The organism is Conexibacter sp. JCM 18997 (assembly GCF_055391915.1).
This window is the reverse complement of sequence record NZ_AP043885.1, coordinates 2,646,232-2,757,027: the sequence shown is the minus strand read 5'-3', so window position 1 is coordinate 2,757,027 and position 110,796 is coordinate 2,646,232. Positions and strand designations below refer to the sequence as shown.

Below are 110,796 nucleotides of genomic sequence, written 5' to 3'. Positions count from 1 at the left end.
GAGTTCGAGAAGGGCCTGTCGACCGGCGAGAAGCAGATGTTCACGCGGGCCAAGAAGATCCTGGCCTCGGAGCTGATGTACGCGCTGGACAAGGACGAGGAGGCCGCCGAGGCATACCTCGACGACCTGCTGGCCCGGTCCGCCGAGGAAAAGGGCATCGTCCCCGCGGCCAAGTAGGGACGGAACTTCCGTGGCCGTCGCATTGCTCGTGGCGGCCGGACGTGGCGAACGCCTTGGTGCCCGTGGGCCCAAGGCGTTCGTCATGTTGGGAGGTCGTCCGCTGTACGAGTGGTCGCTGGAGGCGCTGCTCGCGGCCCCCGCGGTGGCCGACGTGGTCGTCGCGGTGCCGGCCGAGGTGACCGGCAGCATCGCCGGCGCCGTGACCGGCGGTGCATCACGCTCGGAGTCGGTGCGCAACGCGCTGGCCGCCGCCCCGCAGGGCGACGACGTGATCCTCGTGCACGACGCCGCGCGGCCGCTGCTCACGCCGGACCTGGTCGAGGCCTGCGTGGCCGGCCTGGAGGGCTTTGACGCCGTCGTCGCCGCCGCACCGGTGACCGACACGATCAAGCACGCGCCCGGGCCGGACCTCGTGGTCGACCGCACGCTCGATCGCGCGGCGCTGTGGGCGGTGCAGACGCCACAGGTCTTCCGGCGCGCGTGGCTGGAGCGGGCGCTGGGCCAGGACGAGGCGACCCTGGCCGCGGCCACCGACGACGCCGGCCTGGTCGAGGCGCTCGGCGGCCGCGTGGGCATCGTGCCCGCGCCGCGCGAGAACCTGAAGGTGACGACGCCGCTGGACCTGCGCGTCGCCGAGCTCCTGCTCAGCCGCTGAGGCGAGCCCGCAGCGCGGTCACGTCGTCGGCCTCGAAGCCGTGCGCCGCCAGCCACTCGTGCGCGTCGACCAGCTCGAGCACGCGCTCCATCGTCTCGGCCCGCGGACGATGTCGATCCGTGTGCTCGACGTGGATGTCGCCCGCGTAGGTGGGCGAGGCGGCCAGCCGGGCGACGATCGCGTCGATGCGCTCGTCGGTGGCCACGTAGTCGGCCACGATCGCCTCGCGGGGCACGCCGGCCACCTGCAGCGCGAACGCGCAGACCACGCCGGTGCGGTCCTTGCCCGCCGCGCAGTGGACGACGGTCGCGCCGTCGGCAGCGGCGATGTCGCGCAGCGCCCCGACGATCGAGTCCGGGCGGTGGTGCAGGTAGTTCAGGTAGGCGCGCACGGCCGGCGACTCGTCGAGCTCGCCCATGCTGTCGAAGCTCTGCCAGGGCAGCACGTCGAGGTCGGTGTTCTGGCCGGCCTCCGGATACAGCGAGCGGTGGCGGATGTCGACGCGGTCCTCGCGGGTCAGCGGGCCGGGACCCTCGGCCTCGACCTCCATGCCGGTGCGCAGGTCGACCACGACGCGCACGGACAGCTCGTCGACGAGAAAGCGCACGTCGCTCTCGGTCAGCCCTTGCAGGTTGTCGGTGCGCAGCAGCACGCCGGGCTGCGTGACGCCGCCGCCGGCCAGCGGGAGGCCACCGAGGTCGCGCGCGTTGGCCGCACCCTCGAGGGGCAGCCAGGTCACCCCAGCAGCGTCCACGGATCGAACCGGTCGATCGGGATGACCCGCACGCGCGGCAGCGCGACGGTGAAGGCCCCGACGTCGTCCTCGAGGTCGAGCATCTGCAGCCCGTCGGGGACCAGCTCGGCCAACGCCGTGCTGATCAGCTCGCGGAAGCCGTAGACGCCGACCCGGCGGTCGGGCACGGTCAGCAGCGCGCCCATCGCCTCGGCGAAGTCCCCGTCGTGGCTGGCCAGCAGCACGTCGCCGTCCTCGCGCTCGGCCAGCGCCTCGAGCGTGCGCAGGATCGCCACGTCGACGACCTTGACCTCGGGCGGGCCGGACAGCAGCACCGGGCGGAAGTCCAGCGCGGTGAGCGCCTGCACGAACGACATCGGGACGCTGCCCGAGCCGTTGAGGAAGAACAGGCCGCGCACCGGCTGGCCCCACAGCTCCGCCGCGTGGTCGCGGACGCGGTCCCAGCGCGGGCGCTCCTCGGGGGCGGGGCGGCGACCGAGCAGCGAGCCGCCCAGCGTCGCGTCGATGTTCTCGCCGTCGACGAGCAGGAAGGTCTCGGGCATCAGGCCGCGCGCAGCCCCTCGTCCAGGAAGGCCCGCGGCGTCGCCGAGGTCATGCGCTCGGCGGCGGCGGGATCGACGCCGGCCTGCGCGAGGATCGACACGGCCTCGCCGAGCACGGGGCCGCGCGTGGGGCGGTGCGCGTCGGAGGCGATCACGTTGGCGCGGCCGTCGCCGGCCAGCGCCAGCGCCCAGCGCCGCGCGTCCTCGCCGTGGCGCCCGGTCAGCGACGAGCCGTTGATCTGCAGGCGCGCGCCACCGGCCAGCAGCGCGTCCAGGCCGCCGCCGTCGGCCATCAGCGACGGGCAGCGCTCGGGGTGGCCGATGAGCAGGCCGTAGCCGCGCTGGCGCAGCTCGCCGGCGGCGTTGAGCAGGCCGGGCGACTCGAGGAAGAGCGGGGCCTCCAACAGCACCCAGCGGTGGCCCTCCGGGCCCTGCGCGGCGATCTCCAGCTCCGCGGGCGTGAGGCGGGCGATGTCGTCCTGGGCCAGCTCGACGCCTTCCAGCACGCGCAGCGGGATCGCGGCGTCCTGGAGCGCGGCCCGCAGCTCGGCCACGCGCTCGGGCACGGTGAGCACGTCGACGTCGCGCGCATGCGGGGTGACGGTGATCGTGTCGGTGCCGTCGGCCACGGCCATCCGCGCGAGCTCCAGGCTCTCGTCCATGCTCTTGGGGCCGTCGTCGACGCCCGGCAGCAGATGGAAATGGAGCTCGGTCCGCATGTACGCCATTTCACGGTAGCCCGCCCGACCTGCGAGGTTCGGCCAACGTTCACCATTGCGCCTCAACTCTCCGCCGCCGCGACCGATTCAATGAGCATCGCCCCAGGTCGGAAGGGGCGCCCGGTCGGACCATCTTCGACCGGGTAGGGGAGTTCGACGTCCCCGATGGAATGAGAGGGCTCCGCTTGCGGGGCCCTTTCGCGTGAGACGACCGGTCCCGCTCACCTCGCGGCGAGCACGGCCATCGCGGCGTTGTGCCCGGGGATGCCGCTGACGCCGCCGCCCCGGATCGCGCCCGCGCCGCACAGCAGCACGCGCTCGTGGGCGGTCTCGACGCCCCAGCGCCCCGCCTGCGCCTCGTCCTCGGCCCAGGGCCAGGCCAGGTCGCGGTGGAAGATGTTCCCCCCGGGGAGCGCGAGCTCGTCCTCCAGCTCCGGCGGGGTGCGCGCCTCCAGGCAGGGCGCGCCGTCGGCGTCGCGCCACAGGCAGTCCTCGATCGGCTCGGCCAGGACCGCGTTGAGCGAGCGCAGGGTCGCGGCCAGCGCCTCGGCCTTGGCCGCGGCGGGATCGGCGGCGAACAGCCGCGCGGGCATGTGCAGGCCGAACAGCGTCATCGTCTGCGCGCCGGCGGCCTGCAGCTCGGGGCCGAGGATCGACGGGTCGGTCAGCGAGTGGCAGTAGATCTCACACGGCGGCAGCGACGGGATCTGGCCGGCGGCGGCCTCGTCGTAGGCGGTCTGCAGCTGCGTGTAGGACTCGTTGACGTGCAGCGTGCCGGCGAACGCGTCGCGCGGATCGACGGCGCCATCGCGCAGGCGGGGCAGGCGCGAGAGGACCATGTTGACCTTCAGCTGCGCGCCCTCGGGCCGCGGGGGCGCCGCCTCGCCCAGCAGCCGCGCGAGCACCGAGGGCGCGGCGCCGCACAGCACGTGGCCGGCGCGCAGGGCGCCGCCGTCGAAGCGGACCTCGCCGTCGGGCGCGATCGACGTGACCTCCACGCCGGTGCGCAGCTGGGCGCCGGACGCGCGCGCCGACGCGGCCAGCGCGCCCGTGACCGCGCCCATGCCGCCGACCGGCACGTCCCAGTCGCCCGTGCCGTTGCCGATCACGTGGTAGAGGAAGCAGCGGTTCTGGCGCAGGTCGGTGTCGTGGGCGGCGGCGAACGTCCCGATCAGCGCGTCGGTCAGCACGATGCCCCGCAGCACGTCGTCGTCGAAGGCCGCCTCGATCGCCTCGCCGATCGGCCGCTCGACCACCGCCTCCCAGGCCGCGTCGTCGTTGACCAGCGCGCGAGCGGCCGCACGGGTGCGCAGCGGCTCCAGCACGGTCGGGAAGAGGGCCTGCGCGAGCCGGGCGCACGCCCCGCCGAGCGCGCCGGTGGAGGGGTTCAGCACACCGCCGTCGCCCACGGGCGTGTAGGAGGCGACGCTGCGCCGGCGCAGCTCCAGCGGCAGGCCCAGCTGCTGGGCCAGCGACCGTGGGAACAGCGAGACCAGGTAGGAGTAGCGCGACAGCCGGGCGTCGACGCCGGCGAACGGCCGCTCCGACACGGCCGCGCCGCCGATCTCGCCCCGGCGCTCGAGCACGACGACGGAGCGACCGGCGCAGGCGAGCAGGCTCGCGGCGACCAGCGCGTTGTGGCCACCGCCGACGATGGCGACGTCGACGTCGACCGCAGGCATATTGCGCAGACTACCCCGCGCGAATGCCCGACAGCAGCACCGCGCAGGGCTCGGCCGGATCGCCGCCGTCGGCCCACACGGTCACGGCCGACGTTCGGGCCGGGAGGGTGACGGCCAGCTCGCCCGCGTCGGGCACGTCGGCGAAGGGCACGTCGATGGGACCGACGTGCAGCACGCCCAGCCCGCCGCACAGCTTGCCGCGCGTGGCCAGCGTCAGCGTGCGCATCCCGGTGGGCAGCGCCAGCCGCTGGCGGACGGCCACGAGCTGCTTGGCGTAGGGGACGTAGGTGCCGACGTAGTCGGGCATCAGCGCCAGGTCCCAGGTCGCGCCGCCGGTCGCCGCGACGTGGCGCGGCGGGCGCACGGTGCCCGCCCCGTCGGCGACGACCTGGCGGTGCGTCGCCGCGGTCAGGTAGCCGAGCGGGCTCCACCCGCCGCCGCGGCGGATGTTCGCGTCGGTCCAGGGCACGAGCCGGTTCATCAGCGCGTACCGATCGGGCCGCTTGAGCTTGAGCACCTGCTGGATCGAGAGCACGCGGCCGTCGCGCTCGAACAGCACGCCCCACGTCGGGTCGACGTAGTGCCAGCCGCCGCTCCACCACACCTGCGCGGCGACGTGGTTCTGGCGCTCGCCGTCGAGCTCGTAGAAGAACTGCACGGGCAGCGTGCGCACGCCGCTGCGCTGGAGGATCTCCATGAACGCCTCGACGATGTCGCCGCACAGGCCGGCCTGCAGCCGGAACGCGGTCGTGAGGTCGTCCGATCCGCCGATCTGCGCGTAGATCGCCGGGCTCAGGCGCGACTGCACGTAGGTCAGCGCGGACTGGGCGGCCACCTGCTCGCTGGGGATCCGCGATCCGCCCAGCGCCTGCACGCCCGCGACCTCCTGGCGCACGTGCTCGACGCCGCGAGCGATCGGAATCGACATCACGTCGTCCTCGGCGTGGGCCGTCGAAGCCAGGATGGCGCCGGCCACGACCCACGCGATCAGCAACCCCAGAGCGCGCATGAGTGTCAGCGTGCCAACAACGGTGTCCCATTTCCCCTGCCCGCCGGTCCGAAGCCGATTCGACCGCGAGTCGGATCCACGCCGGTACCGTCTGGCGGCGCATGCTCACCGACTACCACGTCCACCTGCGACCCGACGAGCCGGGGACGACCGCCGATCGCTTCTTCACGTCCGACAACGCCGAGCGCTATCGCGCGGCGGCGGCCGACCGCGGCATCGCCGAGCTCGGCGTGTCCGAGCACGTGTACCGCTTCCGCCAGGCGCTGACCGTCTGGGACCACGACCTGTGGCGGCGCGAGGCGGTCGACGACATCGACGCCTACTGCGGGTTCGTGCGCGAGGAGACCGACCTGAAGCTGGGCATCGAGGCCGACTTCATCCCTGGCCGCGAGGACCGCATGGCCGAGCTGCTGGAGTCGCGCGACTGGGACTACGTGCTCGGCTCGATCCACTTCCTGGGCGACGAGGCGCTCGACCACCCCGACTACGACATCTGGGACAACAACGCGTCGCGCCCCGACCGCGTGTGGAGCCGCTATTTCGAATGGCTGGGCGAAGCGGCCCAGAGCGGGCTGTTCGACATCCTCTCCCACCCGGACCTGGTGAAGATGTGGGGCGGGCGCCGGCCGCGGCCTGAGGGCGACCTGCGCCGCTTCTACGAGATCGCGATCGAGGGGATCGCCGGGTCCGGGGTGGCGGTCGAGCTGTCGACCGCCGGGCTGCGCAAGCCCGTCGGTGAGCTGTACCCGGCCACGCCGTTCCTGGCGATGCTCGTCGAGGCGGGCGTCCCGATCGCGCTGTCCAGCGATGCCCACACGCCGGACCACCTCGGCTTCGGCTACGACCAGGCGCTCGCGGTCCTCGACGAGCTGGGCGTGCGCGAGCTGGCCGTCTTCGAACGCCGCGAGCGGCGGATGGAGCCGATCGGCGCGTCGTGATCGGCCAGGGCTACGACAGCCATGTGTTCGCCCCCGGGCGACCGCTGATCCTCGGGGGCGTCTCGATCCCCCACGATCGCGGGCTGCTGGGCCACTCCGATGCCGACGTGCTGACCCACGCGATCATCGACGCGCTGCTGGGCGCCGCCGCCCTCGGGGACATCGGCCAGCACTACCCCGACACCGACGAACGCTGGCGCGACGCGAACTCGATCGTGCTGCTGCGCGACGTGATCGCGCAGCTGGCCCAGCGCGGCCTGGCGCCGGTCAACGTCGACGCCACCGTCGTGCTGCAGGCGCCCAAGCTGGCGCCGTATCGGGAGGCGATCCGCGACTCGCTGGCCCAGGCGCTGGGCCTCCCGCCGGAGCGCGTCAACGTCAAGGCGACCACGGCGGAGGGCATGGGCCCGATCGGTCGCGGCGAAGGCGCCGAGGCCTATGCGGTGACGCTCCTGCGCGCCGGTTAGGATCGGCCGCCGATGCCCCGGGAGCTGGTCCTCACCCTCCTGCTCCTGGCCGCCTCGGCGTTCCTGCTCGCGGCCTACCGGACGCGCGTGCCGTACCCGATGTGGCTGGTGGTCGGCGGCGCCGTGCTCGGCTTCCTGCCGCCGGTGCCCAACGCGGCGCTCAAGCCGGATCTGGTCCTCGTCCTGCTGCTGCCGCCGCTGCTGTACTCGGCGGCCTTCTTCTCGTCGGCGCGGGATCTGAAGGCCTCGGCCCGGCCGATCTTCTCGCTGGCCTTCGGGCTCGTGCTGCTGACGGTGGTCGGGCTCGCGCTGATCGGCCACCTGGTCATCGGGCTGTCGTGGGAGACGGCGTTCGTGCTCGGCGCGGTGCTGTCGCCCACCGACCCGGTGGCGGCCACGGCGATCGGCCGGCGCGTCGGCGCGCCCGCGCGGGTGATCACCATCGTCGAGGGCGAGTCGCTGGTCAACGACTCGACCGCGCTGGTCGCCTACAAGTTCGCGATCGCCGCCGCGGTCACCGGCGGGTTCGAGTTCTTCGACGCGGCGGGCGACTTCGCCATCGACGTGGTCGGCGGCGTCGGCATCGGCCTGGCCGTCGCCTGGGTGACCACGCAGATCGCCCGCCGCGTCGACGACGCGCCGACCGAGATCCTGCTGTCGCTGCTGGTGCCGTTCTTCGCCTACCTGCCGGCCGAGTCGATCGACGTCTCGGCGGTCCTGGCCGCGGTCACGGCCGGGCTGTACCTGGGCACGCAGGCGCCGCGGCTGCTGACCCCGTCGACGCGCATCCAGCTCTACTCGGTGTGGGAGATCCTCACGTTCGGGATCAACGCGACGCTGTTCCTGCTCGTCGGCCTGGAGCTGCCGGCCATCCTCGACGGGATCGGGGACTACTCGGTCTGGACGCTGCTGGGCTACTCGGCGGTGGTGGTCGGGGGCGTGATCGTCGTGCGTTTCCTGTGGGTGTTCGCGGTCGCCTACCGGCCGCGCTTCCTGCACCGGGTGCTCGGGCGCAAGGCGCCCTATCCGCCCTGGCAGCCGGTCACGCTGGTGGCCTGGAACGGCATGCGGGGCGCGGTCTCGCTGGCCACGGCGCTGGCCATCCCGTTGACCGTCGACGGGGGCTCGGCCTTCCCCGACCGCGACCTGATCGTGTTCCTCGTCTACGTGACCATCCTGGCCACCGTGCTCGGTCAGGGCCTGACGCTGCCCTGGCTGATCCGGCGCCTGGGGCTGTCGGGGGCGGGGGAGGCGCGCGAGCGGGCGGCCGAGTCGGCGGCCCGCCTGTCCGCGCTGGACGCCGCGCTCGATCGGCTGGAGGAGATGCGCGACGAGGACTGGGTGCCCGAGGCGGCGCGCGAGCGGATGGTGCGCGTCTACGAGGGCCGCCGGCGGATCATCGCCGCCAAGGTCGAGCCCGGCGTGGCCGAGGAGACCGACCTGTTCGGCGGCGAGATGCTCGACGCGGCGGCCCGGATCCGCGAGGAGATCCAGCTCACGCAGCGCGAGCGCATCACCGAGCTGCGCGACGGCGGGCGCATCAACGACGAGACGCTGCGGCGGATCGAGCACGACCTCGACCTCGAGGACGCGCGGATGGAGCAGCTCTAGTGACTCAGGACACTAGCGGCGGCGGATCATCCGGAACTCGTCGATCGCGTGCTGGTCGCGGGCGGTCTCGTAGGCGGCGGGATCGACGTCGAGGTCGTGGCTGGCGTCCGAGCACCACAGGCGCGGGTGGCGGTCCAGCCAGCGCTGGGCGTCGGCCTGACCCTGCTCGATCAGGCCCTCCAGGAAGGCCTCGTCGAAGAGCAGGAACGAGAGCAGCTCGCCGCGGCTGGGGCCGCCGCCGAGCATCCGGCTCATCAGCGCGACGTCGGGATCGGCCAGCGAGCGCAGCCCGCGGTGGCGCTGGTGCAGCACCTTCTCGGCCAGCTCGCCCAGCGCGCCCCGCTTCTCGGGCGCGACGAGCGCGTAGGAGATCTTGCGGTAGGGCTGATGGCCGCGGGCGGTGCGGTAGGCGGTGGCCGCGGCGGGCGAGCCCGCGGGCCCGTCGACGAAGAACGAGTTGATCGCGGCCAGGCGGTGGAGGTCGTCGGTGACCTGGTCGACGAGCAGGCCGTCGAGCACGTTGGCGGCGACGTCGGCCAGGCGCGGGGTGCCGCCGCCCTCGCGGCCGCGTGCGCCGGCGAAGGGCTCGAAGCCGATCACGACGACGCGGTCGGCGCCGAGGGCCAGCGCGGGGGCGATCGGGCTGTTCAGCCGGGTGCCGCCGTCGATGTAGTAGTCGGCCACGCTGGCCGGTGAGGTGACCTCGACCGGCGGGAACAGCAGCGGGATCGCGGCCGAGGCGCGCACGTGCTCGCCGGCCAGCCGGGCGCGCACGTAGCGCAGCGGTGACCCGCCCGAGCTGCGCGGCAGCTTGCCCTGCGTCTCGACGAAGGCGACCGGCCCGCCGCCGGTGACCGCGGTGGCCACGACGCAGACGGCCTGCAGCTCGCCCTGCTTGACGTTGCGGTGCAGCGACATCCAGTCGATCCAGCGCTCGAGGCTGTCGCGCAGCGGCGTGGGGTCCAGCAGCGAGTTGAGCCGCACGCCGGGCACCTCGAGCGCCTCGCCCAGGAAGCGCAGCGTCTTCAGCGCCAGGCTCGGCCCGACCACGCGGCCGAGTACGTCGCCGCGGCGCACCGAGCGCCAGCGGTCGACGCCGAGCTGGGCGATCTCGCTCAGCGACCGGTCGGCCAGCGAGCCGAAGTGCGCGGCGTTGATCGCGCCGACGCTGGTGCCGCAGACGATCGAGACCTTCTCGCCTCGCGCCTCCAGCGCAGGCAGCATGACCGACAGCGCGCCGGCCTCGTAGGCGCCGCGCGCGCCGCCGCCGGGCAGCACGATCGCGACACGCGGTGACCCTCCGTTCTCCATCTGGGGTTCATCGTCTCGATTCGTGCCGTGCCTCGACACCGCCAGTCGGTCCCATGTGCGTGCCCGGTTGGGCCAGCGTGCGCGGGAAATGGCACGTTCCCGCTCTCCAACGCCACCGTTGTCAGTTCAGCGTCGCAGAGCGACGCCCGGCCGACAATGAGCGCCCGGGAGAGCGGCGAGGTGCCAGGACTCGCGGCGGACGGCGGCGGGCGAACCGCGCACGCGCCATCGCTGCCCGTCGTACCCGCTCGCGCCCGCGCGGCCGCGCTAGCGATACAACCGCACGTTGCGATCCAGCGCGGTGCCCGCGAAGTCGCCCGGCCGGCCGCCCTGGGCGTCGAGGAAGGCCAGGTCGCGGGACGTCGTGGCCAGGCCGTCGGGCCCGGCGCCGTGGTCGACCATCCAGGTCTCCAGCGCGTAGCCGCCGCCCTCGACCTCGACGACCCGGAACATGCGCGCCTGCTCGGGGAAGTCGGCCAGCGAGGCGGTGGTGATCAGCCAGGGGCCGTCCGCGCCGTCGCGCTTGATCTCGTTGCGATGCGTGTGGCCGGCGATCGCCGCCAGCACGGTCGGGTGCGCGCGCAGCAGGGCCAACGCGGCGTCGCCGTTCTCGGAGCGGTCCAGCGGCTGGTGGGTGAAGACGACGACCGGCCGATCGCCGGCGCGATCCAGCTCGCCCCGCAGCCAATCGAGCTGCGCGTCGCTGACCCGGCCCCCCGAGCCGCCCTCGGCCTTGGTCAGGTCCAGGGCCAGCGCGCGGACCGGGCCGATGTCGAACGCCTCGACGGTCTTCGCGCCGGTGATCCGCATCGCCTCGGCCGGCGTGACCTCGCGCCGGTCCGGATCGGGCGCGACGCGCTCGGTGCGCCCCGTGGCCAGCACGCGCTCGATCGCCGCCGTCCCGATCGAGCCGACGCCGCCCTCGCCCTCGGCGTCGGACCGGGGGATGTCGATGCCGCGCAGCTCGTCGGGATCGAGCTCGACGATCGCCCGGTCGCCGGTGGCCAGCGCCTGCGTGCGCGCGTCGGGTGCGAGCTCGCCGGCCACCAGCACGTCGTGGTTGCCCAGGACCGAGTGCAGCGGCGCGTCCAGGCCGGGTGAGCGAAACGGCCGCTGGGCCGCGGCCAGCAGCCCCGGATGGCGCGGCGCGTCGACGTCGGGGCGGTAGAAGAACGGATCGGGGTTCGTGGCCAGCTGCGGCCCGGACGGGCCGGGCCGGCCGCTGTCGGGGCGCACGACGCCGCCGCGCAGCGCGACCATCGCCTGGGTCAGCTCGTTGCGCTGCGCGTTGTCGGCCAGGTCGCCGGTCTGGATCACCGCATCGGGGTGCTGCGCGTTGATCGCCTCGACCGTCGCGGTCAGGGTCTGCAGGGTGAGCGCCTCCTGCGGGCGGAACGTCGAGCTGAAGGGCGAGCCGAAGCGGTCCAGGAACGGCACGCGAGCCGGCGACTCCTCGTCGCGCACGTGGGCGTCGCTGATCTGGGCGAACGTGGCCAGGGTCTGGCCGGGCCTGGCGTCGCCGCCGCGGTCGCGCAGCGCCTCGCCCGCCTCGGCGTTGAGCACGCCGTCGCCGTCGGGATCGCGCAGGGTGGCGCTGAGCGTCGAGCCGCCCGTGGCGGTCCGCTCGTCGTGTCCGCATCCGGCCAGCGCCAGCAGCGCCAGGCCGACGAGCGCCACGCGCCTCATGCCGCCTCCCGCAGCACGCTGGCCAGCGGCGCGCGGCCCAGCCGCCAGGCCACCCAGCCCGCTGCCGCCCCAGCCAGCACGAGCAGCCCGAGCGTGACCGCCGCCGCCTGTCCCACGCTGACCGAGACGCCCAGGTCGGCGTAGTCGGCGGCCAGATGCCCGGTGAACGGGCCCAGCACGAGCAGCTCGAGCGCGATCGCGATCAGCGCCGCGGGCAGGACCAGGGCGGCGCCCGCGCCGGTCAGCACCAGCGCCAGAGCGCCCGGACCCGCGCCCAGCGTGCGCAGCAGGGCCAGCGTACGCCGGCGATCGCTGGCGGTCAGCGCCAGCGCCTGGATCAGCGCGTACAGGGTGACCAGCGCGACGGTGCCGGCGACGACGCGCAGCACGGCCGAGAGCAGGCTGAGCAGCCGCTGGCTGTTGCCGGTGGCGCCGACGACGGTCGTGGGGTGAAAGCCGGCCGCGCGCAGCCGCTGCTGCACCGCGTCGCGCGAGGCGCCCGGGGCCAGGCGCACGGCGATCTGCGGCGGGCGGCCCTCCAGCGCCGCCGCGATCCGCCGGGGCCGCACGTAGGCCACGCGGCCCTCGTTGTCGAGCGCTCCCACGATCCCCACGACGCGGAAGCGCGCCTCGCCCTTCCCGCCGGGCAGGGCCAGCGCCAGCGTCGAACCCGGCGCCAGCCCGAGCTGGTCGGCCAGCCCGCGCCCGACCTCGGCCTCGTCGTCGGCCCGCAGCCGACGCCCTTCGCTCAGCGGCGGCGCCTCGAACGTCGTGTGATCGCCGGGGAAGGCCACGACGCGCAGGGACTCGCCCAGCGAGTACGAGTCGGCCGCGGCGAACGTCCAGCGCGGGGCGGCGGCGCCGACGCCGGCGATCTGGCGGATCGTCGGCACCTGGGCCGGCGAGGCGTCGAGCGTCAGCGCGTAGCGCTTGCCCAGCGTCGCGGGGTCGTCGCGCAGGCGCTCCAGCAGCGTGGCCAGCGCGAGCATCAGCAGCACGACGCTGGCGCACATGGCCAGTACCGCGACGGTTCCGGCGAAGCGCGCTCGCCGCGTGCTGACCAGCCGCGCGCCGAGCGCGAAGAGCCCGGCCGGGCGGCGCAGCCCGGGCGCGCGCCGCAGCGCCCGGCGTGTGCGCCCGACGAGCTCGCCGCCGCGCAGCAGCGCCGCGGGGGATCGCGCGGTGGCGCGCCAGGCCGGCCATGCGCTGGTGCCCGCGACGAGCGCCAGGATCGCCACCAGGCACCCGGCCAGCAGCGGCAGCACCGCCGGGCCCGGGGGCGCCTCGTTGAGGATGGCCAGCAGCGCCCCGGTGGGGGCCAGCGCGAGCGCCCAGCCGGCGGCCAGGCCCAGGACCGCGGCCGGCGCGCCGAGCTTCAACGCGTCCAGCGTCGTGGTGCGGGTGATCGAGGCGCGGGAGAAGCCCAGCGCGCGCCGCACGGCCGTGGCCGGCAGCCGGCGCTGCACGTCGGCGTGGGCGGCGGTGGCCAGCATCACGCCGGCGGCGGCCAGCGCCACGACCGAGAAGGCGATCAGCAGCGCGATCACGATCCCCGCCGCCTGGGCGATCAGCGAGCGCAGGCCGTCGCGGGTCAGGAAGGACAGGCCGCTGATGCCGTACGCCTGGGCCCGCGCCTGGGTCAGCGTGACGTCCGTGCGCGCGCGGTCGTTGAGCCACAGCAGCGCGGTGTCGACCGGGAGCTCCCGACCGCGATTGAACCGGCGGACCAGCTCGGGGGCGAGATACACCCGTGCCGCGGTGGCCAGCGGGAAGGCGACGTTGTCGGGCGTCCGCGCGATGCCGACCACCCGAAGCGGCCCGATCCGGCCGACCCTCAGGCTCGACCCGACGCTGAGATCCCACTCGTTGGCCACGCCCTGCTCGACGACGACCTCGCGCGAGCCGTCGTTGCGCACGTCGCGCCCGTCGACGATCCCGTAGCCGCGGCGCCCGGCGAAATCCCCGACGCCGACGATCTCGATCGCGCCCTTGCCGGTCCGCCCACCCGCCGAGGACACGGGCACGTCGCTGATCTCGAAGCGGTACGCGCGGGCCTCCAGGTTCGGCAGCGCCGCGATGCGCTCGTCCACCCGCGCCCGGTCGGCGGTGTCGAAGCGGACGATCACGTCGGGCAGGTCGGCGACGTCGGCGGCGCGCTCGAAGCCGGTGGCCAGCGAGTAGGCCAGCGTCGCGCAGACGCCGACCACGAGCGAGGCGGCCACGACGCCCAGCGCGGCCAGCAACCGGCGGCGCCCGTCGCGCCCGCGGCTCACGCCTCGACCAGCCGTCCCTCGCGCAGCTCGACCGCGCGATCGGCGCGCGCCGTGACGCTCGCCTCGTGGGTCACCACGACCACGCCGCGCCCATCGTCGGCGATCTCCCGCAGCAGGTCCAGGACGATCGCCGCCGAGGTCTCGTCGAGGTTGCCCGTCGGCTCGTCGGCCAGCACGACCGCGGGGTCGTTGACCAGCGCACGGGCGATGGCCAGGCGCTGCTGCTCGCCGCCCGACAGCTCGTGGGGCAGGCCATCGGCGACGTGATCGACGCCCAGGCGCTCGATCAGCATCCGGGCGCGGCGGGCGGCGTCGCGCGGGGCGCCGGGCAGCCGCGCGGCCAGCAGCACGTTCTCCTCGCCCGTGAGCTCGGGCACGAGGTGGAAGGCCTGGAAGACGAAGCCGACGTTGCGGCGGCGGACGGCGTCGGCGCGGCGGGCGTCCAGCGGCTCGCCGGCGATCTCGACGCTGCCCGCCTCGGGCGTGTCCAGCCCGCCGATCACGTGCAGCAGCGTCGACTTGCCCGAGCCCGAGCGGCCCACGACGGCGACCAGCTCACCCGCCGCGACGTCGAGGTCGGCCCCGTCGAGGATCGACCGCGCGGCACGCCCGCGGCCGTAGCCCTTCACCAGCCCCCGGGCCCGAACGACCATCGATCGCAGCCTAGAGCCGCGATGTCTGGCCGGTGTCAGGTCCCGGAGGCTGGCGCGCGGGCCGCTACTTCACCTTCGGCTTCAGCGTGGCGTGGGTCTTGCCCATCGTCACCCTCACGGTCATCTGGCGGCCCTTCTTGACGCCCTTCAGGCCCTTGCGGCCCAGCGTGATCGTCACGTTCTTCGACGACGCGCGCTTGGACACGGTCCGCTTGCCCTTCAGCTTGGCGCCCTTGGGCAGGCCGAGCTTGACCGCCGTGACCTTGCTCGCGGCGCGGACCTTGACCGTCAGGCGCCCCTTGCGCAGCTTGGCGGTGGCCGTCGCCCGGGCACTGCGGCTGGCCGCGGCCGACTGGATCGTGCCGCACACCTCGAACGTGCCGACGACCGCCTTCGTCGCGCCGCTGTGGCCGATGAAGTCGCCGTTGCCGGTCAGCTTCTCGCCGCAGCGCAGGCCGCGGTAGTTGACCAGGATCCCGGTCTTGCCCCCGAAGATCGTCAGCTCGAAGCGCGACAGCGGCACGTCGGGGATGCCCTCGAACGTGTTGACCACGCGGCCGTCCTTCGACAGCGACGTCTTGCCCACGAGGTCGATGTTCAGCAGGCCCCGCAGGCCCAGGCGGAGCTGAGGCAGCCCGCCGCCGGGCGGCGTGACCAGCCGCACGTCGCCGGTCAGCGGGATCGGCAGCAGCGGCGTGCTGGCCACGGCCTTGCCGACGATGTTGCGGTCGCCGCAGTCCTGACCCTCGGCGCAGGTGCGGTTCAGGTTGGGGATGTCGGCGCCCAGCTCCTTGGGCAGCGTCACCGTAACCGACTTCGTGGCGATCTCGCCGCTGGTCTGGCTGACCACGGCGACCACGGTCGGGTGCCCGCCCTTGGCCAGCTCGCTGCTGTCGCCCTTCTTGCCGGCGACGCCGGCCAGCTTGGGCGTGAACGGCACCTTGTCGCAGCCGGTGGCCTGGTAGGGCGCGTTGGCCGTCGCGGTGGCGTTCAGCGTCGAGGTGAACGTGGCGGTCAGCTGCTGCGCGGCGCAGTTGGTCGCGTTGCGCATGAAGCCCTGGCGATCGAGGTTCAGCTTGATCTGGCGCAGCCCCAGCGGGATGCCGCCCACGACGTCGGGCAGGTTGTTGGAGGTCACGTCCAGGCCGGAGTCACCCGGGCGCACGACGATCTGGGCGATCGACACCGTCGTGCCCAGGTCGAACGGCCCGACCTTGCCGGGGACCGTGATGGCCAGGCCGGCCAGCGCGCCCGCGGCGGGCGGAGCGGTCAGGAAGACGTCGCCCTGGATCTGCAGCGGCGCACCACCCGGTCCGGCGACCAGCACCGCGGAGCCGACGCGGCTGTCGGCGCCGCACTGCGCCGCCTTGGCCTTGTCGAGGTCGCACAGGCCGATGCCCGAGCCCAGGCCGCCGAGCAGGCCGGGCGGGAACGAGATCTTCATGTCCTTGAGGCGCTGCGTGCGCTCGTCGCGGCTGATCGTCGCGGCCTGCTTGGTCGCGGCGCCCGCGGTGGACGGGTCGACGCTCACCGACACGCTGGGCGAGAACGGGAGCGGATCGGGGCACGCGGTGCCCTGGCCGTCCCAGTTGACGTTGAACTGGCTGACCGCGCCGACGGGGGCGGTGCCGCTGTAGGGCGCCAGCGTGGCGGTGCTGGTCGCCGGCCCGCAGGTCGGCGGCGTGGTCAGGATCGCCTTGTCGCCACCGCGGAAGTTCAGCGCGAACGCGGTGAACGGCAGCTGGGGCAGGTTGTCGAACGTCGACGTGACCTGGCCGGTCTGCGGATCGGGCGTGACGTTGCCGATCAGCTTGATGCGCAGGCCCGGGCCGGGCACGTCGACGAACAGCCGCAGCATCTGGCCGGGGACCGGCGCGCCCTCGTACACCGTGCCGTTCAGCGTGCCGACCAGCGGCGAGGTGAACGAGGTGGTGCCGACCACCGAGGCGGCCGGGCAGGTGGGCGCGCTGCGCGAGCCCTTGGCGAACTGGTCCTCGGTGCACACCTCCAGGCCCTGGGCGGTGCCCGGGTTCAGGCCGGTGCCCAGCGGCAGCGTGACGCGCACGTTGCTGACGTACGACTGGCGGATCGGGTCCTCGCCGGCGGGGACGCCGAGCTGGATGGAGAAGGCCGACGGGGCGTCCACGCGGGTCGTCTCGGGCACCACGTTGAGGCCCGGGCTGAACGGCACGTTGGCGCAGCCGGTCGGCGCGAAGGCCGCCGACGCGGTGTCGGCGCCGCCGCTGTAGGGCGTGACGCTGACCGTCGTCGTCGACGCCGAGCAGCTGGTGGGCAGCGTCACGAAGTTCTGGCCGCTCGCCGTCTTGCCGTTGAGCGTCAGGTCCATGCCGGTGATCTGGGTGGACAGGCCGCTGAACTCGGTGGGCAGGTTCTCCAGCGTCGAGGTCAGGCCGAAGTCCGAGCCGTCGCGCACGGAGACGGGCGAGAGCAGCTTCATGTCGCCCAGGGCGCCGCCGAGGGGGCGGACGATGATGCCCAGCAGCGCGGGCTGGCCCGCGGCGGGCTCGAGGTTGTAGACCGTGCCGTCGGCGGTGATCGGGACGCTGAGCTTCTGCTGGCCCTGCTTGTGGCGGATCGTCACCGGGCCGGTGCGCAGGCCGCGCAGGTTGCGCGGACACAGGATCGGCAGCAGGTTGCAGACGACCGGCCCGACGACCGGCACGTCGCCGATCCCGCCGCCTCCGCCTCCGCCTCCTCCGCCTGAGCCACCGCCGCCGTCGGTGCCGCCGACGCCGGCGTTGGTGTAGACGCGGGTCGAGCCGACGACGCTGTCAGCGCCGCAGTTGCCGGCCTGGAAGGTGGCGACCGGGCACTTGGTCGCGGCGCTGGGGTTGCCGACGAAGCCGGGCGGGAGGTTGATGGCCAGCGACTTGGGCGTGCTGTCGCCGCTGAAGCGCAGGGCCAGCTGGAAGTTCGGGTGCGACCCCGCCTGCGTCGACGACGGCGTCGTGGCCAGCGAGCTGATGTTCAGCGCGGCTGACGCCGTCCCGGGCAGCACCACGGCGGCAGCCGCAGCCGCCGTGCAGACGCCGACGACGAACCTCTTCCTCCAACCCATACCCCCGCCCTTCTTGTCTGCAGTCCGTTCCTGGGACCCGAAGCGGTTCCCGCGCCGCCCGTACCCGCAACGATACAAGATCATGCGTGTTTTTATATGACCAGTAGGTCGGAGGACAAACAGGCGCCGCTCAGGCGGCGGCCGCACGGCGGCGCGCGCGGCGCGGCCGGCGGGGGCTGCTGGCTTCGGCGAAGAAGCTCAGGAGCAGGGGATTCACTTCGTCCGGGCGCTCGACCTGGGGCACGTGACCGCAGCCGGGCAGCACGACCTGGCGGGCGGTGGGCAGCCACTCGTCGACGACGTCGCGGAAGCCGGCGGGGATCAGCCAGTCCTCCGAGCCCCACAGGAACAGGGCCGGCGGCTTCAGCTGGGCCAGGCGCGTGTAGAAGCCGTTGCGGCCGAACGGCGCGTCGAGGTAGATGTTGCGCGCCGAGGCCAGGAAGGCGTGGCGGGCGGCCGGCGCCGCGTAGCTCTTGCGGAAGCCGTCGACGACGACGTCGGCCAACGCCTCGTCGATCGCGTCGCGGTCGTGGAACAGCGACCAGAACTGGCGCCGGACCAGCGGACGCGGGATCGCATGGGGCAGCAGGCCCCACTCCGGTCGCAGCAGGCGCACGATCGGGTGGAAGTCGCGCTTGACGAAGGCGACGGCCGGACACAGCAGCGCCAGCCCGGTGACGCGCTCGGGCGCACGCAGTCCGACCTCGAGGGCCACCCGGCCGCCCATCGAGTTGCCGACCAGGAAGGCGCGCTCGATCTCCAGCGCGTCCAGGACGCCGAGCACGGTGTCGGCGAACCACTTGGCGTCGTAGGGCGCGCGCAGCGGCTTGCCGGAGGCGCCGAACCCGGGCAGGTCGATCGCGTGGACGCGGTAGCCGCCCTTGGCCAGCGCGGCGGCGGTCTCGAAGAACGAGCTCTTGGTGCCGCCCAGGCCGTGGATCAGGACGACGTCGGGGCCGTCGCCGATGGTCAGCGTGGACACGCGCCGGCCCCGGCCGGCATCGACGTCATGCAGCTCGAGCATCGGGGCGCGGCCGTTGGGCAGGCGGAAGTACCCCTCGAAGGCGACGGCCAGGTCCAGGTCGCCGCGGGCGCGCAGGCGCCGCTGCGAGAACGCCTCGGTGCCCGACAGCGAGCCCTCGCGCAGGGCGATCCACGTGCGCGCGTCCGTGTCGATCTCGACGTTGGCCCGCCGCTTGGTGGCGCCGTCGGTCACCTCGGCGGTGTCCTCGGTCAGGTGCACCTCCCACTGGCGCCCGAGGTCCTCGAGGGCCACGCGGTAGAGGGCGTCGTAGCCGGGGCGCGCGCCGAGGTAGCGCTCGGGGAGCGTCGAAAAGGCCCGCTCGACGGCGTCGAGACGGGCGGACTTGGTCGACCCGGGGGACATCCTCTCTCGATCCTATATTCGGCACAACGGGTCTCGCGTTACACCCGCCCGTACTCTCTTGGCGCGTATGGACATCGTGATTCGCGACACGAAGAGCGGCGCGGACCGGCCGCTGGTGCCCGGCCCGGGCGGGACGGTGGGCATCTACGCGTGCGGACCGACGGTGTACGGCCCGATCCACATCGGCAACGCGCGCCCGTTCGTCGTCTTCAGCCTGTACAAGCGCTTCCTGCGCTCCCAGGGCCTCGACGTGACGCTGGTGATCAACGTCACCGACGTCAACGACAAGATCTACAACGCCGCCCGCGGGCAGCACATCGCCAGCGCGCAGCTGGCCACGGACATGACCGCGCGCTACCTGGCCGACACCGACGCGCTCGGCCTGGGCCGTCCCGACGTCGAGCCCTTGGCCACCGAGACGATCGCCGAGATCATCGAGCTGATCGAGGCGCTGGTGGCCAGCGGCCACGCCTACGAGTCCGGCGGCGACGTGTACTTCGACGTGCGCAGCGACGCGCCCTACGGCTCGCTGTCGCATCGCTCGGTCGATGCGATGGACCAGGGCGAGGGCAACGACGGGGCGGACCTGAAGCGCTCGCCCCTGGACTTCGCGCTGTGGAAGACGCAGAAGCCCGACGAGGACACCGCCTGGGAGTCGCCGTGGGGCCTGGGGCGCCCGGCCTGGCACATCGAGTGCTCGGCCATGGGGGAGAAGTACCTCGGGCTGAACTTCCAGATCCACGGGGGCGGCTCGGATCTGGTGTTCCCCCATCACGAGAACGAGGCCGCGCAGACGCGCGCCGCGCGCGGCGAGGAGCTCGCGCAGATCTGGATGCACAACGGGATGCTCCAGTTCGGCGGCGAGAAGATGGCCAAGTCCGTGGGCAACATCGCGCCGCTGGCCGAGGTGATCGAGCGCTGGGGCCGCGACGCCGTGATCCTGGCCTTCGCCTCGGCCCACTACCGCCAGCCGATGGCCTTCGACGACGACGTGATGGCGCAGGCCACCGCGTCGGTGGCGCGCATCCGCGAGGCCGCGCGCCGGGCGGCCGACGGCGCGGTCGTCGCGGGCGTCAGCGAGCGGTTCTTCGCGGCGCTGGCCGAGGACTTCAACACGCCGGCCGCGCTGGCGGTCCTGTACGACTGGATCCGCGCGGCCAACGCCGGTGACGGCGGGAACGCCGCGCAGCTGCGGGCGATGCTCGAGGTGCTGGCGCTGGAGGACCTGCTCCAGACGCCCAACGCGCCCGATCAGGTCGTCCGGCTGGCCGAGGCGCGTCTGGCCGCCCGGGCCGCCAGGGACTACGCCGAGAGCGATCGCCTGCGCGACGAGATCGCCGGCGCGGGCTGGGTCGTGCGCGACACGGCCGACGGCTTCGAGCTGACGCCCGGCTGATGGTGCTCTACGGCCGCAACCCGGTGCGCGAGGCGCTGCGGGCGGGCCGCCGGCCGGTACGCCGCGTGTGGGCCACCCGGCGCGCGGCCGACGAGCCGTGGCTGCACGGGATCGAGGTCGCCGAGGCCAGCCCCGAGCAGATCGAGCAGCGCTGCGGCTCCAGCGCCCATCAGGGCATCTGCGCCGAGGTCGACGGCTACCACTACGTCAACGCGGCCGAGCTGCTCGGCGTGGGCGATCCGCTGATCGTCGCCCTCGACGAGCTCGAGGACCCCCAGAACGTGGGCGCGATCTGCCGCACGGCCGAATGCGTCGGTGCGACGGGCGTGGTGCTGCCCGAGCGCCGCTCGGCCGAGATCACGCCGGCGGTGTGCAAGGCGTCGGCGGGCGCGGTCGAGTACCTGCGGATCGCCCGGGTGCGCAACCTGGCCGACTTCCTGGGGGAGGCCAAGGAGGCCGGGTGCTGGTGTTATGGCGCCGCGGGGGTCGAGGGTTCGGAGCCCTACGACCGGCCCGACTACCGCGGCGGCGTCGTGCTGGTGCTCGGCGCGGAGGGCAAGGGACTGCGCCGCCGGGTGGCCGAGAGCTGCGATGCGCTCGTCGCGCTGCCTTTGCGGGGAAAAATCGGCTCGCTGAACGTCAGCGCGGCCGCGTCGGCGCTTTTGTACGAGATCTTGCAGCGTCGGCTTGACAGTGGGACATAACAAGGACTAGCTTTCCCTCGACTCGACCTTCAGGTAGAGGTTGAGGGAGTCAACATATCGTTCGCTGGCGCCCTGGGAGGGCGCGTCAGGAGCTCTTATCTTCGGCCGCGTTGCTGCGCGGCCAGGGGGAACTGCTTCCATGGCGCGTCTGTCCACACAGTCTCAAGGTCAACTTCAGGTCGAGGATGGGTTTCTCATCGCTCTGGCCAAGCAAGGCAACGCCGATGCCTATGACCGCATCGTCCGTCGCTACTACGGCTTCGTCCGCCTGAAGGCCTCGTCCTACTTCCTGGCCGGCGGTGATTCCGACGACCTGATCCAGGAGGGGCTGGTCGGGCTCTACAAGGCCGTGCGCGACTACCGCACCGACCGCGAGTCGAGCTTCCGCAACTTCGCCGAGCTCTGCATCACGCGCCAGATCATCACCGCGGTCAAGACGGCCACGCGCAACAAGCACACGCCGCTGAACGGCTACGTGTCGTTCTCGGCCTCGCCCGCCTCGTCCTCCGACGGCGGCGAGCCGACCCTCGACGAGGTGATTCCCGGTTCGCCCATCCACGACCCGGTCAACCAGGTCATCTCCTCCGAGGAGCTGCGGTCGCTGGTCGCCTGCATGACCAGCGCGCTTTCTGGTCTGGAGTCGCGGGTGCTGGCGTTGTATCTCGACGGCTACTCCTACGAGGTCATCGGCGAGCGCATCGGCTGCGACACCAAGACGGTCGACAACGCGCTCCAGCGCGTGAAGCGCAAGGTCGGCGCGCACCTGCGCTCGCGCGCCGTGCCCGCCTGAGTCGGATCGACGCTTAGGGGGCCCTCAGTAGGCTGGCGCCCATGGCAACCTGGCTGCTCATCGTCATCATCGTCGTCGCGGCGCTGCTCGTGATCTTCCTCATCGGCGGCATCGTCGCGGCTCAGCGGCGGTCCCAGGCCACGGAGGGCCACCTGCTGGCCGACGTGGCGCAGGCCAACGAGCAGCTCGCCCTGGCCCGGGCCCAGGATCGCGGCTGGGATCGCGACACGATCGACACCGCCGCCCGCGCCGCGCACCTGAGCACCTATCCCGGCGCGCAGATCTCCGCCGTCCACGTCGTCCAGGTCGTCGACCGACCGGGGACCGACGACGACGAGGTCCACCTGCAGATCACCGACGACACGGGCGAGCACGCGCTGCGCCTCGGCCGTCGCGGTGACCAGTGGCTGGCCGCCCGGTCATAGCGACGGCAGCCGCTGCACGGCGCTGAGCGCCGGCGCGAACAGATCGCCCTGCTCGGCGACGCGCTCGAGCACGTCCGCCGTGTCGAACACCAGCAGCTGCGCGTCGCCCGCCGCGCGGCAGGCGGCCACCTCGTCCCAGGTGACCGGCGTCGAGACGGTCGGGCGGTCCTTCGCGCGCACCGAGTAGACGTTGACCGTCGTCTTGTGCTCGTCGTTCTGGGACCAGTCCACCAGCACCTTGCCGCCCCGCAGGGCCTTCGTCTGACGCGAGACGACGAGGTCGGGCATGCGCTGCTCCAGCAGCTCGGCCACCGCCTTGGCGAACGGCTTGGTCTGCGCGTAGGTCACGTCGGGATGGTTGAGCGGCACGTAGACCTGCATGCCCTTGGAGCCGCTCGTCTTGACCACGCTGACCAGGCCCAGGCCCTCGAACAGCCCGCGCAGCACCAGGCCGACCTCGCAGCACTGCACGATGTCCGCGCCCTCGCCGGGGTCGAGGTCGAACACGAGCATCGTCGGGCGCGCGACGTCGGCGGCCAGGGCCAGCGAGGTGTGCAGCTCGATGTCGGCCAGGTTGGCCAGCCAGGCCAGCGTCGCGGTGTCGTTGGCCAGCGTGTAGTGGATCGTCTTGCTGCCGGTCGGGACGGGCACCGTGGCCACCCAGTCGGGCCGGTGGCTGGGCGACTGCTTCTCGTAGAAGTACTTCTCGTCGACGCCGTTGGGGTAGCGCTTCAGCGTCAGCGGGCGCTGGTCGAGGTGGGGCACCAGCACCGGCGCGATGCGCACGTAGTAGTCGACCAGGTCGCCCTTGGTGAACCCGGTCTGGGGCCACAGGACCTTCGACCAGTTGCTCACGCGGATCGTGCGCTCGTCGATGTCCAGCTCGCGCGCGTCGCCGTCCAGCTCGCGCACCACCTCCAGCGGCGGCTTGTCCTCGCGCAGGCCCTTGAAGCGCGGGTGGCGCAGCAGGCCGTCGGCCGTCCACTCGCCGAACTCGACCTCGGCCAGCAGCTGCGGGTGCACCCACTGGACGTTGCGCGGCAGGGTGGGTGGGGACGGCATCCGCGTGCCGAACGGGTTCTGGTCGGTGTGCAGCGGCTCCAGGCGCGCCCGCAGGTCGACCAGCACGCGGTCGCTGAAGCCGCTGCCCACCCGCCCGGCGTAGCGCAGGAACCCGTCCTCCATGACGCCGACGACGAGCGCGCCGATGCGGTCGGTGCGCCGGCCCTCGCCGGGCAGCCAGCCGGCGACGACGACCTCCTGGCGGTTGACGTTCTTGACCTTCAGCCAGGCGCCGGTGCGCCGGCCCGCCTCGTAGGGCGCGTCGCGGCGCTTGGCGATCAGGCCCTCCAGACCCTGCTGCGCGGTCGCGGCCAGCAGGCCGGCGCCGTCGCCGTGGTGGGCCGTCGGCGTCTGCCAGGCCGCGCCGCTGAGCTCCAGCGCCTCCAGCCGCGCGCGGCGTTCGTCGTAGGGCAGGTCGCAGAGGGAGTGGCCGTCGAGCCACAGCAGGTCGAACAGCGCGGCGACGACCGGCACCTCCTTGGCCCGGCGACGGACCTGCGACTCGTTGGTCAGGTGCATGCGCTGCTGGAGGCGGCCGAAGCTGGGGCGGCCGGTCTCGTCGAAGGCGACGATCTCGGCGTCGAGGATCGCCCGATGGTGGCTGAGCGCCCGGTTCAGCCCGCGCACCTCGGGATAGGACGCGGTGATGTCGCGGCCGTTGCGGCTGACCAGGCGGATGTGGCCGGGCTCGGAGTGGATCAGCGCGCGCACGCCGTCCCACTTGATCTCGAAGGCCCAGCGGTCCTGGGCGTTCTTCGGCGGCAGGCCGCCGGACTTGGCCAGCATCGGCAGCAGCGCCTCGGGCATCGGCTCCGCCTCGGCGTCCACGGGCGGGTCCATGCGGTGCATGAGCCAGTCCTTGCCGTCGGTGCGGATCAGCGCGTAGCGGCCGTTGAGGCGCTCGCCGTGGAAGGTGGCGATCACCTCGCCGTCGCGCCACTTCTCGGCCTCGTAGGTGCCGCTGTCCCAGATCGTCATCGATCCGGCGCCGTAGTTGCCCTTGGGGATCACCCCGTGGAAGTCGAGGTACTCCAGCGGGTGATCCTCGGTGCGGATCGCCTTGCGGTTGCGCTTGGGGTCGTCGGGAATGCCGTTGGGCACCGCCCACGAGGCCAGCGTGCCGTCGCGCTCCAGGCGCAGGTCCCAGTGCAGGCGGGTCGCGTGGTGCTCCTGGACGACGAAGCGGTGCTCGGTCGACGCCGCCGCGCCGGGGCGCGATCCGGCCGGCTCGGGCGTCGAGCTCGGATCGCGCTTGGCGCGGTAGTCCTCGAGCGGATCGGGACTCAGAGGTCCTCCGGATCCTCGCTGTCGGCCTCGCCGTACGTTCCGCCCCGGTCGGGATCGTCGTCGTCGAGGTCGGTCTCGGCCCGGTCCAGGCGGATCTCGCCGCCGGGACGACCGGGGCCGAGGTCGGCGTTCTCGATCAGCTCCTCCTCGGCGAGCTCGAAGCCCTCGGACTCGCCACCACCGCCCTCCTCGACGGCGCGGTAGGCCTCGTCCTGCTCCTCCAGCGGCGACTCGTACGTCGGGGTGCCGCCGATGTGGGCCGCCTCGTCGGCGGCCAGGCGGGCCTCCTCGTCGGCGAGGTCGTCTCGTCTCTCAGTCATGGAGACGAAGCTACCCGTCGCCCGGGGCCAGCAACAGCCCCGGGCGTGGGAAAGCGGACTTCGGGGCTAGCAGAACACCGCGAAGTGGAACGGCAGCGGCGTGTTGACGCCGTTGAGGCCGCGGGTCACGAACGTGATCTGTCCGGCCGCGGTCGAGTTGTTGTTGCCGCCGGGCTGCAGGCTGACCGTGCCGCCGTTGGTGCCGTCGGCGGTCACGCCGCCGAGCTGGTAGCCGCCGATCGTGGCGGTCGCGGGGCACTGGCTGACGTTCGCGTTGAACGACACGGTGTAGACGCCGGAGCCGGCCACCGAGACGGCCGAGACGCCCGTGCCGTACACGAGGGTGCCCTGCGGGCTGACGACGCCGCTGATCGCGGCGCCGGACGGGCCGGCCGGACCGGCGGGGCCGGCCGGGCCAGCGGGGCCGGCGGGGCCCGCGGGCAGCGCGCCGGAGGCGAAGTCGGAGGCCTGCAGCGAGCCCGACCTGACCTTCGCGCCGGTGACCGCGTTGTTGGCCAGCTTGGAGTTGGTCACCGCGCCGTTCTTGATCTGGCTGGTGCCGATGGTGGCGGCGGCGATGGCCGTGCCACCGGAGACGGCGAGGAACAGCGCCAGGGACGACGCGACATTCGCGTACGTCAGGCGGGAGCGAAGCTTGCGCAAGAGGACGACCTCCATGGACCGTGGGAAGAAACGCGCGGGCGGCGAGGGTAACCCACGTCCCGGCACCACCCCAACCCCGCAAAGCGCGTTGCGGAGCGGAATTGAAGTCAGTGAACGGACAAACCGGCCGCGAGCCGGTCGACGAGCGCCTCCAGAGAGGCCAGTCCGGCGGGGAGGGGACCGAGCTGCACGTACTCGTCGAGGGTGTGCGCGCCCGCCCCGCTGGTCAGCGACACGCAGATCGCCGGGAGGCCCAGCCCGAGGGCGGCGTTGGCGTCGGTCGAGGAGGCGTTCTCCTCGGCGGCGGGCAGGCCCGCGGACCGGCGGGCGGCCCGCGCGGCGAGGATCAACGGGTGCTCCGGGGGCGTGTGGCCGCCGGGGCGGCGGCCGACGTGACGGACTTCGAGATCGTGTGTGCGCAGCGCGCGCACGACCGCGTCGACGCGCCGGTTGAGCACGCCGTCGTCGCCGTCGCGCAGATCGATCTCGGCCTCCGCGCCGGAGGCGATCGTGTTGATCGACGTGCCCCCGCGGATCATGCCGATGTTGATGTGCCCGTCCCCGGCGGCGTCCAGCGCGGCGTCGAGGCCGGCGACGAGCGCGTGGATGGCCGACGCGCGGCCGCGGTCGCCCCACGAGTGCCCGCCCGGTCCGCAGGCCACGGCGAGCAGGCGCGCGGAGGCGATCCCGGCGGTCTGGATCGACTCGATCCCGTGGCCCTCCAGCGCGACGAACGCGTCGCAGGCGACGGCGTCGAGCACGGCGCGCGCGCCGCGCAGGTCGCCCAGGCCCTCCTCGCCGACGGTCGCGGCCAGGACGATCGGGTGGGCCGGCGGGGGCGCCGCGGCCAGGTGGCGCGCGGCGTGCACGAGGGCGGCCACGGCGAGCGAGTCGTCGCCGATGCCGGGACCGCGCAGGACGTCGCCGTCGCGCCTGGGGCGGACGTCGATGTCGGCGGTGAAGACCGTGTCGAGATGCGCGGCGATGACCGCCGCCGGGCCGGTGGCCGGGCCGAAGCGCACGAGCACGTTGCCCGTCGCGTCGACGGTCGGCTCAGCGCCCGCCGCGCGCAGCTTGTCGGCCACGAGCGCGGCCCGCTGCGCCTCGGCGAAGGTCGGCGCCGCGGTCGCGCAGATCTCCAGCGCGTCCGCGACGACCGCTTCGACCGCGTCGCTGCGGCTCAGTTGATCGCCTTGAGGTCCACGACGAACACCAGCGGCGCGTTCGGCGGGATGTCCGGCGGCGCGCCGTCGGTGCCGTAGGCCAGGTTGGCCGGGATCGTCAGCATCCGCCGGCCGCCGACCTTCATGCCGACCAGGCCCTGATCCCAGCCCTGGATGACGCCGCCGGTGCCGAGCTGGAACTGGAACGGCTGCCCGCGATCCCAGGAGGCGTCGAACTGCTTGCCGTTCTTGTAGAGCACGCCGACGTAGTCGACCGTCACGTTGTCGCCCGCCTTCGCGGCCTGACCGCTGCCCTCGACGAGGTCGTCGATCTGCAGCAGCTTGGGCGCGGGGCCGGTGGGGACCTCGACGTCGGGCTTCTGCGCCAGCGTCGGGTCCTCCGTGGTCGCCGTCGTCTCGGCCGGGGCAGCGGCTTCGGTGGTGGTCGCCGCCGGCGTCGAAGCCGCGGTCGAGGTGGTGGAGTCGCTGTCGTCACCACCGCACCCGGCCAAGCCGAGCGCCGTCGCGGCCACAAGCAGGAGGATCACGCGTCGCATACGGGGCGTGAGGCTACGCAATCCGGGTGCGCACACGCCGCACACGCCGCCCGGACCAACGCGGCCGTCTCGCTTCCCGCGGTGGATGGCGCGCACCGGCGCGAGAGCCGGGAAGGGGACTCGAACCCCTGGCCTGCTCTTTACAAGAGAGCTGCTCTACCAACTGAGCTATCCCGGCCGGTGGGCCGAGTGTAAGACGCTCAGATGACTGGTTCCACGACCCGCGTACCCGGCTGCACGCGCCCCGCGGCGCCGGATCGCCACCCACCGGACCCTTCCCTACGTCCAGTAGTTCCCGGGTCCGGTGGGCGGCGCCCGGCATCCACGGGACACGCACATCCGGGCACGCCCGCCGCGGAATCAATCATCTAGGAGGCGGAGACGGCGTTCTCGATCGAGCCGTGACCGTTGGAGCTGATCACGTGCTCGTAGGCCGGGACCTCGTCGTCGGCCGGGTCGCTGAGGCGGCGCTCGAGCTCGCCCAGGACGACGCCGAAGAGCAGGTGGCGCCAGGTCGCCTGGGCCAGCGCGGCGCGGTTGCCGGCCAGCGTGGGGAGGTCGTCGCGCGCGGGGTGGAAGCGGTCGCTGAGCGCGGCCAGCGGCCAGGCGCCGAAGTTCTCGGCCAGGCCGGCCACCGGGCCGCGGGCCCACGAGGGCAGCGGCAGGCGCGGCGCGACGTTCGCGTACACGGCCCCGAACAGCGCGCCGTTGGCCAGATGCATCACGGTGCCGACCACGCGGGCGGGCACGGGGCGGCGGGTGACCAGGCGCCCGAGCAGCTCGGTGTCGTCGTAGGGCACGCCGAAGACGCGCTTGTCCAGGGGCTGCTGGGCGGCCCAGACCCCCGCGGCTACGGCGCCGGCGAGGGCGCCACGGAGGGTCTGTCCTGTGTCGATCGCCATCCCGCCGTTCACTGTAACGCGGGCGCAGCAGACGGGTACGACTGAGCATGGACCGCGCCGCATATCTGGACCGAGCCCGCCACAAGGGGGTCAACCCCCTGCTGTATTGGATCGTGCGCGCCGTCTTCCAGCCGTTCTTCCACCTGTACTTCCGCATGAGCCGCATCGGCCGCGAGCACGTCCTCCAGGACGGGCCGATGATCATCGCCGCCAACCACCGCTCGTTCCTCGATCCGTTCGTGATCGGGACGATCATCCGGCGGCCGGTCTACTTCGTGGCCAAGAAGGAGCTCTTCCGCAAGCCGCTGACCGCCTGGTTCCTCAACTCGCTCGGCGCGTTCCCGATCGACCGCGGCAACGCCGACGGCGACGCGATGGCGGCGGCCAAGGAGATCCTCGAGCGCGGCGACGTCGTCGTCATCTTCCCCGAGGGCACGCGCACGCGCCCCGGCACGCTGGGCACGCCCAAGCGCGGCGTCGGCCGCCTCGCCCTGGAGACCGGCGCGCCGGTGCTGCCCGTCGCCGTGCTGGGCACCGACCACATCCGCAAGGGCTGGCGCATCCGCCCGCACAAGGTCCGCATCCGCGTCGGCTCGCCGCTGCGCTTCCCGACCGTCCACAACCCCTCGCCCGAGCTGGCCAAGGCGGTCACCGACCGCATCTGGCCGTGCGTCGCGCTCCAGTGGGAGTGGCTCGGCGGCCTGGCCCCGATCCGTCGCGCGACCGTCGTCGGCGACCCCGCGACGACCGCGAGCATCACCGGCGGCGGCGGCGTCGAGATCGACGCGCTGGACCCGACGACGGACCTCGTCGTCCTCTCCACGCCTGTGCGCGAGCTGCCCGCCGCGATCGACCGCCTGGCCGATCAGATCCCGCATCGGGCCGGCGTGCTGCTCGCGCCGACCGACGGCCCGCCGCCTGCCGCGACGCTGCAGCTCGTCCGCGACACGCAGGCGCGCGCGGTGGCCACGCTCGACGGCGACGCGGTCAACAGCGACGACCGGGCCTTCGCCCGTCAGCTCGACGAGCTCCTGGGCGCCCGGGCCAGCCGCGCGACCAGACACGCCGCCGTCGCCTCCCTCGACGAGGCCCGAGCAGCCCGGTCGCGCGCGGTGACTGCGAGGTAGGCTCGGTGCGTGGCCGACCCGCACAGAGAAGCCAAGGCCGCACTCGACGCGCAGTTCTCCGAGCTGTACCGAGCCCATCTGCGCGACGTCTACTCGTATGCGTACTACCGGGTCGGGGACCATCACGACGCCGAGGACCTCACGGAGCAGACGTTCCTGCAGGCCTACCGGCACTTCGAGCGCGCGCTGTCGGAATCCGACGGCCGGCCGCTGCGCCCGTGGCTGATCCGCATCGCGCACAACCTGGCCGCCAACCTGTACCGCGACCGCTCGCGCAAGCCGCAGACGCACATCGACGACACGACGATCCTGCCGGCCACGCACACGACCGAGGACCTGGTCGAGGGACGCGACGAGCTGAAGCGGATCCTGGCCGGCGTGCAGCAGCTTCCGGACGACCGCCGCGAGGCGCTGATCATGCGCTTCGCGCTGGGGATGGACAATCGCGAGATCGCGCGGGCCATGGGCCGCACCGACGGGGCCACCAAGGTGTTGATCCATCGAGCGATCAAGCAGCTGGAAGGCATCGTGGACACGACCGGGAAGGGAGGCGATAAGTGAGCGAGGCAGCCACCACCGACTTCGAGGCGCTGCTGCGCGCGGCGCTGACGCCCGTCGACCCGCCGGCCGAGCTGTCGGTTCGCCTGGAGACGACGCTCACGTCGATCGCCGACCTGGCCGCCGACGAGCTGGAGTCCTGGGAGCTGGGCGCGATGCGCGACCCGCGCAACTGGGTGCGGCCCGCCGTCGCCGTGGTGGCCGGGACCGCCGCCGGCGTCGGCCTCGTCGTGCTGCGCACCAAGCAGCGTTCCAAGCAGCGCCGGAAGGCCTCGACGAACCTCGTCGACCTGGCCGAGCGCACCGTGAGCGACGCCATGCGCGAAGCTCGGCGCGTTTGGCGTTGATCCAGTCTTGAACCTGCCGCGTTAGAGAGGACGTGAGCAGCATCTCCCCCGACGAACTTCGCCGACTGGCAGACGAGGATCTGATGCACCTCGTCCGCAAGGGCGAAGCGCGCGCCTTCGAGCTGATCGTCGAACGCCACCAGTCAGCGGCGTTCGGCCTCGCCTACCGGATGACCGGGACGCGGGCGACTGCCGAGGACGTCGTGCAGGAGTCCCTGGTATCGCTCTGGCGCTCCAACTCCCGCTACGACCGTGCCCGCGGCAGCGTGCGCACCTGGATCCTCGGGATCGTCCACAACCGGGCGATCGACGCGCTGCGCCGCAACGCGGTCCATGACCGCCGGCGGGCCAGCGACGAGGGCATCGAGGAGCGCTTCGAGGCCACCGAGCGGACCGATGTGGAAGTCGCCCGCCGGGAAGAGGCCGACGAGATCCGCAGCGCGCTGCGGGAGCTGCCACGCGACCAAGGCCGAGTGATCGAGCTCGCGTACTACGGCGGCTTCACCCACGTGGAGATCGCCGAGATGATCGACGAGCCGCTCGGAACCGTAAAAGGCCGGATGCGCCTGGGGCTGACCAAGATGCGCGGTGCCCTGTCTGATGAAGGAATGGGCTCATGAGCGAGCACTTCGACCACGACGACATGCTCGACAACGCTGCGGCATGGGTGCTTGGCGCCCTGCCCGACGATGAGGCCGCCACCTTCGAGGCCCTGCTGGCCACCGACCGCGAGGTGCAGGCCGAGGTCGCGCGCCTGCAGCCGGTCGCCGACCAGCTCGGCCTGGCCGTGCCCCCGGCCACGCCGCCCCCGAGCCTGAAGCTGAACGTGATGGCGATCGTCGAGCGCGAGGCGCAGCTGCTGGCTGCCGCCGGACCCGAGGCCGATCGCCCGCCGCAGGCGGCCGTCGAGAAGCGTGAGCGCCGCAGCATCCTCAGCCGCGTGTTCGCGCGGCCCTGGCTGACGGCGACCACGGTGACCGCGGCCCTGGCCGTCGGCGTCGCGATCGGGATCCTGGCCTCCGGCGGCCCGAGCTCGGTCGACCACCCGGTCACCGGCGTGCAGCAGTGGGCGTCGGTCGCCGGCAACGTCGTCGAGAAGAGCGGCAGCGGCGAGCTTCAGCTCACCGCCGTGCCGCGCCTGCCCGACGGTCAGGTCTACAAGGTGTGGCTGATGCGCGACGGCAAGCCCGTGGGCGATCGCTCGTTCACGCCGGACCCGGACGGGACCGCGTCGGTCAACCTGCGCGGCGACCTCGACGACGCGACGGCCGTGGCGATCAGCCGCGAGACCGATCCCGACGTCAAGTCGCCGACCACGACGCCGATCGTCACCGCGTCGCTGGCCTGATTTCGTACAGTCGATCCATGGCTGATCGACTGGACGGGACGGTCGCGCTGGTCACCGGCGCGAGCAGCGGCATCGGCGAGGCGACGGCGCGCACGCTGGCGGCCCAGGGCGCGGCGGTGGCGATCGCCGCGCGGCGCAAGGACCGCCTCGACGCGCTGGCCGCGGAGATCCGCGACGCCGGCGGGCGCGTGCTCGTGGTCGAGAGCGACGTGACCGACCAGGAGCAGGCGATCGGCCTGGTGGCCGAGACCGTGCGCGAGCTCGGTCGCCTGGACACGGTGGTCAACAACGCCGGCGTGATGCTCCTCGGCCCGATCGTCGACGCGCCCACCACCGAGTGGGACAAGATGATCGCGCTGAACCTGCAGGGCCTGCTGTACGTCGCGCACGCTGCGCTCCCGCATCTGCTCAGCGCCGCCGAGTCCGGCCCGCGGCAGGTCGCCGACCTGGTGAACATCAGCTCGGTGGCCGGCCGCGTGGCGCGCTCCGGGTCCGGCGTCTACAACCTGACCAAGCACGGCGTCGGCGCGTTCAGCGAGGCGCTGCGCCAGGAGGTCACGCAGCGCCACGTGCGCGTGTCGCTGGTCGAGCCGGGCGCGGTGGCGACCGAGCTGGCCAGCCACAACCGCCCCGAGGTCCAGGAGAGCCTGCAGCAGCGGTTCGCCGACATGGAGCGGATGGAGTCCGAGGACATCGCCGAGACGATCGAGTTCATCGTCACGCGCCCGCGCCGCGTCGCGGTCAACGAGATCCTCATCCGCCCGACCGAGCAGGCGATGTAGGCGCCCTCAGAACCGCAGCTCGACCCGCGCGCCGCCGCCCGGCGCGTCGGTCAGGACCAGCTGCGCGTCGTGCAGGCGCGCCTGCTGGTCGACCAGCGCGAGGCCCAGGCCCGAGCCGGGCACGTCGGCCGACGTGGCCCGCGCGAAGGGCGCCAGGATCCGCTCGCGTTCGGCGGGGGCGATGCCCGGCCCGTCGTCGTCGACCCGCGCCAGGCCGGGCGCGACGGTCACGCTGACCCGCCCACCGCCGTGGCGGGCCGCGTTCTCGACGAGGTTGTCGACGGCCGAGCGCAGCCCCGCCTCCCAGCCGGTGACCAGCACGGGCTCCTCGGGCGCGTCCAGCGCGATGGCCACGTCCGGATGGCGGCGGCGGGCCTCGTCGACCGCGGCGGCGGCCAGCAGCGCCAGGTCCACGGGCCCGCGCTCGCTGGGTGCGGCGTCGCCGCGGGCCAGCGCCTGCAGCCCGTCGATCAGCTCGACCAGGCGCCGCTGCTCGGCGTCGGCGTCGGCCAGCAGCGCCTCGCGCTGCTGGGGCGTCATCTCCGGATGGCGGCGCAGCGCCGAGATCGCCGCCTGCACCGTGGTCAACGGGGTGCGCAGCTCGTGGCCCGCGTCGGCGGCGAAGCGCCGCGTCGCGGTGAGCGCCCGTTCGCGCGCCGCGGCGCTCAGGCCCAGGCGGGCGAGCATCGCGTTGAACGACGCGGCCAGCGCGCGCAGCTCGGTCGGCCCGCTGTCGTCGGGCACGCGGCGGTCGAGGTCCTCGTCGCCGGCCACCGACGCGGTCACCGCGCGCAGCCGGCGCAGCGGGCGCAGCACCAGCTCGCCGGCCAGCGCCACGCCGACTCCCGCGACGAGCAGCGCGAGCAGGCCGAGCAGCACCAGGCGGCGCACGAGCGCGTGCTGGCGATGCTCGGTGGCCTGCAGGCTGGCGGTCACCTCCAGACGGGCCAGACGGCCGAGTCCCGCGCCGCGCAACGTCTCGACGTAGACCCGGTAGGGCTGGCCGTCGTGGGTGAACGTCGACAGGCCCGTCGGCGCCTGCCGCGGTGGCGTGGGCAGCGGGTCGCCGGCGTCCAGGAGCGCCACCTGGCCGAGCTTCAGCCGCAGCGCCAGGTCACCGGCGGCCAGCACCGCGTCCAGGCGCTTGTCGGCCCGCGGCAGCTCCTGGACGACGGCGTTGACCGCCGTCACCCGCGACAGCTCGGCGGTGCGCACCAGCCGGTCGTCGAGCGCGTCGCGCTCGGTGCTGTCGACGTAGCGGGCCACGACGAGGCCGGCCACGGCAAGGACCACGGCCAGGACGAGCAGGACGCCCGCGACCAGCCGGACGCGCAGGCTGTGCAGCACCCGACCTAGTCTCGCAACACGAAGCCGACGCCGCGCACCGTGTGCAGCAGCCGCGGCTCACCGCCGGCCTCCAGCTTGCGGCGCACGTAGCCCACGAACACGTCCGCGACGTTGGTGCCCGGGTCGAACGTGTAGCCCCACACCTCCTCGTGCAGGCGCGCCCGGTCGAGCACCTCGCCGGGATGGCGGGCGAACAGCCCGAGCAGGTCGAACTCGCGCTTGGTCAGGCCGAGGTCGCGCTCGCCGCGGCGCGCCTCGTGGCTGCGCGGATCGAGGGTCAGCTCGCCGACGCGCAGGACGGCGCCATCGCCCGCGGGGCGGCGGCGCAGCAGCGCGTTCAGACGGGCGACCACCTCCTCCAGCGCGAAGGGCTTGACCACGAAGTCGTCGGCGCCGGCCTCCAGCGCGAGCACGCGGTCGTCGACCTCGTCGCGGGCCGACAGCACGCACACGGGGACGTCGTCGCCCCGGGCCCGCAACGTGCGCAGCACCTCCATCCCCTCCAGGTCGGGCATGGCCAGGTCGAGCAGGATCACCGCGGGGTTGATCGACTCGGTGGCCACCAGCGCCGGCCTGCCGCCGGACGCCGCGACGACCTGGAAGCCCTCGAGCTCGAGCCCCTGGCCGACCGTGCGCCGGATCGCGGCGTCGTCGTCGACCAGCAGCACGACCGGGCCGTCAGGCACCGGCGGCGTCCACGCGCTTGACCAGCTCGCAATCGGCGGCGACGTCGTCGATCGCGTCGGCGCGCACGCGGTCGCGCCCGCGACCGCAGGCCACGTGGTCGAGCTCGCCGTCGCGCGCGTCGATGCGATCGGAGGCGTTGCCGCCGACGATGAGGTCGCTGCCCGGGCCGCCGATGATCAGGTCGCGGCCGCCGCCGCCCAGCAGCGTGTCGTCGCCGGCGCCGCCGAGGATCGTGTCGTTGCCGCTGTCGCCGGCGATCAGGTCGTTGCCCGCGCCGCCGCCGAGCAGGTCGTCGCCCGGTCCGCCGGTGACGCGGTCGTCGCCGCCGCGCCCGCCGAGGCGGTCGTTGCCGGCGGTGCCGGTGAGCACGTCCGGGCCCGGACCGCCGAGGCGATCGGCGGCCGCGGCCACGGAGACGACCCCACCGACCCCCAGGAGGGCGAGGGCAGCCAGGAGCGCGAGCGCACGACGCATCGCCGCAGGATGCCCGAAGCGCGCGCGGAACACGCGGCCGCTCTCACGGTTTCCTCATGTGGCGTGAGGACTGGGTGAGAGGACGGCGGAGCGCAGCGACCCTGCGGAAACGCTCGGGTTCGACGTGGTGCAAGCGACCCGAGGGGGACCACATGAGGACGAGGACGATGGCCGCGGGAGCGATGGCCGTGCTGGCGCTGGTGCCGGCGAGCGCCCTGGCCAAGACCGTCGACGGCACGCCGGGGGGCGACCGGATCGTGGGCAGCAAGGACGCCGACGTGCTGAAGGGACACCTCGGCGACGACCTGATCGCCGGCCGCGCCGGTGACGATCTCCTGTCCGGCGGGGCGGGCAACGACTGGGTGCTGGGCGGGGACGGCAACGACCGCATCGGCGGCGACGCCGACGACGCCGGCGACCCGACGTCGTTCGATCATCTGCGCGGCGGCGCCGGCGACGACCTGATCAGCGGCGGCGACTCGGCCGACGAGATCATCGGGGGCACGGGCAACGATCAGGTCGACGGCCAGAGCGGCAACGACAAGATCGTCGGCGGCGCCGGCGACGACCAGCTGCAGGGCAGCGCGGGCGACGACACGATCTTCGCCAACGGCGGCGTCGACACGGTGGCCGGCGGCGACGGGAACGACCGCCTGTTCGCGCTGGCCCGCAAGGACGTGACCGGACCCGGAGACACCACCGCCGACGCGCTCGACGGCGGCGCCGGCGACGACGAGATCCATACGCGCGACGGCGAGGCCGACCGCGTGACCTGCGGCGACGGCACCGACACCGCGCTGCTGGACCGCGCCGACGTGATCGCCGACGCCACCGCCGAGAACCCCAACGGCTCGTGCGAGACGGTCAAGCGCGGCAAGCCGGACCCGAAGGACTCCGCGCAGGAGGACGCGCAGGCGGCACCGGCCCCGGCGCCCATCGCGTAGCCCGGATTCGGCGGTTCTGCGCCGCGGCGGCGTCTTCAGCTGGGCTGAAGGCGCCGCCGCTATCGTGCGGCGCCCGCCGAACATGGCCACCTGTTACCGCCACCCCGACCGCGAGACCGGCGTTTCCTGCTCCTCCTGCGGTCGGCCCATCTGTCCCGACTGCATGACGCCGACCCCGGTCGGCATGCGCTGTCCGGAGTGCTCGCGCCAGAAGACGAAGGTGCGCACCTCGCAGTCGCTGCGCCGCACGGGCGCCCAGGCGATCCCGGTGACGGTCACGCTGATCGGCGTCAACGTCCTGATGTACCTGCTGGAGATCGCGGGTGGCTCAGGCGGGCTCAACGGCGCCGGCGGCTCGATCACGAACAACCTCGCGCTGATCGGTCACATCGGGAACGTGCCCGGGATCGGCGTGGCCGAGGGCGAGTACTGGCGGTTGATCACCGGCGGCTTCCTGCACGCCTCGATCTTCCACATCCTCTTCAACATGTACCTGCTGTACATCCTCGGCCAGCTGCTGGAGCCGGCGATCGGCTCTGTGCGCTTCGCCGTGATCTACGCGGTGTCGCTGTTCGCAGGCTCGTTCGGCGCGCTGCTGCTCGAGCCGCAGGTCCTCACGGTCGGCGCCTCCGGCGCGATCTTCGGCCTGATGGGCGCGGCCTTCTTCGAGATGCGCCACCGGGGCATGAACCCGATGGAGTCGGGGATCGGCTTCCTGATCCTCATCAACCTCGGCCTGGGCCTGTTCCTCAACAACATCTCGATCGGCGGCCACCTGGGCGGCCTGGTCGGCGGCGCGCTGGCCATCATGGCCTTCCAGTACGGCGACCGCCTGCGCCAGCCCGCGCTGGGCTACCTGGGCTGCGTGGTGATCGCGCTGGCCGCGATCGCGGCGGCCATCGCCGTGTCCGGCCTGACCGGCCTGGGCAGCCCGCACATCGGCTAGACAGATCAGTCGTCTAGCCCGGCAGGTCGACGTCCAGCACCGGACCGGGCGCGTCGGGCACGCGGTCGGGGTGCAGGATGTGGGCCATCAGCTCGAGCGCCTCGACCAGCCGCGGCCCGGGGCGCGAGAACGTGCCGGAGGCGTCGATGGCCACCACGCGGCGGGCGCCCAGCGCGGCCAGCTGCTCGCCGTAGCCCTCGGCCTCCTCCAGCGCGCGCGCCGCGTCGTAGCCGCAGGGCATGCAGACGACGACCTCGGGCTGGGCGGCGGCCACCGCCTCCCAGGTGGACTGCTCGGAGTGCTCGCCCGGCATCCCCAGCACGTCGAAGCCGCCGGCCATCTCGATCAGCTGCGGCGTCCAGTGCCCGGCCACGAAGATCGGGTCCAGCCACTCCAGCGCGGCCACGGGCACCGGCTCGGCGCCCTCGACGGCCTGCTTGACCGCCTCGACGCGCTTGGCGATCGCGGTCAGCAGCAGGAACGCGCCCTCCTTGGCCCCGGTGGCGTCCGACAGCGTGCGGATGTCGCCGATCGTCTCGCCGAAGGTCTTCGGGTCGAGCGAGATCACGTGCGGCTCGGGATCGAGGTCGGAGACGATCTTGCAGACGTCGTCGTAGGACACCGCGCACACCGCGCACAGCTCCTGGGTGACGATCAGGTCGGGCTCCAGCTCGCGCAGCACGTCGACGTCGAGGTCGTAGATCGACTCGCCGGCCTCGGTGCGCGCCCGCACGGCGGCGTCGATCTCGGCGGCGGAGAGCCCCGGCGGCAGCTTGTCGGCGGTGACGTGCGGGAGGTCGAGCGCCGCCGTAGGATGGTCGCACTCGTGGGTCACGCCCACGACCTGGTCACCCAGCCCGAGCGCGAACAGCAGCTCCGTGGCATGGGGGACGAGCGACACGATCCGCACGAGGGAGAAGGGTATGGCTTGGCGAGAGGACAGCGGCGCGCTGGTGCAGGACTATGAGTTTCCGGACTTCGCCGCGGCGCTGGCGTTCGTCAACCAGGTGGCCAAGGTCGCCGAGACGCGCGGCCACCACCCGGACATCCTCATCCACGACTGGAACCAGGTCCGCCTGACGCTGTCGACGCACAGCGAGGGTCACACGATCACCGACAACGACAAGCAGCTCGCCGAGGCGATCGACGACCTGTGAGGCGCGCGCTGGCGGCGGCCTGCACGCTGGCCGCCGTGGCGGGGCTGGGGGCAGCGACCGCACACGCCGCGACGACGAGGACCTTCGCGGTCGGGCCGCGCATCTCGCCCGATTGGATCGACACGCGCGCGCACTTCCACGACAAGCTGCTCGCGCTGGTCGACGCCGGCGAGCGCGGCCGGCCGGGCGTGCCGCCGATCCAGAGCGGCGCGGGTGACGTCGCCTCGCACCTGCTGGGCAACGGCCGCGACCTGGTCACGCTGCCCGAGGACCTCGGCCTGCTGGCCGCGTTCACCGGATCGCGGGGCGCCGCGGCCCGCGACACGACCGGGCTGGTCGACGCGGTCGTCGCGCTGATCGGCAGCTACGGCGACGTCAGCGCCTTCTACGCGGCCAAGTACCCGGCGCTGACCAAGCGCCCGCTGCCCACGCGCCTGCTCGCCGTCTCCCTGACCGACACCTTCGGACGGGTCGCCGTCGAGACGTTCGCCGAGCTGGCCGACCGGCTCGACGTGACGCTGGTGGCCGGCGTGAACATGGCCCGTACCTGGCGGATCGTCTGCACGTCCAAGGCCACCTTCCAGCCGCCGCCCGGCGCCGCCGGCTGTGACGCCGAGGATCCCGCGCTGGTGGCCCGGCTGCGCTCGCCCGACGAGCCCGACCGCACCTACGCCTACGAGGCGACCACGCCCGACGCGGTCAACATGGCGCTCGTCTTCGGCCCCGACGGCCGGATCCTGGGCCGGCAGGTGAAGGCCTACCTGACGCCGATCGAGCTGCCGTCGCAGCTGGACCTGCAGCCCGGCTCGCCGACCGACGTGCGCGCGATCGCCACGCCCGCCGGGCGCCTGGGCATCGTCACGTCCAAGGACGCGTGGATGCCCGACGTGCTCGACCGCCTCGACGCCGACGGCGCGCAGCTGCTGATCCAGCCCGAGTTCTTCGTCGGCGACACCGTCGGCGCCGACGGCGGCTGGGCGCCGGACAACCTGAAGGCGTCGGGCTACTCCGACGTCCTGCGCCACCCGTCGCTGCAGGCGCTGGCGCTCCCGTCGATGACCGGCAACCTGTTCGACTTCTCCGCCGACGCGCAGTCGCACCTGGTGCGCAAGCCCACAGAGGCCGGCACCGGCCCCAGCGGCGCGCTGGTCGGTCAGGACCCGGCGCCCGGCTTTGCCGCGGTGATGCCCTTCGGCGTGCCGGACCCGACGAGCGCGGCGATCGTGCCGCGCCGCCAGACGCTGGCCGCCGGCGCCGTGCTGCAGCTGCCTCAGGCCGGCAACCCGGCCTGCCCGTCGATCGAGCCGGGGCCCTGTCGCGGCGGCCAGGTCGAGGGCACGGTGTTCCAGGACGTGACGCTGGATCAGCCCGGAGCCTCGGGCGAGCGGATCGCCGCCAGCGCGCCGTTCAGCGCCGCCCGGCCGATCGCGTCCTCCCGCCGGGCGCAGCGCAACGTCGCGCTGGGCGCGCGCGGCCGGCTGGTCGTCGCGGCGTGGGACGACGGCGGCCGCGTGCGCGCCGCCCGCTCGACCGACGCCGGGCGGCACTGGAGCCGCGCGCGAACGGTCGGCCGCGGGACCACGCCCAGCGTGGCCGTCGGCGCCCGGCGCGCGTGGATCGCGCTGGACGACGGCGGGCGCACCCGGCTGTTCACGTCGGGCGATCGCGGTCGCGCCTGGGATCGCGGCCGCGCGGTCTCCCAGGCCCGCGGCCAGCAGTCGGTGCCGTCGATCGCCGCGACCGGCCCGGCCTCGGCCTACGTGGCCTGGATCGACACGCGCGACGACCTGGCCCGGGTCTACGGCGCGCGCGTCGACGGTGACCGGGCCGGTCGGGCGCGGCTGCTGGACCCCTACGGCGCGACGGTCGACGAGGCCGAGCAGCTCGACAACGACTGGGCCGTGTCGGTCGGTGCCCGCGGCCGCGACGTGACCGTGGCCTGGACCGACTTCCGCTCCTACGACTGGCGCATCGTCGGGCGCCGCTCGGGCGACGGCGGCGCGCGCTTCGGGGCGCTGCGCAAGATCAGCACGAACCCGACCGACCGCGAGGCGCTGGACGACGCGCCGTCGGTGGCCGTCGGCCGGGGTGGGCCGCTGGTGGCCTGGACGAACTACTCCAAGGCGCCGACGATCGCCCCCGCGCCCAGCTACCAGGTCGCGCTGGGGACGTCGAGCCGCATCGTCGGCGGGGACATCGGCGCGATCGCCGTCAACCCCGCGCTGGCGCTGACGGCCGGCGGCACGCCGCTGGTGGCCTACCAGGACCACTCCGACGGCGTCGGAGCGATCCGGCTGTCCTCCGGGCGACGGACGCTGACGGTGTCGCGGTCGGCCACGAACCAGTGGCGGCCGGCCGTCGCGCTGTCCGGTGGGCGACTGGTCGTGGCCTGGGAGGACGCCCGGGGACCGGCCAACCGGGTCCTCGTGTCCAACGCGCGCATCCGCTCGCTGGACTGAGTGACCAAGATGTTGCGGACTCGTGTGATCCCGGTCACACGACCGCAACGATGGCCCCCGGGGCGTGGTTACCTGTCCTGACTCCGTTGGACGGTGGCGCACGTCGCGCCGCCGCCGCACGGCGCCACGGCAACCCGCCATCGGTACGCACCACTTGGGTCCGGCGGGACCTCGGCACCGAGAGTCAGGAGAGCACCGCAAACCCGACTAGCTCGTGGAGGCCGAGTTGCGCCTGGACATCGTCATCCCCGCTCACAACGAGGAGCACCGCATCGGGCGGATGCTGACCGCCTACCGCGCGGGCTGCCCTGATCCGGACACCCGATTCCACGTCGCGATGGACGCCTGCACCGACCGCACCGCCGAGATCGTCGGCGAGCATCGGGCGGTCGACGGGCGCGTGGAGCTGCACGCCTATCCCAAGCTCGGCAAGGGCGGCGTGATCGCCGAGACCTTCCGCCGCAGCGACGCCGAGCTGGTCGGCTTCGTCGACGCCGACGGGGCGACTCCGCCCGCCGAGCTGCTGCGCCTGGTCGACATCGCCGGGCACACCGACGGCGCGATCGCCTCGCGCCATCACCCGGCGGCGGTGCTCCCGGTCAGCCGGCCGCTGGCCCGCCGCGTGACCAGCGCGGGCTTCGCGTTCGGGGTGCGGCGCCTGCTCGGCATGCCCTACCGGGACACGCAGTGCGGCGCCAAGGTGCTGCGCGGCGAGGTGGCCCGCGCGGTGGCCCAGCGCACGACCGCCAACGACCTGCTGTTCGACGTCGACCTGCTGATGACCGCGCGGGAGCTCGGCCACGAGGTCGTCGAGGTGCCGACCGTGTGGGTCGACCAGGACGGCTCGCGGGTCGACGCGGTGGCGGACACGCGCAAGATGGGTGCCTCGCTGCTGCGGCTGTGGGGCACGTCGGTCCGGCGTCGGGTCCGGGCTGGATCGGGGGCGGCCCATGCGGCCTGACGTCACGCTGATCGCGCCCTACCCGACGCCCGGCGTCCGCCACGGCGGCAGCTCCGGCGTCGCCTCCTACACCGCCAACCTGGCCGGGGCGCTGGCCGGCGCCGGCGCCGACGTGACCGTCGTCGCGCCCTACGACGCCGCCGCGCCGCGCGACCACGACGACGGTCGCGTGCGCGTGCAGCGCCGCTTCGGGCCGGGTCCGCGCGGCCTGGACCACGCGGTGCGGGCCGCCTGCGCGACCGGGGCGGCGACCGTCCACGTCCAGCACGAGACGTTCCTGTACGGCGGCCCGTCGGCCGTGCCCGGCCTGGTCGGCGCCATGCGCCGGCTGCGTCGCGGCCGCCCGGCCTCGGTCGTGACGATGCACCACGTCGTCGCCGCGGGGGCCGTGGACGCCGCGTTCACCCGCCTGCACCGCGTGCGCGCGCCGGCCTCGGTGGCACGCGCCGGCCTGGCCGTCGTCCGCGAGACGCTGCGCCGCCAGGCCGACGCGGTCGTCGTGCACGAGCCGGCCTTCGCCGCTGCCGTGCCGGGCGCCACCGTCGTCCCCCACGGCGTCGAGCCGGCCCCGCCCCTGGATCGCGCCACCGCCCGCGCCGCGCTGGGCCTGGCCGGGGACGAGGACCGCCTGACCGTGCTGTGCTTCGGCTTCCTGGCGCCGTACAAGGGCCTGGAGGTGGCGATCGCCGCCGCCGCCGAGGCGGGCCGGTCCGTCCAGCTCGTCGTCGCCGGCGGGGCGCACCCGCGGGTGGGGGAGGCCTACGTCCGCGAGCTGCGGGCGATGGCCCCGCACGTGCGCTTCACCGGCCACGTGCCCGACCTCGAGGTCGGTCCCTGGTTCACCGCCGCCGACCTCGCGCTGTTCCCCTATCCCCAGCCCGTGTCGAGCTCCGGCGCGCTGGCCCTCGCGCTGGCCCACCGCACGCCGCTGCTGCTCTCGCCCGAGCTGGCCGCCTGCGCCGGCGCGCCCGCCACGCTGACCGCGCCGCGTGAGGCGGGCGCGCTGGGCCGCGCCCTGCGCACGCTGGCCGCCGACCGCACGCTGCTGGGCGAGCTGGGCACGACGGCCGAGTCGATGGCCGCCGATCGCACCTGGCCCGCCGTCGCGCAACGCCACCTCGACCTGTACGCGGGGGTGGCCGCCTGATGGCCCGCATCGTTCTGGCCGGCGCCTTCGGGCAGCGCAACCCGGGCGACGACGCCCTGCTGCAGTCGTTCGCGCAGGCGCTCGCCGGCCACGACATCGTCGCCACCTCCGGCGCCCCCACGGGCCTGCCCGGGGTCGAGGTCGTCGCGCCCGGCGACCCGACGACGGTCATGCGCCGCGTCCGCGGCGCCGACGCGGTGGTCTTCGCGGGCGGCACGATCTTCAAGGAGCTGCGCCCGGCCACCGGCCGCCCGGCCGCTGACCTGCTCGCGCGGGCGCTGGCCCTGGGCTTCGGCACGCGCGCCCTGGGCAAGCCGCTGGCGCTGGTCGGCGTCGGCGCGGCGCCGTTGCGCCGCGGGCGCAGCCGCGTGCTCGCCCGCCGGCTCGTCCACCAGGCCAGCCTGCTCGTGCTGCGCGACGAGGAGTCGGCCGACGTGCTCGTCCAGGCCGGCGCGCCCGCGCCCTTCCGCATCGGCGCCGACGCCACCTGGCCGCTGCTGGACGTCCCCGTCGAGGCGCCCGCCGGACCGGCGGACGAGGTCGTCGTCGCGCTGTCACACGACGCCGGCGACCAGACCCTGGCCGACGAGCTGGCCGCGACGCTGGTGCCGGTCCTGGCCGCGGGCCTGGCCGTCTCGCTGCAGCCCTGGCAGGTCGGGCGGGTGGGCCAGCGCGACGACATCGACCTGGCTCGGGCCGTCAACACCCGGCTGGGCGGCACGGCGCGCATCGAGGTGCCCCCGGCCGATCTGCTGGAGGCGCGTGGGCGCTTCGCCGGCGCCCGGCTCGTCGTGGCCCAGCGCTTCCACGCGCTGGTCGCCGCCGCCGCGGCGGGAGTGCCGACGGTCGCCTACGCCCACGAGCCCAAGCTCGCGGGCCTGGCCCGGCGCCTGGCCCAGCCGACGCTGGCGCCCGGTGCCGACCCCGCCCGCCTGGGCGCGGCGATCCTGGCCGCCGTCCAGGCGGCGCAGGCGCCGAGCGCCGCCGCCGTGCGCGCGCAGTACGCGGCCGCCGAGGAGGGCTTCCGGCTGCTGCGCCTGGTGCTGGACGGCGGGCGCAACGCCGACGCCGACACGATCGGCTCGCTCCCGCTGCGCCCGGTGGCCTGGGACCCGCAGACGGCCGAGGCGGTGCGCGCGTGATCTCCAGCCTGTCCCAGCCGTTGCGCCGGGGCGGCGTCCTGCGCGCGCAGGCGCTCCCGGCCGCCGCGCAGGTCTCCTCCGGCCTCGGCAACCTCGTCTTCGCGGTCGCCGCCGCGCACCTGCTCGCGCCGGGGGCGTTCGCCGACCTGGCCGCGTTCCTGGCGCTGTACCTCGTCGTGCACGTGCCCGCCTCCTCGCTGAGCGCGGGTGGTGCGCTGACCCCGGGCGTCGTGCCGCACGCACGCCGTCGGGCGATCGCCGGTGGTCTGGCCGCCGGGGCGATCGTCGCGCTGGCCGCGGTGCCGCTGGCCGGCCTGCTCGGCCTGCCCGCCGCGCTGCTCCTGGTGCTGGCCTGCGGCGTGCCCGTCGCGCCGTGGCTGGCGCTGGAGCGCGGTCGCCTGTACGGCGAGCGCGACCACGGGCGCGTCGCGCTCAGCCTCGGCGCCGAGCCGGTGCTGCGCCTGGCCCTCGGCCTGCCGTTGCTGGCCACGCTGGGCCCGGTGGGCGGCGCGATCGGCGTCGTCGCCGGCGGCTGGGTCGCGCTCGGGGCCACGCGCCCCGCCGCGCCGTTGTCCGCTTCGACCCGGCATGCGGGCTCGAGCGGACAACGGGTGGGCGGGCGGGCGGCGTGGATCACCGCCGCCGTGTTCCTGGCCCTGGCGCTGCTGCAGAACCAGGACGTCGTGTTCGCCAACGCGCTGCTGGACGGCGACCAGGCCGGTGCCTTCGCCGTGCTCTCCACGCTCGGCGGGCTGGCCGCGTTCGCCTCGACCACGATCCCGCTCGTGCTGCTGCCGCGCGCCCGCGACGGCGAGCCCGGCGCGCTGGGCGCCGCGGTCGGCGCCGCCGCCGCGCTCGGGCTGGCCGCGGTGGCCGCCGTGGCCGTGATGCCGGCCGACCTGATCACCGCCGCGTTCGGGGACGACTACGCCGGCGTCGGCGCGCTGGCCGTGCCCTACGTCGCCGCGATGGCGCTGTTCGGCGTGGCCCGGGTGCTGATCGCCCAACGCTGCGCCACCCAGCCCACGCTGCGCGCGCTGGCCGCGCCGGTGGCCATCACGCTGGCCCAGGCGATCGCGCTGGTCGCGCTGGCCGACGACGCGCGCTCGACCGCGCTGATCACGCTGGCCGCGATGGTCGCGCTCGTGGCCACCAGCGCGTCCGGCGTCGTGCTCCGCCTGCCGGCGCGCACCGCGCCGAGCGTCCCCTGGCGCGCGCGCATCAGCGCCGTCACGCTCGCCGTGGCCGCGCTGACCGCCGTCGCCCTGGCCGTGCGGATGGTGGCCAACCGCGGCATCTGGCTGGACGAGGCGACGACGATCACCCAGGCCCAGATGTCGCTGGGCGGCCTGTTCCAGTCGCTCTCGCAGTTCGACGTGCACCCGCCGCTGCACCACCTGATCGAGTGGTCGCTGGCCCACACGCTGGGCACCGACGAGCTGATCATGCGCGCGCCGTCCTACCTGGCCGGCGCCGCGCTGGTGCCCGTCCTGTACCTGACCGCGACCGAGCTGTGGGACCGCCGCGCGGGCCTCGTCGCCGCGGCGCTGGGCGCCGTCGCGCCGTTCCTTGTCTGGTACGGCCAGGAGGCGCGCATGTACTCCCTGTTCATGCTGTTCGCCACGCTCGCGCTGCTGGGCCAGCTGCGCGTGTTGCGTCGCGGCGGGCTGGGCGACTGGGCGCTGTACGTGCTCGCCTCCGGCGCGCTGCTGTGGACCCAGTACTTCGGGATCCTCGTCGTCGGCGTCCAGCAGGCGGCCTTCCTGATCGTCGCGCTGCGCGACCGCGACCGCCGCTTCCTGCGCGCCTGGCTGCTGTCGATCGTGGCGCTGGCCGTGCTGCTGGCACCGCTGCTGCCCTTGATGCTCGACCAGTTCCACGCCAACGAGGCGGCGGGCAAGGGCTTCGACCAGCCCTCGCAGGCGGGCGCCGACGTGTCCGACACGCGCACCCAGCCGGGCGTCTACGTGGCGCTGACGAACCTGGTGTGGGCGCTGTGGGGCTACCACTCCGACGGCACGATGGCGGCGATCACGTCGCTGTGGCCGCTGGGCCTGCTCGTCGCGCTGGCCCTGCTGGGCCGGGGCCGCTCGCCGCGCACGCTGCTCGTGGCGGCCTGCGCGCTGCTGCCCGCCGCCGCGCTGTACCTCGTCGGCGAGCTCAAGCCGTTCCTGTTCGAGATCCGCTACTTCGCCGCGCTCGCGCCGCTGGCCGTCCTGCTGCTGGCCCGCGCGGCGACCGGTTGGGCGCGGGGCACGGTCGGCGTGGTCGTCCTGTCGGCCGCGCTGGCCACGTCGATGGCCGCGGCGTCGGCCGACCAGCTGCTCAACCGCGGCAACCCGCGCGTCTACGACTTCGAGGGCGCGCTGCAGCAGATCGCCCGGGAGGCGCGGCCCGGCGACCTCGTGCTGTACGAGCCGAGGTACCTGGCCGACGTCGTCCGCTACTACGCGCCCGGCCTGCGCACCGAGTCCCTGTCGGGCGGCCTGGCCAACGGCGACGCGAGCCGCGCCACCCGCGTCTTCGTGCTCGGCTCCTTCCAGGACCAGCCCGCCGAGCGCGCCGCGGTGCGCGCGGGCCTGGACCGCCTGTCGCGCGACCGCGATCTCGTCCAGCGCTTCCAGCGACCCCAGGTGAAGGTGTGGGCCTACCAGTGAGCCAGCCGACGACCACGACCGATCCGCGCCTGGCCGCGCCCACGTGGGACGCCCGCGGCACCCGCCACGCCAACGCCGTGATGCGCGTCATGGCGCTGATCGCGATCCCGCTGGGCCTGCTCTACCTGACCTGGCTCATGCGCCCCGAGCGCGTCGGTCAGCCCGTGCTGTTCGGCCTGCTGATCGCCGCCGAGCTGTTCAACTTCACTCAGGCGATGGGCTTCTGGTGGACGGTGTCGCGTCAGCGCCGCCGCGCCCGCCGGCCCCGGCAGCGGGCGGCGACCGCGCCCGGCCCCGAGGTCGACGTGCTGATCCCGGTCTACGACGAGCCGATCGCGGTCGTCGAGCCGACCGTCGCCGCGGCCGCCGCTCTGCGCGGCGCGCGCGTCAACGTGTGGTTGCTGGACGACGGCGCCTCCACCGCGATGCGCCGCGTGGCCGACCGCCACGGCGCCCGCTACCTGGCCCGGGCCCAGCGCGAGGGGGCCAAGGCCGGCAACGTCAACCACGCGCTGGCCCACGCCCGGGCGCCCTTCGTGCTCGTGCTCGACTGCGACCACGTGCCCGCGCCGGACCTGCTGGAGGCCACCCTGGGCGAGCTGGAGGCCGACGACCGCGCCGCGTTCGTCCAGACGCCGCAGTACTACGCCAACCACGCCGACGGCGGCGTGTCGGCCGGGGCCTGGGCGCAGCAGGCGCTGTTCTTCGGGGCGATCGCCCGCGGCAAGGACGGGCACGGGGCGACGTTCTGCTGCGGCACCAACGTCGTCTTCCGGCGGGCCGCGCTGGACGACGTGGGCGGGTTCCCGGAGGGCTCGCTGACCGAGGACTTCGAGCTGTCGATCGGCCTGCACGAGCGCGGCTGGCACACGGCCTACCTGCCCGAGGTGCTGGCCCAGGGCCTGGGTCCGGCCGACATGGCCTCCTACGTCTCCCAGCAGCAGCGCTGGGCGCGCGGATGCCTGTCGGCGCTGCCCCGCGCGCTGCGGGCCGAGCTGCCCTGGCGGCTGAAGGCGCAGTACGCGCTGTCGGGCATGTACTTCCTGTCGGGCTGGACGGTGCTGATCTACATGTCGATGCCCGTCCTGCGGATCCTCACCGGCGCGCAGCCGCTGGGGGAGGCGACGGCCGACCAGTTCCTGATCCACTTCGCGCCGTACTTCGGCATGGCGCTGTACGCGGTGGCGATCGCCGGCGGCGGCGCGTACACGTTCGGCGGGTTCGCGCTGGCCAGCGCCAGCTGGTGGATCCACGTGCAGGCGACGATCCTCACGCTGCTGCGCCGCCGCGGGCGCTTCGTGGTGACGCCGAAGACCGGGGAGGCGCGCCCGCAGCCGCGCGCCGTGATCCCCTCGCTGATCGCGGTCGCCGTGCTCGTGGGGACGGCGATCCTCGGGATGGCCCGCGGCCTCGACCCGGCGACGCTGAACAACGTCGCGTTCGCCGCGCTGCACGTCACCGTGCTGACCGTCGGCCTGTGGCCCGCGCTGGTGCCCACGCGCACCGCCGAGGCCCAGGCCGCCGGTGTCGCCGAGCGATCCGAGGAGCGGGTGGCCGCCTGAGGCGCCTGCTGGCCATCACCCTGCTGGCGGTCGCGCTGCTCAGCGCCGGCTGCGGCGGCAGCGACCGGGCGTCCGCGATCGATCCGCGCGCCGCCGCCGACGCGTTCCTGGACCGCTACCTGGACGCCGACGGCCGCGTCGTGCGCCACGACCAGGGCGGCGACACGGTCAGCGAAGGGCAGGCCTACGCGCTCCTGCTGACCGCGTTGCACGGCGACGAGGCGCGCTTCGACCGGGCCTGGCGCTGGACGCGGGCGAACCTGCAGCGCGACGACGGGCTAATGGCCTGGCACTGGCAGGACGGCCGGGTCGTCGACGACGAGCCCGCAGCCGACGCCGACGTCGACACGGCCCGCGCGCTGACCTTGGCCGCCCAGCGCTTCGACCGGCCCGCGCTGCGGCGCGAGGCCCGGGACCTGGCCCGGGCGATCCTGCGCGAGGAGACCGTCGGCGGGCGCCTGGTGGCCGGGCCGTGGGCGCGCGACCGCGGCGTGCTGAACCCCAGCTACGCCTCGCCCGCCGCCGAGACGCTGCTCGGGCGCCTGGGCGACCGCCGCGCCTGGAGCCGGGTGCGCCGCAACGGCATCGCCGCCGCCCGCGCGCTGACCCGCGGCCCGCGGCTGCCGCCCGACTGGGCCACCGCCACGGCCCGCGCGACCGCGACCGGCCCGCCCGACGATCCGGGCGCGACGGCGACCTACGGATACGACGCCGTCCGCCTGCCGATCCGCCTGGCCGAGTCCTGCGATCCCGCCGCTCGCGGTGTCGCGGCCGCGCTGGCCCCGCTGCTGACCGCCGGCGACCCGGCGATCCTGCCCCGCAGCGAGGACTCCCACGGCGTGCCGGGCGCGACCCGCACGCCGGTCGCGCTGGTCGCCGCCGCGGCCGGCGCACACGCCGCCGGTGACGAGGCCGCGCGCGACCGGCTGCTGGCCGACGCACAGGCCCTCGACGCCCAGCAGCCGACCTACTACGGGTCGGCCTGGGTGGCCCTCGGGGCCGCGTTCCTGGACCGTCGCTGCTGAGCCAGCGCGAGCGGTTGCTACTCTCGCGGCGGATCGCCATTCGATGAACGACGACCCCTCCCGAAGTAGCCGCGCCGCCCGCGCGGCTCCCGCATGACGGCGATCTACCTCATCGCCGTTGTCGTACTCGTGCTGGTCAACGGCTTCTTCGTTGCCGCCGAGTTTGCGCTGGTGCGTTCTCGGCGCTCACGCCTGGAGGAGCTTCGCGACGGCGGAAGTCGGGGCGCGACCCGTGCCCTGGCCCAGCTGGACGACCTCAACCAGTACCTGTCGGCCAGCCAGTTCGGCATCACGCTGGCCTCGTTGGGCATCGGCTTCCTGGGCGAGCCGGCCATCGCCGAGCTGATCGAGCCGATCTTCGGCAGCCTGTCGCACGGCGTCTCGCTGGCCATCTCGATCGCCATCGCCTACCTGCTGGTCACGGCGGTGCACATCACCATCGGCGAGCAGGTCCCGAAGATCTACGCGATCGTCAACGCCGAGGCGGTGGCGGTGCGCATCGCGCGCCCGCTGAACTGGTTCGAGATCGCCATGCGGCCGTTCATCACCGGCCTCAACGCGGCGTCCAACGGGATCCTGCGCGGCCTGCGCATCGACCCCAACGCCGAGTTCGAGGAGGGCGGCAGCCCCGGCGAGCTGCGGGTGCTGATCGCCCAGGCCCGCACGGGCGGCAAGCTCGACGTGGGCGAGGCGGGCATGCTCGAGGGCGTCTTCCACCTGCACGAGCAGGAGGCGCGCCAGGTGATGACGCCGATCCCGGCCGTCGTCACGGTCGACCTGTCCGAGGACGTCGAGACCGCGCTGCGCCGCTGCATCTCCTCCGGCCACACGCGCCTGGTCGTCACCGAGGACGACAACCGCGACCGCGTCCGCGGGCTGGCCCACTCCAACGACCTGGCCCGGGTGCTCATGTCCGACGGGGCGCAGGCCTCGATCGAACCGGTCGTGCGCCCCGCGCCGATCGTGCCGGAGACCAAGCCGCTGGACGACCTGCTGGCCGACCTGCAGCGCGAGCGCTCCTCGATGGCCGTCGTCGTGGACGAGTACGGCCGCGTCGCGGGCATCGTCACCGTCGAGGACATCATCGAGGAGGTCGTCGGCGAGATCGACGACGAGACCGATCCGGCCGGTGGCGAGGTCCGCCGCCTGGCCAACGGCGACTGGTTCGTGCGCGGCCACGTCGCGGTCAGCGACCTCGAGGACCACGGCCTGCACCTGCCGGTCGACACGGACGCCTACAACTCGGTCGGCGGCTTCGTGTTCGCCGAGCTCGGCCGCCTGCCCCGCCGGGGCGACACGGTCAAGGCCAACGGCTACTCGATCCGCGTCGAGTCCGTGCGCGAGAACCGCATCGAGGCGGTCCGCATCCGCGAGCGCGGGCCCTCCGGCGAGGAGTAGGCCTACTCGAGGATCGGGACCGGCGCGGGGGCACCGGCGTCGGTGTCGGCCGCCCGGCTGGGCAGCATCAGCGCCGGGATGATCGACGCGGCGGTGCCCGCGGTCACCCACCAGAACGTCGAGCCGAACGATCCGGCCCCGCCGCCGCCGTCGATGTAGGCCTGCAGGATCACCGCGAAGATGGCCACGCCGAGCGCGCCGCCGACGCGCTGCACGATGTTCAGCGTGGTGCTGGCCCGGGGGATCTGGGCGGGCGACAGCGTCCGGTAGCCCGACCCGAGCACGGCGGGGAAGACCAGTCCCATGCCGGCGCCGCGCAGCAGGCCGGTGGCGCACAGCAGGACCTGGTTGCCGCCGGCGTCGGCCTGGGTCAGCGCCAGGTTGCCGATCACCTCGAGCACCACGCCGGCGACCACCAGGTTGCGCGGCCCGCGCGTGTCGGCCAGCTTGCCGCCGATCGGCATGAAGATCATCGCTCCCAGGCCGACGGGAGCGAGGAGCAGGCCGGCCTCCAGCGCGCTCAGGCCCCGGACCGACTGCTCGTACAGCGGGAACAGGAACATCGACGAGAACAGGACGGTGGAGAACACGAACATCGTCGCGCTGACCGTGGCGAACGTGCGGTCCAGGAACAGGCGCACGTCGATCAGCGGATGGGGCGAGCGCAGCGCGTGGACGACGAAGGCGGCGATCAGGGCCAGGCCGCCGAACGTCCCGACCAGCGTCTGCGCCGATCCGAGGCCCTCGGTGGCCGCCTGGCTGAGGCCGTAGACGACCCCGGCCAGGCCGGGGGAGAGCAGCGCGATGCCCAGCAGGTCGACCGGCGTGTCGGGCTTGTGGTGCTCGTCGGGCTTCAGCCACATCCAGGCCACGACGAGCGCGACGATGCCGACGGGCAGGTTGACGTAGAAGATCCAGCGCCACGAGAGCCCGTCGACGATCGCGCCGCCGATCACCGGGCCCAGGACGGGCGCCAGCAGGGCGGGCACGGCGATCACGCCCATCACGCGCGCCATGCGCGTGGGGCCCGCCTCGCGGGCCAGCATCGTCTGGCCCACGGGCAGGATCACGCCGCCGGCGAAGCCCTGCAGCACGCGGAAGAAGATCAGCGACTCGACCGACCAGGCGGCGCCCGCCAGCACCGATCCGGCGATGAAGGCGATCAGCGAGCCGAACCACAGCTTCTGGGCGCCGAAGCGCTCGATCGCCCAGCCGGTCAGCGGAATCACCAGCGCCAGGGCGAGCAGGTAGCCGGTCGAGACCCACTGGATCGTCGAGACCGACGCGTCGAAGTCGCGCCCGAGCGTGTCGATGGCCACGTTGACGATCGTCGTGTCGAGGATCGTCAGGATCGTGCCCAGGATGACCACCGTCGACAGGCGCTTCAGCGCCGGCGTGAAGATGGACGGCTCGTCGGCGGTGGGGGTGGCGGCGGACATGCCGCACACCGTAGGACGAGCGCGCGGCGACTCGTCGCGCGAATCCGGCAATAGCGCAAGTTCTGGTTGATCGTCGCGTTGTGGCTCTGTGCAGAGGGCAAATCGCGGCGCGCTCAGGGGTGGACGCGCCGCTCTGCGCCGGTGGCCGGTCCCCATCCCGCCCGGGGGCCGGCCACCGACCCCTTCCCGGCGCGCCGGGCCCGGAGGCGCGGTAGCGTCTGCGGGACCATGGCCGAGGCGATCGAGGTCCAGGCGCTGACCAAGCGCTTCGGCGGCGTCACCGCCGTGTCGGACCTGTCCTTCGCGGTCCGCGCGGGCACCGTCACGGGCTTCCTCGGGCCCAACGGCGCCGGGAAGACGACGACGCTGCGCATCCTGCTCGGCCTCGCGCACGCGTCCAAGGGCACGGCGCTGATCAACGGCCGCCCGTATCGCGAGCTGGAGCAGCCGATCCGCGTCGTCGGCGCCTCGCTGGAGCGCGCCGGATTCCATCCCGGCCGCGGCGGGCGCGACCACCTGCGCGCGTTGTGCGCGATGGCCGGACTGCCGGCGCGGCGGGCCGACCAGGTGCTGGCGCAGGTCGATCTGGGCGGCCGGGCCGGGCGCCGGCGCGTCGGCGGCTACTCGCTGGGCATGCGCCAGCGCCTGCACCTGGCCGCCGCGCTGCTGGGCGATCCCGAGATCCTGATCCTCGACGAACCCGCCAACGGGCTGGACCCCCAGGGCATCCACTGGCTGCGCGAGACCCTGCGCGCGCTGGCCGCCGAGGGCCGGACGGTCCTCGTCTCCAGCCACGTGCTGGCCGAGATCGCCCAGACCGCCGACGACGTCGTCGTGATCGCCCGCGGGCGGCTCGTCGACCAGGGTCCGGTCGCGCGCCTGACCGGTGCCGAGACCACCGCGGTGGTCGTGCGGGCCGCGCTGCTGGACGAGCTGGCCGAGGCGCTGCGCGCCGCCGGCGCCGAGGTCGAGGACGCCGACGGCGAGCTGCGCGTGCGCGGCCTGGGCGCCCCGATCGTCGGCGAGGTCGCGCTGCGCACGGGGATTCCGCTGCACGCGCTGTACGAGGAGCGCCAGTCGCTGGAGGACGTCTTCCTGGCCCTCACGTCGCCCGAGGCGGGCTCGACGTGACCGGGCTGCTGCGCGGCGAGCTGATCAAGCTGCGCACGACGCGCACGGCGATCGGCTTCGGCCTGCTCACGCTCGCGCTGCTGGCGCTGTCGGTCCTGGCCCAGACCCTGCTCGGGCACCCGACGAGCGCGTCCGACCAGAGCGACGCGGTCGCGGTGCCCTGGCCGATCCCGGTCCTGCCGATCCTGTTCGGCGTCGTCGGCGCCACCGGCGAGCATCGCCACGGGACGATCACCTCGGTCTTCCTGATCTCGCCCAAGCGGTTCGCGGCCACCGGGGCCAAGCTGATCGCCTACGCGGCGGCGGGCGCGATCGGCGGCCTGCTCATCCAAGCGTGCGCCCTGATCATCGGGCTGCCGATCATGGCCACCGACCAGGGCCTGTCGCTGAGCGTGGGCGAGATCGTCGAGGTCACGGCGCGCACCGTCGCCGCGTTCGCCTTCGGGGCCGCGCTCGGCGTCGCCGTCGGCGCCGTCGTGCGCAGCCAGGTCGTCGCGGTCGTGGGGACGCTGGCCTTCCTGCTGATCCTCGAGCCGATCGTGGCCGCGTTCAGCGACGCGGGCGAGTGGACCGTCAACGGCGCCTTCGCCGTGCTCACGGCGGTGGCCGAGCCGGGCGACTTCGACTACGGACCGGGCCTGGCCGTGGTGCTGCTGCTGGGGCTGACGCTGGTGCTCGGCGCGTTCGCGGTGCTCGCCGATCGCCTGCGCGACGTACGCTGACTGCACCGATCCGCACCGAGAAGTAGCGTGACGTCGCGATGAACGTCTTCGCCGGCTTCGCTCCCTGGATCGTCTACTGGATCCTGATCGGCAGTGTCTCGTTCCGCACCGCGGTGCTGATCGCGTTCCTGCTCAGCCTGATCGTCACCGTGCAGTCGCTCGTGCGCGGCGGGAGACCGAAGATCCTCGAGGTGGGCGGGGCCATCGCGTTCACGATCCTGGTGATCGTCACGTTCGCCAGCAACGACCACTTCCTCGAGCAGTGGATCCAGCCGCTGACCAACGCCGCGCTGTTCGCGATCGCGCTCACGTCCGTGGTCATCCACAAGCCGTTCACGATGCAGTACGCGGTGGAGTCCGTGCCGGCGGAGGACGCGGCCAAGCCCGGCTTCCTCTACATCAACACGATCATCACGTGGGTGTGGGTCGTGGCCTTCGGGGTGATGACGCTGTCCTCGATCATCCCGCCCGCCTTCCAGGGCGATGCGACGATCCACGAGGGCGGCTCCACGCTGTCGATCATCGGCTACTGGGTGATCCCCTACACGGGGCTGGGCCTGGCGGCGATCTTCTCGGCCAAGTTCCCCGACTGGTTCGTGGCCAAGCTCAGCGAGCCGCCCACCGGCCCCGGCCCGGTCGGCGAGCCGGTCGAGCTGCCGGTGGCGCCCGCCGCGCAGGTGGGGCCGCTGGCGCTGACCGCCACGCCGGCGCGCGCGCTGGCCGACGCGCCGCTCTCGCTGACCGTGACCGGCGCCGCGCCGGGCACCCCGGTGGCGCTGACCGCGCAGACGCTCGACGGCTTCGGGCGGCTGTGGAAGGGCGAGGTGCACCGCACGGTGGGCGCCGACGGCACGATCGACCGCCCGCTGCAGCTGATCGAGGGCATGGTCCCCGGCGACGACGGCCCGCTGGACCTGTTCGCGCCGCCGCGCGACGCGATGGCCGTGACGGTGTCCGCGCGCGTGGGCGACGAGACGGTGGGCGCGACGCTGGCCCGCCGCCTGATCGGCACCGACGTGACCCGCACGCAGGTCGGCGACGCGCGCTGGGGCGGCCTGCTGTTCACGCCCGACGGCGACGCGCCGGTGCCCGGGGTCGTGATGGTGCCCGGCACCGGCGGCATCGACTCGATCGTCTCGACCGCGTCGCTGCTGGCCAGCCACGGCTTCGCGACGCTGGCCATCGGCCTGACCGACGACCCGGAGCATCCCGAGCAGATCGCCCAGATCCCGCTCGAGCGCATCGGCGACGCGGCCGCCTGGCTGGCCGGTCGCCCGGGCGTCGGCAAGGTGGGCGTGATGGCGCAGTCGCGCGGGGCGGAGGGCACGCTCGCCGCGGCCGCGCTGGTCGAGGGCATGGCGCCCGACGCGCTGGTGCTGGTGTCGCCGTCCTCGCTGGCCTGGCAGGCGCTGGGCGACGAGGGCGCGATCCCCGACACGCCGGCGTGGACGCTGGGCGGCCAGCCGCTGCCCTACGCGCCGATGGATCCCGACGCGACGATGCACGAGCTGCTGCGCAACGCCCTCATGGAGGGGCGCGACAAGCAGCACCATCGCCCGACGCTGCTGCACCTGGCCACGTCGTTCCCGGTGGCCGACGCGCCCGCGGAGGCGGTCCTGCCCGCCGAGCGCGTCGCCGCCCCGATCCTGCTGGTGGTGGGGGAGAGCGACGAGCTGTGGCCGTCACCGGTGATGGCCCAGGCGATCCAGGCCCGCCGCGGCGGGCACGCCGGCGACGCGCTGCTCAGCTACGCCGACTGCGGGCACTTCCTGCGCCATCCGGTGCTGCCCACGTCGGCCACCTGGACGTCGGGCATCGCGTTCGGCGGGACGCCCGAGGGGCTGGCGGCCGCGCAGGCCGACAGCTTCCCTCGGATCGTCGCGTTCCTGCGCGAGAACCTGGCCTAGCTGGCCTAGTTGGCCGAGTAGTCGTACAGGCCGCGGCCGGCCTTCTTGCCCAGCGCGCCCTCGGAGATGAGGCGGTCGATCGTGGACGGAATCGGCGTCCCGATCGACTGGCCGATGGCCTTGGAGACGTCCAGGCCGACGTAGTCGATCAGCGCCAGCGGCCCCATCGGGTGCCCGGCGCCCAGCTTCATGCACGTGTCGATCGCCTCGGGCTCCAGCCCCGTCTCCTCCATCAGCGTGACCGCCGAGAAGAGGTAGGGGAACAGGAGCCGGTTGACGACGAACCCGGCGATGTCGGGCACCTCGACGGCCTCCTTGCCCAGCGCCTCGCACAGGGCCCGCGCGCGGTCGCGCGTCTCCTGCGTGGCCGCCTTGGGGAAGACGAGCTCGATCAGCTTCATCTTCGGCACCGGGTTGAACACGTGCAGGCCGACGAACCGCTCGGGCTGACCGGACTCCGCCGCGAGCTCCTCGACCGACAGCGACGACGTGGTCGTCGCGATGATCGTGTGCCCGTTGACGTGCGCTGCCACGTCCTTCAGCAGCGCCGCCTTGGCGTCGTGGTCCTCGGAGATCGCCTCGACGACGATGCTGGCCTCAGCGACCGCGGCGAGGTCCGTGGCGACGGATACGCGGCCGGCGTCTACGCCCTCGTCCAGCTTGGAGCACACCTTGTCGACGGTCTTGCGCGCGCGCTCTGCCGAGCTGTCGGAGCGAGCCCACAGCACGACCTGTCCGTTGGCTGAAGCCGTTGCCGCCAGCCCGCACGCGATCGCGCCGGAACCGACGACTGCCACCCGTTCGTCCACCCTCTTCTCCCAAGCTTGGTTTTTCGTTGACTGGCGAGTCAATCAATAGCCTACCCGGGATGGCGCCCAACGAGCCCCGCCTGGTCTGGTCCAGCGACAGCGGTGACCGCCGCCGCGACGCCCAGCGCTCCTCGAAGTCCGGCTCAGCGCCCACCGCCGGCGGGCGGGTCAAGGTCCGCCGCGAGGTCGCGGGCCGCCGCGGCAAGGCCGTCACGACCGTCTCGGGCGTCCCGCTCGACGACGCCGGCCTCAAGGAGCTGGCCGGTCGCCTGAAGAAGCGCTGCGGCGTCGGCGGCTCGGCCAAGGATGGCGTGATCGAGCTGCAGGGCGACCACCGCGACGTCGTCGTCGCGGTCCTCAAGGGCGAGGGCTACGACGTCGTGCTGGCCGGCGGCTAGGCAGCCGGCGCACGAGCCGCACGACGATCGGGCCATCGGCCTCAGTGATCCTCGGGGCCGATGAACTTCATGATGTAGGCCAGCACGGCGGCGACCGCGACGAGGGTGGCGCCGTAGGCGAGGACGATGCCGCCGGTCACGCCGAGCTCGGTGATGCTGACGATGATCACGCCGGTCATGATCAGCATCGCGATGCCCAGCCAGACGAGCAGGGATTGGGCGCTGGCGTCGGGGCGGTCGTCCTGCGGATGGGGGTGAGTGCTCATGGCATGAGCATCGATCGCCGGGCCCGCGGCGAAATCCGCCCGGCGCCGCAGGTCGTGTCCGTGGGAACTACGGACGCGCGGTCTGCAGCGCGAGCAGCTCGTGCAGGGCGTCGAGCTCGAGCGGGCGCGCGAACAGGAAGCCCTGGGCCGACTCGCAGCCCATCTCGGTGAGGATGTCGGCCTGCTCGGCGTGCTCCACGCCTTCGGCCACGGCGATCAGGCCGAGCGAGTGCGCGAGCTTGACCACGCCCGCGACGATCGCCGAGTCCTCGGCGTCGGAGACGATCCCGTCGACGAACGACTTGTCGATCTTCAGCGTGTCGACCGGCAGCAGGCGGCGCAGGTGCATCAGCGAGGCGTGGCCGACCCCGAAGTCGTCGATGGCCAGCCGCACGCCGAGGTCCTTCAGCGCGGACAGCGTGCCGCCGATCGTGTCGGCGTCGTTGAGCAGCGCCGTCTCGGTGATCTCCAGGCACAGCCGCTCGGGGGCCAGGCCGCTGTGGTGCAGGGCGCCCCGGACGATCTCCGGTAGGTCGGTCGTGCCCAGCTGGCGGGGCGACACGTTGACCGAGACGTCGATGTCCTCGGGCCACGTCGCGGCGATGGCGCAGGCCTCGCGCACGACCCAGGCGCCGATCGGCACGATCAGCCCGGTCTGCTCGGCCAGCCCGATGAAGCGGTCCGGCGTGATGCGCCCCAGCGTCGGGTGGTCCCAGCGCAGGAGCGCCTCGCAGGCGTCGACCCGGCCGCCCGGCAGCGAGACCATGGGCTGGAAGACGAGCTGCAGCTCGTCGCGGGCGACGGCGCCCCGCAGCGCGGTCTCCAGCTCCAGGCGCTCGACGGCGGCCTCGCGCATGGGCGCGTCGAAGACCGAGGTGCGCGCCTTGCCGGCCTCCTTGGCCCGGTACATGGCGGCATCGGCGTCGCGCAGCAGCGCCTGGCCGTCCTGGTCGCCGATCGACAGGCCGATCGACGCGGTCACGTAGCGCCGCTGTCCGCCCAGCACGATCGGGCCGCGCAGGGCCTGGGCCAGTCGCTCGGCGACCCGCCGGGCCTCGGTCTCGTCGAGGACGTCGGCCAGCAGGACGGTGAACTCGTCGCCGCCGAAGCGGGCGATCACGTCGTGGGGGCGGACGACGTTGCGCAGGCGGTCGGCCACGACGGTCAGCAGCTGATCGCCCGCGTCATGGCCGAGCGAGTCGTTGACCACCTTGAAGTCGTCCAGATCGACGAACAGCACGGCCACGCGTCCGGCGGCGGCGGGGTCGTGGCGGCGGCGCTCGACGGCCCCGCGCAGGCGCTGCTCGAACAGGGCGCGGTTGGGCAGGCCGGTGAGCGAGTCGTGGTTGGCCTGCCAGGAGAGGTCGTTCTGGGCGCGCTTGTAGAGCGTGATGTCCTGCACGTGCATCACCCACGTGTGGCGGTCGACGCGCGAGTACTGCCACAGGCCCCAGCCCTCGGTGCCGTCGTGGTCGATGAACCGGCGCTCGACGGCCCGCGGCGTGGCGTGGGGCCACGGGGCGTCGTCGGGGTCGGGGATCATGAACCGGGTCAGGGGGACGCCGTCGAGCTCGTGCGTGTCGACACCGACCCGCAGGGCCAGCGCCTCGTTCCCGCGCACGATCACGCCATCGTCGCCGACCAGGGCGACCCCCATCGGGGCGCGGTCGAACGCGGCGCGGAACTCGTCGCGCTGCTCCTCGGCCAGCTGCCAGGTGAGCAGGCAGACGATGCCCAGCGCGCCGATGAACGCGGCGTGGATGCCGGCCCACAGCCACGGGTCGCTGTGCTGGAAGACGAGCTCCGGCCAGGCCGTCCCGAACACGCCGTGGTGCACGGCGACGTAGACGAAGGCCAGCAGGAACGGCACCCATGACTCGTAGGTGGCCAGCAGCGCCACGACGACGAAGAAGTGGAAGTGGGCCTCGACCGCGCCATCCCAGAAGGCGACCAGCACGGCCGAGCAGGTCAGCAGGCCGATCGTCGTGGCCACCTCGCGCGCGGTGCGCCCGAGCGTGGTCGACGCGGCCAGGACCGCGCACGACGCGACCGGGACCATGGCCAGCAGCACGGTCAGCACCGAGAACCCGCGGGCCAGCCCGAAGATCGGCAGGCCGACGACGTGGCCCCACAGGATCCAGCCCATCAGCCGGTTGCGCCGCTCCCACACCGGCTGCGGCAGCGTGCTGCCCCGGGGCAGCCGAGCCCGCAGGCGCGCGACGAGAGATGGCGCGTCGGGCATCACCTTCCCTACGTCGGCATTCCAGCGGCGACATTTGAGCGATTCGGTCCGTATCCTCGCGTCGATGGCCGATCTCGGACAGCCGATCTCCTACCTCGTCCTCGAGAAGGGCGCCGACGTCTACGACAGCGCGGGCGAGCACGTGGGCGTGGTCGACCACGTGCTCGGTGATCCCGAGGTGGACATCTTCGACGGCCTGATCGTCGACGCCAGCCGCCTGCCCGGCGGCCTGCGCTTCGCGGACGCCGAGCAGGTCGCCGAGATCTTCGAGCGCGGCGTCGAGCTGAACGTCACCGCCGGCGAGCTGCACGAGCCGACGGAGAGCGCGGCGGCGATGGAAGCCGGGCCCGACGACGTCGAAGGCGGTTTCACGCACCGGCTGCGCCGGGCGTGGGACTACATCAGCGGCAACTACTAGTCGCCGCTCGGCCTGCCGGACTCGGGCCCTACGCCGGGGTGAAGCGCACGACGTAGGGGAAGTCGCCGAAGCTCACGTCGACGTAGTAGCGCCCGTGCAGCTCGCGGGTGACGGTCCCGCGAGCGGCGGCCGCCTTGAACAGGTGGATGGCCGGCACCCCCTCGCGCTTCTCCAGGTCCACGACGAACGGCGTCTGGTCCGCGAAGCGCTGGTCGGGGTCGGCCGGGTCGTACTGCTCGAAGGTGACGCGGTAGCGACCGTCGAGGGTGATCGGGCCGTGGGTCTTCGGCGACAGGTCGCCCTCGAAGACGGTCTCGCCCGGCTCGGCCGGCGCGGCGGCCAGCGCGGGCTTGGCCGCGGCGGTCGTCGCGGTCGAGGTGGGCGCGTCGTCGGAGCCGCAGCCCGCGAGGGCCAGCAGGGCGACGAGGATGATCGGTTGCCACGGGCGCATGAACCTAGGTAATACTTACGTATCGTGCTCAACCGCGCCTCCTTCCTGCGCCTCGGCGCGGTCGCCGCCGTCGGGACGCTCGTCCCGACCGCGACCGCCGCTGCCGCCGCGCTTCCCACCCCGACGCCCCAAGGCGACGACATCGGCTTCCTGCAGTTCGGCGTCCTGGCCGAACGCGTGTCGCTCGACGCCTACCGCGCCGCCGCCAAGTCGCCCCGGTTCTGGTCGGCGTCCGAGCGCGACCTGCTCAAGACGCTGATCACCCAGAAGGCCGACCACGTCACCCAGCTCACCGCCGCGCTGGGCGCCAACGCGCCGTCGGCCGACGACTACACCGTCACGCTGCCCGCGTCGGCGCTGTCGTCACGGCGGGGCACGCTCTCCCTGCTCGAGCGCCTCGAGCAGCTGCTCGTCGGCGTCTACCTGGCCGGCGCCGCCTTCAGCGCCGACGACGCCACCCGCCTGCTGATCGCCCGGCTCCTGGCCAGCGACGCCCAGGACCTGTCCGCACTGCGGACGCTGCGCGGCGTCCTCGCCGTGGCCACCCTGCCCACTCCGATCGACCTCGATGCCGCGGGTGCCCAGCTGGACACCCTGCTTCAGGCGACCGGCTACCCGAGCTCCTGACATGCGACGACTCCTGCCTCTCCTCCTCGTGGTGGGTGCGCTGGCCGCGCCCGCCGCCGCCCAGGCCGACCTGAACGTCTACGCGGCCTCCTCGCTGCGCAGCGCCTTCCCGGACATCAGCGGCACCCCGGCCTACAGCTTCGGCGCGTCCAACACGCTCGAGCTCCAGATCGAGCGCGGCGCGCCGGCCGACGTGTTCGCGTCCGCCTCGCCCAACGAGGCCCAGGCGCTGTTCAAGGCCGGCCTGTGCGGCCGCCCGGTCACGTTCGCCACGAACATCCTGGTGATGATCGTTCCCAACGCCAACCCGGGCGGGATCAAGGACGTCTACTCGCTGCGCTCCGGGCGCAAGCTGCTGGCCATCGGCGCCGCCGGCGTGCCGATCGGCGACTACACGCGCCTGCTGCTCTCGCGCCTGCGGCTCTCCTCCGTCCTGTCGACCAACACGGTCAGCCAGGAGAAGGACGTCGCGTCGGTCACCGCCAAGGTCCGTCTTGGGTCCGCGGACGCCGGCTTCGTCTACCACACCGACGCCAAGCTGGCCGCCGCCGACACCAAGGAGATCCGGGTGCCCCAGTGGGCGCAGCCCGCCGTGCGCTACCAGATCTGCGCGGTCAAGCGTCCCGGCGCCGACACGGCCGGCGCGGAGGCCTACATCAAGGCGGTCCGCTCGGCCGCCGGGCGCGGCGTGCTGCAGAAGTACGGCTTCGGGGTGCCGCCCAGCGCGTGAGCCGGCGATCGCCGTTCGACGCGCTGCTGGCGCTCGCGGCGGCGGTCGTCTTCGCCTTCCTGGCCATCCCGATCGTGGCCCTGTTCACCCAGGTGCCGCTGACCGACATCCCGAAGCTGCTGGACGATCCGGCGGTCCGCGATGCGATCTGGGTGACCGTGCGGACGAACGCGATCGCCAACGCGCTGATCATCGGCCTCGGCACGCCGACCGCGTTCCTGCTGGCCACCCGGCGCTTCCCGGGCCGCGGCGCGCTGGTCACGCTGACCGAGCTCCCGCTCGTGCTGCCGCCCGCGGTGGCGGGCATCGCGCTGCTGGCCGCGTTCGGGCGCGGCGGCCTGCTCGGCGACGCGCTCCAGGATCAGGGGATCGTGCTGCCCTTCAGCCAGTGGGCCGTCGTGCTGGCGGTCACCTTCGTCGCGGCGCCGTTCTACCTGCGCCAGGGCATCGCGGCCTTCGAGGCCGTCGATCCGCGGATGGTCGAGGCCGCGCGCACGCTGGGCGCGTCGCCCTGGCGCAGCTTCTGGCGCGTGTCGCTCCCGCTGGCCGCCAGCGGCCTGGCCGCCGGCTGGGTGCTGGCCTTCGCACGTGGGCTGGGCGAGTTCGGGGCGACGATCATCTTCGCCGGCTCGGTGATCGGGCAGACCCAGACGCTGACGCTGGCGATCTACGACCAGCTCGACGCCGACTTCGACGTGGCCCTCGCGCTGGGCATCCTGCTCGTCGTCCTGAGCGCGATCGTGCTCGCGTCGTACAAGATCATCTCCTCGTGGCGTTCCTCAGCCTCCAAGTCGCCCACCCCCTTCGCGGCTTCGACCTCGCGCTAGACCTGGAGACCAACGCCGAGACGGTGGCGCTCGTCGGCCCGTCCGGGGCCGGCAAGACCTCTGTCCTGCGGGTCGTCGCCGGTCTGCTGCGCCCGCGCTCCGGGAGCGTCATGGTCGACGGCGACACCTGGCTGGACACGGCCCGGGGCATCGATCTGCCGCCCGAGCGCCGCCGCGTCGGGCTCGTCTTCCAGGACTACGCGCTGTTCCCGCACATGAGCGTGCGCGACAACGTGGCGTTCGGCGGGCCGGCGCGGGCCGACGACCTGCTCGAGCGGCTGCGCATCTCGCACCTGGCCGGCGATCGCCCGGGCCGGCTGAGCGGCGGCGAGCGCCAGCGCGTCGCGCTGGCCCGGGCGTTGGCCCGCGATCCCGGCGTGCTCCTGCTCGACGAGCCGCTGTCGGCGCTGGACGCCTCGACCCGGGGCGTGGTGCGCGGCGAGCTGGCCGACGTGCTGCGCGAGCTGGCGCTGCCCACGCTGCTGGTCACGCACGACTGGGACGACGCGACCCAGCTGGCCGATCGCGCCGGCGTGCTCGTCGATGGGCAGCTGCGCCGTCTCGCGCCCACGGCCGAGCTGGCCGAGGCGCCGGGCGACGCGTTCGTGGCCCGGTTCATCGGCTCCAACGTCCTGCACGGCGAGGTGGCCGATGGGGTGCTCGCCGTCGACGGGGGCGGCCGGCTGCCGATCGCGCCCGCCGCGCGCGGCCGGGTCGCGGTGGCCGTCGCGCCGTGGCACGTGGCGCTGCTCGGCGCGGCGCCGGCCGATGGGCTCGCGGTGCCGGTCCGGGTTGCCGCCGTGACGCCCGAGCACGGGCGGATCCGCGTGCGCACGGACCGCCTGACGGCCGACGTCGACACGGCCGACGGCGTGGCCCGCGACGGGATCGCCTGGGCCACGGTCGCGCCCGAGCACGTGCACGTCGTCGCCGACTGAGGATTCGCGCTCCACTCCGGTCGCGCCCGGCCGACTACGCGGTCATGGACCGCCGCGTCACCATCACCTTGCTCGTCCTCGCCGGCCTGTGCCCGCTCGTGCTCGGCGCGGCGGCGGTCGCCCTGCGCTTCGAGCCCCTGTTCCTCGCCGCGATCGCGCTGTGCGTGCTCTACGCGCCCGCAGCGCTCGTGCTGCGCGAGCCGAGCGTCGACTAGTGCACTAGATCGCGCGCGGATCGGCCGAGCGCGGGCCGTCGGCCGCCGGCGTGACGGCGCTGGCCGACAGCTTCGTCTTCAGCTCGTCGGGCAGCGGCATCGACTTGCCGATGCCGTAGTCGAACCCGACCAGGACGGCGTAGCCCTCGCCGAGCAGGCGATCATCGCGCCCGGCGCGCATCTCGAACTCCACGCGGAAGGCCGACCGGGCGATGTCCGCCGGGCGCAGCCAGGTGTGGATCTCCTCGTCGTAGTAGGCCGGGGCGCGGTAGTTGATGTGCACCTCGGCGACGATCAGGCCGAACGCGTCGCGGTGCTCGGGCTGGTAGTCGGTCAGGAGCGCGGTCACGTAGGCGATCCGGGCCGACTCGAAGAAGGTCAGGAACGTGACGTTGTTGAGGTGGCGCATCGCGTCGAGGTCCGCGAAACGGACGCGGTCGACGTGGCGGAAGCTCCAGCCCTCGCGCGTGATCAAGTCGCTCACGCCCCGCACACTAGATGCGCGGGGGCGTGAGCCGCTGTCGTGCGGGTCAGTCGCGGCGCACGCGGCCGAGCAGGCCGCCGCGGCGCGTCGTGGTCGTCTCGGCGGTGGGCGCGGGCGCGGGCGCCGTCGTGGCGGGCGGGATCACCCGCGTGGTGTCGGAGGACGAGGTCGCCGGCTCGGGTGTCGTCGGGGCCGCCGGCGCCGCCGTCGCGCCGACCGGCTCGCGGGTGGTGACCGGCTCGGGCTCGCGCCGGAAGCGATCGTCGGCCACGCCGTCGCGATCGAGGTCGCGCTCGCGCTCGCGCGGCACCACCACGGTCTCGTCCGCGCGGCTGGTCTCCAGCGCCGCGGCCTCGGCCAGCTCGACGTCGCGCACCGAGCGCACCGCGAGGCGGCCCAGGGCGAACGCGCCGACCACGGCGATCAGGACGCCGAGGCCCTGGTACATGGTCAGGACCTCGAGCACCTGGCGGTTCGTGCCGCCCGCCGGCTGGCCCAGCGCCGAGGTGCCGTCGCTCGTCCACAGACGGCTGACCGTCGGGCCGACCACGAACCAGGCGCCCGCGGCGATGCCCATCCACGCGCCCAGCCCGGCCCCGCCCCGATGGGCCGAGCGCAACAGGATGAACCCGCCGATGAAGGCGACGACGCCGGGCAGCACGGACAGCCACAAGCGATCCGTCGACCAGTTCCACGTCTCGTCCGGGCCGATCACCAGATCGAAGTACGGCCCGATGAAGGGCACCAGGGCGCCCCAGGCCCCCAGGATCATCAAGAGCAGGCCGCTGACCGCTCCCCTGCTGCGCGGAATGCGCATGGTGCGCTCCCTCCTCGTCGAATGCAAAGACGAGTTCGGACTACCCGAAGCGGGCCAAGCGAAAGCCCCGGTCCGGGATGCAGACCAGGGGGGAGGCGGGCAGCCCGTCCGGCGGCGTCGGCGCGTTGAAGCCCATCGGCGCGACGTCGTTGGGCGTGTCGGGATGGAAGATCCCGGCCAGCAGCTGGATGTGGCCGCGGCCGACCGACAGCTCGGTCTGACCGCCGCCGTAGGCCCCGATCCCGCGCGCCGCGCAGGTGTCGTAGAGCTCGAACAGGACCGGCAGCGGCCCCGACCGAGACGGCTTGATGTTGACCATGCGCACCGGGAAGGGGAGCGCGTCGACATCGGCGACCGAGTGGATGATCGCGTCCCAGGTGATGCGGTCGTGCACGTCGGCCAGAACCGGCTCGGTCTCCGGCGTCAGCTTCGGGTCCTCGATCCAGGCCTCGGGCAGGAGCTCGACCACGCGGCGGTAGAGGTCCGGGTCGGTGACGACGTCGACCGGCGTCCCGACGTACTGGCCCTTGAGGTCGATCGAGTCGACGGCGCCGGATGCGGCCAGCTCGGCGAACAGGTCGTCGTCCCAGGACGGCTGCGCGTCGAGCTTGAAGCGCAGCGTGGGATAGCGGGCCAGGCGCTCGGCGATCGGCGCGAAGCTCGGCGGCTCGGGCAGGCGCATCGAGTTGACGTAGGTGACCGGGCGCAGCTCGCGCCCGAGCGCTTCGTGCAGCGTCGTGTCGGCCTGGCGCAGCGCCAGATCCAGCGCGGCCGACTCATAGGCCCACACCCGGTACTGCCAGGACGCCGGGTACTCCGGCGGCGTCGGGAACAGCTCCTGGGCCTCCAGGTGCGCGCAGAACGACTGAAGCGTCCAGTCGCCGGCCAGCGGCAGCACCGGCCCGGCGGCCTGCGCGACGTCGTGGTCCTCGGGCGTGTAGACGACGTCCTCGCCCAGGCCCTCTTCGCCGGCGCCGCTCAGGTGGATGGTCGTCGTCTTGCGCACGAACTCCTCGCGCTCGAAGACGTGGCCCTCGAGCGCGTACGCGTCGACGCGCAGCGGCAGGTCCTTCAGCTGGTCCCAGGTGGCGCTCATGCGGCGGGGCGCGCGGCGGGGCGTGGGTGGGCGGGGTCCGATAGACGGGCGACGAGCTCGTCGAGCCGCAGCTCCTCCAGGCCCTGGCCCACGGCCTCGAGCTCGGCGGCGCAGAACTCGATCAGGCCGCGACCCTCACCGAGCAGCTCCAGCGTCTCGCGCAGCCCGGCCTCGCCGGAGTCCAGCCGGCGGATGATCTCCTCGATGCGCGCGGTGGCGGTCTCGTACGTCATGGCTCGGAGATCGTCGCATCAACGGCGGCGTCGCTGAAGCGCAGCCGTACCGCGGCCGCGGCGCGCGCGTCGGCCGCGCTGGTCACCACCGAGCCGTCGGCCCGCTCCACCAGCGCGTAGCCGCGCTCCAGCGTGCGGGCCGGATCATGGGCGTCCAGGGCCATCCGCAGCCGCTCCAGCGTGGCCGCGCCGGCGGCCTGGGTCTGGGTGGCCGCGCCCTTGCGGGCCAGCACCAGCGCGTGGCGGGCGGCGCGTTCCTGGCGGGCGGCGATGCCGCGACGCCCCGCGGCGCGCAGCTCGCGCAGCGACTGGTGCAGCGCCATGCGCTGGCGGTCGATGTGCTGGCCCGGCGCCCGCGACAGGCGCGCGAGCACGCGCGCGCGATCCAGCACGGCGCGCCGGCCGTGGGCGTCCAGGCGCGCCGCGACCCGGGCCAGCGTCGCGCGCGCCTCGTCGCAGTGGCAGGGCACGGCGGTCTCGGCCGCGTGGGTCGGCGTCGAGCAGCTGGCCGCGGCGACGTCGTCCAGCAGCGTGCGATCGGTGTGGTGGCCGACCGAGGCGATCACCGGCACCGGCAGCAGCGCGACGGTGCGACACAGCGTCTCGTCGCAGAAGCAGAACAGGTCGGCCAGCGAGCCGCCGCCGCGCGCGACCACGATCACGTCGACGTCACCCACCGCGGCCAGGTCCTGCAGCGCGCGCGTGATCGCGGGCGCGGCGTGACGATCCTGGACCGGCGCGAAGGCCCACACGACGCGTCCGGCCCAGCCGCGGCGGCGCAGACCGGCGAGCACGTCGTCGCGCGCCTTGCCGCCGGCGCCGGTGACCACGCCGATGGTCCGCGGCAGCGTCGGGCGCTCCAGCGCCTTCTGGGGGGCGAACAGCCCTTCGGCGGCCAGGCGCTTGCGCAGCAGATCCAGTTGGGCCAGCAGGTCGCCCTCGCCGGCCAGGCGCACGGCGCTGACGTCGAAGGAGAAGTGCGCCGACGAGGTGCGCGACCCGGGGTAGTAGGCGGGGCCGCCGGCCACGACGATCTGGGCGCCGTCGGTCAGCGGCCCGATCGACAGCGCCTCGAACTCGTTGCGCCACATCGAGCAGGGCATCGCGCCGGAGGCGTCGCGCAGCTCGAAGTACACGCGCGCCTGGGCCATCTTGAAGCCCCACACCTCGCCGAACAGCTGAACCCGCGCGACCTCGCGCATCCGGCTCTGGAACTTCGCGGCGTACTGGCCGACCGGGAACGGGCCGAGCAGCAGCGACCCGCGGATGCCCTCAGGTCGCGGCGTGGACACGGGCGAGCGCCTCGATCAGCGCGGGCCGGTCGCCACAGGGCATGGCGATCAGCGACGTCGCGCCCGCGGCCTCGTACTCGGCCAGCCGCGCGGCCAGGTCGCCGGGCCGGCAGGCGATCGCGGCGGCGTCGACGAGCTCGTCGGTCAGCGCGGCCGCGGCGGCGGGGATGTCGCGCTCCAGCCAGCGCGCCTGGGCCGTGCGGGCGGCGTCGCCGTGGCCGTAGCGCTCGGCCACCTCGACGTAGAAGTTCTTCTCGGGTGCGCCCATGGCCCCGAAGTAGAACGCCAGGAAGGGACGGACCGCGTCGCGCGCTGCGGCGATGTCGTCGTCGACCGACACCGGCAGGCAGGCGGCGATGTCGAACGGCCGGTCGCGCGGCGGGTCGATCTCCCCGAGCATCGCCTTCTCGATCACGAACGGCAGCCAGCCGTCGGCGATCTCGGCGGTCAGCGCGATCGACTTGGGACCGGTCGCGCCCAGGTAGATCGGCAGGTGGTCCTGGACCGGCTTGGTCAGCAGCTTCAGCGGCTTGCCCAGGCCCGTGACGACGCCGTCCTCCATGGGGGCTTGGATGCGCTGGCGGTCCAGCGCCCGGCGCACGATGTCGACGTACTCCCGTGTGCGTGCCAGGCCGCGCCCGAACGGCACGCCGTACCAGCCCTCGGACACCTGCGGGCCGCTCAGCCCGAGCCCGAGGCGGAAGCGCCCGTCGGAGATCACGTCGAGCGAGGCGGCGGCCATCGCGGTCGCCGTCGGCTTGCGCGCGGGGATCTGCATCAGGCCGGAGCCCAGCCCGATGCGCGACGTCTTGCCGGCCAGCAGCCCGAGCACGGAGACGGCGTCCTGGCCCCAGGCCTCGGCCACCCACAGCGAGTCCAGGCCCCGCTCGTCGGCCAGGACCGCGAGCTCGACCTGCTCAGCCGGCGTGAACCAGGGCCAGTAGCCCAGGAAGACGCCGAGGCGCACTACGCCGCGGGGGCGGCGGGCGCCGGCGCGGGCAGCTCGCCGGGCACGACGTCCTCGGAGTTGGACTTCAGCGTCCGCTGTCCGGGTTGTGCGTGCGTGCCGCGCTGCTCGCCCGTGTAGCCCAGGCGCACGAGGCGCTGGATCTCGCGCTCGCCCTCGATGCGCGCGGGGTGATCGGCGGGCAGCGGCGCGATCAGCTTGGCGATGCGATTGCGCAGCTGCAGCGCGAAGTGGGGGGTGGACGCGCCCATCAGCTGGCGCACGTCCTCGACCGTGACCTGGTGGGTCGGGTCGACGCGGTCTGGATGCTCGAATTCGCTCATGGGGATTCGTCGTTCACCGGGGAGATCTCGAGGAGGGCGTCGATTCGGGACTGAGCGTCCAAGCTGATCGCCCGCTCATCCCCGATGAGCCAGCCGTGATTGTAGACCCCGCGGACCGGATCGGAGTCGTAGCCCGGCTGGATGTCGAGCAGGTACTGGACCACGTCGTCGGGCAGCGAGCCGTCGTCGGCGGTCAGCAGCAGCGGTCCGTACGAGCCCGCCGAGGACAGCGGCGCGGCCGCGCCGGCGACGGCGGGCTGCGTCGGGTTGGCGAACACCAGGCCGTGGCCCGGATCGGTGACGCCCCAGCCGAACGCGCCGTCGGAGTAGCGCGCGAAGGCGATCGCGGTGCCCTGCGGCGTCTCGCCGTCGATGCGCGTCGTCGTGCCGATCTTGTCGAGCTGGTCGATCACCTTGTCGGAGACCGCCGTGTCGGGACCGAGCACGAAGATGCGCGGGCGCTCGTGCGTCTTGATGGCCGTCGCGGTGGCGGCGGGCAGCTCGTCGCGCGCGGTGAACAGGATGGGATCCCCGGACTTGGCCGCCCAGGCGGCGGCGGGCATCGCGTAGCTCGGCGCGTCGGCGCCGACCACCACGACGGCCTTGCTCGGCTCGCCGCGTGCGGTCGTCGCGATCCGGTCGATGGCCGCGGCCAGCTCGAACGGGTCCTTGCCGTTGACCGCGGTCGTGCGGTTGCCCGTGGCGGGAACGTCGCCCACCTTGATGACCTGCGCGCCGCCGAGCACGCCGGAGCCGGCGGGCGCCAGGCGCTTGAGGGCGTCCTTGGTGGCCTGGGGGAGCTCCTCGCCGTCGGCCAGCAGGATCGGCGCGCGCACCGGTCGCGCGACCAGCGCGGAGGCGGCGACCGCGGCGCGCCAGTCGTCGGCCTGCACCAGCGACACGGCGGGCGGGCGGCTGGTGGGGCCGGTCGACGGCCACACCGCCTGGGCCACGCCGGCGGCGTCGGCGATCGCGTCAGCGCCGCCCACGCGGGTGGTGTTCTTCGTCGCGAAGGCCGGGAAGCCGAGCGCGCTGCCGGCCGCCTCGTCGCCGGCCGCGGCGCCGACCGAGGGCGACGCGGGCGGGCTGGTGGGCGATCCGCCGTCCGGGCTGCCGTCCTTGCCGCACCCCGTGGAGGCGGCGGTGGCGACCACAAGGGTGAGCGCCAACGCGCCACGGAGGTTCAGGAAGCGACCCATCAGGTCGATGACGGTATCGAGCAAGGCCGCGCCAGGATGACGTTCCGCGCGGTACCCATAATCGTGGTGCAACAAACCGTGCGACCTGCTACGGTGCCGCGATCAACGCCGAGTTCTCAGCATGACGCTGGGGACCGGGGGACCCAGGTTGTTTGGGGTGAGTCTCCGAAAGGAGAGGCGCCGGCTCTTTCCGCGCTAACCCGTCAGCTAACCCCGGAGGCATACGAAAGAGGTAGCTGTGCGGGCATTTGCCCTTGTGACGACGATCGTTGCTTCGCTTCTGGCCATCCTGGCCGTGGCGATTCCGGCCTCCGCCGCCCCCAAGGGCACCACCGCAGGCGCAGCAGCGGCTCCTTCGACGGACCCGGCCCCGGCCGACCCGTCGACCACCCCGACCACGGGCACGACGACGCCCACGGTGCCGACCACGCCCACCACCACGGGCGGCGGCGCGACCTTCGGGGTCGATCCCAACCAGACGCCGGACATGCCCGACGCCACGATCCTCGCCGGCAAGGCCTACCCGCCCGTCGACGCGCCGATCGAGGTCAAGGAAGCGATCTGGGCCGCGAACGAGATCGTCGGCAAGCCGTACAAGTACGGCGGCGGCCACGCCCGCGTGAAGGACAGCGGCTACGACTGCTCGGGCACCGTGTCCTACGCGCTGCTGGGCGGCGGCCTGCTGGACGGCACGCCGCTGGACTCCTCGTCCTTCATGAAGTGGGGCGACGCGGGCCTGGGCGACTGGGTGACCGTCTACACCAACCCGGGGCACGCGTTCGTCGTGATCGCCGGGCTGCGCCTCGACACCAGCGCCGCGGGCGACCCGGCCGGCAACTCCGGCCCGCAGTGGCGCCCGGTCCTGCGCAACACCAAGGGCTTCAAGGCCCGCCACCCGGTCGGTTTCTAAGCCTCAGCTTTACGTGCGTCGGTAGGCTGGGCGACCAGCACCCACGACGCGCGGACAGGAGGCAGTGATGCCCGGCACCAGTGGCCGCTTCACGACCATCATCAAGGCGAAGATCAGCAAGATGCTCGACCGGGCCGAAGACCCGGGCGAGACGCTCGATTACAGCTACCAGAAGCAGCTCGAGCTGCTGCAGAACGTCAAGAAGGGCATCGCTGAGGTCGTCACCTCCAAGAAGCGACTGCAGATGCAGGCCGACAAGCTCCAGCAGTCGGTCGTCAAGCTCGACACGCAGGCCCGCCAGGCGCTGTCGGCCGGCAACGAGGAGCTCGCGCGCACCGCGCTCGAGCGCAAGACGCTGGCCCAGAACGAGCTGCAGTCGCTCGACGCCCAGGTCACCGAGCTCGAGGGCGAGCAGCAGAAGCTGATCGCGTCCGAGCAGAAGCTGCGCACGAAGATCGAGTCCTTCCGCACGAAGAAGGAAGTCGTCAAGGCGCAGTACTCCGCCGCCGAGGCGCGGGTGCAGATCTCCGAGGCCGCCACCGGTGTGGGCGAGGAGATGGCCGACGTCGGCCTGGCCATGCAGCGCGCGCTGGACAAGACCGAGGACATGCGCGCACGGGCCAACGCCGTCGAGGAGCTCGAGGCGGCCGGCACGTTCGAGGACCTGACCGCCCTCGGGCCCGGCCAGGACGACATCGACCGCCAGCTGGCGGAGCTGACCAGCGGCACCCAGGTCGATGACGAGCTGGCCAAGATGAAGGCCGAGCTGAGCGGCGGTGCCCCGGCGTCCCCGCAGATCGAAGAGGGCAAGGCGTGATCGTCCGGATCTCCACCGAGGGCCAGTACGAGCTGCCCGAGGGGATTCACGACGAGCTCAACGAGATCGACAACCGTGTCGTCGCCGCCGTCGCGGCCGACGACCTGTCGGCCTACAACGAGTCGTTCGGCGCCCTGCTGGACTTCATCCGCAGCAAGGGCACGCCGCTGGACGGCGAGGACCTGCGCGAGTCCGACCTGATCGTCCCCCCGCCGGACCTGACGCTGGCCGAGGCCGAGGTCGAGTTCGACGGCGACGGCCTGCTGCCCGACTGACCGCCGGACCACGAGCGAAAGGCGCACGGATGCGCACCCTCACCACGCTGTGCGTCGCGATCGCCTGCCTGATCGCGGCGCCCACCGCGCTGGCCGCGACCGGCCCGCAGACCGAGACCGCGTCGTCGGGCGGCGTCAGCGCGACGCTGACCTACACGCTGAAGGGCAGCTTCGAGGCCTCCGACGTGCGCGTGGCCATCACCCGCAACGGCGTGCCCGCGACGCTGGAGGGCGGCGCGAATCCCGCCGCCGGCTGCGACGAGTGCCAGGACGCCGTGCCGATCGGCGGCATCGGCCTGGACGGGGACGACACGAAGTCGCTGACCCTGGCCGACCTCGACGCCAACGGCGAGCCCGAGGTGATCGTCGACACCTACACCGGCGGCGCGCACTGCTGCTCGATCTCGGCCATCTACGGCTGGGACCCGGCGACCAACCAGTACCGCCACCTGATCCAGTACTGGGCCGACCCGTCCTACGTGCTGCGTGATCTGGGGGGTGCGCCGGGCCTGGAGTTCGTCACCCACGACCCGCGCTTCGCCTACGCGTTCTGCGCCTACGTCTGCTCGGCCATGCCGGTCGTGGTCGACCGCTACGAGAACTTCGAGCTCGTCGACGTGACGAAGGAGTTCCCGCTGGTCATGAAGCAGGACGACCGTGACCTGCGCAAGTCGATCAAGCAGCTGGCCCGCCACAAGGACCAGTGGTACGCGATCCGAGGCCTGTACCCGGCGCTGTGCGCCAACCTCTACCGGCTGGGCGCGGGTGCCTCGTGCCGCAGCCAGCTGCAGAGCGCGCTCAAGCGCGGGTGGCTGCAGCAGCAGCCCATCGACCAGGGCATCTGGCCGGGCGGCGAGAAGTACGTGACCAAGGTCCTGGCCACCCTGAAGAAGTACGGCTACACGGCGTGAGGCGCGCGGCGGCGGTGCTCGCGGCCGGCGGCCTGCTGGTGGCCGCCGCCCCCGCGCCGGCGGCCGACAACGGGCGCATCGCCTACACGGTGGTCGGCCTGCGCGGCGCGACGATCTTCAGCGTGCCGCCGTCCGGCGGCGCCCCGACCAAGCTGACAGCCGGGCGCGCGCCGACCTGGGCGCCCGATGGCCGGACGCTGGCCTTCGTGCGCGGCGGCCTGAAGACGGCGGTGTACACCGCCAGCGCCGAGGGCGGGACGATCAAGCGGCTGCTGTCCAACGCGGGCGCGCCCTCCTACTCGACGGACGGCCGGCGGCTCGCCTTCGTGCGCAACCGCTCGCTGTGGGTGGCCCAGGCCGACGGCAGCGGGGCGCGGGTCGTCTACCGGGCGGCGAAGCGCTGGAGCGTGGACACGCCCGTGTTCTCACCCGACGACGACGAGATCGCCTTCAACTACGTCAAGGACGTCGAGGCCCCGAACCCGACCCACGCGCTCGTGCAGACGGTCGCGGCGCCGGGCAGCGGCGGCGGGCACGGCCGGGTCCTCAACCGCCCGGACCAGAACGCCAACGGCTGGATCAACGGCGGCGTGACGCTGTCCTGGCAACCCGACGGCGACCGCCTGCTGCTGTCGCTCCTTCTCGGGCCCACCGGTGACGGCATCGGCACCGGCACGATTCCGGCCGGCGGCGGCGGCACCACCGCGACGATCACCACGGGGGCCTACGCCAAGTGGGCTCCGGACGGCCGGCAGTTCTGCCTGACCGGCCGCGCCGGGCTGCTGCGGGCGACGTTCGGCTCCGACGTGCTGACCACGGTGGTCAAGGATCCGGCCGGCGGCGCGGTCATCGGCGACTGCGCCTGGCAGCCGCTCCCGTAGCGCTCAGATCGGGACGCCCCACAGCGGGAACCAGCGCTCCAGCTCGGGCTCGATCGGCAGCTCGCCGTCGATCTGCGCCTTGAGCTGCAGCTCGCGCTCGACCGAGCGCTGCTGGTCGCCGGGGGCGGGCACGAACGGGTACCAGCTGCCCCGCTTGATGTTGTAGATGAAGTAGAGCGGGCGCTTCTGGCTGTCCTGGAAGGCGAAGACGGCGGCCAGCACGCGGTCGCCGTAGCCGCCCAGCGCGATCGCCTCGTTGACCGCGTTGACGGCCACCACGAGGTCCTCGACCTCGTCGTCGCGGACGATCATCCAGCGGTAGCCGAACGTGTCGTCGCTGGTGTCGATCGTCGTCCCGGTCTCCTGGCCGGTCGAGCGCACGACGTCTTCCATCTCCTGGACGATCTGGTTGAAGTCGGCGGTGGCCAGCGGCTGGAAGACGATCGCCGCCACGCCGCGGGTGTGCACGTCGTGGCTGGTGTCGAGCGTCACGTACGCGGTCGACATCGCGAACAGCCGGTCGCGCGAGGCGGGCGGGGCCGCCTTGCGCTTGCCGAGCAGTGCGTCGAAGAAACCCACGAGGGGGAGACTACGCCGCCAGGGCGCTGGTGCCGGCGGTGCCCTGGAGCTGCTGCTCCAGGCGCTGCAGGCGGGCGATCCGCTGCTCGACCGGGGGGTGCGTCGAGAACAGGTTGCGCACCGAGTTCTTCGCCGACGCCGGGATGATGAAGAAGGCGTTCATGTCGGCCGCGGCGCGCAGGTCGCGCTGGGGCACCCGCTGCATCTGCCCGGAGATCTTCAGCAGGGCCGAGGCCAGCGCGCTCGGGCGACCGGTCAGCACCGCGGCGCCGCGGTCGGCCGCGAACTCGCGGTAGCGCGACAGCGCCTGCATCAGGAAGAACGAGACGACGTAGACGACCAGCGAGACGAGCAGGACGACCATCCAGCTCGGGCTGTCGTCGTCGTCGGAGCTGCCGTGGCCGCCACCGCCGAACAGGAAGCCGAACTGCAGGATCATCGAGGCCACCGCGGCGCCGAAGCTGGCCAGCGTCATCACCATCACGTCGCGGTTGGCCACGTGCGAGAGCTCGTGGGCCATGACGCCCTCCAGCTCGGCCGGCGTCAGCAGGTTCATGATGCCGGTCGTCGCCGCGACCGTCGCGGCCTTCTTGCTGCGGCCCATCGCGAACGCGTTGGGCATCTCGGTGTCGATCACGACGATCTTCGGCTTGGGCAGATCCGCCTGGATGCAGAGACGCTCGATCATCGCGTGGAGCTCGGGCGCCTGCTGGGGGGAGACCTCCTTCGCGCCGAGCGAGGCCAGCGCGATCTTGTCGGAGGCGAAGACCTGCAGCAGGAACAACCCGATCGCGACGATCGCGATGATGCCCACGCCGGCGCCGGCGGCGAACAGCACGCCGAGCAGCACGATGTAGACCGCCCCGAGCAGGAAGAACGTGAGGAGGATCCGCGCCTGGAGGCCGGTGTCCTTGCCGAACTGGGTGGGTCGAGCCATGCGCAGAATTTTGGCAACCCTCACTAAAGGATGGGTGAAGCGGGCCTCCCCCGGCGGGGATTCCCCGCTGGGCGGCGCGTTGCAGTCCTTTGGCGAGGGTTGGCGTGTTGCTACACAGATGGCCCCGGTGCGTCGCCGCAATCTCACGCTGGGCGCAGTTCTGTGCGCCTCCATCCTCGCTCCCCTGCTCCTGTGGGCGCTGTCCCCGTTGGTCACCACCGCGGCGGCTCCGCGCACCCTCAACGAGGTCGAGAAGAAGATCGAGGAGAAGCAGGGCGAGATCGATCGCAAGAAGAGCTCCGAGCGGGTGCTGACCAGCGACATCACCGGCTACACCGACCGGATCGACGACCTGCAGGGGAAGATCACCACGCTCCAGCAGCGCCAGGTGACGATCCAGGCCGACCTGGACGCCAAGCGCGCCGAGCTGGTCAAGATCCAGGACGAGCTGCGCTCCGAGCGCGCTCGCCTGACCCGCCTGAAGGCGCGTCTGCTGGTCTCCGAGAAGGCGCTGTCGCAGCGGCTGGTCGAGCTCTACAAGTCCGACCGCCCGGACCTGATCACGATCGTGCTCAGCTCCAAGGACTTCTCCGACCTGATGGAGCGGGGCGAGTTCCTGCGCCGCATCTCCGACGCCGACAAGCAGATCGTGGCCAACGTCAAGACCGCCAAGGCGGACGCGACGGCGACGACCGAGCGCCTGGCCTCGCTGGAGTCGCGCCAGCAGAAGGTCGCCGCGGTCGTGCTCGAGCGCCGCAACGAGGTGGCCGGCGTGAAGGACGAGCTGGTCGACGCGCGCAGCGGCTACGAGGAGTCGCGGTCGGCCAAGCGCAGCGCGCTGATGAGCGTTCGCGGCGAGCGCCACGAGCTGGAGGACGACCTGGGCGAGCTGCGCGACGCGCAGGCCAAGATCCAGGCGCGCCTGGCCGCCGTGTCCTCGGGCTCGACCGGCGCCCTGCCCGCCGGCCCGATCCAGCAGGGCAGCGGCGGCATGGTGTGGCCGGTCAACGGTCCGATCACCTCGCCGTTCTGCGAGGCGCGTTCGTGGGAGTCCTGCCACCCGGGCATCGACATCGGGGTGCCCTCGGGGACGCCGATCCGCGCCGCCGCCGCCGGCCGCGTGGTCCTCATGCAGCCGGACGCCAGCTCCGGGGGCTACGGCAACTTCACCTGCATCCAGCACACCGCGTCGATGTCGACGTGCTACGCGCACCAGTCGCAGTTCGGCACGTCGATGGGCGCGCAGGTCTCCCAGGGTCAGGTGATCGGCTACGTCGGCTGCACGGGGCGCTGCTACGGCGACCACCTGCACTTCGAGGTGCGCATCAACGGCGCGGTCACCAACCCGTTGAACTACCTATAGCCACCAGGCATCTCCCGTAGGCTGAGCGACCGATGCAGCCAGAGATCGGTCCCGTCAAGACGTTCGGCGTGATGTTCGCGCTCGCCTTCATCGCCTGCGGGGCGATGGCCTGGCGGCGCTTCCAGGAGCTCGGCAAGCCCACGGACTGGGCCTACGAGGTGGTGTTCAGCGCGCTCGTCGGTGGCCTGGTCGGCGCGCGGCTGTACTACCTGATCCAGCATCCCGGCGAGTTCGGCCTGTCGGGCATCTTCAGCGGCTCGGGCCTGGTCTTCTACGGCGGCGCCGTGGGTGGGGCCGCCGGCGTCCTGCTGTGGTGCTGGTGGCGCGGGATGCTCAACGGCTTCATGCTCGACATGGGCGGCATCGGGCTGGCCATCGGCTACTCGATCGGCCGCATCGGCTGCCAGCTGGCCGGCGACGGCGACTACGGCACGCCGACCTCGCTGCCCTGGGGCATGGCCTATCCCGAGGGCACCGTGCCGACCACCGTCGACGTCCATCCCACGCCGATCTACGAGACGCTCTCGATGGGCCTGGTCGCCTGGCTGCTGTGGCGCTGGCGCGACCGCTTCGCCCCGGGCGCGATCTTCGGCTTCTACCTGATCTTCGCCGGCATCGAGCGCTTCCTCGTCGAGTTCATCCGCCGCAACGCCGACGACGTCGGCGGGCTGACCGCCGCCCAGCTGTGGTCGATCGGCTTCTTCCTCGTCGGCTTCCTCGTGCTGATCGCGATCGCCCGGCGCAACGACAACAACATCATGCGCACGACCCCCGCGCCCGGCATCACGCCGAAGGCCGCGGGCGTGATCGTCGGGTCAAAGGCCTAACGCTCAGAAATCTTGCCTGACGAGCGCGAACGTGCCAACCTGCTTGGCGTGCGCGTCCGCTTGCTCGTCTCCCTCGTCGTCGCCTTCGCCCTCTCGCTGCCGGCCGTCGCGTCCGCGCAGGCGACCGGCACCATCGCCTACTTCGCCAGTTCGCCGATGGGCGTCACCGTGACGCCGCTGGGCGGAACGCCGTCGCTGCAGCTCGGCGCGGCGACCTCGAGCCCCTCGTGGTCACCGGACGGCACGCGCCTCGCCTTCACCGAGGAGAACTTCGCCAACGGCGCGACGGCGGTGGCGGTGGCTCCGGTGGCCGGCGGCGCGATCGCCACGCTGGCCACGGACGGAGAGGCGCCGGTCTTCTCGCCCAGCGGCACCCAGGTGGCCTACACCGACAACGGGCTGTTCGTCGTCTCGGCCACGGGCGGACGGGCCCGGCAGATCGTGCCCGGGTCGGCGACGGTCGGCAGCTGGAACGCCACCACGCCGGTGTGGACGCCCAGCGGCAAGCAGCTCCTGTTCGTGCGCGGCCGGGTCGGGGCGACGCCCGCCTCGACCCCGCCGGCCACGCTGGCCAGCGTGGCCGCGAAGGGGGGCAAGGTCACCACCGTCCCGCTCACGCTGCCGAGCGGTTGGCGGCTCGGCGGTGGCGTGGCGCTGTCGCCGTCGGGTACGACGCTGGCGCTCGGCCTCTACCAACCCAGCACGGCGCCCGGCGTCCCGTCGACGTTCGGGATCGCCTTCGCGCCGGTGGCCGGGGGCACCGTCTCGACGGTGTTCAGCGGATACAGCGACCCGGCGTACTCGCCAGACGGGACGATGCTCTGCGCCACGGCGTCCGCCCCGGCGGGGGGACTGTCGTCGCTGACGATCCTGTCCAGCAGCGGATCGGTGCTCCAGGCGACGGGCCTCAGCGGCTCGCAGTGCTCCTGGCAGCCCTAGGGCCGGGCGAGGCGACCCAGGAAGCGCATCGCCTCCGCCTGCAGCTCGGCGTCGTGCTGGATCGAGCGGTGATGGCCGCCGGGCAGGAGGAGCAGGCGCTTGGGCGAGGCCAGGTCCGCGGCGGCGTCCAGCGCGACAGAGTGGGTGTAGGGGACGCTCTCGTCGCCCTCGGCGTGCAGGAGCAGCAGGCCGCCCTCGTAGGCGGACACCGCGGCCAGGTCGTCGTGCTCGGACAGGAAGGCCTCGAGGCCTGAGTGGTCGGCGCGGAAGTCGAAGCGGCCCGCGCGCAGGCCGCGCACGAGGCCGTCCATCGGCGCCGGGCAGATGGCCACGACCGCGGCGGCGCCCACGTAGGACGCGCCGACGATGGCCAGGTAGCCGCCCATCGACGACCCGCGCAGCGCCAACGGCACGCCCGCCGGCAGCTCGCCGACCATCGCGGCCAGATCGCCGAGCACGCCGGCGCCGAGCGCGCCCTCGCTCTCGCCGTGCCCGCGCGCGTCGAAGCACAGGGCGCACCAACCCGCCGCGCGGGCCAGCCGGGCGAAGTCGAAGTGCGACTCCTTGGCCGAACCGGCGCCGTGCAGGATCAGCAGCGCGCCGCGCGGCGTACCCTCCGGGGCGAAGCGCGCCCAGGCCAGACCGGCCGTCCGGCCCAGGTCCGGCGGTTCGACGGAGACAACGCGGCTGCGCCCAGAACGCACGAACTGCGATCCTGCCACGACGCCATGGCCGTGACCACACCGACCCTCTCGCCCGCCTTCCCGACCGCCAGCCGCCTCAACGAGCGCGGCGTGCTGGAGATCGGCGGCTGCGACGCGCTGGAGCTGGCCCGCGAGTTCGGCACGCCGGCCTACGTCGTGGCCGAGGACGACCTGCGCGCCCGGGCCCGGGCGATGGTCGCCGCCTACGCCGCCGCGGGCGCCGACGACGTCGAGATCCTGTTCGCCTCCAAGGCCTTCCCGTGCACCGCCGTCTACCGCGTCCTGGCCGAGGAGGGGATCGGCTGCGACGTCGCCTCCGGCGGCGAGCTGACCCTCGCGCTGGCCGGCGGCTTCGACCCGGCCCGCATCGTCTTCCACGGCAACGCCAAGTCGCGCACCGAGCTGCAGATGGCGCTCGACGCCGGCGTCGGCCTGATCGTCGTCGACAACCTCGAGGAGATCGCGCGCCTGGAGGCGCTGCTGGATCGCCCGCAGAAGGTGCTGCTGCGCGTCACGCCCGACGTGCGCGGTGAGACCAACGACAAGATCTCCACCGGCCAGGCCGACTCGAAGTTCGGCTTCGCGCTGGCCCAGGCGCCCGACGCGATCGCCCGGGTCCAGGACTCCGCGCTGCTGGATCTGCAGGGCGTGCACTTCCACATCGGCTCGCAGCTGCTGTCGGTCGTGCCGTTCGTCCGCGCCGCCCAGGCGATCGCGCAGCTGGGCGACTTCCCGATCGTCAACGTCGGCGGCGGCCTCGGGGTGGCCTACACCGACGAGCAGCCGCCGAGCTTCGCGGACTACGCCAAGGCGAAGGTCGACGCGGTCCACGCGCACCTGGGCCCGGGCAAGCGGATCATCGACGAGCCCGGCCGTGCGCTGGTGGCCAACTCGACCGTCACGCTGTACTCCGTCGAGTCGGTCAAGACGAACGTCTCCACCTACGTGGCCGTCGACGGTGGCATGTCGGACAACCTGCGCCCGATGCTCTACGGCGCTCGGTACGAGGCGCACGTCGTCGACCGCTTCGGCGGCCGGACCCGCGTGCACCTGGCCGGCAAGCACTGCGAGTCGGGCGACGTGATCGCCCGCGACGTGCTGCTGGACGACCCGCGCCCCGGCGACGTGATCGTCACGCCCGCCACCGGCGCCTACGGCCACGCGATGGCCAACACCTACAACGGGGTGCCCCGACCGCCGGTCATCTTCGCCAAGGACGGCGATGCCCGGGTGGTCGTGCGCCGCGAGACCTACGAGGACCTGCTTGCCCGAGACCTATGAGGTCGGGCTGCTGGGCCACGGCACGGTCGGCTCCGCCTTCGTGGAGCTGCTCGAGGCCCGCGCCCCGCAGATCGAGACCATCACCGGCCTACGCCCGCGCATCAGCGGCGTGCTGACCCGTTCCCGCGGCGACTTCGAGGAGATCCTCGCCGCCAGCGACCTGATCGTCGAGGTGATGGGCGGCGTCGAGCCCGCGCGCGACTACGTCCTGCGCGCGCTGCGGGCCGGCAAGCACGTCGTCACCGCCAACAAGCAGCTGCTGGCCCAGCACGGCGAGGAGCTGTGGGCGGCCGCGCGCGAGCACCAGGTGCAGCTGCGCTTCGAGGCCGCGGTGGGCGGCGTCGTGCCGGTCATCCGGGTCGTGCAGGAGACGCTGGCCGCCGCGCACATCGACCGCGTCACCGGCATCGTCAACGGCACGACGAACTTCATCCTGTCCGAGATGGCCCGCACCGGGGCGACCTACGACGCCGCGCTGGCCGACGCGCAGCGGCTGGGCTACGCGGAGGCCGATCCGACCGCGGACGTGTCGGGTGCCGACGCCGCCGCGAAGATGGCGATCCTCGCCCGCCTGGCCTTCGACACGCCGGTGCACCTCGACCAGGTCGTCTACGAGGGCATCGAGCAGATCACGCCCGACGACCTCGAGTACGCCCGCCAGTTCGACCTCGGCCTCAAGCTGATCGGCACCGCCGAGCGCATCGACGGGGGCCTCAGCGTCCGCGTGCACCCGGCGTTCCTGTACAGCGGCCATCCGCTGGCCAGCGTCAACGGGCCGTTCAACGCCGTCACGATCGAGTCGCCGGCCATCACCGAGATCACGCTGTCGGGGCCGGGCGCGGGCGGCCCGCAGACGGCCAGCGCGGTCCTGGGCGACCTGATCAGCGCGATGATCCCGCCCGCCTCGACGCCGGAGACGTCCCAGCAGCTGGAGATCGTCAAGGACGTCGACTCCGCCTTCTACCTGCATCTCGAGGTCGACGACGAGCCCGGCGTGCTGTCGCAGGTCGCCGCCGCGCTGGGCGACCAGGGCGTGTCGGTCAAGTCGGTCGTGCAGAAGGGGATGGGGCCGCAGGCGCGGCTGGTGATGGTCCTGCACCGCGCGCCCGAGCAGCGCTTCCTGGCCGCCGTCGAGGCGATCGGCGGGCTGGGGTTCATGCGCTCCAAACCGCGTTTCATCCGCGTTGTCGAAGAGGAGTACGGCGTCTGATGCCCGGTCTGATCCGCCGCTTCCTGGCCGACCTGCCCTTCGAGGCCGACGACCCGATCGTCGACATGGGGGAGGGCTCGACGCCGCTGGTGCACGCGCCCGCGGTGTCCGACCGCGTCGGCGCCGACGTGTGGCTCAAGCTCGAGGGGCTCAACCCGACCGGCTCGTTCAAGGACCGGGGGATGTGCTGCGCGGTCACCGCCGCCGCGCGCGAGGGCGCCGAGACGGTCATCTGCGCCTCCACGGGCAACACGGCGGCCAGCGCGGCCGCCTACGCCGCCCGCGCGGGCATGCGCGGCGTGGTGATCGTCCCCGAGGGCAAGATCGCCAGCGGCAAGCTCGCCCAGGCGCTGGTCTACGGCGCCCGCGTGATCGCCCTGCAGGGCAACTTCGACGAGGCGCTGCGCCTCGTGCGCGAGCTGACCGACGTGCATCCGATCGCGCTGGTCAACTCGGTCAACGACTTCCGCCTGGAAGGCCAGAAGACCGCGGCGTTCGAGCTGCTGGAGGACCTCGGCGGGGACATCGACGGCCTGTGCATCCCCGTCGGCAACGCCGGCAACGTGACCGCGTACTGGAAGGGCTTCCAGGAGCGGGGCGCGTCGCCCAAGCTGTTCGGCTTCCAGGCCGAGGGCGCGGCGCCGCTGGTCCACGGCGCACCGGTGGCCAAGCCGGAGACGATCGCCAGCGCGATCCGCATCGGCAACCCGGCGCGCTGGGAGGAGGCGATGTCGGCGATGACGACGTCGCGCGGCGCGGTGCGGGCGGTCAGCGACCCGGAGATCCTGGAGGCCTACGACTTCCTGGCCCAGCGCGAGGGGATCTTCTGCGAGCCGGCCAGCGCGGCATCGGTCGCCGGCCTCCTGAAGTACGGCCCCGACGGCTGCGAGCGGATCGCCTGCGTGCTGACCGGCAACGGGCTGAAGGATCCGCAGACCGCGCTCGATCGTGCGCGGGGCGTGATCCCGTGCATCGCCGAATTTGGCGCGCTGGAGTCAGCCGTACTGGACTGAGACAGCCTTGCGTCGGTAGCGTCGCGGCCGTGCGCAATTCGATGCGGAATCTCACCCTCCTGGCGGTGACGGCGGGGGCCGTCGTCGCCGTCGTTCCGGCGGCCCAGGCCGCCAAGGCCGTCAAGGCCTGCCCGCTGGCCACGCCCGGTCAGGTCCAGAAGGTCCTGGGCGTCGACGTCGGAGCCGGGAAGTCGGAGAAGCTGCCCAGCCCCGACGGCCTGGCCACCGAGCAGTGCTCGTTCACGGGCCAGGGGGAGGCGGCGGCCTTCCTGATCGTCCAGGTCAGCCAGGGCAAGCTCGCGGCGACGAGCTTCAACCAGGGCATGAAGACGCTGAAGGTCAAGCCCCTGAAGGGGATCGGCACGAAGGCCTGGGTGGCCCCGTCCAGCGGAAAGGTCGGCTTCCTCTACAAGGACGTCTACGTGCTGATCCAGCCGCCGGCCGGGGACTACGTCGGACTGGACCGGGCGAAGGTGCCCGACCTGGCCAAGGACGTCTTCCAGTCGCTGAAGGGCAAGATCTGATGTTCGCCCGGAACGTCGCTCTGCTGGCGGCCGTCGCCGGGACCGTCGCGGCGGCGGCGCCGGCCGCTCACGCCGCCAAGAAGGTCAACCCGTGTGCCCTGGCCACGCCGGGGCAGGTCCAGATGGTCAGCGGCAACGCGGTCGGCGCCGGCAAGCTGAAGAAGGCGCCCGGCCCGGCGGGCAAGACCACCGACCTGTGCCTGTTCAACGTGCCGGGCAACCAGGTGTCGGCGGTGATCATCCAGGTCACGACGAGCAAGGACGCGGCCAAGAGCTTCGCCGCGGGCCAGAAGTCGCTGCCCAGCAAGCCGCTCAGCGGGATCGGGAGCAAGGCCTACCAGGTCACCGACGCCGGCACGGTCGGCTTCCTCTACAAGCACTGGTACGTGATCGTGCAGCCGTCCTACACGCCCGAGCCGGGCATCGACCTGTCGAAGGTCCCGGATCTGGCCAAGGTCGTGTTCTCCTCGTTGAAGAGCTACAAGTAAGGCGTGCACCGCCGCCGCCTCGTTCGCGTCCCCGCCTCGAGCGCCAACCTGGGCCCGGGCTTCGACGCGTTCGCGGCGGCGGTCGCGTTCCATCTGGAGCTCGAGGTGGAGGAGACGGGCACGTTCGCCGTCGAGACCGACCTCGACGTCCCGCGCGACCGCTCCAACCTGCTCGTGCGGGCGTTCGAGCGCCTGGCCCCCGCCGACGGGCTCACGTTCCGGGTGCGATCGACCATCCCGATGTCCGGCGGCCTGGGCTCCAGCGCCGCCGCGGTCGTCGCGGGACTGGCCGCGGCCGACCACCTGTACGAGCTCGATGCCGACCTGCTGGCCCTGGCCACCGACATCGAGGGCCATCCCGACAACGTCGCGGCCGCGCTGCACGGCGGGTTCGTGGTGGTGGCCGACGGCGAGGCGATCCGCTTCGACCCGCCCGCCGCGCTCGAGGCGCTGGTCGTCGTGCCCGGCGAGCCGGTGCAGACGAGCGCCGCCCGCGCCGCGCTGCCCGCCGTCGTGCCGATGGCCGACGCGGTCTACAACACCGCCCACGGCGCCCTGCTGATGCTCGGCCTGGCCCGCGGCGAGCTCGATCTGGTCACCCGCGGGCTCGGCGACCGCCTGCACCAGCCCTACCGGGCGCCGCTGTACCCGCGCTCGGCCGCCCTGGTCACCGAGGCGCAGGCCCTGGGCGCGCTGGGAGCGACGATCTCCGGCGCGGGGCCCACCGTCCTGGTCTGGACCCACATGGAGGCCACAGCGGCCGTCTACGAGCGCCTGCGCGAGCGGTCCGAAGGGTGGGCGACCGTGCACCGAGCGGCGTTCGAGCCGTCCGGCGCGGACGTGCGCGAGCTCTGAGAGGCTGCGGCGATGGACGACACGATCAACCTCGCCGCCAAGCTCGCGCTGCTCGACGCGCCGTACGTGCCGGGCATCGTCGGCTACTACAACGACAACAAGCTGGTCGTCGTCAAGGTCCTGGGCGAGTTCACCTGGCACAGCCACCCCGAGACCGACGACTTCTTCCTCGTGCTGGCCGGCGAGCTGACGATCCAGCTGCGCGACCGCGACGTGGTCCTCGGGCCGGGCGAGCTGTACGTGGTGCCCGCCGGGGTCGAGCACTGCCCGAAGGCCGACGAGGAGACGCACGTCCTGCTGATCGAGCCGCGCGGCACCGTGAACACGGGCGACGCCGGCGGCGCGCAGACCGCGCCCGAGCGCGAGCTCTGAGGTCCGCGAGAAGCGAGACCGCGCGCCTCATGTCTGCCGAGAGGCGTTTTCCCTCCGCTCAGCGGAGGGAAAACGCCACTCGACCGCGGTGAGGGCGCGGACGTCTCGCTTCCCGCGTCCGGGTGCGTCGCTGCAACCGCTCGCGCGCCTTCGATGCCGTCGTCCGCCTGACCTGCCCCGGCGGATCGAGCCCCGCCTACGCGGCGAGCAGCTTCTTGAGCTTCTTGCGCGCGTCCGGGAAGTCGCCCAGGCGCGTCAGGAGCTCGTCGGCCAGCGCCAGGTAGTCGGCGCCGAGGTCCGGGCGGTAGTCGAGGATCGAGACGCCGCGCTCGGCCGACTCGGCGTAGGCGATCGACGCGCGGATGGTCGTCTCGAAGACCTTGTCGCCGTACTCCTCCTTGAGCGTGGCGTAGTTCTCGCGCGAGTGGACGGTCCGCATGTCGGCGATGTTCAGCACGACGCCGACCCAGTCGAGCTCGTCGTTGTGCAGGTCGCGGGCGACCTCGAGCATGTCGAGGACCTGGACGACGCCCTGCAGCGAGAAGTGCTGCGCCTCGGCGCTGATCAGCGCGCGGTCGGCGGCGACGAGCCCGTTGACGGTCAGCAGGCCGAGCGCCGGCGGGCAGTCGATCAGGATGACGTCGTAGTCGTTGCGCACGTCGCGCAGCGCGCGCTTGAGCGTCAGCTCGCGGCCCATCTTGCCGGCCAGCTGCAGCTCGGCCTCGGCCAGCGACAGGGCCGCGGGCACGACGTCGTCGTGGATCGCCTTCTTCAGCTTGGCCTGGCCGGTCAGGACCTCGGACACGGTCGGCTCGGCCTCGGGCGGCACGTCGAAGTAGTCCGACAGGTTTCCCTGCGGGTCCAGGTCGATCGCGAGCACGCGCAGGCCGCACCGGCGCAGGACGTCGGCGAGGGTGCGCACCGTCGTCGTCTTGCCGGTGCCGCCCTTCTGGGAGAGGACTGCGATCGTCACCGCCATCAGAGCGCGCGGACGTTACCGACCGCGCGCTCCGGCCGCGCTCAGGTCGTGCGGGCGGCGACCTCGGTGACCACCAGGAAGGTCAGCCGGTAACGGCCCACGACGATCTCGTCACCATCGTGCACGACGCGCCAGTCGACGCGCTCGCCGTTGACGAACACGCCGTTGAGGCTGCGGTCGTCGAGCACGCGCACGCCGTCGGCCTGGCGCACGATCAGCGCGTGGCGCCGGCTCACCGTCGGGTCGTCGAAGCGCACGTCGGCGGCCAGCGACCGGCCGATCCGCGTCCACTCGCGCGTCACCGGCACCAGCCGCACGTCGGCGGACTCCTCCAGGGCCAGGTACTCGCCCGGCGCCGGTGCCAGGGTGCGGGCGTGGCGCAGCCAGTCGGCCTGCTCGAAGCCGCCGCGCCGGGGCGGGTTGCCGCGCACGAAGCGCCCATCGCCCACGCCGAACAGGGACGCGCGCGCAAACGCCCGGCCTCCGCAGGTCGGGCAATCGGGCAGCGCGTCCTCCGCGGCGAGGGTGACGACGTAGCCGCACCCGTCACAGCGAAACGAGCCGGTCCCCGCGAGCGTGCCCGTCGTCAGTGATTCCACCATGCTCTCCCGCCTCTCCCCTCGGGATCTTTTGCGGAATCGTACCGCGCCGGAGGCGATCGCCCAAGGACCGGTATAGCTCGGGAGGAGCGCGTGGTCCGAAGGCGAACCACAAAGGCATGTTCCGCCGCCGCACCGAGCTCGAAGACCACCTGGTGCGCCGCAGCGTGGACCTGCTGAGCCACGATCGCGAGGGCTGTCAGCGCTGCGGACGCACGCCGCTGACCGGCGAGCACGTCGTCCGCTCCAAGGACGGATGGCTCCTGTGCGAGCTGTGCCGGCCGCTGACGCGGATCGAGGACGCCCGCGAGGAGGTCGTGCGCCACAGCGAGCACGGCCACACCGTGCGGTCGGTCCAGCGCATCGCCGCGTAGACTTGGGCGCCGCATGGAGCCCGTCACGGTCAACACGACCATCGCCCGTCCGCGTGAGGAGGTCTTCGCCTACCTCTGCGACATCGCCAACCACCCCGAGTTCACCGATCACTACCTGGTCGACTGGCGCCTCACGCGCGAGGACTCCTTCGGTGAGGGTGCCGGTGCCCGTTTCTCCGTCGACGCCCCGCCGCCGCGCCAGCGCTACACCGGCGCGGACGTGACCCTGGTCGAGGTGCAGGCCCCCTGGCGCCTCGTGCTCGCGGGTCGCGGCGGCAAGTTCAACCGCGTCCGTCTGCGCGTGATCTACGAGCTCCAGCCCGCCCATGGCGGCACCCGCGTGGAGTTCACGACGGCCACCAAGCCCAAGACGCTCCCGGACCGTCTCGTCGAGTCCCTGGGCTTCCGCGGCTGGCTGCGGCGGAAGTCCAACAAGGCCATGCGGCGTCTGCGCTCGATCCTCGAAGACAACGAGGGACGTGGCCAGCGGGCGACGATCGCCGGACGTTGAGGCTAGGATCCCGCCCCGCATGAAGCTCCGTCGCCTGTTCGCCGTCGCCGCCGTCGCCATCGCTGCCCTCGCCTTCACGGCCTGCGGCAACAAGGAGGAGGTCACGACCTTCGGCCATACCGAAGGCGCCTACCTCAACGTCGGCAACCTGACCTACCAGGTCCAGATCTCCCGCCAGCTGAACCCGAACGACAACGAGGACAAGGCGTACCTCGTCGACGTGCCCGAGGATCAGCGCGAGCTCGCGCCCGACGAGGCGTGGTTCGCCGTGTTCGTCGTCGGCTTCAACGAGGGCGACGATCCGCAAGAGGCGATCACCGACTTCAAGATCACCGACACCCAGGAGAACGTCTACACGCCCCTGGAGATCGGTCCGGACAACGTCTTCGCCTACCGCCCCGGCGTGATCGAGCCCGGCGAGACCAAGCCCGAGATGGACACCGCGGCGCGCAACAACCCGTCGGTGAACGGCTCGATGCTCCTGTTCAAGGTCAAGAACGCGACCTTCGACAACCGCCCGCTCGAGCTGCACATGCGCGCGCTGGCCGGCGAGCCGCGCGAGGCCACCGTCGACCTCGACGTCTAGGGCTTCGCCAGAGCCGCTTGCAGGACCGATCGCGCGACCGGCGCCGCGTAGGTGCCGCCGGAGCCGACCCGCACGAGCATGACCCCGACCACCGCGCGCGGCTGCTTCTTCTGGGCCGGCGCGTAGCCGGCGAACCAGGCGTCGGTGTCGGGGATCGGGTTGGGATCGGCGACCGGGATCGCGCCCGCGTCCTCGGGCACGTCGGGCTCGCTCTCCAGCTCGGCGGTGCCGGTCTTGCCCGCCACCTGCACGCCGGGGATCGCCGCCGCGGTGCCCGTGCCGTAGTCGACCACCGCGCGCATCATCTGCTGGACCTCGCCGGCGATCTTCGGCGTGGTCACCGGCACGCGGCCCAGGCTCTGCCCGTAGGTGAACGTGGGGCGGGGGCGCTCGCCCTTCAGCGCGATCGTCGCGGCGACGACGGCCATCGTCAGCGCGGTGGCCTGCACCTGTCCCTGGCCGATCGCCGACGAGCCGAGCGCGAGGTCGTCGCCGATCTCGCTGGCCGGTGGGATCGTCGGCGTCGCGGCCCCGGGGATGCCCGGGTCCTGATCGAAGCCGAAGCGGCGGGCGACCTCGACCAGGCGCTCGGCGCCCACGTCGGCGCCCATCGGCGCGAACACCGAGTTGCACGAGTGCGCGAAGGACTCCACCAGCGAGCCGCCGCAGTACTCGCCGTCGTTGTTGTCGAGCTCGACGCCCTCCAGCGTGGCCGACGTCTCGATCGGATACTCCTTGTCGAGGCTCGTGATCCCGTCCTCCAGCGCCGCGGTGGCGGTGATGATCTTGAAGGTGGAGCCCGGCGGCTGGAGTCCGGACAGCGGGATGCCCGCGGCGGCGAGGATCTCCCCGTTCTGCGGCCTGAGCGCCACGACCCCGCCCAGGCGGCCGGCCAGCGCGTCGACCGCGGCCTGCTGGACCTTCAGCGACAGCGAGGTGCGCACCGCGTCGGCGGCCTTGGGCGGCTGGGTGCCCAGGAGCCGCTCCCCGGCCAGCAGCACGCCGCCGGGCCGCCCGCGCAGCTGGTCCTCGAAGATCCGCTCCAGGCCGCTGACGCCCACCTGCGCGTCGTCGGGCACGCCCTGCGCGCGCAGCCCCTGCTGCTCGTCGGCGGGCATCGGGCCCAGGTCGCCGACGATCGAGGAGGCGACGGGATCCACGGCCTGCCCGTCGGGCGCCCGCACGAGCGGCTGGCGGTCGCGCGACAGCAGCGCGGCCCGCGCGGGCAGCGCGGTGCGCCGGGTCAGCTTCTCCCCGGGGCGCAGGCCCGGGAAGGCCAGATCCGGCGTCCAGCTGATGCGCGCCTGGCCGTCGATCTCGGTGACGGGCAGGCGCAGCATCTGGCGCACGGTGCCGAAGGCGACGGTCTCGACCACCGCGGGCACCTCGACGGTGCTGTCGCCGACGTCGTGTGCCTCGCCGAAGCGCACCTCGCGCGCCGTGGCCGTCGTCTCGGCGCCTCGGTAGGCGCGCGCGAAGTCGCGCAGCGAGCGGTCGTGGGCGGCGGCGTCGGTCAGCGCGTACATGCGGGCCAGGTCGCCGCCGTGCCAGGCGGTGACGAACGCCTCGGCCGCCTGCTGGGAGGCGGGAACGTGCTGCCCGCCGAGGACCGCACCGGCCCCGAAGGCGAGCACGGCGACGCCGGCGATCGGCGCGATCCGGCGCCACCGCAACCATCCCTGCCGGTGTTCGCTCCCGCTCACCTGACCGCAACGGTATTTGATGTGACGAGGATTCCCGCCTGATGACGCGCCTGGACTGGATCATCGTCGTGCTGACGCTCGCCGGAGCGGCGATCGGCTACTACCGCGGGTTCGTCGTCGGCGCGCTGTCGCTGATCGGCTTCGGCCTGGGCGCGGTGGCGGGAACGCGCCTGGCGCCGCTGCTGCTGTCCGACGGGGCCGAGTCGCCGTATGCGCCGATCTTCGGCCTGGTCGGCGCGATCGCCATCGGGTCGATCCTGGCCGCGGGCTTCTCGGGGATCGCCTACCGGCTGCGCGGCGGCGCGCAGCGGATTCCCGGCTTCAGCACGGTCGACGGCGGGCTGGGCGCGGTGCTCAGCGCCGGGATCGCCCTGGGCATCGTGTGGCTGGCCGGCGCCGTCGCCCTGCAGACGCCGGGCCAGGCCTCGCTGCGGCGCGAGGTGCAGCGCTCCTCGGTGCTGCGCACGCTCAACGACGTGCTGCCGCCGTCCGGGCCGATCCTCAACGCGCTGGCCCGCTTCGACCCGCTTCCGGCCTTCCAGGGCCCGCAGGCCGACGTGCCCGCCCCCACCGCGCGCATCGCCCGCACGTCCGGCGTGCGGCAGGCGGCGCGCTCCGTGGTGAAGGTGCTGGGCAACGCCTGCGGGCTGGGCGTCGAGGGGTCGGGCTGGGTGACCACCGACGGCCTGGTCGTCACCAACGCGCACGTGGTGGCCGGCCAGGACGACACGACGGTCCAGCTGCAGGGTCGCGGTGCGCGGCTGACGGCGCGCGCCGTGGCCTTCGACGAGCGCAACGACATCGCGGTGCTGGCCGTCGACGGCCTGCGCGCGCCGGGGCTCTCGCTGCGCGGCGAGGTCCCCTCGGGCACGTCGGCGGCGCTGCTCGGCTTCCCGCTCAACGGTCCCTACGACGTGCGGCCCGTGCGCATGGGGCAGACCCGCAAGGCGATCGCCGACGACGCCTACGGCAACGGCCCGGTGACCCGCTCGATCGCCCCGCTGCGCGGGCGCGTACGCCACGGCAACTCCGGCGGTCCGCTGGTCGACGAGCAGGGGCGCGTGGTCGGCACGGTGTTCGCCTCGACGGTGGGCGACGATCGTCCCGGCGGCTACGCGGTGCCCAACGACGTCGTGCAAGATGTCCTGGCCGGGGTGCGCGGTGGCGTTTCGACCGGGCCGTGTGCCCGCTAGCGAGAAGCCTCGCTAGGCTCCGCCAGGTCATGGCCAAGACCCTCGTCATCGCCGAGAAGCCGTCCGTCGGACGCGACGTCGCTCGCGTCCTGCCCGGCCCGTTCGCCAAGAACGAGGGCTTTCTGGAGGGTCCCGACCACGTCATCACGTGGGCGGTCGGCCACCTCGTGCAGCTCGCCGAGCCCGACGAGTACGACGCCAAGTTCAAGAAGTGGAAGATGGGCGACCTGCCGATCGTGCCCGAGCGCTTCAAGCTCGTCGTGCGCGACGAGCGCTCCAAGAAGCAGATGACGGTGGTCAGCCAGCAGCTCAAGCGCGACGACGTCGACGACGTCATCAACGCCTGCGACGCCGGCCGCGAGGGCGAGCTGATCTTCGCCTATCTGTTCGAGAAGGCGGGGGCCAAGAAGCCCGTCCAGCGGCTGTGGCTGCAGTCCATGACCAAGGAGGCGATGAACAACGCCTTCGCCAGCCTCAAGCCCGCGTCCGAGTACGCCACGCTCGAAGAGGCCGCCCGCTCGCGCTCGGAGGCCGACTGGATCGTCGGCATGAACGCCACCCGCGCGGCGACCATCCGCCTGCGCTCCTCCTTCGACGGCGCCGTCTCGCTGGGCCGCGTGCAGACGCCGACGCTGGCCATCCTGGCCCGCCGCGAGGACGAGATCGCCGCGTTCAAGCCCGAGCCCTACTGGCTGGTCGACGCGGTCTTCGAGGCCGACGGCAAGCGCGTGTACGAGGGGCGCTTCCACGAGGGCGCCCAGCCGCGCATCGCCACCGCCGAGCAGGCCGACGCGATCGTCGCCGCCGTTCGCGGCCAGCGCGGCGAGATCACCAAGCTCGACAAGACCAAGCGCACCGAGAAGCCGCCGCTGCTGTACGACCTGACGTCGCTGCAGCGGGACGCCAACACGCGCTTCGGCTTCTCCGCGCGCCGCACGCTGTCGGCCGCGCAGCGCCTGTACGAGGAGCACAAGGTGCTCACGTATCCGCGTACCAACTCGCGCTACATCACCAGCGACATGATCGGCGAGATCAAGCCGACGGCGGTGTTCGTCGGGGGCAACCGCGAGTACACCAAGGCCGCCGAGTACGTCGCGAGCCTCGATCTGCTCCCGCTGGGGCGCGTGGTCAACAACGAGAAGGTCACCGACCACCACGCGATCATCCCGACGCGCTCCGAGCACAAGCTCGACAAGCTCAGCGACGACGACCGCCGCGTCTACGACATGGTCGCCCGGCGCTTCTTGGCCATCTTCCATCCCGATGCGCAGTTCGAGAACACGCGCATCGAGACGACCGTGGCCGAGCACGTCTTCCGCACCCGCGGCAAGGTCCTGATCGTGCCGGGCTGGCGCGGCGTGTACGGCGAGCTGTCCGAGGGCGAGCAGGCCGCGTCCGACGACGACGAGGGTCGCGATCAGCAGCTGCCCAAGCTCGAGAAGGGCGAGAACGTCGACACGCGTTCGGTCGAGTCGGCCGAGAAGGAGACCAAGCCGCCGCGGCGCTACAGCGACGCGTCGCTGCTGGGCGCGATGGAGACCGCCGGCAAGCTGGTCGACGACGACGAGATGCGCGAGGCGATGAAGGAGTCCGGCATCGGCACGCCGGCCACCCGCGCCGCGATCATCGAGCGCCTGATCGACGTCGGCTACGTCGAGCGCGACGGCCGCGCGCTGGTCTGCACCGAGAAGGGCGTCAACGTCATCCGCCTGCTCGACAACCACCCGCTCACCTCGCCGTCGCTGACCGGCGACTGGGAGTCGCGGCTGGTCAAGATCGAGAACGGCACGGACACGCGGCCGAAGTTCATGGCCGACATCGCCGACTTCGCCCGCCAGACGGTCAACGTGCTCGACGAGAAGCTCAAGGACGTGCGGATCCCGCGGGCGATGGTCGGGCCCTGTCCGGTCTGCGGCCTGGACATCAACGAGAACCGCAAGGGCTACTCGTGCTGGTCGCGCGAGGACCCGGGCTGTGGCTTCGTCATCTGGAAGGCCAAGGCGGGCAAGACGCTGTCGCCCGCGGTGGTCAAGGAGCTGATCAAGGCGGGCTACACGGCGCGTCCGGTCACCGGCTTCCGCGGCCGCTCGGGCCGCGCCTTCCGCGCCCGCCTGGCGCTGGAGCAGACCGACGAGGGCCGCTGGCGCGTCGAGTTCGACGAGCCGTGGGCCAAGGAGGGCGCCAAGCCGCCCGACCAGGAGACGATCGCGGCCGAGGCCGCCACCGCCGCGGCGTCGTCGGACGCCGGCTCGGCTCCGGCGGAGGCCGCGTAGTCCAGCGACGGGCGCGGGCGCGGGCGCAGCTGCTGGGGCAGCGGCGCCGTCGTGCTCCGGTCGATGTGGTGCGGGCGCTGCTCGCGGTGCAGGCCCAGGACGAGCGGGCGGCGGCGCTGGCGTTGCGGGCTCGCGCGAGCGGGTTCGGCTTCGCGGACGTGGGCGCGTCGCGCGAGCTCGTGCTCGGCTGGCTGATGCGCGGGACGCTGCATCTGGTCGCCGTGGAGGACTGGTGGTGGTTGTGGGCGCTGACCGCGCGTCGCGTTCCCGAAGGGGATGCGCGGGCCGGCCTGGTCGGTTCGGTGCTCGCCTCCGATGGGCCACTCGTGCGCTCGGTGCTGCTCGAACGGCTGGCCGCGAAGGGGTTGGTGCTGGAGGGCCAGGCGTTTCCGCACCTGCTGGCCGACTGCTGCGCGCGCGGTGAGGTGGTGCTGACGCCCGCGCGGGAGTTCGTGCTGGCCGCGGACTGGGTCGGCGCGCGCGTGGAGGTCGACCGGGCGGCCGCGCTGGCGCAGCTGGGCGCGCGCTACGCGGCCGCGCACGTGGGCGCCGACGCCGTCGACCTCGCCGCCTGGTCGGGCCTGGGGATCCGCGACGCCCGCACCGCCCTGACCGACGTTGGCGGAGAAGACCGTGACAGCCGCGGAGAGCTCCGCCAACCCCGGCTGTTGCCCGCGTTCGATCCGTATCTGCTGGGCTGGAAGGACCGCTCGTTCGCGGTTTCGGCGGCGCTGCGCAAGCGCGCGTTCCCGGGCGGCGGGATGCTCCGGGCGGTCACGCTCGAGGACGGGCGGGTCACCGGCACGTGGACGATCCCCGGCGGGGTGCCGAAGCTCGACACGCCCAACCCCGAGGCGTTCGCCCGCGAGGCCGCCGACGTGCAGCGATTCCTGCGCACCTGACCGGCCGAGTGGCACATTCCCTCCGCTGAGCGGAGGTCATGTGCCACTCGGCCCGGCGAGCGCGGCTTCGGCGGCCGCGCGGGCCAGCGCGGCGGCCGCGCGGAGCTTGTCCGGGTCGCGCTCCAGGCGCCCGGGCACCGGCGAGCCCTCGGGCAGGAAGACGCCGAGCACGTTGGGCTCGGACTGGATCCGCTCGATCGTCGCCGCGTAGGCGGCCGGGCGCGTGCGGTAGGCCTCGACCAGGGCGGGGTTGAGCGCGTGCAGGCGGCGGCTGACCAGCCGGTCGCCCAACCCGGTGCCGACCGCGGGCACCGCGGCGCCCGCCGGGCGGGTGAGGAGCACCAGCACGTGGGTCGCGCCCGCGGCCAGCGCGGTGTCCAGCGGGATCGGCTCGATCAGCCCGCCGTCGAGGAAGCGGCGGCCGTCGGCCGCGCGCACCGGCTCGCCGCCGATCCAGGGCAGCCGCGACGAGGCCAGCAGCGCCTCGCGCAGCGCCGGACGCTCGGCCATCCCGGTCAGGTCCACGGCTCGGGCGCTGGCCACGTCGCAGGCCACGCAGTGCAGCTCGACGGGCGAGTCCAGCGTGCGCTGGTGCCGTGCCGCGTCGAGCGTGTCGGGGTGGTCGTAGTCCAGGACGAAGTCGACCTCGACGACGGCGCGGCCGAGCAGCAGCCGCGCGGGGTTGATGAAGCGCCGGTCGGTGAACGCGCCGGCGTACTCGTGCGTGCAGCCCGCGGCCACGCCGGCCAGCAGCGCGGCCGCGTTGAGCGCGCCCGCCGACGCGCCGGCGGCCAGGTCGAACGCGTCGACCAGGCCCGCGGACTCGATCGCCGCGCACATCGCCGAGGAGACGACGCCGCGCATCCCGCCGCCCTCGACGGCCAGCGCGATCCGCCGGCCGTCGGTGCGCGCGAACGGCGTCGAACCGGCCGCGCGGCGCTCGTGCAGGGCCTCGATCACGGGATGCATGGGCGCGAATCATGCCGCCGATCGGTGCGCAACGATCACTGACCCGCAATGCCCCTCACGCTGATCACCGGACCGGCCAACTCGGCCAAGGCCCGCGCCGTCCTCGACGGCGTCCGCGCGGCCCTGCATCGCGACCCGCTGCTCGTCGTGCCGACCGCCGAGGACGTCGACAACTACCGGCGCGAGCTGGCCGCCGACGAGCTGGTCATCGGCGCCCGGGTGATGACCTTCGAGCACCTGCTCGATCTCGTCGCCGCGCGGGCCGGTGACGGCCGCCGTCCGCTGGGCGACGTCGCTCGCGAGCGGGTGATGGGCGCGGTGGTGGCGCGGACCGAGCTGCGGGTCCTGCGCGACTCGGCCGCCTCGCCCGGCTTCGCCCGGGCCATGCTGAAGCTCGTCCAGGAGCTGCAGGTCGCGCGCGTGGAGCCCGGTCGGCTGACCGGCGCGCTGCGGGCCTGGGCCGGTGAGGACGCGGGGCGGCTGGCCTACGGCGAGGAGATCGCCGCCCTGTATCGCGGCTACCGGGCCGCGCTGGATCGCCTCGGCCGGCCCGACCAGGAGCGCTGGGCCCTGGACGCCCTGGATCGCCTGCGCGAGACGCCGCGCGCCTGGGGCACGACGCCCGTCTTCTTCTACGGCTTCGACGACCTCACGCCGCTGCAGCGCGAGGCGGTCGACGCGCTGGCCGTCGGCGCGGACGCCGAGGTGTGGGTCTCGCTGACCTTCGAGCGCGGGCGTGCGGCGTTCGCCGGCCGGGCCCGGTTGGTGGCCGATCTGGAGCCGCTGGCCAGCCACGGCCGCCGCCAGGAGATGGCGCCCGACGACCAGTTCTACGCGCCCGCGGCGCGCACCGCGCTGCACGCGCTGGAGCGGCGCCTGTTCGAGGACGACGAGCTCGCGCTGGTGCCCGCCGGCGAGGCGGTCGCGCTGCTGCAGGCCGGCGGCGAGCGGGCCGAGGCCGAGCTGGTGGCCAGCGAGGCGCTGGCGCTGCTGCGCGCCGGCGCCCGGCCGGAGGAGGTGGCGATCGTCACCCGCAGCCTGGACGAGCAGGCGCCGCTGCTGGAGAGCGTCCTGGCCGCGTTCGGCGTCCCGTTCGCGCTGCGGCGCAGCGTGCCGCTCGGCCATCTGCCGCTGGGCCGCGCGCTGATCGCCCTCCTGCGCTGCGCGTTGCTGGAGGGCAGCGCGGCCGACCTGCTCGCCTACCTGCGCGGGCCCGGCGTCCTGCGCGATCCCGCCGCCGTCGACGTGCTCGAGCGCGAGGTCCGGCGGTCCGGCACCGAGTCGGCCGAGGACGCGATCGAGCTGTGGCAGCGCGAGGCGCCGTTCGCGATCGGCAAGCTCCGGCGCGCGTCCGACCAGGGCGTCGTGGCCTTGTGCGAGGCGCTGATCGACGAGACCGGGCGGATGGTCACGCAGGCGATGGTCGCGCTCGCGCCCGGGTTGCCGGGCTCGGGCGATCCGGCCCGGCCGCCGCTGCTGGACGCCGGCGCGCGCGAGCTGGCCCAGGCCGGGGCGTGCGCGCGCGCGGCGCTGACCGAGCTGCTGGGGCTGAGCCGGGCCGCCGCGCCGTTCGCGCCCGACGCCCAGGAGCTGGTCGCGCACCTGGAGGGCGTCGTCGTGCCGGTCGGCGACGCGCCCGGCCCCGGCCGCGTCACGGTGTGCGATCCGCTGGCCCTGCGCGCCCGCCGCGTCCGCGCGCTGATCCTCTGCGGGCTGCAGGAGGGCGCCTTCCCGCGGCCCGGCACGCCCGAGCCGTTCCTGTCCGACGACGACCGGCGCGAGCTGGCCAAGGTGTCGGGCATCGTGCTGCCCCAGCGCGAGGACCCGCTGGCCGACGAGCGCTACCTGTTCTACGCGGCCGTCTCGCGTCCGGTGCAGCGGCTCGTGCTGTCCAGCCGCAACGCCGACGACGACGGCGACCCCGTGATCGCCTCGTTCTTCCTGGACGACGTGCGCGCGATCGTCGACGCGCCCGTGGTGCGCCGCCGTCCGTTGGGCGCCGTGGCGTGGGAGCAGGAGCCGCCGACCGTGCGCGAGGCCGCGCGGGTGGCCGCGGAGGCCGCGCCGCCGCGCGCGCCCGAGCCGATCGCGCCCCTGCGCACGGAGCCCGTGCTGGACGCGCTGCGCGGGCGGCCGCACTGGTCGCCGTCGGCGCTGGAGAGCTGGGCCGCCTGTCCGGTCAAGTGGTTCGTCGAGCGCTATCTGAACCTCGACGACCTGGAGCCCGACTCCGAGTACCTGGCCCGCGGCTCGATCGCCCACGAGGCGCTGGAGCGCACGCTGCGCGAGCTGCGCGCGCAGACCGGGTCGGCCAAGGTCACGCCGGACTCGCTGCCGATCGCGCACGACCTGCTGCGCGAGGCGCTCGAGCTGGCCGCCGCGCGCACGCCGCTGTCGCCCAGCCCCGAGCGCCTGGCCGCCGGTACGCGTCGCCTGGAGGCCGACCTGGAGCGCTACCTGGACGCGTCGGCCCGCGACGGTAGCGCGTACGAGCCACGCCACATCGAGGTCAGCTTCGGCTTCCAGCCCGATGAGTCGCACGCCGACGAGCTGGCCGGGGAGGGCGTCTACCTGCCCGACGTCGTGCTCGAGGCGCCCGACGGCCCCGTCGCGCTGCGCGGGCGGATCGACCGCGTCGACGTCGATCCGACCGGGACGAAGCTGCAGGTGATCGACTACAAGACCGGGCGCGTGGTGGCCGGCAACCGCTGGATCCAGGACAACGTCTTCCAGGCCGCGATCTACCTGAAGGCCGCCGCCGACCACCTCGACCTCGAGCCCGTGGGCGCCTTCTACCAGCCGCTGTCGGCCAACGACGCGCGCCGCCGCGGCCTGATCGACAAGGAGGCCGATCCCGACCTCGACGCCGTGCCCACCGATCGCAAGCCCGCCGACGCCGTGCGGGCCACGCTCGACGCGGTGCTCGAGCTGGCCGCGGCCGCCGCGGCCCAGGCCCGTTCGGGCGCGCTGGAGCCGCGACCGGAGACGTGCACCAGCCGGGGCTGCGCCTTCCCGGGCCTGTGCCGCTGCGAGGTCGCGGCGTGAGCGGCGAGCTGACCCTGTTCGACCTCGACGCGCTGGACGGCGGCGAGGTGCAGGCCTCGCGCGTGGAGCCGCCGGTCGAGCCCGCCGCGCAGGCCCCCGGCCACGACCGCTTCACCCCGGCGCAGGCCGCGGCGATCGCGCAGCGCGACCATTCGCTGCTGCTGTCGGCGGCGGCCGGCTCGGGCAAGACCTCGGTGCTGGTCGAGCGCTTCGTGCGCGCGGTGCTCGACGACGAGATCGACCCCGGCCGGATCCTGGCCATCACGTTCACCGACAAGGCGGCGGGCGAGCTGCGCGAGCGCATCCGCCGCCGTTTCGAGGAGATCGGGACGACGCACGCGCGGGCGGCCGCGCGGGCCACCGAGGGCGCGTTCGTCTCGACGATCCACGGCTTCTGCTCGCGCCTGCTGCGCGCGCACCCGCTGGCCGCCGGGCTCGATCCCGGCTTCGCGGTGCTCGACGAGCCCCGCGCCGCGCGGCTGCGGGAGGGCGCGTTCGCCGAGGCGCTGCGCGGGTTCCTGGCCGACGGCGGCCCCGATGCCCTGGATCTCGTCGCCGCCTACCGGGCCGACGCGCTCACGCTGGCCATCCCCGCCGCCCACGACGAGCTGCGCAGCCGCGGCCAGGGGCTGCCGCATCTGCCCGAGGTGCCGCGCCGGCCGCCGCCCGACGCCGAGCGCACCGCGCTGGCCGCGGCGCGCGCCGCCCTGGCCGCCGAGCTGGCCGACGCGCGCGACTCCAAGCTGGTCGACGACGCGCGCGCCGCGCTGGACCGCTGCGCGCGCTTCCTGGAGGACGTGGAGACCGGCGTCGTGCCCTGGCCCGGGCGCATGCGCGCGCTGGACATCGCCTGCGGCCGGGCCGCCGCGCTGGACACCGCGCCCTGCCACGCCTACGTCGAGGCGCGCGACGCCTTCGAGAAGGCCTGCGCCGACCACCACGCCGCGCGCCACGTCGTCCTGTTCGACGACCTGCTGCGGCGCTTCGGGGCCGCCTACGCGCAGGCCAAGGCGGCCCGCGGCGTCCTGGACTTCGACGATCTGGAGCTGCGCGCCCGCGACCTGCTGGCCGAGCATCCCGCGGTGCGCGCCGTGTGGCGCGAGCGCTTCGCCCTGGTCATGGTCGACGAGTTCCAGGACACCAACCAGCGCCAGCTCGAGGTGCTGCGCTCCATCGAGAACGACCAGCTGTTCAGCGTGGGCGACGAGTTCCAGTCGATCTACGGCTTCCGCCACGCCGACGTGCAGATCTTCCGCGACCGCCGCGAGGCGCTGTCGGCGCGCGGCCTGGCGCTGCGCCTGGAGGAGAGCTTCCGCTGCGACCCGGAGATCCTGGCCGCGGTCAACGCCGCGTTCGCCGAGCGCTTCGGGGAGCACTTCGCGCCGCTGCGCTCGCCCCGCGGACCCGCGCCGCTGGACGTCCCGCGCGTCGAGCTCCTGCTCACCGACCTGGAGGGGTGGGAGGACATCGACCTGGGCGACACGCTGCCGCGCGTGTCCGACGGGCGCAAGGCCGAGGCGCGCCTGCTCGCACAGCGGCTGCGCGAGCTGGTCGACCGCGGCGAGGCGGCGCCCGGGGACATGGCCGTGCTCGTGCGCGCGGCCGCCTCGATGCCGGTGATCGAGCGCGCGCTGGCCGACGTGGGCCTGCCCTGCCTGGCCACCGCGGGACGCGGCTTCTGGACCCGCCAGGAGGTCCTGGACCTGATGGCCTATCTGGCGGCGCTGGCCAACCCGCTCGACGAGACCGCGCTGCTGACCGTGCTCGGCTCGCCGCTGTGCGGGGCCAGCTCCGATGCGCTGGCGCTGGTCATCCAGGACGCGCGCAGCCGCCGCGAGCCGGTGTGGCCGACGCTGCGGGGCGCACCGCCGGCCGACGCGTCGCCGCAGGACGCGCGTCGCCTGGCCGCCTTCGCCGCGCGCTTTGGCGCCGAGCGCGCCGCGATCCCCCGCCGGCGGCTGGACGAGCTGCTGGAGCGGGCGATCGCCGCGTCCGGATACGACCTGACCGTGCTCGGGCTGGCCGGTGGCGCGCGGCGCCTGGCCAACGTCGACAAGCTGCTGCGCCTGGCCCGCGGCTTCGAGGCGGCCGAGGGGCGCGATCTGCGCGCGTTCGTCGAGCACGCGGCCGCGCTGGAGGCCGCGCAGAAGCGCGAGCCGGAGGCGGCGGTCGAGGATCCCGACCTCGACGCCGTGCGGCTGATGACGGTCCACGCGGCCAAGGGGCTGGAGTTCGGGGTCGTCGCGGTCGCCGACCTGGGCCGCCCGCCCAACCGCACGAGCCCGCTGCTGCAGGTCGACGGCGACCGCGTCGGCCTGCGCCTGTCGCTCCTGGACGGCGCCAAGTCGACGCCCGCGCTGGACTTCAACGCGCTGGAGGCCGAGCGCCGCGAGCGCGAGTCGGCCGAGGAGAAGCGCGTGCTCTACGTGGCGCTGACCCGGGCCAAGCACCGGCTGGTGCTGAGCGGCTCGATCGGCAACCTGGCCACCGGCGGCAGCCCGCTGACCTGGCTGGGGCCCGCGCTGGTGCCCGATCTGGTCGAGCGCTTCACGGCCGAGTCACCCGCGCCCGACGCGCGCATCGGCGGCGACGGGTTCGAGCTGGCGCTGTCGATCTCCACGCCGGCCACCTTCGGCACCGTCCTGCGCGCCGCGTTCGCCGCGCCGGTCGACACCGCGGCCACCGGCTCGGGCGCGGGTCCGCGCGCCCCCGAGGCGACGCCGGCCGTCGCGCCCGCGGCCGTCGGCCCGCCGCTGGGCGCCGACACCACCCTCAGCTACACGTCGCTGGCCGAGTACCTGCGCTGCGGCTACCGGTTCTACGTCCAGCGCATGGTCGGCCTGCCCGACCAGGCCGCGCCGCCGGGCCTGCTGCTCGGCGCCCAGGAGCAGGCCGGCCGGCTCGACGCGCGCGTGCGCGGACGCGTGGTCCACGCGCTGCTGGAGGAGCTCGACTTCGGCGCGGGCTCCGCGGCGCGCGCGCCGGACGCCGAGCGCATCCGCGCGCTGGTGCGCCGCGAAGGCGCGGCGGCGGCCGACGCGGACCTCGTCGAGATCGTGCGCCTGGTCGGCGCGTTCGTGGCCAGCGTGCCCGCCCGGCGGCTGGCGGCGGCCCGGCGGCTGCGGCGCGAGCACGCGTTCGCCTTCACGCTGGGCGACCGGCTGATGGTCGGCGCGATCGACGCCCTCGCGGTGGAGGACGACGGCACCTGGCTGATCGTCGACGCCAAGACCGATCGGCTGGAGGATCCGTCGGCCGATCTGGAGGCGCTCGTGCAGCGCGACTACGGCATGCAGCGCGAGCTCTACGCGCTGGCGGCGCTGCGGGCCGGAGCCGAGCGCGTCGAGGTGGTGCACCTCTACCTCCAGCGGCCCGACCGGCCGGCGACGGCGTCCTACGCCGCCGCCGATGCCGGGCAGCTCGAGGCCCGCCTGGAGGAACGGACCGCAAGCCTGTCGCGGGGCGAGTACCCGTTGACCGAGCACCCGCACGCGGCGTTGTGTGCGACCTGCCCGGCGCGGGGCGGGCTGTGCCCGTACCCGCCCGAGCGGACGCTCGCTACCTAGCGGTGCGGCCGCGGCCCCAGCCGCCGGCGCCGGTGCCGATGCCACCGATCAGGACGAGGATCGCGGCGACGATGCCGACGATGACTGGAAGTCCGAGAACGCTGCACAGCCAGAAGACCAGTGCGGCGACCAGGACGGCGATGAGAATGCCGATCATGTGATGCATCCCTCCTCTAAGGGGGTGGTTGGCGCCGGATTTCCCCGGTTTGGCACATTGCCAACCACCTATTTGCGCGAGCAACCTCCTGGCTGGTCAGCCAGATCAGGAGCGCAGGAGCGCGTGGCCGTCGCTGACCGCCTGGGCGACGACGACGACGGTCCGGCCCTGGGAGCGGGCGTGGGTCCTGAGGCGCTCGAACGCGTCCCGTTCGCCGATGCCGAAGCGTTCCATGAGGATGCCCTTGGCCCGCTCGATCACGGCGCGCCGGGCCAGCGCGGTCTCCAGCTGGTCGACCTGCTCGGCCAGCGCGCGGCGCTCGGCGGAGCGGCGCATGGCCACCTCGATGGCCGCCTGAACGGCCTCGGGACGGGGCGGCGCGGCGACCGCGTCCAAACCGCGTTCGGCCGCTTCCTGGGCGAATGATGCATCAGGATCGCTCGCAACGGCGATTACGGGGCCGGTGGCGTATTCCGAAATCTCGTCGATCAGCTCGAGCGCGTGGGCGGTGTCGTCGTGCAGCACGACGACGGCCAGGTCCGGCTCGTCGCGGGCGATCTCCTCGGCTGCCTCGCGGACGCCGACGGCCAGCGCGGTGACCTCGTGCCCCAGGCCCTCCAGGAGCGTCACGGTCGAGGCCAGCGCATCGCGGTCCTCGTCGGCCGCGAGAATGCGCAGCTCTGCACCGGAATATTGGCCCTCGGCGGTCATCCTGGGCGGTAGTCTCTCATGCGAGTCGGCCCAGACCCCCGTCGACCTCGCGCTCATCGCACCCCAGCAAACGGTGCGGATCCGCCCAGCCGCCGCGAGGTGCCGCCATTCCTAGCAACGCCATGCCTGACCCCGCTCGTGTGGACGACACGCTGTTCCCGCGCGCCCAGGCCGGCGACCCTGCCGCGCGAGAGGCCCTGGTCGAGCGGTTCCTGCCGCTCGCCCGCCAGCTCGCGCGCCGCTACCAGCGCGCCGACGAGCCGCTCGACGATCTCATCCAGGTCGCCTCGCTGGGCATGCTCAAGGCCATCGACCGCTTCGATCCCGAGCGGGGCATCGCGTTCAGCTCCTACGCGGTGCCGACCATCCTGGGCGAGCTCAAGCGCCACTTCCGCGACCGCACCTGGTCGGTGCGCGTCCCACGCGACCTCCAGGAGCTGGCGCTGCGCGTCGACCGCGCCGTCGGCGAGCTGAGCCGCGAGCTGCGCCGCGCGCCGTCGGTGGCCGAGATCGCGCAGGCCACCAACGCCAACGAGGAGCAGGTGCTGGAGGCGCTGGAGGCGGGCGCCGCGTACCGCGCCTCGTCGCTGTCGGCGCCGCGGGCCGGGGACGACGAGGCGGGGGAGACGGTCGGTGACGCGCTGGGCGACGACGACGGCGGCTTCGGCCTGGCCGAGGACCGCGCGACGCTCTCCAAGCTGCTGCGCACGATCGGCCCACGCGAGCGCGAGGTGCTGCGCCTGCGCTTCGTCGAGGATCTGACGCAGGCGGAGATCGGCGAGCGCATCGGCGTCTCGCAGATGCAGATCAGCCGCATCATCCGCCAGTCGTTGGCGCGACTGCGATCGGTGGCGGACTCCGAGGGGTAGGGAAGGCGTCGAGAGCCGGGCGACGGCATCCGCGCCGCGGAGGTTGGCTCCACGCCGCTGGGGGAAACCTGAAGGGCATGCACATGGAAGTCCCGCAGCCCTCGACGCCCCTCGAGGTGCCCCAGCCGGTCGAGCCGGTCACCCCCGTCGTCCCCGACGCACCGGTGCAACCGGCGGTGCCGGACGCGCCGGTCACGCCGATCGATCCGACGCCTCCGCAGGAGGAGCCCGGTCAGCCGGCCGAGCCGTCGCCGGTGCCCACGGAGCCCGATCCGGAGCCCGCGCCCGACGCCGAGTAAGGGGAACTCGTTCGTTCCACTACGCTGACGCGCTCAGCGCCCAGGCGCTGCGCGACACATGTCCTCCAGCAGCGACTCCCCGGTAGGGCTCGTCGGGCGCATCAGCCGCCAGGGCGCCATCCGTCCCGGGCGGACGGGGGAGGTCATCGTCGGCATCCGTGGCGGGACCGAGGCCTTCCTGGCCCGGGACGTCGACGGGGGCGCGATCGACGCTGACGTCGAGGTCGTGGTCGTCGAGTACGAACCCCCGCGCGCCGTCCTGGTGGCGCGCCTCTACGACGTTCCCCCGGAGGAACCCCAGCAATGAGCTCCTTGCTCGTCATCGTGATCGCGGTCGCCGCGGTCGTCGTCGTCGGCGTCATCCTTTTCTCGATCCTGTGGAAGGTCCCGGCGGCCGACGAGGCGTTGATCATCACCGGGCTGGGTGTGCGTTCGCGAGGCAGCCGGGCGCCGCTGGAGCTCGGCCCCGACGGCCAGCCGACCGCGGCCGCCGCGGCCAACGTGAAGTCGTTCAAGATCATCACCGGCGGTGGCGCGCTGGTCCTGCCGATCCTCCAGAAGGCCCAGTACCTGTCGCTGCGGGCCGACTCGGCCGAGCTGGCCGTCGACGGCGTCGACAAGCAGAAGATCCCGGTCGGCGTGAAGGGCGTGGCGATCTTCAAGGTGGGCGACGACGACCAGTCGATCACCAACGCCGCCACGCGCTTCCTGGACGACCAGCCCGGCCAGAACGGGCAGATGCACAACCTCGTCAAGGAGGTCTTCCACGGGCACCTGCGCTCGATCATCGGCGGGCTGTCGGTCGAGGACCTGATCGCCAACCGCAACGAGCTGGCCCAGGAGACGCGCGACGCGTCGGTCTCGGAGATGCAGAAGCTGGGCCTCGTGGTCGACTCGATGCAGATCCAGGAGATCGTCGATCCGACCGGCTACATCAAGGCGCTCGGCGAGCCCCGCACCGCCGAGGTGATGAAGTCGGCGCGCATCGCGCAGGCGTCCGCCGACCGCGAGGCGACCGAGCGCGAGCAGGAGGCGGCCACGCTGCGCGCCGCCGCCGAGCGCGACACCGCGATCAAGCTGGCCGCGTTCAAGGCCGAGCGCGACCGGGCCGAGGCCGAGGCCGCGCAGGCGGGGCCGCTGGCCGACGCGTCCGCGCGCAAGCAGGTCGTCGTGCAGGAGACCGAGGTGGCCAACCTCGAGGCCGAGCGCGAGGAGAAGCGCCTGGACACGCAGGTGCGCAAGCCGGCCGACGCCGAGGCCTATCGCGCGCAGGTCGAGGCCGAGGGCCAGCGGGCGGCGCGCATCGCCCTGGCCGAGGCGGCCAAGCGGGAGATCGAGCTGAAGGCGGAGGCCGACGCGCGCCGCACGGAGATCGTCGGTCAGGCCGAGGCCAACGCGGTCAAGGCTCGCGGCGAGGCCGACGGCTCCGCGGTGCGGGCCAAGGGCCTGGCCGAGGCCGAGGCGATCGCCAAGCGCGCCGAGGCGCTGGAGCAGGAGGCCGACGCGGTCATCGGCCAGCAGATCGCCGAGAAGCTGCCCGAGATCGTGGCCGCGGCCGCCGGGGCGTTCTCGCACGTCGACAACCTGACGATCCTCAACGGCGCCCAGGGCGTCGGCGAGGTGATGAACCAGGTGATCGCCCAGGCCGGGCCAGCGCTGCAGCTGGCCCGGGACACCCTGGGCGTCAACGGGAACGGCAACGGCAAGCGGACGAGCGACAAGCCGCCCGCGCCGTAGCCGCGCTCAGGCCTTGCCTTCGGCCTCGTACTCGCGCAGGAAGCCCTCGAACAGGCGCCGGTGGCCCTCCTCGTCGCGGAGGATGGCGATCACCATGTCGTTGGTCACGGGGTCGTGCTCGTCGGTGAACTCGATGATCTCGTTGTAGAAGTCGATCGCGCCGGACTCGGCCTCGATCACGCCCTTGATGACGTGCACGATGTCGGTCTGCGCCTCCGGCGGCTGCAGGTAGCTCTGCTCGGCCTTGAACTCCAGCGAGCCGGGCACGACGCCGTACAGCTCCTTGATGCGGGCGGCGAACGACTGGGCGTGGCCGAGCTCCTCCTGGATGTCGGCCCGCAGCGACTCGATGATCTCCTGCGCGCGGACGCCGTCGGGGTTGACCGAGTTGGTGATGTAGCTCATCACGGTCTCGATCTCCATCCAGTACGCCTTCTTGAGCATCTCGACGATCTGCTCGCGTTCGTCGGTCTTGTCGTCGCCGAGAATGCCGTGATACGTGGTGCGGGTGGCCATGGCCGGGTCTCCTGGTTTTCGGACAGCGGGGGCGAGGTAGTCGCCTCGTAGTCCCCGATTGCCCCACCGAGGAGAAGCGAACCCACGTGGCTGAAGATCGGAACGGACGCCCGATCGCGATCCGCGGGGCCAACGCCGCCTGACAGAAGTCCTGCGCGCGCGGCGCGGCGAATCGGGTATCACTTCGAGTCCCATGCCGCGCGCGATCTGGACCGGCGCCATCAGCTTCGGGCTCGTCACCGTGCCCGTCCGGCTGTACAGCGCCGTCAACCGCAAGACCGTCCGCTTCAACCAGCTCGACTCGACCGACAACGGCCGGATCGCGCAGAAGCGGGTCAACCCACGCACGGGCGAGGAGGTCCCCTACGACCGCCTGGTCAAGGGCTTCGAGATCGCGCCCGACGCGTACATCGTGATCAGCGACGAGGAGCTCGACTCGCTCGAGCCCGAGAAGACGCGCACGATCGACATCGAAGACTTCGTCGAGGAGTCGGAGATCCCGCCGATCTTCTACGACCACCCGTACTACCTCGCGCCCGGCCCGGGCGGGGCCAAGCCGTACAAGCTGCTGCTCGACGCGATGGCCGAGACCGGCAAGGTGGCCATCGCCCGCGTCGTGATCCGCTCCAAGGAGAGCCTGGTGGCGATCCGCCCGTCCGGCGACGCGCTGGAGATGTCGACGATGCTGTTCGCCGACGAGGTCAACGACCCGTCGCGCATCGACGAGCTGGCGGCCACCGACGACGTCAAGACGACGGAGAAGGAGCTGGCGATCGCCAAGCAGCTCGTCGACTCGCTGGCCGGGCCCTTCGAGCCCGACAAGTACCACGACGAGTACCGCGAGCAGATCCTGGCCATGATCGAGCGCAAGGCGGCCGGCGAGGAGATCGCCATCGCCGAAGCGCCCGAGGCCGAGCCGGCCGAGGTGCCCGACCTGATGGCGGCGCTGCAGGCCAGCCTCGACGCCGTCCGTGGGACCAGCGCTCCGGCGCCGAAGGCCAAGGCGGCGTCCGGGCCGGCCAAGAAGCCCGCCCGTCAGAAGTCCGCGTCGAAGGGGTAACCGGTCACGGCCCTATGGCCGTCACGACGACTCACCCCTCCCGCGCCCGCCTACGGCGCTCCGATCTGACCGTTCCCGGCCTCACGCGGCGCAAGCGTGGGCGCGGGTTCTCCTACGTCGATCCCGACGGCGTGACCGTCACCGACGACGAGATCCTGGCCCGCATCGCCGAGCTGGCGATCCCACCGGCCTGGGCCGACGTGTGGATCTGCCCGTACCCCGGCGGCCACATCCAGGCCACCGGCATCGACGCGGCCGGGCGCAAGCAGTACCTCTACCACCCGCGCTGGCGCGCCCGCCGCGACCAGCAGAAGTTCGACGACATGGTCGCCTTCGCGCGCGCGCTGCCGGCCCTGCGCGAGCACGTCGAGGCGGACCTGGCCGAGCTCGACGGCGCGCCGACGCGCGCCCAGGTGCTGGCCGGCGCGGTGCGCCTGCTGGACCGCGGCTTCTTCCGGATCGGCTCGGAGGACTACGCGGTCACCAACGAGACCTACGGCCTGGCCACGATGCGCAAGGAGCACGTGACCGTCAACGGCGAGGTGCTGTCGTTCGACTATCCCGCCAAGTCGGGCAAGCAGCGCGTGCAGTCGGTCGTCGATCCCGAGATCGCGACGCTGGTCGCGACGCTCAAGCGCCGGCGGGGTGGAGGCGACGAGCTGCTGGCCTACCGGGAGGGCCGCCGCTGGGCCGATGTCCGGTCGGCCGACATCAACGCCTACCTCAAGGACGTCACCGGCGCCGACATCTCGGCCAAGGACTTCCGCACCTGGGGGGCGACGGTGCTGGCCGCCGTGGCCGTGGCCGTGTCCGGCGCGGCCGCCGAGACGAAGACCGCGCGCAAGAGGGTGGTCACGCGCGCGGTGAAAGAGGTCGCGTTCTACCTGGGCAACACGCCCGCGGTCGCGCGCGCCTCCTACATCGACCCGCGCATCTTCGACCGCTACCAGGACGGCAAGTCGATCGAGGGCGTGCTCGACCAGCTCGGCGCCGACCCCGACGACACGGCCATCCAGGGCCCGGTCGAGGTCGCCGTGCTCGAGCTGATCGACGACTAGGACGAAGCGGGTTCGGCGTCCAGCGCCGCGATGGCGCTGTCGAGCTCGCCGACGATCGTGAAGATCTGGTCCAGGCCCGTGATCTCGAACGTCTTGGCGATGTTCTGATCGACGTTGATGATGACCAGCGCGCCGTCGCGGGTGCGCAGGCGCTTGACCGCGCCGATCAGGACGCCGAGCGCGGTGGAGTCGAGGAACGTCGTCTGCGTCAGATCGACGACGATCCGCGTCTTGCCACCTTCGATGGCGTCGGTGAGCTTCTGCTTCAGCTCGGGTGCGGTGAAGAGATCGATCTCGCCCCGAACGGCCACGACGTGGCGCTCGGCGTCGATCGCGTCTTCAGTGAGTGCAAATTCCGGGGGCATCTGGCGGGCATTGTGGCAGGTTGCTGGCGATCTCTGTCAAATCGCCACCGTGCCAGGAGGGTGGTTGAGCGTTAGCCGAAGCTCAAGCGCACGACGAGCTCGTTGTCTTCGACGCGCACGTCGTCGGCGATCCGTTCGAGGACATTGCCCACGCCGGGGAGCGCGGCATCGCTGACGAGGCCGTCGCCGCCGCCGGGAGCGAGGTCGAGCACGCGCAACTCGAGGCCGTCGGTGCTGGCGGTCAGGCGGACGGTCAGGTGCCCGTCGGCCGAGCGGTTCGGGGCGGAGGCGGCGATCGCGTCGGCCACGAGCAGCGCGTCGTCGAGGCGGTCGACCGGGCACTGGGCGCGCGCGGCGAGCATGCCCACGACGCGCGACAGGACCGGGGCCACGAGCGGCCCCTGCACGACCTTGACGGTCGCGGTGTTGGCGGTCGGCGCGTCCGTCACGACTCGACCGGGACCTGCTCCAGGCGGAAGACCATGGTGACCTCCGTGCGATCGTCGGGCGTCTTGCCCAGCTCCAGGGACTCCGTCAGCGTGGCGATCAGCGGCAGCCCGAGACCGAGGCCCGGTGAGTCGGGACGCGGCACGATGCCCAGGCCCTCGTCGCGGACGGTCACGCGCAGCGCGTCGCCGTCGACGCTCGCGGCCACTTCCATCGGCCCTTCGCCCTCGCCGTAGGCGTGCACGACGACGTTGGTGCACGCCTCGGTCACGGCGAGCTTGACGTCCGACAACGTCTGGGGGTGCAGCGCGAGCGCCTCGCCGAGGCCGCCAAGGGCATGGCGAACCACCGCGACGTTTTCGGCGCGTGCAGGCAGGGTGAGCTGAACGTCGGCCATACGCTGGAATCCTCTGTGCCCGCCGGACGTGAGCTTCAACCCCCGTTCGGCTGTTTGGCGAAGCGCAAGGTACCGGTTTGGCCGCTCTTTGGGATGGCGCCTCAATGCTCTAGGCTTTCTCGCTCCGCCTGAGCTGCTCGCCTGCCGCCGGAGCACTTCCATATGACCGACCGACTTAAGCCGCCTACGGCCCAAGGGCTGTACGACCCTCGCTACGAGCACGACGCGTGTGGCGTCGCCCTCGTCGCACGTCTCGACAACGTCTCCAGCCACGAGGTGGTTCAGAAAGCGCTGCTGGCGCTCGAGAACCTGGAGCATCGCGGTGCCGCCGGGGCCGACAAGCACACGGGCGACGGCGCGGGGATCCTGCTGCAGATGCCCGACCGCTTCCTGCGCGAGGTCGTCGACTTCGAGCTGCCGCCGGTCGGCCAGTACGGCGTGGCCATGTGCTTCCTGCCCACCGACCCCGCGCGCCGGCAGAAGATCGAGCAGATGCTCGAGCTCAACGCGCGCGTGGAGGGCCAGCAGGTGCTCGGTTGGCGCGACGTGCCGATCGACGAGGCGCACGTCGGCTCGACCGCGAACCGCTCGCGGCCACATATTCGCCAGTTCTTCGTCGGGGCCGGCCCGGGCTTCGGCACCGATCAGGACGCCTTCGAGCGCAAGCTCTACGTGATCCGGCGCGTCTGCGAGCTGGCCGCCGGCCCCGACTTCTACGTCGCCTCGTTCTCGTCGCGCACGCTGGTCTACAAGGGGATGCTGATCTCCTACCAGGTGGCGCAGTTCTTCCCCGACCTGGTCGACGAGCGCATGGAGAGCGCGATGGGCTTGGTCCACTCGCGCTTCTCGACCAACACGTTCCCCTCCTGGGAGCTGGCGCACCCCTACCGCGTGATCGCCCACAACGGCGAGATCAACACGCTGATGGGCAACGTCAACTGGATGCGTGCTCGCGAGTCGCAGCTGGCCAGCGAGCTGTTCGGCCGCGACCTGCCCAAGGTCATGCCGATCGTCCGCCCCGGCGGCTCGGACTCGGCCACCTTCGACAACGTGCTCGAGCTGCTGATGCTCTCGGGCCGCTCGCTGCCGCACGCGGTGATGATGATGATCCCCGAGGCCTTCGCCGGCCGCGAGGACCTGACCGACGAGCTGCAGGCCTTCTACGAGTTCCATGCCTCGTTCATGGAGCCGTGGGACGGCCCCGCCGCCGTCTGCTTCACCGACGGCAACGTGATCGGCGCCACGCTCGATCGCAACGGCCTGCGCCCCGGGCGCTGGGTCGAGACGCATGACGGCTGGCTGGTCCTCGGCTCGGAGGCGGGTCTGCTGGGCATCACGCCCGACCGGGTCAAGCGGCTGGGCCGGCTGCAGCCGGGCAAGATCTTCCTCGTCGACCTGGCCCAGGGCCGCATCGTCGAGGACGAGGAGGTCAAGCGCGACGTCTCCACGCAGGCGCCCTACCGCCAGTGGATCGACGAGCAGGCCGTGCACTTCGAGGACCTCCCCGACGCGCACGTCACCCTGACCGGGCAGCTGCCGGTCTACAAGCGCCAGCTGGCCTTCGGGTACTCCCAGGAGGACCTGCGCGTGCTGATCGCGCCGATGGCCAACGACGCCGCGGAGCCGATCGGCTCGATGGGCAACGACAACGCGCTCGCCGTGCTGTCCGATCGCCGGCCGCCGCTGTTCTCCTACTTCAAGCAGCTGTTCGCGCAGGTCACCAACCCGCCGATCGATCCGATCCGCGAAGAGGTCGTCATGTCCCTGGCCAGCGCGATCG

General features: G+C 73.3%; 113 protein-coding genes, 1 tRNA gene and 1 riboswitch (2 of these 115 cut by a window edge). Of the genes, 66 read left to right on the top strand and 48 right to left on the bottom strand.

The genetic code is table 11. The annotated features are described in order from the left end of the window. A protein-coding gene (locus ACZ5UI_RS14015) for a CarD family transcriptional regulator (RefSeq protein WP_464187774.1) crosses the window boundary here: on the top strand, positions 1–177 show its 3' portion. 288 nt of this gene lie to the left of the window's left edge; 177 of the gene's 465 nt are visible here — the last part of the coding sequence; the start codon falls outside the window, past its left edge; the stop codon is at positions 175–177. Between the two features lie 13 nt (positions 178–190). Further along, positions 191–835: a 2-C-methyl-D-erythritol 4-phosphate cytidylyltransferase gene (ispD, locus tag ACZ5UI_RS14010; protein ID WP_464187772.1), complete on the top strand. Its 645-nt coding sequence runs from the start codon at positions 191–193 to the stop codon at positions 833–835. On the opposite strand, the gene ACZ5UI_RS14005 is transcribed toward ispD, so the two are convergent. From ACZ5UI_RS14005 to ACZ5UI_RS13985, 5 genes are all read right to left on the bottom strand, one after another. After that, on the bottom strand, positions 825–1,574 hold the full coding sequence (locus tag ACZ5UI_RS14005; RefSeq protein ID WP_464187770.1) for a tyrosine-protein phosphatase: 750 nt from the start codon (positions 1,572–1,574) through the stop codon (positions 825–827). The genes ispD and ACZ5UI_RS14005 overlap by 11 nt on opposite strands. After that, the gene (locus tag ACZ5UI_RS14000; protein WP_464187768.1) at positions 1,571–2,131 is read right to left on the bottom strand and encodes an NYN domain-containing protein; all 561 of its coding nucleotides are present in this window, start codon (positions 2,129–2,131) and stop codon (positions 1,571–1,573) included. The genes ACZ5UI_RS14005 and ACZ5UI_RS14000 overlap by 4 nt, the downstream gene beginning before the upstream one ends. Then, a complete protein-coding gene (locus ACZ5UI_RS13995; RefSeq protein WP_464187766.1) occupies positions 2,131–2,850 on the bottom strand; it encodes a tyrosine-protein phosphatase in 720 nt (239 codons plus the stop codon). Before ACZ5UI_RS13995 ends, ACZ5UI_RS14000 begins: the two co-directional genes overlap by 1 nt. Before the next feature lie 221 nt (positions 2,851–3,071). Then, positions 3,072–4,532, bottom strand: a complete 1,461-nt coding sequence (locus ACZ5UI_RS13990) for a phytoene desaturase family protein (protein ID WP_464187764.1) — start codon at positions 4,530–4,532, stop codon at positions 3,072–3,074. Positions 4,533–4,542: 10 nt separating this feature from the next. Next, complete coding sequence (locus ACZ5UI_RS13985) at positions 4,543–5,541, bottom strand: transglutaminase-like domain-containing protein (protein ID WP_464187762.1); 999 nt, start codon at positions 5,539–5,541, stop codon at positions 4,543–4,545. A gap of 101 nt (positions 5,542–5,642) precedes the next feature. Here ACZ5UI_RS13985 and ACZ5UI_RS13980 point away from each other — a divergent pair, with 101 nt between their 5' ends. Genes ACZ5UI_RS13980 through ACZ5UI_RS13970 form a run of 3 tightly spaced genes read left to right on the top strand, consistent with a single transcriptional unit; the run spans position 5,643 to position 8,557 of the window. Next, positions 5,643–6,479, top strand: a complete 837-nt coding sequence (locus tag ACZ5UI_RS13980) for a PHP domain-containing protein (RefSeq protein WP_464187759.1) — start codon at positions 5,643–5,645, stop codon at positions 6,477–6,479. After that, positions 6,476–6,946 (top strand): 2-C-methyl-D-erythritol 2,4-cyclodiphosphate synthase, encoded by a 471-nt coding sequence (ispF, locus tag ACZ5UI_RS13975; protein WP_464187757.1) that lies wholly within the window; start codon positions 6,476–6,478, stop codon positions 6,944–6,946. The genes ACZ5UI_RS13980 and ispF overlap by 4 nt, the downstream gene beginning before the upstream one ends. 12 nt (positions 6,947–6,958) lie before the next feature. Next, the gene (locus ACZ5UI_RS13970) at positions 6,959–8,557 is read left to right on the top strand and encodes a Na+/H+ antiporter (RefSeq protein WP_464187755.1); all 1,599 of its coding nucleotides are present in this window, start codon (positions 6,959–6,961) and stop codon (positions 8,555–8,557) included. 12 nt (positions 8,558–8,569) lie between these two features. On the opposite strand, the gene ACZ5UI_RS13965 is transcribed toward ACZ5UI_RS13970, so the two are convergent. From ACZ5UI_RS13965 to ACZ5UI_RS13940, 6 genes are all read right to left on the bottom strand, one after another. After that, the gene (locus ACZ5UI_RS13965) at positions 8,570–9,868 is read right to left on the bottom strand and encodes a patatin-like phospholipase family protein (protein WP_464187753.1); all 1,299 of its coding nucleotides are present in this window, start codon (positions 9,866–9,868) and stop codon (positions 8,570–8,572) included. 267 nt (positions 9,869–10,135) lie between these two features. Beyond that, on the bottom strand, positions 10,136–11,554 hold the full coding sequence (locus tag ACZ5UI_RS13960) for a metallophosphoesterase family protein (RefSeq protein ID WP_464187751.1): 1,419 nt from the start codon (positions 11,552–11,554) through the stop codon (positions 10,136–10,138). Further along, entirely contained in the window at positions 11,551–13,827 is a 2,277-nt protein-coding gene (locus ACZ5UI_RS13955; protein ID WP_464187749.1) for an ABC transporter permease, read from the bottom strand. The genes ACZ5UI_RS13960 and ACZ5UI_RS13955 overlap by 4 nt, the downstream gene beginning before the upstream one ends. Further along, the gene (locus tag ACZ5UI_RS13950; protein WP_464187747.1) at positions 13,824–14,480 is read right to left on the bottom strand and encodes an ABC transporter ATP-binding protein; all 657 of its coding nucleotides are present in this window, start codon (positions 14,478–14,480) and stop codon (positions 13,824–13,826) included. The genes ACZ5UI_RS13955 and ACZ5UI_RS13950 overlap by 4 nt, the downstream gene beginning before the upstream one ends. A 64-nt stretch (positions 14,481–14,544) precedes the next feature. Then, positions 14,545–17,559: a hypothetical protein gene (locus ACZ5UI_RS13945; RefSeq protein ID WP_464187745.1), complete on the bottom strand. Its 3,015-nt coding sequence runs from the start codon at positions 17,557–17,559 to the stop codon at positions 14,545–14,547. A 130-nt stretch (positions 17,560–17,689) separates the two neighbouring features. Beyond that, positions 17,690–18,946: an alpha/beta fold hydrolase gene (locus tag ACZ5UI_RS13940; RefSeq protein WP_464187743.1), complete on the bottom strand. Its 1,257-nt coding sequence runs from the start codon at positions 18,944–18,946 to the stop codon at positions 17,690–17,692. Between the two features lie 67 nt (positions 18,947–19,013). On the opposite strand from ACZ5UI_RS13940, the gene cysS reads away from it, so the two are divergent. From cysS to ACZ5UI_RS13920, 4 genes are all read left to right on the top strand, one after another. Then, the gene (cysS, locus tag ACZ5UI_RS13935) at positions 19,014–20,342 is read left to right on the top strand and encodes a cysteine--tRNA ligase (protein ID WP_464187741.1); all 1,329 of its coding nucleotides are present in this window, start codon (positions 19,014–19,016) and stop codon (positions 20,340–20,342) included. Beyond that, a complete protein-coding gene (gene rlmB / locus ACZ5UI_RS13930; protein ID WP_464187739.1) occupies positions 20,342–21,046 on the top strand; it encodes a 23S rRNA (guanosine(2251)-2'-O)-methyltransferase RlmB in 705 nt (234 codons plus the stop codon). Before cysS ends, rlmB begins: the two co-directional genes overlap by 1 nt. Positions 21,047–21,185: 139 nt before the next feature. Then, the gene (gene sigH / locus ACZ5UI_RS13925) at positions 21,186–21,836 is read left to right on the top strand and encodes an RNA polymerase sporulation sigma factor SigH (protein WP_464187737.1); all 651 of its coding nucleotides are present in this window, start codon (positions 21,186–21,188) and stop codon (positions 21,834–21,836) included. 41 nt (positions 21,837–21,877) lie between these two features. Next, positions 21,878–22,261 (top strand): hypothetical protein, encoded by a 384-nt coding sequence (locus ACZ5UI_RS13920; RefSeq protein WP_464187735.1) that lies wholly within the window; start codon positions 21,878–21,880, stop codon positions 22,259–22,261. On the opposite strand, the gene ligD is transcribed toward ACZ5UI_RS13920, so the two are convergent. The 7 genes from ligD to ACZ5UI_RS13885 form a co-directional block, all read right to left on the bottom strand. Next, complete coding sequence (gene ligD / locus ACZ5UI_RS13915) at positions 22,256–24,610, bottom strand: DNA ligase D (protein WP_464197824.1); 2,355 nt, start codon at positions 24,608–24,610, stop codon at positions 22,256–22,258. The two genes, ACZ5UI_RS13920 and ligD, sit on opposite strands and share 6 nt — an antisense overlap. Further along, positions 24,607–24,930, bottom strand: coding sequence for a hypothetical protein (locus ACZ5UI_RS13910; RefSeq protein ID WP_464187733.1), 324 nt, complete (start codon positions 24,928–24,930; stop codon positions 24,607–24,609). The genes ligD and ACZ5UI_RS13910 overlap by 4 nt, the downstream gene beginning before the upstream one ends. A 66-nt stretch (positions 24,931–24,996) precedes the next feature. Continuing rightward, positions 24,997–25,593 carry a hypothetical protein gene (locus ACZ5UI_RS13905; RefSeq protein WP_464187731.1) on the bottom strand — a complete coding sequence of 199 codons (597 nt, stop codon included), beginning with the start codon at positions 25,591–25,593 and terminating at the stop codon, positions 24,997–24,999. 107 nt (positions 25,594–25,700) lie between these two features. Continuing rightward, a complete protein-coding gene (locus tag ACZ5UI_RS13900; protein ID WP_464187729.1) occupies positions 25,701–26,678 on the bottom strand; it encodes a M20/M25/M40 family metallo-hydrolase in 978 nt (325 codons plus the stop codon). A 95-nt stretch (positions 26,679–26,773) separates the two neighbouring features. Next, positions 26,774–27,145 carry an FKBP-type peptidyl-prolyl cis-trans isomerase gene (locus ACZ5UI_RS13895; protein ID WP_464197822.1) on the bottom strand — a complete coding sequence of 124 codons (372 nt, stop codon included), beginning with the start codon at positions 27,143–27,145 and terminating at the stop codon, positions 26,774–26,776. 273 nt (positions 27,146–27,418) lie between these two features. Beyond that, positions 27,419–27,491, bottom strand: a tRNA-Thr gene (locus ACZ5UI_RS13890). A gap of 190 nt (positions 27,492–27,681) precedes the next feature. Further along, positions 27,682–28,215: a hypothetical protein gene (locus tag ACZ5UI_RS13885; RefSeq protein WP_464187727.1), complete on the bottom strand. Its 534-nt coding sequence runs from the start codon at positions 28,213–28,215 to the stop codon at positions 27,682–27,684. A gap of 47 nt (positions 28,216–28,262) precedes the next feature. Between ACZ5UI_RS13885 and ACZ5UI_RS13880 the strand changes: the two genes are divergently transcribed. The 6 genes from ACZ5UI_RS13880 to ACZ5UI_RS13855 are packed head-to-tail and all read left to right on the top strand — an operon-like array spanning position 28,263 to position 32,377. Continuing rightward, entirely contained in the window at positions 28,263–29,342 is a 1,080-nt protein-coding gene (locus ACZ5UI_RS13880) for a lysophospholipid acyltransferase family protein (protein WP_464187725.1), read from the top strand. A gap of 9 nt (positions 29,343–29,351) precedes the next feature. Then, positions 29,352–29,903: an RNA polymerase sigma factor gene (locus ACZ5UI_RS13875; RefSeq protein ID WP_464187723.1), complete on the top strand. Its 552-nt coding sequence runs from the start codon at positions 29,352–29,354 to the stop codon at positions 29,901–29,903. After that, complete coding sequence (locus tag ACZ5UI_RS13870; protein WP_464187721.1) at positions 29,900–30,247, top strand: hypothetical protein; 348 nt, start codon at positions 29,900–29,902, stop codon at positions 30,245–30,247. Before ACZ5UI_RS13875 ends, ACZ5UI_RS13870 begins: the two co-directional genes overlap by 4 nt. Positions 30,248–30,279: 32 nt before the next feature. Continuing rightward, on the top strand, positions 30,280–30,867 hold the full coding sequence (locus ACZ5UI_RS13865; RefSeq protein ID WP_464187719.1) for an RNA polymerase sigma factor: 588 nt from the start codon (positions 30,280–30,282) through the stop codon (positions 30,865–30,867). Beyond that, positions 30,864–31,595 (top strand): anti-sigma factor domain-containing protein, encoded by a 732-nt coding sequence (locus ACZ5UI_RS13860; protein WP_464187717.1) that lies wholly within the window; start codon positions 30,864–30,866, stop codon positions 31,593–31,595. The genes ACZ5UI_RS13865 and ACZ5UI_RS13860 overlap by 4 nt, the downstream gene beginning before the upstream one ends. 17 nt (positions 31,596–31,612) lie before the next feature. Next, positions 31,613–32,377 carry an SDR family NAD(P)-dependent oxidoreductase gene (locus ACZ5UI_RS13855; protein ID WP_464187715.1) on the top strand — a complete coding sequence of 255 codons (765 nt, stop codon included), beginning with the start codon at positions 31,613–31,615 and terminating at the stop codon, positions 32,375–32,377. A gap of 6 nt (positions 32,378–32,383) precedes the next feature. Here the strand turns inward: ACZ5UI_RS13855 and ACZ5UI_RS13850 are convergent, their stop codons facing one another. The 3 genes from ACZ5UI_RS13850 to ACZ5UI_RS13840 are packed head-to-tail and all read right to left on the bottom strand — an operon-like array spanning position 32,384 to position 34,885. Continuing rightward, positions 32,384–33,724, bottom strand: a complete 1,341-nt coding sequence (locus ACZ5UI_RS13850) for a sensor histidine kinase (RefSeq protein ID WP_464187713.1) — start codon at positions 33,722–33,724, stop codon at positions 32,384–32,386. Positions 33,725–33,729: 5 nt separating this feature from the next. Continuing rightward, complete coding sequence (locus tag ACZ5UI_RS13845; RefSeq protein ID WP_464187711.1) at positions 33,730–34,410, bottom strand: response regulator transcription factor; 681 nt, start codon at positions 34,408–34,410, stop codon at positions 33,730–33,732. Further along, positions 34,403–34,885, bottom strand: coding sequence for a calcium-binding protein (locus ACZ5UI_RS13840; RefSeq protein WP_464187709.1), 483 nt, complete (start codon positions 34,883–34,885; stop codon positions 34,403–34,405). The genes ACZ5UI_RS13845 and ACZ5UI_RS13840 overlap by 8 nt, the downstream gene beginning before the upstream one ends. 152 nt (positions 34,886–35,037) lie before the next feature. Here ACZ5UI_RS13840 and ACZ5UI_RS13835 point away from each other — a divergent pair, with 152 nt between their 5' ends. Beyond that, on the top strand, positions 35,038–35,829 hold the full coding sequence (locus ACZ5UI_RS13835; RefSeq protein WP_464187707.1) for a calcium-binding protein: 792 nt from the start codon (positions 35,038–35,040) through the stop codon (positions 35,827–35,829). Between the two features lie 163 nt (positions 35,830–35,992). After that, a complete protein-coding gene (locus ACZ5UI_RS13830; RefSeq protein WP_464187705.1) occupies positions 35,993–36,775 on the top strand; it encodes a rhomboid family intramembrane serine protease in 783 nt (260 codons plus the stop codon). Positions 36,776–36,788: 13 nt separating this feature from the next. Here ACZ5UI_RS13830 and ACZ5UI_RS13825 read toward each other — a convergent pair whose 3' ends face one another. Next, on the bottom strand, positions 36,789–37,685 hold the full coding sequence (locus ACZ5UI_RS13825; protein ID WP_464187703.1) for a cobalamin-binding protein: 897 nt from the start codon (positions 37,683–37,685) through the stop codon (positions 36,789–36,791). Between the two features lie 13 nt (positions 37,686–37,698). Here ACZ5UI_RS13825 and ACZ5UI_RS13820 point away from each other — a divergent pair, with 13 nt between their 5' ends. The 9 genes from ACZ5UI_RS13820 (at position 37,699) to ACZ5UI_RS13780 (ending at position 50,283) form a co-directional block, all read left to right on the top strand. Continuing rightward, the gene (locus ACZ5UI_RS13820) at positions 37,699–37,932 is read left to right on the top strand and encodes a 4a-hydroxytetrahydrobiopterin dehydratase (protein ID WP_464187701.1); all 234 of its coding nucleotides are present in this window, start codon (positions 37,699–37,701) and stop codon (positions 37,930–37,932) included. Then, a complete protein-coding gene (locus ACZ5UI_RS13815; protein ID WP_464187699.1) occupies positions 37,929–40,391 on the top strand; it encodes a beta propeller repeat protein in 2,463 nt (820 codons plus the stop codon). Before ACZ5UI_RS13820 ends, ACZ5UI_RS13815 begins: the two co-directional genes overlap by 4 nt. 214 nt (positions 40,392–40,605) lie before the next feature. Continuing rightward, positions 40,606–41,352, top strand: coding sequence for a glycosyltransferase (locus ACZ5UI_RS13810; protein WP_464187697.1), 747 nt, complete (start codon positions 40,606–40,608; stop codon positions 41,350–41,352). Continuing rightward, positions 41,342–42,499, top strand: a complete 1,158-nt coding sequence (locus tag ACZ5UI_RS13805) for a glycosyltransferase (RefSeq protein ID WP_464187695.1) — start codon at positions 41,342–41,344, stop codon at positions 42,497–42,499. The genes ACZ5UI_RS13810 and ACZ5UI_RS13805 overlap by 11 nt, the downstream gene beginning before the upstream one ends. Then, complete coding sequence (locus ACZ5UI_RS13800; RefSeq protein ID WP_464187693.1) at positions 42,499–43,641, top strand: polysaccharide pyruvyl transferase family protein; 1,143 nt, start codon at positions 42,499–42,501, stop codon at positions 43,639–43,641. Before ACZ5UI_RS13805 ends, ACZ5UI_RS13800 begins: the two co-directional genes overlap by 1 nt. Further along, on the top strand, positions 43,638–46,298 hold the full coding sequence (locus tag ACZ5UI_RS13795) for a glycosyltransferase family 39 protein (protein WP_464187691.1): 2,661 nt from the start codon (positions 43,638–43,640) through the stop codon (positions 46,296–46,298). The genes ACZ5UI_RS13800 and ACZ5UI_RS13795 overlap by 4 nt, the downstream gene beginning before the upstream one ends. Next, complete coding sequence (locus tag ACZ5UI_RS13790) at positions 46,295–47,860, top strand: glycosyltransferase family 2 protein (RefSeq protein ID WP_464187688.1); 1,566 nt, start codon at positions 46,295–46,297, stop codon at positions 47,858–47,860. The genes ACZ5UI_RS13795 and ACZ5UI_RS13790 overlap by 4 nt, the downstream gene beginning before the upstream one ends. Beyond that, entirely contained in the window at positions 47,776–48,885 is a 1,110-nt protein-coding gene (locus ACZ5UI_RS13785) for a glycosyl hydrolase family 8 (protein WP_464187686.1), read from the top strand. The genes ACZ5UI_RS13790 and ACZ5UI_RS13785 overlap by 85 nt, the downstream gene beginning before the upstream one ends. Before the next feature lie 93 nt (positions 48,886–48,978). Further along, positions 48,979–50,283, top strand: a complete 1,305-nt coding sequence (locus ACZ5UI_RS13780) for a hemolysin family protein (RefSeq protein WP_464187684.1) — start codon at positions 48,979–48,981, stop codon at positions 50,281–50,283. A gap of 2 nt (positions 50,284–50,285) precedes the next feature. Here ACZ5UI_RS13780 and ACZ5UI_RS13775 read toward each other — a convergent pair whose 3' ends face one another. After that, complete coding sequence (locus ACZ5UI_RS13775) at positions 50,286–51,722, bottom strand: DHA2 family efflux MFS transporter permease subunit (protein ID WP_464187682.1); 1,437 nt, start codon at positions 51,720–51,722, stop codon at positions 50,286–50,288. 228 nt (positions 51,723–51,950) lie between these two features. Between ACZ5UI_RS13775 and ACZ5UI_RS13770 the strand changes: the two genes are divergently transcribed. From ACZ5UI_RS13770 to ACZ5UI_RS13760, 3 genes are read left to right on the top strand one after another with little or no spacing between them, the layout of a single operon-like run. Beyond that, positions 51,951–52,853 (top strand): ATP-binding cassette domain-containing protein, encoded by a 903-nt coding sequence (locus ACZ5UI_RS13770; RefSeq protein WP_464187680.1) that lies wholly within the window; start codon positions 51,951–51,953, stop codon positions 52,851–52,853. Next, the gene (locus ACZ5UI_RS13765; protein ID WP_464187678.1) at positions 52,850–53,575 is read left to right on the top strand and encodes a hypothetical protein; all 726 of its coding nucleotides are present in this window, start codon (positions 52,850–52,852) and stop codon (positions 53,573–53,575) included. Before ACZ5UI_RS13770 ends, ACZ5UI_RS13765 begins: the two co-directional genes overlap by 4 nt. Positions 53,576–53,613: 38 nt before the next feature. Further along, a complete protein-coding gene (locus ACZ5UI_RS13760) occupies positions 53,614–55,482 on the top strand; it encodes an acyl-CoA thioester hydrolase/BAAT C-terminal domain-containing protein (RefSeq protein WP_464187676.1) in 1,869 nt (622 codons plus the stop codon). Positions 55,483–55,487: 5 nt separating this feature from the next. Here the strand turns inward: ACZ5UI_RS13760 and ACZ5UI_RS13755 are convergent, their stop codons facing one another. Then, positions 55,488–56,279: a 3-hydroxyacyl-CoA dehydrogenase family protein gene (locus ACZ5UI_RS13755; RefSeq protein ID WP_464187674.1), complete on the bottom strand. Its 792-nt coding sequence runs from the start codon at positions 56,277–56,279 to the stop codon at positions 55,488–55,490. Between the two features lie 71 nt (positions 56,280–56,350). On the opposite strand from ACZ5UI_RS13755, the gene ACZ5UI_RS13750 reads away from it, so the two are divergent. Further along, complete coding sequence (locus tag ACZ5UI_RS13750) at positions 56,351–56,689, top strand: stress response translation initiation inhibitor YciH (protein WP_464187672.1); 339 nt, start codon at positions 56,351–56,353, stop codon at positions 56,687–56,689. 41 nt (positions 56,690–56,730) lie between these two features. Here ACZ5UI_RS13750 and ACZ5UI_RS13745 read toward each other — a convergent pair whose 3' ends face one another. After that, complete coding sequence (locus ACZ5UI_RS13745) at positions 56,731–56,955, bottom strand: hypothetical protein (RefSeq protein WP_464187670.1); 225 nt, start codon at positions 56,953–56,955, stop codon at positions 56,731–56,733. A 67-nt stretch (positions 56,956–57,022) separates the two neighbouring features. Then, positions 57,023–59,197, bottom strand: coding sequence for a putative bifunctional diguanylate cyclase/phosphodiesterase (locus ACZ5UI_RS13740; RefSeq protein ID WP_464187668.1), 2,175 nt, complete (start codon positions 59,195–59,197; stop codon positions 57,023–57,025). Positions 59,198–59,261: 64 nt separating this feature from the next. Between ACZ5UI_RS13740 and ACZ5UI_RS13735 the strand changes: the two genes are divergently transcribed. Beyond that, the gene (locus tag ACZ5UI_RS13735; RefSeq protein ID WP_464187666.1) at positions 59,262–59,615 is read left to right on the top strand and encodes a PRC-barrel domain-containing protein; all 354 of its coding nucleotides are present in this window, start codon (positions 59,262–59,264) and stop codon (positions 59,613–59,615) included. Positions 59,616–59,643: 28 nt separating this feature from the next. Here the strand turns inward: ACZ5UI_RS13735 and ACZ5UI_RS13730 are convergent, their stop codons facing one another. Beyond that, a complete protein-coding gene (locus ACZ5UI_RS13730) occupies positions 59,644–60,066 on the bottom strand; it encodes a hypothetical protein (RefSeq protein WP_464187664.1) in 423 nt (140 codons plus the stop codon). A 24-nt stretch (positions 60,067–60,090) separates the two neighbouring features. On the opposite strand from ACZ5UI_RS13730, the gene ACZ5UI_RS13725 reads away from it, so the two are divergent. From ACZ5UI_RS13725 to ACZ5UI_RS13705, 5 genes are read left to right on the top strand one after another with little or no spacing between them, the layout of a single operon-like run. Next, complete coding sequence (locus ACZ5UI_RS13725; RefSeq protein ID WP_464187662.1) at positions 60,091–60,693, top strand: ferritin-like domain-containing protein; 603 nt, start codon at positions 60,091–60,093, stop codon at positions 60,691–60,693. A gap of 1 nt (position 60,694) precedes the next feature. After that, a complete protein-coding gene (gene modA, locus ACZ5UI_RS13720) occupies positions 60,695–61,423 on the top strand; it encodes a molybdate ABC transporter substrate-binding protein (RefSeq protein WP_464187660.1) in 729 nt (242 codons plus the stop codon). After that, positions 61,420–62,250: an ABC transporter permease gene (locus tag ACZ5UI_RS13715; protein ID WP_464187658.1), complete on the top strand. Its 831-nt coding sequence runs from the start codon at positions 61,420–61,422 to the stop codon at positions 62,248–62,250. The genes modA and ACZ5UI_RS13715 overlap by 4 nt, the downstream gene beginning before the upstream one ends. Continuing rightward, the gene (locus ACZ5UI_RS13710) at positions 62,193–63,188 is read left to right on the top strand and encodes an ABC transporter ATP-binding protein (RefSeq protein WP_464187656.1); all 996 of its coding nucleotides are present in this window, start codon (positions 62,193–62,195) and stop codon (positions 63,186–63,188) included. Before ACZ5UI_RS13715 ends, ACZ5UI_RS13710 begins: the two co-directional genes overlap by 58 nt. A gap of 44 nt (positions 63,189–63,232) precedes the next feature. Continuing rightward, entirely contained in the window at positions 63,233–63,403 is a 171-nt protein-coding gene (locus ACZ5UI_RS13705; RefSeq protein ID WP_464187654.1) for a hypothetical protein, read from the top strand. A gap of 4 nt (positions 63,404–63,407) precedes the next feature. Here the strand turns inward: ACZ5UI_RS13705 and ACZ5UI_RS13700 are convergent, their stop codons facing one another. From ACZ5UI_RS13700 to ACZ5UI_RS13665, 8 genes are read right to left on the bottom strand one after another with little or no spacing between them, the layout of a single operon-like run. Beyond that, positions 63,408–63,887 (bottom strand): acyl-CoA thioesterase, encoded by a 480-nt coding sequence (locus tag ACZ5UI_RS13700; protein ID WP_464187652.1) that lies wholly within the window; start codon positions 63,885–63,887, stop codon positions 63,408–63,410. Positions 63,888–63,933: 46 nt separating this feature from the next. Then, positions 63,934–64,704 (bottom strand): hypothetical protein, encoded by a 771-nt coding sequence (locus tag ACZ5UI_RS13695; protein ID WP_464187650.1) that lies wholly within the window; start codon positions 64,702–64,704, stop codon positions 63,934–63,936. 40 nt (positions 64,705–64,744) lie between these two features. After that, positions 64,745–65,800: a hypothetical protein gene (locus ACZ5UI_RS13690; RefSeq protein WP_464187648.1), complete on the bottom strand. Its 1,056-nt coding sequence runs from the start codon at positions 65,798–65,800 to the stop codon at positions 64,745–64,747. Further along, on the bottom strand, positions 65,797–66,033 hold the full coding sequence (gene xseB, locus ACZ5UI_RS13685; RefSeq protein ID WP_464187646.1) for an exodeoxyribonuclease VII small subunit: 237 nt from the start codon (positions 66,031–66,033) through the stop codon (positions 65,797–65,799). The genes ACZ5UI_RS13690 and xseB overlap by 4 nt, the downstream gene beginning before the upstream one ends. Further along, positions 66,030–67,325 (bottom strand): exodeoxyribonuclease VII large subunit, encoded by a 1,296-nt coding sequence (gene xseA, locus ACZ5UI_RS13680; protein WP_464187644.1) that lies wholly within the window; start codon positions 67,323–67,325, stop codon positions 66,030–66,032. Before xseA ends, xseB begins: the two co-directional genes overlap by 4 nt. Further along, a complete protein-coding gene (locus ACZ5UI_RS13675; RefSeq protein WP_464187642.1) occupies positions 67,306–68,292 on the bottom strand; it encodes an LLM class flavin-dependent oxidoreductase in 987 nt (328 codons plus the stop codon). Before ACZ5UI_RS13675 ends, xseA begins: the two co-directional genes overlap by 20 nt. Beyond that, positions 68,292–68,615, bottom strand: a complete 324-nt coding sequence (locus ACZ5UI_RS13670) for a hypothetical protein (protein ID WP_464187640.1) — start codon at positions 68,613–68,615, stop codon at positions 68,292–68,294. The genes ACZ5UI_RS13675 and ACZ5UI_RS13670 overlap by 1 nt, the downstream gene beginning before the upstream one ends. Then, on the bottom strand, positions 68,612–69,838 hold the full coding sequence (locus tag ACZ5UI_RS13665; protein WP_464187638.1) for a cell wall-binding repeat-containing protein: 1,227 nt from the start codon (positions 69,836–69,838) through the stop codon (positions 68,612–68,614). Before ACZ5UI_RS13665 ends, ACZ5UI_RS13670 begins: the two co-directional genes overlap by 4 nt. A gap of 72 nt (positions 69,839–69,910) precedes the next feature. After that, positions 69,911–70,051: riboswitch (cyclic di-AMP (ydaO/yuaA leader) on the top strand. Positions 70,052–70,109: 58 nt separating this feature from the next. On the opposite strand from ACZ5UI_RS13665, the gene ACZ5UI_RS13660 reads away from it, so the two are divergent. From ACZ5UI_RS13660 to ACZ5UI_RS13640, 5 genes are all read left to right on the top strand, one after another. Beyond that, positions 70,110–70,724: a hypothetical protein gene (locus ACZ5UI_RS13660; RefSeq protein WP_464187636.1), complete on the top strand. Its 615-nt coding sequence runs from the start codon at positions 70,110–70,112 to the stop codon at positions 70,722–70,724. 67 nt (positions 70,725–70,791) lie between these two features. After that, positions 70,792–71,541, top strand: a complete 750-nt coding sequence (locus tag ACZ5UI_RS13655) for a PspA/IM30 family protein (RefSeq protein ID WP_464187634.1) — start codon at positions 70,792–70,794, stop codon at positions 71,539–71,541. Next, positions 71,538–71,816 carry a PspA-associated protein PspAA gene (pspAA, locus tag ACZ5UI_RS13650; protein WP_464187632.1) on the top strand — a complete coding sequence of 93 codons (279 nt, stop codon included), beginning with the start codon at positions 71,538–71,540 and terminating at the stop codon, positions 71,814–71,816. The genes ACZ5UI_RS13655 and pspAA overlap by 4 nt, the downstream gene beginning before the upstream one ends. A 29-nt stretch (positions 71,817–71,845) precedes the next feature. After that, entirely contained in the window at positions 71,846–72,727 is an 882-nt protein-coding gene (locus tag ACZ5UI_RS13645; RefSeq protein ID WP_464187630.1) for a hypothetical protein, read from the top strand. Beyond that, positions 72,724–73,608 (top strand): TolB family protein, encoded by an 885-nt coding sequence (locus ACZ5UI_RS13640; protein ID WP_464187628.1) that lies wholly within the window; start codon positions 72,724–72,726, stop codon positions 73,606–73,608. The genes ACZ5UI_RS13645 and ACZ5UI_RS13640 overlap by 4 nt, the downstream gene beginning before the upstream one ends. Before the next feature lie 3 nt (positions 73,609–73,611). On the opposite strand, the gene pspAB is transcribed toward ACZ5UI_RS13640, so the two are convergent. Together pspAB and htpX are read right to left on the bottom strand one after the other, a co-directional pair. Further along, on the bottom strand, positions 73,612–74,187 hold the full coding sequence (gene pspAB, locus ACZ5UI_RS13635; RefSeq protein WP_464187626.1) for a PspA-associated protein PspAB: 576 nt from the start codon (positions 74,185–74,187) through the stop codon (positions 73,612–73,614). A 10-nt stretch (positions 74,188–74,197) separates the two neighbouring features. Next, entirely contained in the window at positions 74,198–75,124 is a 927-nt protein-coding gene (gene htpX / locus ACZ5UI_RS13630) for a zinc metalloprotease HtpX (protein WP_464187624.1), read from the bottom strand. Between the two features lie 127 nt (positions 75,125–75,251). Between htpX and ACZ5UI_RS13625 the strand changes: the two genes are divergently transcribed. The 3 genes from ACZ5UI_RS13625 to ACZ5UI_RS13615 are packed head-to-tail and all read left to right on the top strand — an operon-like array spanning position 75,252 to position 78,253. After that, the gene (locus ACZ5UI_RS13625; RefSeq protein ID WP_464187622.1) at positions 75,252–76,487 is read left to right on the top strand and encodes a murein hydrolase activator EnvC family protein; all 1,236 of its coding nucleotides are present in this window, start codon (positions 75,252–75,254) and stop codon (positions 76,485–76,487) included. 32 nt (positions 76,488–76,519) lie between these two features. Continuing rightward, positions 76,520–77,314, top strand: a complete 795-nt coding sequence (locus ACZ5UI_RS13620; protein WP_464187620.1) for a prolipoprotein diacylglyceryl transferase — start codon at positions 76,520–76,522, stop codon at positions 77,312–77,314. A gap of 48 nt (positions 77,315–77,362) precedes the next feature. Then, the gene (locus tag ACZ5UI_RS13615) at positions 77,363–78,253 is read left to right on the top strand and encodes a TolB family protein (protein WP_464187618.1); all 891 of its coding nucleotides are present in this window, start codon (positions 77,363–77,365) and stop codon (positions 78,251–78,253) included. Here the strand turns inward: ACZ5UI_RS13615 and ACZ5UI_RS13610 are convergent. Continuing rightward, a complete protein-coding gene (locus ACZ5UI_RS13610) occupies positions 78,250–78,957 on the bottom strand; it encodes an alpha/beta hydrolase family protein (protein WP_464187616.1) in 708 nt (235 codons plus the stop codon). The genes ACZ5UI_RS13615 and ACZ5UI_RS13610 overlap by 4 nt on opposite strands. A 24-nt stretch (positions 78,958–78,981) precedes the next feature. Between ACZ5UI_RS13610 and lysA the strand changes: the two genes are divergently transcribed. Genes lysA through ACZ5UI_RS13575 form a run of 7 tightly spaced genes read left to right on the top strand, consistent with a single transcriptional unit; the run spans position 78,982 to position 84,700 of the window. After that, a complete protein-coding gene (gene lysA, locus ACZ5UI_RS13605; protein ID WP_464187614.1) occupies positions 78,982–80,238 on the top strand; it encodes a diaminopimelate decarboxylase in 1,257 nt (418 codons plus the stop codon). Next, positions 80,222–81,448: a homoserine dehydrogenase gene (locus tag ACZ5UI_RS13600; RefSeq protein WP_464187612.1), complete on the top strand. Its 1,227-nt coding sequence runs from the start codon at positions 80,222–80,224 to the stop codon at positions 81,446–81,448. The genes lysA and ACZ5UI_RS13600 overlap by 17 nt, the downstream gene beginning before the upstream one ends. Further along, positions 81,448–82,461, top strand: coding sequence for a threonine synthase (gene thrC / locus ACZ5UI_RS13595; protein WP_464187610.1), 1,014 nt, complete (start codon positions 81,448–81,450; stop codon positions 82,459–82,461). The genes ACZ5UI_RS13600 and thrC overlap by 1 nt, the downstream gene beginning before the upstream one ends. Positions 82,462–82,502: 41 nt before the next feature. Then, positions 82,503–82,985: a hypothetical protein gene (locus tag ACZ5UI_RS13590; RefSeq protein ID WP_464187608.1), complete on the top strand. Its 483-nt coding sequence runs from the start codon at positions 82,503–82,505 to the stop codon at positions 82,983–82,985. After that, positions 82,985–83,473 (top strand): hypothetical protein, encoded by a 489-nt coding sequence (locus tag ACZ5UI_RS13585; protein ID WP_464187606.1) that lies wholly within the window; start codon positions 82,985–82,987, stop codon positions 83,471–83,473. The genes ACZ5UI_RS13590 and ACZ5UI_RS13585 overlap by 1 nt, the downstream gene beginning before the upstream one ends. 3 nt (positions 83,474–83,476) lie before the next feature. Further along, positions 83,477–84,328 (top strand): homoserine kinase, encoded by an 852-nt coding sequence (gene thrB / locus ACZ5UI_RS13580; protein ID WP_464187604.1) that lies wholly within the window; start codon positions 83,477–83,479, stop codon positions 84,326–84,328. Between the two features lie 12 nt (positions 84,329–84,340). Continuing rightward, positions 84,341–84,700: a cupin domain-containing protein gene (locus tag ACZ5UI_RS13575; protein ID WP_464187602.1), complete on the top strand. Its 360-nt coding sequence runs from the start codon at positions 84,341–84,343 to the stop codon at positions 84,698–84,700. A gap of 196 nt (positions 84,701–84,896) precedes the next feature. Here the strand turns inward: ACZ5UI_RS13575 and ACZ5UI_RS13570 are convergent, their stop codons facing one another. Together ACZ5UI_RS13570 and ACZ5UI_RS13565 are read right to left on the bottom strand one after the other, a co-directional pair. Continuing rightward, positions 84,897–85,679 carry a ParA family protein gene (locus ACZ5UI_RS13570; protein WP_464187600.1) on the bottom strand — a complete coding sequence of 261 codons (783 nt, stop codon included), beginning with the start codon at positions 85,677–85,679 and terminating at the stop codon, positions 84,897–84,899. 41 nt (positions 85,680–85,720) lie between these two features. Beyond that, positions 85,721–86,281, bottom strand: a complete 561-nt coding sequence (locus ACZ5UI_RS13565; RefSeq protein WP_464187598.1) for an FHA domain-containing protein — start codon at positions 86,279–86,281, stop codon at positions 85,721–85,723. Positions 86,282–86,397: 116 nt separating this feature from the next. On the opposite strand from ACZ5UI_RS13565, the gene ACZ5UI_RS13560 reads away from it, so the two are divergent. Genes ACZ5UI_RS13560 through ACZ5UI_RS13550 form a run of 3 tightly spaced genes read left to right on the top strand, consistent with a single transcriptional unit; the run spans position 86,398 to position 87,749 of the window. Continuing rightward, positions 86,398–86,652, top strand: a complete 255-nt coding sequence (locus ACZ5UI_RS13560) for a hypothetical protein (protein WP_464187596.1) — start codon at positions 86,398–86,400, stop codon at positions 86,650–86,652. A 13-nt stretch (positions 86,653–86,665) separates the two neighbouring features. Further along, a complete protein-coding gene (locus tag ACZ5UI_RS13555) occupies positions 86,666–87,163 on the top strand; it encodes an SRPBCC family protein (RefSeq protein WP_464187594.1) in 498 nt (165 codons plus the stop codon). A 19-nt stretch (positions 87,164–87,182) separates the two neighbouring features. Then, complete coding sequence (locus ACZ5UI_RS13550; RefSeq protein ID WP_464187592.1) at positions 87,183–87,749, top strand: hypothetical protein; 567 nt, start codon at positions 87,183–87,185, stop codon at positions 87,747–87,749. Here the strand turns inward: ACZ5UI_RS13550 and ACZ5UI_RS13545 are convergent. Continuing rightward, positions 87,746–89,452 carry a penicillin-binding transpeptidase domain-containing protein gene (locus ACZ5UI_RS13545; protein ID WP_464187589.1) on the bottom strand — a complete coding sequence of 569 codons (1,707 nt, stop codon included), beginning with the start codon at positions 89,450–89,452 and terminating at the stop codon, positions 87,746–87,748. The genes ACZ5UI_RS13550 and ACZ5UI_RS13545 overlap by 4 nt on opposite strands. Positions 89,453–89,493: 41 nt before the next feature. Here ACZ5UI_RS13545 and ACZ5UI_RS13540 point away from each other — a divergent pair, with 41 nt between their 5' ends. The 3 genes from ACZ5UI_RS13540 (at position 89,494) to ACZ5UI_RS13530 (ending at position 93,820) form a co-directional block, all read left to right on the top strand. Further along, the gene (locus ACZ5UI_RS13540; protein WP_464187587.1) at positions 89,494–90,645 is read left to right on the top strand and encodes a MarP family serine protease; all 1,152 of its coding nucleotides are present in this window, start codon (positions 89,494–89,496) and stop codon (positions 90,643–90,645) included. Between the two features lie 29 nt (positions 90,646–90,674). Next, complete coding sequence (locus ACZ5UI_RS13535) at positions 90,675–92,918, top strand: type IA DNA topoisomerase (RefSeq protein ID WP_464187585.1); 2,244 nt, start codon at positions 90,675–90,677, stop codon at positions 92,916–92,918. A gap of 68 nt (positions 92,919–92,986) precedes the next feature. Beyond that, positions 92,987–93,820, top strand: coding sequence for a DNA glycosylase AlkZ-like family protein (locus ACZ5UI_RS13530; RefSeq protein ID WP_464187583.1), 834 nt, complete (start codon positions 92,987–92,989; stop codon positions 93,818–93,820). A 36-nt stretch (positions 93,821–93,856) separates the two neighbouring features. Here the strand turns inward: ACZ5UI_RS13530 and ACZ5UI_RS13525 are convergent, their stop codons facing one another. Beyond that, positions 93,857–94,789 carry a patatin-like phospholipase family protein gene (locus ACZ5UI_RS13525; protein ID WP_464187581.1) on the bottom strand — a complete coding sequence of 311 codons (933 nt, stop codon included), beginning with the start codon at positions 94,787–94,789 and terminating at the stop codon, positions 93,857–93,859. Positions 94,790–94,837: 48 nt separating this feature from the next. Here ACZ5UI_RS13525 and ACZ5UI_RS13520 point away from each other — a divergent pair, with 48 nt between their 5' ends. Together ACZ5UI_RS13520 and ACZ5UI_RS13515 are read left to right on the top strand one after the other, a co-directional pair. Further along, positions 94,838–97,834 carry a PD-(D/E)XK nuclease family protein gene (locus ACZ5UI_RS13520; RefSeq protein ID WP_464187579.1) on the top strand — a complete coding sequence of 999 codons (2,997 nt, stop codon included), beginning with the start codon at positions 94,838–94,840 and terminating at the stop codon, positions 97,832–97,834. Next, positions 97,831–101,400, top strand: coding sequence for a UvrD-helicase domain-containing protein (locus tag ACZ5UI_RS13515; RefSeq protein WP_464187578.1), 3,570 nt, complete (start codon positions 97,831–97,833; stop codon positions 101,398–101,400). Before ACZ5UI_RS13520 ends, ACZ5UI_RS13515 begins: the two co-directional genes overlap by 4 nt. On the opposite strand, the gene ACZ5UI_RS13510 is transcribed toward ACZ5UI_RS13515, so the two are convergent. After that, positions 101,393–101,557, bottom strand: coding sequence for a hypothetical protein (locus ACZ5UI_RS13510; protein WP_464187575.1), 165 nt, complete (start codon positions 101,555–101,557; stop codon positions 101,393–101,395). The genes ACZ5UI_RS13515 and ACZ5UI_RS13510 overlap by 8 nt on opposite strands. A gap of 105 nt (positions 101,558–101,662) precedes the next feature. Continuing rightward, positions 101,663–102,268 carry an ANTAR domain-containing response regulator gene (locus ACZ5UI_RS13505; RefSeq protein ID WP_464187573.1) on the bottom strand — a complete coding sequence of 202 codons (606 nt, stop codon included), beginning with the start codon at positions 102,266–102,268 and terminating at the stop codon, positions 101,663–101,665. Positions 102,269–102,390: 122 nt separating this feature from the next. Here ACZ5UI_RS13505 and ACZ5UI_RS13500 point away from each other — a divergent pair, with 122 nt between their 5' ends. From ACZ5UI_RS13500 to ACZ5UI_RS13485, 4 genes are all read left to right on the top strand, one after another. Continuing rightward, positions 102,391–103,137 carry a SigB/SigF/SigG family RNA polymerase sigma factor gene (locus ACZ5UI_RS13500; protein WP_464187571.1) on the top strand — a complete coding sequence of 249 codons (747 nt, stop codon included), beginning with the start codon at positions 102,391–102,393 and terminating at the stop codon, positions 103,135–103,137. A 77-nt stretch (positions 103,138–103,214) separates the two neighbouring features. Next, on the top strand, positions 103,215–103,436 hold the full coding sequence (locus ACZ5UI_RS13495; protein ID WP_464187569.1) for a hypothetical protein: 222 nt from the start codon (positions 103,215–103,217) through the stop codon (positions 103,434–103,436). A gap of 58 nt (positions 103,437–103,494) precedes the next feature. Then, entirely contained in the window at positions 103,495–103,743 is a 249-nt protein-coding gene (locus ACZ5UI_RS13490; RefSeq protein ID WP_464187567.1) for a hypothetical protein, read from the top strand. Then, positions 103,740–105,173 (top strand): flotillin family protein, encoded by a 1,434-nt coding sequence (locus ACZ5UI_RS13485; protein ID WP_464187565.1) that lies wholly within the window; start codon positions 103,740–103,742, stop codon positions 105,171–105,173. Before ACZ5UI_RS13490 ends, ACZ5UI_RS13485 begins: the two co-directional genes overlap by 4 nt. 6 nt (positions 105,174–105,179) lie before the next feature. Here ACZ5UI_RS13485 and ACZ5UI_RS13480 read toward each other — a convergent pair whose 3' ends face one another. Continuing rightward, a complete protein-coding gene (locus ACZ5UI_RS13480) occupies positions 105,180–105,689 on the bottom strand; it encodes a ferritin-like domain-containing protein (RefSeq protein WP_464187563.1) in 510 nt (169 codons plus the stop codon). A 193-nt stretch (positions 105,690–105,882) separates the two neighbouring features. On the opposite strand from ACZ5UI_RS13480, the gene ku reads away from it, so the two are divergent. Together ku and ACZ5UI_RS13470 are read left to right on the top strand one after the other, a co-directional pair. Beyond that, a complete protein-coding gene (gene ku, locus ACZ5UI_RS13475; RefSeq protein ID WP_464187561.1) occupies positions 105,883–106,749 on the top strand; it encodes a non-homologous end joining protein Ku in 867 nt (288 codons plus the stop codon). Between the two features lie 14 nt (positions 106,750–106,763). Next, positions 106,764–107,807 (top strand): DNA topoisomerase IB, encoded by a 1,044-nt coding sequence (locus ACZ5UI_RS13470; RefSeq protein WP_464187559.1) that lies wholly within the window; start codon positions 106,764–106,766, stop codon positions 107,805–107,807. On the opposite strand, the gene ACZ5UI_RS13465 is transcribed toward ACZ5UI_RS13470, so the two are convergent. The 3 genes from ACZ5UI_RS13465 to ACZ5UI_RS13455 all read right to left on the bottom strand — a co-directional run bounded on the left by ACZ5UI_RS13465 (position 107,804) and on the right by ACZ5UI_RS13455 (position 109,016). Continuing rightward, on the bottom strand, positions 107,804–108,172 hold the full coding sequence (locus ACZ5UI_RS13465; protein WP_464187557.1) for an STAS domain-containing protein: 369 nt from the start codon (positions 108,170–108,172) through the stop codon (positions 107,804–107,806). The genes ACZ5UI_RS13470 and ACZ5UI_RS13465 overlap by 4 nt on opposite strands. Positions 108,173–108,243: 71 nt before the next feature. Further along, positions 108,244–108,621, bottom strand: a complete 378-nt coding sequence (locus tag ACZ5UI_RS13460; RefSeq protein WP_464187555.1) for a hypothetical protein — start codon at positions 108,619–108,621, stop codon at positions 108,244–108,246. Continuing rightward, entirely contained in the window at positions 108,618–109,016 is a 399-nt protein-coding gene (locus ACZ5UI_RS13455; RefSeq protein ID WP_464187553.1) for an ATP-binding protein, read from the bottom strand. The genes ACZ5UI_RS13460 and ACZ5UI_RS13455 overlap by 4 nt, the downstream gene beginning before the upstream one ends. Positions 109,017–109,178: 162 nt before the next feature. Between ACZ5UI_RS13455 and gltB the strand changes: the two genes are divergently transcribed. After that, positions 109,179–110,796, top strand: the start of a protein-coding gene (gene gltB, locus ACZ5UI_RS13450; RefSeq protein ID WP_464187550.1) for a glutamate synthase large subunit. The gene runs 2,870 nt beyond the window's last position; 1,618 of the gene's 4,488 nt are visible here — the first part of the coding sequence; it begins with the start codon at positions 109,179–109,181; its stop codon lies off the right edge, out of view.

Coding starts and splice junctions, on each gene's coding strand:
- ACZ5UI_RS14000 (WP_464187768.1), bottom strand. CDS start 2,131: ATGCCCGAGACCTTCCTGCTCGTCGACGGCGAGAACATCGACGCGACG.
- ACZ5UI_RS13995 (WP_464187766.1), bottom strand. CDS start 2,850: ATGCGGACCGAGCTCCATTTCCATCTGCTGCCGGGCGTCGACGACGGC.
- ACZ5UI_RS13990 (WP_464187764.1), bottom strand. CDS start 4,532: ATGCCTGCGGTCGACGTCGACGTCGCCATCGTCGGCGGTGGCCACAAC.
- ACZ5UI_RS13985 (WP_464187762.1), bottom strand. CDS start 5,541: ATGCGCGCTCTGGGGTTGCTGATCGCGTGGGTCGTGGCCGGCGCCATC.
- ACZ5UI_RS13980 (WP_464187759.1), top strand. CDS start 5,643: ATGCTCACCGACTACCACGTCCACCTGCGACCCGACGAGCCGGGGACG.
- ACZ5UI_RS13970 (WP_464187755.1), top strand. CDS start 6,959: ATGCCCCGGGAGCTGGTCCTCACCCTCCTGCTCCTGGCCGCCTCGGCG.
- ACZ5UI_RS13965 (WP_464187753.1), bottom strand. CDS start 9,868: ATGGAGAACGGAGGGTCACCGCGTGTCGCGATCGTGCTGCCCGGCGGC.
- ACZ5UI_RS13960 (WP_464187751.1), bottom strand. CDS start 11,554: ATGAGGCGCGTGGCGCTCGTCGGCCTGGCGCTGCTGGCGCTGGCCGGA.
- ACZ5UI_RS13950 (WP_464187747.1), bottom strand. CDS start 14,480: ATGGTCGTTCGGGCCCGGGGGCTGGTGAAGGGCTACGGCCGCGGGCGT.
- ACZ5UI_RS13945 (WP_464187745.1), bottom strand. CDS start 17,559: ATGGGTTGGAGGAAGAGGTTCGTCGTCGGCGTCTGCACGGCGGCTGCG.
- ACZ5UI_RS13940 (WP_464187743.1), bottom strand. CDS start 18,946: ATGTCCCCCGGGTCGACCAAGTCCGCCCGTCTCGACGCCGTCGAGCGG.
- cysS (WP_464187741.1), top strand. CDS start 19,014: ATGGACATCGTGATTCGCGACACGAAGAGCGGCGCGGACCGGCCGCTG.
- rlmB (WP_464187739.1), top strand. CDS start 20,342: ATGGTGCTCTACGGCCGCAACCCGGTGCGCGAGGCGCTGCGGGCGGGC.
- sigH (WP_464187737.1), top strand. CDS start 21,186: ATGGCGCGTCTGTCCACACAGTCTCAAGGTCAACTTCAGGTCGAGGAT.
- ACZ5UI_RS13920 (WP_464187735.1), top strand. CDS start 21,878: ATGGCAACCTGGCTGCTCATCGTCATCATCGTCGTCGCGGCGCTGCTC.
- ACZ5UI_RS13910 (WP_464187733.1), bottom strand. CDS start 24,930: ATGACTGAGAGACGAGACGACCTCGCCGACGAGGAGGCCCGCCTGGCC.
- ACZ5UI_RS13885 (WP_464187727.1), bottom strand. CDS start 28,215: ATGGCGATCGACACAGGACAGACCCTCCGTGGCGCCCTCGCCGGCGCC.
- ACZ5UI_RS13880 (WP_464187725.1), top strand. CDS start 28,263: ATGGACCGCGCCGCATATCTGGACCGAGCCCGCCACAAGGGGGTCAAC.
- ACZ5UI_RS13860 (WP_464187717.1), top strand. CDS start 30,864: ATGAGCGAGCACTTCGACCACGACGACATGCTCGACAACGCTGCGGCA.
- ACZ5UI_RS13855 (WP_464187715.1), top strand. CDS start 31,613: ATGGCTGATCGACTGGACGGGACGGTCGCGCTGGTCACCGGCGCGAGC.
- ACZ5UI_RS13840 (WP_464187709.1), bottom strand. CDS start 34,885: ATGCGTCGTGCGCTCGCGCTCCTGGCTGCCCTCGCCCTCCTGGGGGTC.
- ACZ5UI_RS13835 (WP_464187707.1), top strand. CDS start 35,038: ATGAGGACGAGGACGATGGCCGCGGGAGCGATGGCCGTGCTGGCGCTG.
- ACZ5UI_RS13830 (WP_464187705.1), top strand. CDS start 35,993: ATGACGCCGACCCCGGTCGGCATGCGCTGTCCGGAGTGCTCGCGCCAG.
- ACZ5UI_RS13820 (WP_464187701.1), top strand. CDS start 37,699: ATGGCTTGGCGAGAGGACAGCGGCGCGCTGGTGCAGGACTATGAGTTT.
- ACZ5UI_RS13805 (WP_464187695.1), top strand. CDS start 41,342: ATGCGGCCTGACGTCACGCTGATCGCGCCCTACCCGACGCCCGGCGTC.
- ACZ5UI_RS13800 (WP_464187693.1), top strand. CDS start 42,499: ATGGCCCGCATCGTTCTGGCCGGCGCCTTCGGGCAGCGCAACCCGGGC.
- ACZ5UI_RS13780 (WP_464187684.1), top strand. CDS start 48,979: ATGACGGCGATCTACCTCATCGCCGTTGTCGTACTCGTGCTGGTCAAC.
- ACZ5UI_RS13775 (WP_464187682.1), bottom strand. CDS start 51,722: ATGTCCGCCGCCACCCCCACCGCCGACGAGCCGTCCATCTTCACGCCG.
- ACZ5UI_RS13770 (WP_464187680.1), top strand. CDS start 51,951: ATGGCCGAGGCGATCGAGGTCCAGGCGCTGACCAAGCGCTTCGGCGGC.
- ACZ5UI_RS13760 (WP_464187676.1), top strand. CDS start 53,614: ATGAACGTCTTCGCCGGCTTCGCTCCCTGGATCGTCTACTGGATCCTG.
- ACZ5UI_RS13750 (WP_464187672.1), top strand. CDS start 56,351: ATGGCGCCCAACGAGCCCCGCCTGGTCTGGTCCAGCGACAGCGGTGAC.
- ACZ5UI_RS13745 (WP_464187670.1), bottom strand. CDS start 56,955: ATGAGCACTCACCCCCATCCGCAGGACGACCGCCCCGACGCCAGCGCC.
- ACZ5UI_RS13740 (WP_464187668.1), bottom strand. CDS start 59,197: ATGCCCGACGCGCCATCTCTCGTCGCGCGCCTGCGGGCTCGGCTGCCC.
- ACZ5UI_RS13735 (WP_464187666.1), top strand. CDS start 59,262: ATGGCCGATCTCGGACAGCCGATCTCCTACCTCGTCCTCGAGAAGGGC.
- ACZ5UI_RS13730 (WP_464187664.1), bottom strand. CDS start 60,066: ATGCGCCCGTGGCAACCGATCATCCTCGTCGCCCTGCTGGCCCTCGCG.
- modA (WP_464187660.1), top strand. CDS start 60,695: ATGCGACGACTCCTGCCTCTCCTCCTCGTGGTGGGTGCGCTGGCCGCG.
- ACZ5UI_RS13705 (WP_464187654.1), top strand. CDS start 63,233: ATGGACCGCCGCGTCACCATCACCTTGCTCGTCCTCGCCGGCCTGTGC.
- ACZ5UI_RS13695 (WP_464187650.1), bottom strand. CDS start 64,704: ATGCGCATTCCGCGCAGCAGGGGAGCGGTCAGCGGCCTGCTCTTGATG.
- ACZ5UI_RS13690 (WP_464187648.1), bottom strand. CDS start 65,800: ATGAGCGCCACCTGGGACCAGCTGAAGGACCTGCCGCTGCGCGTCGAC.
- xseB (WP_464187646.1), bottom strand. CDS start 66,033: ATGACGTACGAGACCGCCACCGCGCGCATCGAGGAGATCATCCGCCGG.
- ACZ5UI_RS13670 (WP_464187640.1), bottom strand. CDS start 68,615: ATGAGCGAATTCGAGCATCCAGACCGCGTCGACCCGACCCACCAGGTC.
- ACZ5UI_RS13655 (WP_464187634.1), top strand. CDS start 70,792: ATGCCCGGCACCAGTGGCCGCTTCACGACCATCATCAAGGCGAAGATC.
- ACZ5UI_RS13645 (WP_464187630.1), top strand. CDS start 71,846: ATGCGCACCCTCACCACGCTGTGCGTCGCGATCGCCTGCCTGATCGCG.
- htpX (WP_464187624.1), bottom strand. CDS start 75,124: ATGGCTCGACCCACCCAGTTCGGCAAGGACACCGGCCTCCAGGCGCGG.
- ACZ5UI_RS13620 (WP_464187620.1), top strand. CDS start 76,520: ATGCAGCCAGAGATCGGTCCCGTCAAGACGTTCGGCGTGATGTTCGCG.
- lysA (WP_464187614.1), top strand. CDS start 78,982: ATGGCCGTGACCACACCGACCCTCTCGCCCGCCTTCCCGACCGCCAGC.
- thrC (WP_464187610.1), top strand. CDS start 81,448: ATGCCCGGTCTGATCCGCCGCTTCCTGGCCGACCTGCCCTTCGAGGCC.
- ACZ5UI_RS13590 (WP_464187608.1), top strand. CDS start 82,503: ATGCGGAATCTCACCCTCCTGGCGGTGACGGCGGGGGCCGTCGTCGCC.
- ACZ5UI_RS13585 (WP_464187606.1), top strand. CDS start 82,985: ATGTTCGCCCGGAACGTCGCTCTGCTGGCGGCCGTCGCCGGGACCGTC.
- ACZ5UI_RS13575 (WP_464187602.1), top strand. CDS start 84,341: ATGGACGACACGATCAACCTCGCCGCCAAGCTCGCGCTGCTCGACGCG.
- ACZ5UI_RS13570 (WP_464187600.1), bottom strand. CDS start 85,679: ATGGCGGTGACGATCGCAGTCCTCTCCCAGAAGGGCGGCACCGGCAAG.
- ACZ5UI_RS13565 (WP_464187598.1), bottom strand. CDS start 86,281: ATGGTGGAATCACTGACGACGGGCACGCTCGCGGGGACCGGCTCGTTT.
- ACZ5UI_RS13560 (WP_464187596.1), top strand. CDS start 86,398: ATGTTCCGCCGCCGCACCGAGCTCGAAGACCACCTGGTGCGCCGCAGC.
- ACZ5UI_RS13555 (WP_464187594.1), top strand. CDS start 86,666: ATGGAGCCCGTCACGGTCAACACGACCATCGCCCGTCCGCGTGAGGAG.
- ACZ5UI_RS13550 (WP_464187592.1), top strand. CDS start 87,183: ATGAAGCTCCGTCGCCTGTTCGCCGTCGCCGCCGTCGCCATCGCTGCC.
- ACZ5UI_RS13540 (WP_464187587.1), top strand. CDS start 89,494: ATGACGCGCCTGGACTGGATCATCGTCGTGCTGACGCTCGCCGGAGCG.
- ACZ5UI_RS13535 (WP_464187585.1), top strand. CDS start 90,675: ATGGCCAAGACCCTCGTCATCGCCGAGAAGCCGTCCGTCGGACGCGAC.
- ACZ5UI_RS13525 (WP_464187581.1), bottom strand. CDS start 94,789: ATGCATCCCGTGATCGAGGCCCTGCACGAGCGCCGCGCGGCCGGTTCG.
- ACZ5UI_RS13520 (WP_464187579.1), top strand. CDS start 94,838: ATGCCCCTCACGCTGATCACCGGACCGGCCAACTCGGCCAAGGCCCGC.
- ACZ5UI_RS13510 (WP_464187575.1), bottom strand. CDS start 101,557: ATGATCGGCATTCTCATCGCCGTCCTGGTCGCCGCACTGGTCTTCTGG.
- ACZ5UI_RS13505 (WP_464187573.1), bottom strand. CDS start 102,268: ATGACCGCCGAGGGCCAATATTCCGGTGCAGAGCTGCGCATTCTCGCG.
- ACZ5UI_RS13500 (WP_464187571.1), top strand. CDS start 102,391: ATGCCTGACCCCGCTCGTGTGGACGACACGCTGTTCCCGCGCGCCCAG.
- ACZ5UI_RS13495 (WP_464187569.1), top strand. CDS start 103,215: ATGCACATGGAAGTCCCGCAGCCCTCGACGCCCCTCGAGGTGCCCCAG.
- ACZ5UI_RS13490 (WP_464187567.1), top strand. CDS start 103,495: ATGTCCTCCAGCAGCGACTCCCCGGTAGGGCTCGTCGGGCGCATCAGC.
- ACZ5UI_RS13485 (WP_464187565.1), top strand. CDS start 103,740: ATGAGCTCCTTGCTCGTCATCGTGATCGCGGTCGCCGCGGTCGTCGTC.
- ACZ5UI_RS13480 (WP_464187563.1), bottom strand. CDS start 105,689: ATGGCCACCCGCACCACGTATCACGGCATTCTCGGCGACGACAAGACC.
- ku (WP_464187561.1), top strand. CDS start 105,883: ATGCCGCGCGCGATCTGGACCGGCGCCATCAGCTTCGGGCTCGTCACC.
- ACZ5UI_RS13470 (WP_464187559.1), top strand. CDS start 106,764: ATGGCCGTCACGACGACTCACCCCTCCCGCGCCCGCCTACGGCGCTCC.
- ACZ5UI_RS13465 (WP_464187557.1), bottom strand. CDS start 108,172: ATGCCCCCGGAATTTGCACTCACTGAAGACGCGATCGACGCCGAGCGC.
- ACZ5UI_RS13455 (WP_464187553.1), bottom strand. CDS start 109,016: ATGGCCGACGTTCAGCTCACCCTGCCTGCACGCGCCGAAAACGTCGCG.